Origin of the sequence: Nonomuraea sp. NPDC049714, from assembly GCF_044465295.1 — a bacterium.
Classification (GTDB): domain Bacteria; phylum Actinomycetota; class Actinomycetes; order Streptosporangiales; family Streptosporangiaceae; genus Nonomuraea.
In genome coordinates this window covers 729591-841222 of the sequence record NZ_JBITLM010000001.1, presented here as the reverse complement: position 1 = coordinate 841222, position 111632 = coordinate 729591, and the positions used below count along the sequence as shown (strand labels likewise).

General features: G+C 70.6%; 109 protein-coding genes, 1 pseudogene and 1 riboswitch (2 of these 111 cut by a window edge). Of the genes and pseudogenes, 48 read left to right on the top strand and 62 right to left on the bottom strand.

The window, feature by feature from the left end:
- A protein-coding gene (locus tag ACIBQX_RS04000; RefSeq protein ID WP_397000344.1) for a hypothetical protein crosses the window boundary here: on the top strand, positions 1-343 show its 3' portion. Its footprint begins 281 nt before the window's first position; 343 of the gene's 624 nt are visible here — the last part of the coding sequence; its start codon lies off the left edge, out of view; its stop codon occupies positions 341-343.
- Here the strand turns inward: ACIBQX_RS04000 and ACIBQX_RS03995 are convergent.
- Positions 306-773 carry an NUDIX domain-containing protein gene (locus tag ACIBQX_RS03995; RefSeq protein ID WP_397000342.1) on the bottom strand — a complete coding sequence of 156 codons (468 nt, stop codon included), beginning with the start codon at positions 771-773 and terminating at the stop codon, positions 306-308. The two genes, ACIBQX_RS04000 and ACIBQX_RS03995, sit on opposite strands and share 38 nt — an antisense overlap.
- 80 nt (positions 774-853) lie before the next feature.
- Here ACIBQX_RS03995 and ACIBQX_RS03990 point away from each other — a divergent pair, with 80 nt between their 5' ends.
- From ACIBQX_RS03990 to ACIBQX_RS03980, 3 genes are all read left to right on the top strand, one after another.
- Positions 854-1777, top strand: a complete 924-nt coding sequence (locus tag ACIBQX_RS03990; RefSeq protein ID WP_397000340.1) for an acyl-ACP desaturase — start codon at positions 854-856, stop codon at positions 1775-1777.
- 9 nt (positions 1778-1786) lie between these two features.
- The gene (locus ACIBQX_RS03985) at positions 1787-3766 is read left to right on the top strand and encodes an ABC1 kinase family protein (protein WP_397000338.1); all 1980 of its coding nucleotides are present in this window, start codon (positions 1787-1789) and stop codon (positions 3764-3766) included.
- Positions 3767-4001: 235 nt separating this feature from the next.
- Positions 4002-4535 carry an NADPH-dependent FMN reductase gene (locus ACIBQX_RS03980; RefSeq protein ID WP_397000336.1) on the top strand — a complete coding sequence of 178 codons (534 nt, stop codon included), beginning with the start codon at positions 4002-4004 and terminating at the stop codon, positions 4533-4535.
- Positions 4536-4573: 38 nt separating this feature from the next.
- On the opposite strand, the gene arfB is transcribed toward ACIBQX_RS03980, so the two are convergent.
- Entirely contained in the window at positions 4574-4981 is a 408-nt protein-coding gene (arfB, locus tag ACIBQX_RS03975) for an alternative ribosome rescue aminoacyl-tRNA hydrolase ArfB (protein ID WP_397000334.1), read from the bottom strand.
- Positions 4982-5178: 197 nt separating this feature from the next.
- Between arfB and ACIBQX_RS03970 the strand changes: the two genes are divergently transcribed.
- From ACIBQX_RS03970 to ACIBQX_RS03960, 3 genes are all read left to right on the top strand, one after another.
- Entirely contained in the window at positions 5179-6009 is an 831-nt protein-coding gene (locus tag ACIBQX_RS03970; RefSeq protein WP_397000332.1) for a hypothetical protein, read from the top strand.
- Positions 6006-6593 carry an HAD family hydrolase gene (locus ACIBQX_RS03965; RefSeq protein WP_397000330.1) on the top strand — a complete coding sequence of 196 codons (588 nt, stop codon included), beginning with the start codon at positions 6006-6008 and terminating at the stop codon, positions 6591-6593. The genes ACIBQX_RS03970 and ACIBQX_RS03965 overlap by 4 nt, the downstream gene beginning before the upstream one ends.
- A gap of 254 nt (positions 6594-6847) precedes the next feature.
- Entirely contained in the window at positions 6848-8404 is a 1557-nt protein-coding gene (locus ACIBQX_RS03960) for an alkaline phosphatase D family protein (protein WP_397000328.1), read from the top strand.
- On the opposite strand, the gene ACIBQX_RS03955 is transcribed toward ACIBQX_RS03960, so the two are convergent.
- Entirely contained in the window at positions 8389-9765 is a 1377-nt protein-coding gene (locus ACIBQX_RS03955) for an FG-GAP and VCBS repeat-containing protein (RefSeq protein WP_397000326.1), read from the bottom strand. The two genes, ACIBQX_RS03960 and ACIBQX_RS03955, sit on opposite strands and share 16 nt — an antisense overlap.
- A gap of 67 nt (positions 9766-9832) precedes the next feature.
- Between ACIBQX_RS03955 and ACIBQX_RS03950 the strand changes: the two genes are divergently transcribed.
- The gene (locus ACIBQX_RS03950; RefSeq protein WP_397000324.1) at positions 9833-11062 is read left to right on the top strand and encodes a cytochrome P450; all 1230 of its coding nucleotides are present in this window, start codon (positions 9833-9835) and stop codon (positions 11060-11062) included.
- Here ACIBQX_RS03950 and ACIBQX_RS03945 read toward each other — a convergent pair.
- From ACIBQX_RS03945 to ACIBQX_RS03925, 5 genes are all read right to left on the bottom strand, one after another.
- Positions 11044-12441, bottom strand: coding sequence for an MFS transporter (locus ACIBQX_RS03945; RefSeq protein ID WP_397000322.1), 1398 nt, complete (start codon positions 12439-12441; stop codon positions 11044-11046). The two genes, ACIBQX_RS03950 and ACIBQX_RS03945, sit on opposite strands and share 19 nt — an antisense overlap.
- 33 nt (positions 12442-12474) lie before the next feature.
- Positions 12475-13077 carry a TetR/AcrR family transcriptional regulator gene (locus tag ACIBQX_RS03940; RefSeq protein WP_397000320.1) on the bottom strand — a complete coding sequence of 201 codons (603 nt, stop codon included), beginning with the start codon at positions 13075-13077 and terminating at the stop codon, positions 12475-12477.
- A gap of 112 nt (positions 13078-13189) precedes the next feature.
- Positions 13190-13831 carry a heme oxygenase (biliverdin-producing) gene (locus tag ACIBQX_RS03935; protein ID WP_397000318.1) on the bottom strand — a complete coding sequence of 214 codons (642 nt, stop codon included), beginning with the start codon at positions 13829-13831 and terminating at the stop codon, positions 13190-13192.
- A gap of 113 nt (positions 13832-13944) precedes the next feature.
- Positions 13945-14307 (bottom strand): ClpX C4-type zinc finger protein, encoded by a 363-nt coding sequence (locus tag ACIBQX_RS03930; protein WP_397000316.1) that lies wholly within the window; start codon positions 14305-14307, stop codon positions 13945-13947.
- 218 nt (positions 14308-14525) lie between these two features.
- On the bottom strand, positions 14526-15218 hold the full coding sequence (locus ACIBQX_RS03925) for an MBL fold metallo-hydrolase (RefSeq protein WP_397000314.1): 693 nt from the start codon (positions 15216-15218) through the stop codon (positions 14526-14528).
- A gap of 112 nt (positions 15219-15330) precedes the next feature.
- On the opposite strand from ACIBQX_RS03925, the gene ACIBQX_RS03920 reads away from it, so the two are divergent.
- Both ACIBQX_RS03920 and ACIBQX_RS03915 read left to right on the top strand, forming a co-directional pair.
- On the top strand, positions 15331-15732 hold the full coding sequence (locus ACIBQX_RS03920) for a helix-turn-helix domain-containing protein (RefSeq protein ID WP_397000312.1): 402 nt from the start codon (positions 15331-15333) through the stop codon (positions 15730-15732).
- A 945-nt stretch (positions 15733-16677) separates the two neighbouring features.
- Positions 16678-17028, top strand: a complete 351-nt coding sequence (locus tag ACIBQX_RS03915) for a DUF4180 domain-containing protein (protein ID WP_397000310.1) — start codon at positions 16678-16680, stop codon at positions 17026-17028.
- 100 nt (positions 17029-17128) lie between these two features.
- On the opposite strand, the gene ACIBQX_RS03910 is transcribed toward ACIBQX_RS03915, so the two are convergent.
- From ACIBQX_RS03910 to ACIBQX_RS03890, 5 genes are all read right to left on the bottom strand, one after another.
- Positions 17129-18052: an alpha/beta hydrolase gene (locus ACIBQX_RS03910; protein ID WP_397000308.1), complete on the bottom strand. Its 924-nt coding sequence runs from the start codon at positions 18050-18052 to the stop codon at positions 17129-17131.
- Positions 18053-18342: 290 nt separating this feature from the next.
- Positions 18343-18630 (bottom strand): hypothetical protein, encoded by a 288-nt coding sequence (locus tag ACIBQX_RS03905; RefSeq protein WP_397000306.1) that lies wholly within the window; start codon positions 18628-18630, stop codon positions 18343-18345.
- Between the two features lie 81 nt (positions 18631-18711).
- On the bottom strand, positions 18712-20070 hold the full coding sequence (locus ACIBQX_RS03900; RefSeq protein WP_397000304.1) for a phenylacetate--CoA ligase family protein: 1359 nt from the start codon (positions 20068-20070) through the stop codon (positions 18712-18714).
- Between the two features lie 31 nt (positions 20071-20101).
- Positions 20102-20758: a response regulator gene (locus ACIBQX_RS03895; protein ID WP_397000302.1), complete on the bottom strand. Its 657-nt coding sequence runs from the start codon at positions 20756-20758 to the stop codon at positions 20102-20104.
- Positions 20755-22020: a sensor histidine kinase gene (locus ACIBQX_RS03890; protein WP_397000300.1), complete on the bottom strand. Its 1266-nt coding sequence runs from the start codon at positions 22018-22020 to the stop codon at positions 20755-20757. Before ACIBQX_RS03890 ends, ACIBQX_RS03895 begins: the two co-directional genes overlap by 4 nt.
- A 174-nt stretch (positions 22021-22194) precedes the next feature.
- Between ACIBQX_RS03890 and lon the strand changes: the two genes are divergently transcribed.
- The 8 genes from lon (at position 22195) to ACIBQX_RS03850 (ending at position 32466) form a co-directional block, all read left to right on the top strand.
- Complete coding sequence (gene lon / locus ACIBQX_RS03885; RefSeq protein WP_397000298.1) at positions 22195-24555, top strand: endopeptidase La; 2361 nt, start codon at positions 22195-22197, stop codon at positions 24553-24555.
- A gap of 202 nt (positions 24556-24757) precedes the next feature.
- Entirely contained in the window at positions 24758-25840 is a 1083-nt protein-coding gene (locus tag ACIBQX_RS03880) for a Fic family protein (RefSeq protein ID WP_397000296.1), read from the top strand.
- Positions 25841-26157: 317 nt separating this feature from the next.
- Positions 26158-27108 (top strand): methionine ABC transporter ATP-binding protein, encoded by a 951-nt coding sequence (locus ACIBQX_RS03875; protein ID WP_397000294.1) that lies wholly within the window; start codon positions 26158-26160, stop codon positions 27106-27108.
- Positions 27109-27190: 82 nt separating this feature from the next.
- Complete coding sequence (locus ACIBQX_RS03870) at positions 27191-27847, top strand: methionine ABC transporter permease (RefSeq protein ID WP_397000292.1); 657 nt, start codon at positions 27191-27193, stop codon at positions 27845-27847.
- A 9-nt stretch (positions 27848-27856) separates the two neighbouring features.
- Entirely contained in the window at positions 27857-28693 is an 837-nt protein-coding gene (locus ACIBQX_RS03865) for a MetQ/NlpA family ABC transporter substrate-binding protein (RefSeq protein WP_397000290.1), read from the top strand.
- 134 nt (positions 28694-28827) lie between these two features.
- Positions 28828-29409 carry a hypothetical protein gene (locus ACIBQX_RS03860; protein WP_397000288.1) on the top strand — a complete coding sequence of 194 codons (582 nt, stop codon included), beginning with the start codon at positions 28828-28830 and terminating at the stop codon, positions 29407-29409.
- Positions 29410-29512: 103 nt separating this feature from the next.
- A complete protein-coding gene (locus tag ACIBQX_RS03855; protein WP_397000286.1) occupies positions 29513-31048 on the top strand; it encodes an acyl-CoA synthetase in 1536 nt (511 codons plus the stop codon).
- Between the two features lie 191 nt (positions 31049-31239).
- A complete protein-coding gene (locus tag ACIBQX_RS03850) occupies positions 31240-32466 on the top strand; it encodes a S1C family serine protease (RefSeq protein ID WP_397000284.1) in 1227 nt (408 codons plus the stop codon).
- A gap of 76 nt (positions 32467-32542) precedes the next feature.
- On the opposite strand, the gene ACIBQX_RS03845 is transcribed toward ACIBQX_RS03850, so the two are convergent.
- The 8 genes from ACIBQX_RS03845 to ACIBQX_RS03810 all read right to left on the bottom strand — a co-directional run bounded on the left by ACIBQX_RS03845 (position 32543) and on the right by ACIBQX_RS03810 (position 40577).
- Positions 32543-33283 (bottom strand): ABC transporter permease, encoded by a 741-nt coding sequence (locus ACIBQX_RS03845; RefSeq protein WP_397000282.1) that lies wholly within the window; start codon positions 33281-33283, stop codon positions 32543-32545.
- Positions 33276-34157 carry an ABC transporter ATP-binding protein gene (locus ACIBQX_RS03840; RefSeq protein WP_397000280.1) on the bottom strand — a complete coding sequence of 294 codons (882 nt, stop codon included), beginning with the start codon at positions 34155-34157 and terminating at the stop codon, positions 33276-33278. Before ACIBQX_RS03840 ends, ACIBQX_RS03845 begins: the two co-directional genes overlap by 8 nt.
- On the bottom strand, positions 34154-34498 hold the full coding sequence (locus tag ACIBQX_RS03835) for a transcriptional regulator (protein ID WP_397000278.1): 345 nt from the start codon (positions 34496-34498) through the stop codon (positions 34154-34156). Before ACIBQX_RS03835 ends, ACIBQX_RS03840 begins: the two co-directional genes overlap by 4 nt.
- A complete protein-coding gene (locus ACIBQX_RS03830) occupies positions 34474-35097 on the bottom strand; it encodes a hypothetical protein (RefSeq protein ID WP_397000276.1) in 624 nt (207 codons plus the stop codon). Before ACIBQX_RS03830 ends, ACIBQX_RS03835 begins: the two co-directional genes overlap by 25 nt.
- Before the next feature lie 89 nt (positions 35098-35186).
- The gene (gene cydC, locus ACIBQX_RS03825) at positions 35187-36896 is read right to left on the bottom strand and encodes a thiol reductant ABC exporter subunit CydC (protein WP_397000274.1); all 1710 of its coding nucleotides are present in this window, start codon (positions 36894-36896) and stop codon (positions 35187-35189) included.
- Positions 36897-36904: 8 nt separating this feature from the next.
- Positions 36905-38632: a thiol reductant ABC exporter subunit CydD gene (gene cydD, locus ACIBQX_RS03820; RefSeq protein WP_397000272.1), complete on the bottom strand. Its 1728-nt coding sequence runs from the start codon at positions 38630-38632 to the stop codon at positions 36905-36907.
- A gap of 6 nt (positions 38633-38638) precedes the next feature.
- Positions 38639-39403 carry a cytochrome d ubiquinol oxidase subunit II gene (locus ACIBQX_RS03815; protein WP_397000270.1) on the bottom strand — a complete coding sequence of 255 codons (765 nt, stop codon included), beginning with the start codon at positions 39401-39403 and terminating at the stop codon, positions 38639-38641.
- 10 nt (positions 39404-39413) lie between these two features.
- Positions 39414-40577, bottom strand: coding sequence for a cytochrome ubiquinol oxidase subunit I (locus ACIBQX_RS03810; protein WP_397000268.1), 1164 nt, complete (start codon positions 40575-40577; stop codon positions 39414-39416).
- Positions 40578-40666: 89 nt separating this feature from the next.
- Between ACIBQX_RS03810 and ACIBQX_RS03805 the strand changes: the two genes are divergently transcribed.
- Positions 40667-41014 (top strand): PadR family transcriptional regulator, encoded by a 348-nt coding sequence (locus tag ACIBQX_RS03805; protein ID WP_397000266.1) that lies wholly within the window; start codon positions 40667-40669, stop codon positions 41012-41014.
- Here ACIBQX_RS03805 and ACIBQX_RS03800 read toward each other — a convergent pair.
- Positions 40998-41657 (bottom strand): permease prefix domain 1-containing protein, encoded by a 660-nt coding sequence (locus ACIBQX_RS03800; protein ID WP_397000264.1) that lies wholly within the window; start codon positions 41655-41657, stop codon positions 40998-41000. The two genes, ACIBQX_RS03805 and ACIBQX_RS03800, sit on opposite strands and share 17 nt — an antisense overlap.
- A 106-nt stretch (positions 41658-41763) precedes the next feature.
- Between ACIBQX_RS03800 and ACIBQX_RS03795 the strand changes: the two genes are divergently transcribed.
- Genes ACIBQX_RS03795 through ACIBQX_RS03785 form a run of 3 tightly spaced genes read left to right on the top strand, consistent with a single transcriptional unit; the run spans position 41764 to position 42900 of the window.
- Positions 41764-42117 (top strand): VOC family protein, encoded by a 354-nt coding sequence (locus tag ACIBQX_RS03795; protein ID WP_397000262.1) that lies wholly within the window; start codon positions 41764-41766, stop codon positions 42115-42117.
- Positions 42114-42440 carry an ArsR/SmtB family transcription factor gene (locus tag ACIBQX_RS03790; RefSeq protein WP_397000260.1) on the top strand — a complete coding sequence of 109 codons (327 nt, stop codon included), beginning with the start codon at positions 42114-42116 and terminating at the stop codon, positions 42438-42440. Before ACIBQX_RS03795 ends, ACIBQX_RS03790 begins: the two co-directional genes overlap by 4 nt.
- Positions 42433-42900, top strand: a complete 468-nt coding sequence (locus tag ACIBQX_RS03785; RefSeq protein ID WP_397000258.1) for an SRPBCC domain-containing protein — start codon at positions 42433-42435, stop codon at positions 42898-42900. The genes ACIBQX_RS03790 and ACIBQX_RS03785 overlap by 8 nt, the downstream gene beginning before the upstream one ends.
- A 16-nt stretch (positions 42901-42916) precedes the next feature.
- Here the strand turns inward: ACIBQX_RS03785 and ACIBQX_RS03780 are convergent, their stop codons facing one another.
- Positions 42917-43972: a pentapeptide repeat-containing protein gene (locus ACIBQX_RS03780; RefSeq protein WP_397000256.1), complete on the bottom strand. Its 1056-nt coding sequence runs from the start codon at positions 43970-43972 to the stop codon at positions 42917-42919.
- Between the two features lie 106 nt (positions 43973-44078).
- Between ACIBQX_RS03780 and ACIBQX_RS03775 the strand changes: the two genes are divergently transcribed.
- From ACIBQX_RS03775 to ACIBQX_RS03765, 3 genes are all read left to right on the top strand, one after another.
- On the top strand, positions 44079-45770 hold the full coding sequence (locus tag ACIBQX_RS03775; protein WP_397000254.1) for an ExeM/NucH family extracellular endonuclease: 1692 nt from the start codon (positions 44079-44081) through the stop codon (positions 45768-45770).
- 126 nt (positions 45771-45896) lie between these two features.
- Positions 45897-46271 carry a thioredoxin gene (trxA, locus tag ACIBQX_RS03770; protein ID WP_397000252.1) on the top strand — a complete coding sequence of 125 codons (375 nt, stop codon included), beginning with the start codon at positions 45897-45899 and terminating at the stop codon, positions 46269-46271.
- A gap of 276 nt (positions 46272-46547) precedes the next feature.
- On the top strand, positions 46548-47708 hold the full coding sequence (locus tag ACIBQX_RS03765; protein ID WP_397000250.1) for an RNA-guided endonuclease InsQ/TnpB family protein: 1161 nt from the start codon (positions 46548-46550) through the stop codon (positions 47706-47708).
- A gap of 72 nt (positions 47709-47780) precedes the next feature.
- On the opposite strand, the gene ACIBQX_RS03760 is transcribed toward ACIBQX_RS03765, so the two are convergent.
- From ACIBQX_RS03760 to ACIBQX_RS03750, 3 genes are all read right to left on the bottom strand, one after another.
- On the bottom strand, positions 47781-48557 hold the full coding sequence (locus tag ACIBQX_RS03760) for an SAM-dependent methyltransferase (protein WP_397000248.1): 777 nt from the start codon (positions 48555-48557) through the stop codon (positions 47781-47783).
- Between the two features lie 90 nt (positions 48558-48647).
- Positions 48648-49991, bottom strand: coding sequence for a class II 3-deoxy-7-phosphoheptulonate synthase (locus tag ACIBQX_RS03755; protein WP_397000246.1), 1344 nt, complete (start codon positions 49989-49991; stop codon positions 48648-48650).
- Complete coding sequence (locus tag ACIBQX_RS03750) at positions 49988-51256, bottom strand: FAD-dependent oxidoreductase (protein ID WP_397000244.1); 1269 nt, start codon at positions 51254-51256, stop codon at positions 49988-49990. Before ACIBQX_RS03750 ends, ACIBQX_RS03755 begins: the two co-directional genes overlap by 4 nt.
- 539 nt (positions 51257-51795) lie before the next feature.
- On the opposite strand from ACIBQX_RS03750, the gene ACIBQX_RS03745 reads away from it, so the two are divergent.
- Positions 51796-52752 (top strand): anti-sigma factor, encoded by a 957-nt coding sequence (locus ACIBQX_RS03745; RefSeq protein ID WP_397000242.1) that lies wholly within the window; start codon positions 51796-51798, stop codon positions 52750-52752.
- 227 nt (positions 52753-52979) lie between these two features.
- Positions 52980-53333 (top strand): hypothetical protein, encoded by a 354-nt coding sequence (locus ACIBQX_RS03740; protein WP_397000240.1) that lies wholly within the window; start codon positions 52980-52982, stop codon positions 53331-53333.
- A gap of 16 nt (positions 53334-53349) precedes the next feature.
- On the opposite strand, the gene ACIBQX_RS03735 is transcribed toward ACIBQX_RS03740, so the two are convergent.
- From ACIBQX_RS03735 to ACIBQX_RS03685, 11 genes are all read right to left on the bottom strand, one after another.
- Complete coding sequence (locus ACIBQX_RS03735; protein ID WP_397000238.1) at positions 53350-54342, bottom strand: phosphotransferase family protein; 993 nt, start codon at positions 54340-54342, stop codon at positions 53350-53352.
- A 40-nt stretch (positions 54343-54382) separates the two neighbouring features.
- On the bottom strand, positions 54383-55381 hold the full coding sequence (locus tag ACIBQX_RS03730; RefSeq protein ID WP_397000236.1) for a LacI family DNA-binding transcriptional regulator: 999 nt from the start codon (positions 55379-55381) through the stop codon (positions 54383-54385).
- Positions 55362-56774 carry a GH1 family beta-glucosidase gene (locus ACIBQX_RS03725; RefSeq protein ID WP_397000234.1) on the bottom strand — a complete coding sequence of 471 codons (1413 nt, stop codon included), beginning with the start codon at positions 56772-56774 and terminating at the stop codon, positions 55362-55364. The genes ACIBQX_RS03730 and ACIBQX_RS03725 overlap by 20 nt, the downstream gene beginning before the upstream one ends.
- Positions 56771-57622 carry a carbohydrate ABC transporter permease gene (locus ACIBQX_RS03720; protein WP_397000232.1) on the bottom strand — a complete coding sequence of 284 codons (852 nt, stop codon included), beginning with the start codon at positions 57620-57622 and terminating at the stop codon, positions 56771-56773. The genes ACIBQX_RS03725 and ACIBQX_RS03720 overlap by 4 nt, the downstream gene beginning before the upstream one ends.
- A complete protein-coding gene (locus tag ACIBQX_RS03715) occupies positions 57619-58572 on the bottom strand; it encodes a carbohydrate ABC transporter permease (protein WP_397000230.1) in 954 nt (317 codons plus the stop codon). The genes ACIBQX_RS03720 and ACIBQX_RS03715 overlap by 4 nt, the downstream gene beginning before the upstream one ends.
- Before the next feature lie 87 nt (positions 58573-58659).
- Positions 58660-59988, bottom strand: a complete 1329-nt coding sequence (locus ACIBQX_RS03710; protein WP_397000228.1) for an ABC transporter substrate-binding protein — start codon at positions 59986-59988, stop codon at positions 58660-58662.
- Positions 59989-60266: 278 nt separating this feature from the next.
- Entirely contained in the window at positions 60267-61517 is a 1251-nt protein-coding gene (locus tag ACIBQX_RS03705; protein ID WP_397000226.1) for an RNA polymerase sigma factor, read from the bottom strand.
- 75 nt (positions 61518-61592) lie between these two features.
- Positions 61593-62021, bottom strand: coding sequence for a YciI family protein (locus tag ACIBQX_RS03700; protein WP_397001522.1), 429 nt, complete (start codon positions 62019-62021; stop codon positions 61593-61595).
- A gap of 186 nt (positions 62022-62207) precedes the next feature.
- Positions 62208-62882, bottom strand: a complete 675-nt coding sequence (locus ACIBQX_RS03695; protein ID WP_397000224.1) for a CHAP domain-containing protein — start codon at positions 62880-62882, stop codon at positions 62208-62210.
- 13 nt (positions 62883-62895) lie between these two features.
- Positions 62896-63034: riboswitch (cyclic di-AMP (ydaO/yuaA leader) on the bottom strand.
- A 118-nt stretch (positions 63035-63152) separates the two neighbouring features.
- Complete coding sequence (locus ACIBQX_RS03690; protein WP_397000222.1) at positions 63153-64106, bottom strand: Gfo/Idh/MocA family protein; 954 nt, start codon at positions 64104-64106, stop codon at positions 63153-63155.
- A gap of 45 nt (positions 64107-64151) precedes the next feature.
- The gene (locus ACIBQX_RS03685; protein WP_397000220.1) at positions 64152-64967 is read right to left on the bottom strand and encodes an aldo/keto reductase; all 816 of its coding nucleotides are present in this window, start codon (positions 64965-64967) and stop codon (positions 64152-64154) included.
- Positions 64968-65062: 95 nt separating this feature from the next.
- Here ACIBQX_RS03685 and ACIBQX_RS03680 point away from each other — a divergent pair, with 95 nt between their 5' ends.
- Positions 65063-66025 carry a hypothetical protein gene (locus ACIBQX_RS03680; RefSeq protein ID WP_397000218.1) on the top strand — a complete coding sequence of 321 codons (963 nt, stop codon included), beginning with the start codon at positions 65063-65065 and terminating at the stop codon, positions 66023-66025.
- Complete coding sequence (locus ACIBQX_RS03675) at positions 66025-67179, top strand: DUF6716 putative glycosyltransferase (protein ID WP_397000216.1); 1155 nt, start codon at positions 66025-66027, stop codon at positions 67177-67179. The genes ACIBQX_RS03680 and ACIBQX_RS03675 overlap by 1 nt, the downstream gene beginning before the upstream one ends.
- 52 nt (positions 67180-67231) lie before the next feature.
- On the opposite strand, the gene ACIBQX_RS03670 is transcribed toward ACIBQX_RS03675, so the two are convergent.
- The 5 genes from ACIBQX_RS03670 to ACIBQX_RS03650 all read right to left on the bottom strand — a co-directional run bounded on the left by ACIBQX_RS03670 (position 67232) and on the right by ACIBQX_RS03650 (position 74311).
- Positions 67232-68482 (bottom strand): polysialyltransferase family glycosyltransferase, encoded by a 1251-nt coding sequence (locus tag ACIBQX_RS03670; RefSeq protein WP_397000214.1) that lies wholly within the window; start codon positions 68480-68482, stop codon positions 67232-67234.
- The gene (locus tag ACIBQX_RS03665; protein WP_397000212.1) at positions 68479-69453 is read right to left on the bottom strand and encodes a glycosyltransferase family 2 protein; all 975 of its coding nucleotides are present in this window, start codon (positions 69451-69453) and stop codon (positions 68479-68481) included. The genes ACIBQX_RS03670 and ACIBQX_RS03665 overlap by 4 nt, the downstream gene beginning before the upstream one ends.
- Before the next feature lie 70 nt (positions 69454-69523).
- The gene (locus ACIBQX_RS03660; protein WP_397000210.1) at positions 69524-71572 is read right to left on the bottom strand and encodes an N-acetylneuraminate synthase family protein; all 2049 of its coding nucleotides are present in this window, start codon (positions 71570-71572) and stop codon (positions 69524-69526) included.
- A 123-nt stretch (positions 71573-71695) separates the two neighbouring features.
- Positions 71696-72748 (bottom strand): sensor histidine kinase, encoded by a 1053-nt coding sequence (locus tag ACIBQX_RS03655; protein WP_397000208.1) that lies wholly within the window; start codon positions 72746-72748, stop codon positions 71696-71698.
- A gap of 72 nt (positions 72749-72820) precedes the next feature.
- On the bottom strand, positions 72821-74311 hold the full coding sequence (locus tag ACIBQX_RS03650; RefSeq protein WP_397000206.1) for a glycoside hydrolase family 13 protein: 1491 nt from the start codon (positions 74309-74311) through the stop codon (positions 72821-72823).
- 291 nt (positions 74312-74602) lie between these two features.
- Between ACIBQX_RS03650 and ACIBQX_RS03645 the strand changes: the two genes are divergently transcribed.
- Genes ACIBQX_RS03645 through ACIBQX_RS03625 form a run of 5 tightly spaced genes read left to right on the top strand, consistent with a single transcriptional unit; the run spans position 74603 to position 81373 of the window.
- A complete protein-coding gene (locus ACIBQX_RS03645; protein ID WP_397000204.1) occupies positions 74603-75883 on the top strand; it encodes an extracellular solute-binding protein in 1281 nt (426 codons plus the stop codon).
- 7 nt (positions 75884-75890) lie between these two features.
- Complete coding sequence (locus tag ACIBQX_RS03640; protein WP_397000202.1) at positions 75891-77447, top strand: ABC transporter permease subunit; 1557 nt, start codon at positions 75891-75893, stop codon at positions 77445-77447.
- The gene (locus ACIBQX_RS03635) at positions 77444-78283 is read left to right on the top strand and encodes a sugar ABC transporter permease (RefSeq protein ID WP_397000200.1); all 840 of its coding nucleotides are present in this window, start codon (positions 77444-77446) and stop codon (positions 78281-78283) included. Before ACIBQX_RS03640 ends, ACIBQX_RS03635 begins: the two co-directional genes overlap by 4 nt.
- A gap of 6 nt (positions 78284-78289) precedes the next feature.
- Positions 78290-80065 (top strand): glycoside hydrolase family 13 protein, encoded by a 1776-nt coding sequence (locus ACIBQX_RS03630; protein ID WP_397000198.1) that lies wholly within the window; start codon positions 78290-78292, stop codon positions 80063-80065.
- 54 nt (positions 80066-80119) lie between these two features.
- Complete coding sequence (locus ACIBQX_RS03625) at positions 80120-81373, top strand: hypothetical protein (RefSeq protein ID WP_397000196.1); 1254 nt, start codon at positions 80120-80122, stop codon at positions 81371-81373.
- Positions 81374-81392: 19 nt separating this feature from the next.
- On the opposite strand, the gene ACIBQX_RS03620 is transcribed toward ACIBQX_RS03625, so the two are convergent.
- Together ACIBQX_RS03620 and ACIBQX_RS03615 are read right to left on the bottom strand one after the other, a co-directional pair.
- Positions 81393-81596, bottom strand: coding sequence for a hypothetical protein (locus ACIBQX_RS03620; protein ID WP_397000194.1), 204 nt, complete (start codon positions 81594-81596; stop codon positions 81393-81395).
- 69 nt (positions 81597-81665) lie between these two features.
- Complete coding sequence (locus tag ACIBQX_RS03615) at positions 81666-82268, bottom strand: hypothetical protein (protein ID WP_397000192.1); 603 nt, start codon at positions 82266-82268, stop codon at positions 81666-81668.
- 206 nt (positions 82269-82474) lie between these two features.
- Here ACIBQX_RS03615 and ACIBQX_RS03610 point away from each other — a divergent pair, with 206 nt between their 5' ends.
- The 5 genes from ACIBQX_RS03610 (at position 82475) to ACIBQX_RS03590 (ending at position 86793) form a co-directional block, all read left to right on the top strand.
- On the top strand, positions 82475-82870 hold the full coding sequence (locus ACIBQX_RS03610; protein ID WP_397000190.1) for a VOC family protein: 396 nt from the start codon (positions 82475-82477) through the stop codon (positions 82868-82870).
- Between the two features lie 269 nt (positions 82871-83139).
- Positions 83140-83775 carry an amino acid-binding protein gene (locus ACIBQX_RS03605; RefSeq protein ID WP_397000188.1) on the top strand — a complete coding sequence of 212 codons (636 nt, stop codon included), beginning with the start codon at positions 83140-83142 and terminating at the stop codon, positions 83773-83775.
- 40 nt (positions 83776-83815) lie between these two features.
- A complete protein-coding gene (locus ACIBQX_RS03600) occupies positions 83816-84334 on the top strand; it encodes a MaoC family dehydratase (protein ID WP_397000186.1) in 519 nt (172 codons plus the stop codon).
- Between the two features lie 3 nt (positions 84335-84337).
- On the top strand, positions 84338-85501 hold the full coding sequence (locus tag ACIBQX_RS03595; protein ID WP_397000184.1) for an acyl-CoA dehydrogenase family protein: 1164 nt from the start codon (positions 84338-84340) through the stop codon (positions 85499-85501).
- 104 nt (positions 85502-85605) lie between these two features.
- Positions 85606-86793, top strand: a complete 1188-nt coding sequence (locus tag ACIBQX_RS03590; protein WP_397000183.1) for an acyltransferase family protein — start codon at positions 85606-85608, stop codon at positions 86791-86793.
- Between the two features lie 64 nt (positions 86794-86857).
- On the opposite strand, the gene ACIBQX_RS03585 is transcribed toward ACIBQX_RS03590, so the two are convergent.
- The gene (locus tag ACIBQX_RS03585) at positions 86858-87481 is read right to left on the bottom strand and encodes an FMN-dependent NADH-azoreductase (RefSeq protein ID WP_397000181.1); all 624 of its coding nucleotides are present in this window, start codon (positions 87479-87481) and stop codon (positions 86858-86860) included.
- An 81-nt stretch (positions 87482-87562) separates the two neighbouring features.
- Complete coding sequence (locus ACIBQX_RS03580; protein WP_397000179.1) at positions 87563-88846, bottom strand: ABC transporter ATP-binding protein; 1284 nt, start codon at positions 88844-88846, stop codon at positions 87563-87565.
- A 233-nt stretch (positions 88847-89079) separates the two neighbouring features.
- Here ACIBQX_RS03580 and ACIBQX_RS03575 point away from each other — a divergent pair.
- Positions 89080-89235 (top strand): annotated as a pseudogene (locus ACIBQX_RS03575) (alpha-amylase family glycosyl hydrolase); the annotation flags it as partial.
- A 224-nt stretch (positions 89236-89459) separates the two neighbouring features.
- Positions 89460-90485, top strand: coding sequence for a LacI family DNA-binding transcriptional regulator (locus tag ACIBQX_RS03570; protein ID WP_397000177.1), 1026 nt, complete (start codon positions 89460-89462; stop codon positions 90483-90485).
- Positions 90486-90492: 7 nt separating this feature from the next.
- Here the strand turns inward: ACIBQX_RS03570 and ACIBQX_RS03565 are convergent, their stop codons facing one another.
- The 6 genes from ACIBQX_RS03565 to ACIBQX_RS03540 all read right to left on the bottom strand — a co-directional run bounded on the left by ACIBQX_RS03565 (position 90493) and on the right by ACIBQX_RS03540 (position 96972).
- Positions 90493-92217: a protein kinase gene (locus ACIBQX_RS03565; RefSeq protein WP_397000175.1), complete on the bottom strand. Its 1725-nt coding sequence runs from the start codon at positions 92215-92217 to the stop codon at positions 90493-90495.
- A gap of 194 nt (positions 92218-92411) precedes the next feature.
- Complete coding sequence (locus tag ACIBQX_RS03560; protein ID WP_397000173.1) at positions 92412-93536, bottom strand: sensor histidine kinase; 1125 nt, start codon at positions 93534-93536, stop codon at positions 92412-92414.
- A gap of 38 nt (positions 93537-93574) precedes the next feature.
- Complete coding sequence (locus ACIBQX_RS03555; RefSeq protein WP_397000171.1) at positions 93575-94276, bottom strand: response regulator transcription factor; 702 nt, start codon at positions 94274-94276, stop codon at positions 93575-93577.
- The gene (locus ACIBQX_RS03550; RefSeq protein WP_397000169.1) at positions 94248-95465 is read right to left on the bottom strand and encodes a glycosyltransferase; all 1218 of its coding nucleotides are present in this window, start codon (positions 95463-95465) and stop codon (positions 94248-94250) included. The genes ACIBQX_RS03555 and ACIBQX_RS03550 overlap by 29 nt, the downstream gene beginning before the upstream one ends.
- Positions 95405-96319, bottom strand: a complete 915-nt coding sequence (locus ACIBQX_RS03545; RefSeq protein ID WP_397000167.1) for a hypothetical protein — start codon at positions 96317-96319, stop codon at positions 95405-95407. The genes ACIBQX_RS03550 and ACIBQX_RS03545 overlap by 61 nt, the downstream gene beginning before the upstream one ends.
- Positions 96316-96972 carry a DUF998 domain-containing protein gene (locus ACIBQX_RS03540; RefSeq protein ID WP_397000165.1) on the bottom strand — a complete coding sequence of 219 codons (657 nt, stop codon included), beginning with the start codon at positions 96970-96972 and terminating at the stop codon, positions 96316-96318. The genes ACIBQX_RS03545 and ACIBQX_RS03540 overlap by 4 nt, the downstream gene beginning before the upstream one ends.
- Before the next feature lie 465 nt (positions 96973-97437).
- On the opposite strand from ACIBQX_RS03540, the gene ACIBQX_RS03535 reads away from it, so the two are divergent.
- Together ACIBQX_RS03535 and ACIBQX_RS03530 are read left to right on the top strand one after the other, a co-directional pair.
- On the top strand, positions 97438-98463 hold the full coding sequence (locus ACIBQX_RS03535; protein WP_397000163.1) for a hypothetical protein: 1026 nt from the start codon (positions 97438-97440) through the stop codon (positions 98461-98463).
- Between the two features lie 497 nt (positions 98464-98960).
- Positions 98961-99374, top strand: a complete 414-nt coding sequence (locus ACIBQX_RS03530) for a DUF5360 family protein (RefSeq protein WP_397000161.1) — start codon at positions 98961-98963, stop codon at positions 99372-99374.
- Positions 99375-99377: 3 nt separating this feature from the next.
- Here ACIBQX_RS03530 and eda read toward each other — a convergent pair whose 3' ends face one another.
- From eda to zwf, 4 genes are read right to left on the bottom strand one after another with little or no spacing between them, the layout of a single operon-like run.
- Positions 99378-99989 (bottom strand): bifunctional 4-hydroxy-2-oxoglutarate aldolase/2-dehydro-3-deoxy-phosphogluconate aldolase, encoded by a 612-nt coding sequence (eda, locus tag ACIBQX_RS03525; protein WP_397000159.1) that lies wholly within the window; start codon positions 99987-99989, stop codon positions 99378-99380.
- Complete coding sequence (glk, locus tag ACIBQX_RS03520; protein ID WP_397000157.1) at positions 99986-100981, bottom strand: glucokinase; 996 nt, start codon at positions 100979-100981, stop codon at positions 99986-99988. Before glk ends, eda begins: the two co-directional genes overlap by 4 nt.
- Positions 100978-102921 (bottom strand): phosphogluconate dehydratase, encoded by a 1944-nt coding sequence (gene edd, locus ACIBQX_RS03515; RefSeq protein ID WP_397000155.1) that lies wholly within the window; start codon positions 102919-102921, stop codon positions 100978-100980. Before edd ends, glk begins: the two co-directional genes overlap by 4 nt.
- Entirely contained in the window at positions 102918-104393 is a 1476-nt protein-coding gene (zwf, locus tag ACIBQX_RS03510; protein WP_397000153.1) for a glucose-6-phosphate dehydrogenase, read from the bottom strand. Before zwf ends, edd begins: the two co-directional genes overlap by 4 nt.
- A gap of 141 nt (positions 104394-104534) precedes the next feature.
- Between zwf and ACIBQX_RS03505 the strand changes: the two genes are divergently transcribed.
- Positions 104535-105743: an ROK family transcriptional regulator gene (locus ACIBQX_RS03505; protein WP_397000151.1), complete on the top strand. Its 1209-nt coding sequence runs from the start codon at positions 104535-104537 to the stop codon at positions 105741-105743.
- Between the two features lie 12 nt (positions 105744-105755).
- Here ACIBQX_RS03505 and ACIBQX_RS03500 read toward each other — a convergent pair whose 3' ends face one another.
- Both ACIBQX_RS03500 and ACIBQX_RS03495 read right to left on the bottom strand, forming a co-directional pair.
- Positions 105756-106118 (bottom strand): hypothetical protein, encoded by a 363-nt coding sequence (locus ACIBQX_RS03500; protein ID WP_397000149.1) that lies wholly within the window; start codon positions 106116-106118, stop codon positions 105756-105758.
- Between the two features lie 67 nt (positions 106119-106185).
- Positions 106186-106887 (bottom strand): DUF2470 domain-containing protein, encoded by a 702-nt coding sequence (locus tag ACIBQX_RS03495; protein WP_397000147.1) that lies wholly within the window; start codon positions 106885-106887, stop codon positions 106186-106188.
- 77 nt (positions 106888-106964) lie between these two features.
- Between ACIBQX_RS03495 and rpsD the strand changes: the two genes are divergently transcribed.
- Complete coding sequence (rpsD, locus tag ACIBQX_RS03490) at positions 106965-107579, top strand: 30S ribosomal protein S4 (protein WP_397001520.1); 615 nt, start codon at positions 106965-106967, stop codon at positions 107577-107579.
- Between the two features lie 24 nt (positions 107580-107603).
- Here rpsD and ACIBQX_RS03485 read toward each other — a convergent pair whose 3' ends face one another.
- Entirely contained in the window at positions 107604-108470 is an 867-nt protein-coding gene (locus ACIBQX_RS03485; RefSeq protein ID WP_397000145.1) for an ion transporter, read from the bottom strand.
- A gap of 55 nt (positions 108471-108525) precedes the next feature.
- The gene (locus ACIBQX_RS03480; protein WP_397000143.1) at positions 108526-108999 is read right to left on the bottom strand and encodes a nitroreductase family deazaflavin-dependent oxidoreductase; all 474 of its coding nucleotides are present in this window, start codon (positions 108997-108999) and stop codon (positions 108526-108528) included.
- Positions 109000-109087: 88 nt separating this feature from the next.
- Between ACIBQX_RS03480 and ACIBQX_RS03475 the strand changes: the two genes are divergently transcribed.
- Positions 109088-109402, top strand: coding sequence for a DUF4190 domain-containing protein (locus ACIBQX_RS03475; RefSeq protein WP_397000141.1), 315 nt, complete (start codon positions 109088-109090; stop codon positions 109400-109402).
- Here ACIBQX_RS03475 and ACIBQX_RS03470 read toward each other — a convergent pair.
- Positions 109345-110019 (bottom strand): TetR/AcrR family transcriptional regulator, encoded by a 675-nt coding sequence (locus tag ACIBQX_RS03470; RefSeq protein ID WP_397000139.1) that lies wholly within the window; start codon positions 110017-110019, stop codon positions 109345-109347. The two genes, ACIBQX_RS03475 and ACIBQX_RS03470, sit on opposite strands and share 58 nt — an antisense overlap.
- A gap of 66 nt (positions 110020-110085) precedes the next feature.
- Between ACIBQX_RS03470 and ACIBQX_RS03465 the strand changes: the two genes are divergently transcribed.
- Entirely contained in the window at positions 110086-110826 is a 741-nt protein-coding gene (locus ACIBQX_RS03465; RefSeq protein WP_397000137.1) for an ABC transporter ATP-binding protein, read from the top strand.
- The gene (locus tag ACIBQX_RS03460) at positions 110826-111551 is read left to right on the top strand and encodes an ABC transporter permease (RefSeq protein ID WP_397000135.1); all 726 of its coding nucleotides are present in this window, start codon (positions 110826-110828) and stop codon (positions 111549-111551) included. Before ACIBQX_RS03465 ends, ACIBQX_RS03460 begins: the two co-directional genes overlap by 1 nt.
- Positions 111552-111627: 76 nt before the next feature.
- Here ACIBQX_RS03460 and ACIBQX_RS03455 read toward each other — a convergent pair whose 3' ends face one another.
- Positions 111628-111632: the end of a S8 family serine peptidase gene (locus tag ACIBQX_RS03455; RefSeq protein WP_397000133.1), read on the bottom strand. Its footprint extends 1387 nt past the window's final position; only the last 5 of its 1392 coding nucleotides appear in the window; its start codon lies off the right edge, out of view; the stop codon is at positions 111628-111630.

The window sequence follows — 111632 nt, the reverse complement described above, 5'->3', positions numbered from 1 at the left end:
GCGTGAGGTGACGCTGCTGCGGGCCGCCTGGCAGCTGTTCGACGAGGTGGCCGCCGTCGCGCCGGAGGAGCTGCGCAAGGGCCCGCGCGGCGGCGGGCGCGACCTGACCAAGATCGTGCACCACGTGCAGGACTCCGAACGCGCCTACGCCCGCAAGGTCGGCGTCAAGCATCGGCCGCTGAAGTCCCGCGAGGAGCGGGAGGCGATGCGCGCGGAGCTGGCCGAGGTGCTGTCACGCGCCTGGCAGCCGCCGCCGGACACCGGCTGGCCGCCGAGCTACGCCAGGCGCCGGCTCGTCTGGCACGTCATCGACCACCTGTGGGAGATCGAGGACCGGCGATGAGCCTCGGCAGGGACGTGATGTGGACCGACAGGTAGGCCGCCACCGCCTCGGGGACGAGGTGGCGTGAGGTGATCTCCGACTCCGCCAGCGGGAGCCGCTCCACCTCGTAGACGCCGCGCGCGGGGTCCTCGAACTCGGGGCCGTGCCGCAGCGCCGGATCCATCGACAGCAGGCGGCATCCGTACACGTGCTGGACCTTGACCTCGCCCTGCCACGGGTAGCTGACCGTGGTCAGCGGGGTCACGGCGGAGACGGTCGCGCCGAGCTCCTCCAGGAGCTCGCGGTGCAGCGTGTGCTCCAGGGTCGCGTCGCCGGGCTCCACGTGGCCGCCCGGCACCGACCAGTAGACGTCACGGTCGGGCACGGTGCGCCGGAAGACCACCAGGCGCTCGTCCTCGTCCAGCAGAATGCCGCGGACACTGGGTCGCATGCGGACCACCTTATTCGGGCTGTATCTCCTTCCGGTAATCTAACCTACGGTGCCGTAACCTTGAGGGAGAGGATCCTTGTATGGCGATGACCCAGACGCAGCTCCTGCACGAGCTGGAGCCCGTGGTGGCGGGGGAGCTCGACCGCCACGAGAAGGTGGCCAAGGAGTGGTTCCCGCACGAGTACGTCCCGTGGAGCGAAGGCCGTGACTTCGACGGCATCTACGGGGGCGAGGCCTGGCAGGAAGGCCACTCCAAGCTGCCCGAGCCGGCTCGCGTGTCGCTCGTCGTCAACCTCCTGACCGAGGACAACCTGCCGAGCTACCACCACGAGATCGCCACCACCTTCGGCCGTGACGGCGCCTGGGGCACCTGGGTGCACCGCTGGACGGCCGAGGAGGACCGGCACGGCACCGCGCTGCGCGACTACCTGACCGTCACCCGCGCGGTCGACCCGGTCGCGCTGGAGCGGGCCCGCATGGTGCACATGCAGAGCGGCTTCATCACCGAGTACGACACGATGCTGCAGCAGCTCGCCTACGTGTCGTTCCAGGAGCTGGCCACCCGGATCGCGCACCGCAACACCGGCCGGGCCTCCGGCGACGAGGGCTGCGAGCGGCTGCTCGCACGCATCGCCGCCGACGAGAACCTGCACATGCTCTTCTACCGCAACCTGCTCAAGGCCGCCTTCGAGCTGGACCCCAACCAGACCATGCGGGCGGTGACCGACGTCGTCACCACCTTCCAGATGCCCGGCTCCAACATCCAGGGCTTCGCCCGCAAGGCGATGATCATCGCGAACGAGGGCATCTACGACCTCCGCCTGCACCTGGACGACGTGCTCATGCCGGTGCTGCGCCAGTGGGCGGTGTTCGACCAGACCGGTCTCGACGCCCAGGGGGAGCGGGCCCGCGAGGAGCTGTCGGCCTACCTGGAGAAGGCCGACGCCACGGCGGCCAGGTTCGTCACCCGGCGCGAAGAGCGTAGGGCGCGCGCCATGAAATGATTCGTCCCTATGGATGCTCCTGTCACGCTGGTTGTCGCACTTGGCGCGTTAGTGATGATCGTGGCGCTGGCCACGGCGGCACAGCGACTGCTCGGCGTCAGATTCGGGGCGATCCGCACCTTCCTGGCGGCGCTGCTGGCCTTCGCCCTGGCCGGGCCGCTGCTGTCGCCGATCCTCGGCTCGTTCGCCGGCACCGGGGTGGAGGCCGACCCCGGCATCGGGCCGATGTGGGTGCTGTTCCTCGTCGTGATGTGCGTCGTGCTCATCCCGATGGTCATCCTGGTGCTCGCCGAGGCGCTGGTGCCGCCGGGCTCGATCCCGGGACCGCTGGAGTTCTTCCGGTCGCTGCGCGGCCGGATCTCCCGCGCCAGGCGCTACTCCCAGATCACCAGGATCGCCGTCCGGCACGGGCTCGGCCCCTACCTGCGCGGCCGGGGCGAGCGCCTGGCGGACCGGCCGGGCAAGGTCCGGCTGGCCCGTTCGCTGCGCCAGGCGCTGGACGAGGCGGGCGTCACCTTCGTCAAGCTCGGGCAGGTGCTGTCCACCAGGCGTGACCTGCTGCCGGCCGAGTTCATCGACGAGCTCGGCCTTCTGCAGGACCAGGTGGCGCCGGTCCCCTGGGCGCGGATCGAGCCCGTGCTCGCCGCCGAGTTCGGCGGGCCGGTCGACAAGGTGTTCGCCGCGTTCGACACCGAGCCGCTGGCCGCCGCCTCGATCGCGCAGGCCTACACCGCTCGCCTGCACACCGGCGAGAGCGTGGTGGTCAAGGTGCAGCGGCCGGGCCTCGGCCCGACCGTGGACCGCGACCTCGACATCGTCCGGCGGCTGGCCGGCACGCTGGAGTCCAGGACCCGGTGGGGGCGCTCGCTCGGGGTGCGCGACCTGGCCGAGGGGTTCGCGGTCGCCATCAGGGAAGAGCTGGACTTCCGCGTCGAGGCGGCCAACATGGCGGCCGTCGCCGCCACCAACGGGGGCGGCGTCACCTACCCGGCCCCGGTCGGCCCGCTGTGCACTGAGCGCGTGCTGGTCATGCAGCGCCTGACGGGCGGGCCGGTGACCACGGCCTCCGCCGAGCAGGGGCCGCAGCTCGCCCGCGACCTGCTGGACTGCCTGCTCAGGCAGATCCTCGTGGAAGGCGTCTTCCACGCCGACCCGCACCCCGGCAACCTCATGCTGCTCGACGACGGCAGCCTCGGCCTGCTCGACTTCGGCTCGGTCGGCCGCCTCGACGCCGCCATCCGCTCGGCCCTGCAGCGCTTCCTGCTGGCCATGAACCGGCAGGACCCGCTCGGCGTGACCGACGCGCTGCTGGAGGTCGTGCCCCGGCCGGAGGAGATCGACGAGGCCGCGCTGGAGCGGGCGCTCGGCCAGTTCATGGCCAGGAACCTCGGGCCCGGCATGAACAGCGTCCAGATGTTCACCGACCTGTTCAAGATCGTCTCTGCGTACGGGCTGTCGATCCCGCCCGAGGTCGCCGCCGTCTTCCGGGCGCTGGCCACGCTCGAAGGCACGCTCGTACGGCTCTCGCCCGGCTTCGACCTGATCGGGGAGGCCCGCGCGTTCGCCGGCCGTCACCTGTCCGAGAAGCTCGACGGCGGCGCGCTCAAGGAGGCCGCCACCCAGGAGCTCGCCGCCCTGATCCCCATGCTGCGCCGCCTGCCCCGGCGGGTGGAGCGCATCGCCAGCTCCGCCGAGCACGGCCGCCTCGGGTTCAACGTGCGCCTGCTCGCCGACGACCGCGACCGCCGCTTCGTGACCGGCCTGCTGCACCAGGTGCTGCTCACCGTGCTGGGCGCCACCGCGGGGCTGATGGCGGTCCTGCTGCTCGGCACCGACGGCGGGCCCCGGGTGAGCGACGAGCTCGACATGAGCCTGTTCGAGCTCATCGGCTACAACCTGCTGGTGATCTGCGCCATCCTCGTGCTGCGCGTGCTCGTCCTGATCTTCCGTCGTCCCCGCGACGCCGAGCCCCACCGCGCGGTGGCGTAATCCAGGCGGCTCGGGCATAGGTCGACAAGCTCGTACATCCTCTTGACCTGTGGATGGTCTTGGACATCCACGGCATCGGGCAGGTTTCCGACTACCGGCCCGCATCCCTCGGGGGAGTCGTGGGCGCAGTGACTCCTCCCAATCGACGCCATGCCGTGCGTATGTCGTTCACTGGAACGAGAGGGATCAAGATGTGCACAACCGGATTCGCCCTTCCCTCCGCCGTGGGTGCCGGATGAGGGTCATCGGAATCGCCGCCAGCCTGCACGCGGGCTCGTACGTCAACAGACTGCTGGAGGCGGTGCGCGGTGAGCTGCCGCCCGGCGTCGGCTTCGAGGCGTGGCGGGGACTGGGCGAGGTGCCGCCCTACGGGCCGGGTCCGGTGCCCGCCGTGGTGCGCGGGCTGATCAGCCTGGTGGAGGAGGCGGACGCGATCGTGCTCACCGCCCCCGAGCACAGCCTGCTGCCGCCCGAGCTGGATCACACGCTGTCGTGGATGTCGGCGGGCGGCGGGCTGGCGGGCCGGCACGTGGCCGTCATGTGCGCCAGCGCGCGGGCCTGCGGTGCCATGTGGGCCCAGGCGGAGCTCTACAAGGAGTTGATGGCGGCAGGGGCGGTGGTGATGGGGGCCGAGCTCGTCATCTCGCCGGTCTGCCCGCACTTCGACGACGACGGCCGGCTGTGGGCCCGCGAGCTGCGCGCCCAGGTGCGCGAGGTGATCTCCCAGCTCTGCCCGGCGCAGATCAGGGAGCCGGTCCTGTCCGGGTGACAGCGCCTGCTGACAGTGCCGGGTGGGGAGTGCAGGCCTCAGAGGTCGCGGCGCAGGCGTTTGAGGTCGGAGCGGCGCTTCTTGCCGGCGATGCGGCGTTCGACCGCGCCGCGGCTCGGCTTGGTGGGGCGGCGGCGCTTGGGCGGCGGCGCGATGGCCTCACGGACGCGCTGGGCCAGCCGCTGCTCGGCCGCCTCCCTGTTGCGCAGCTGGGAGCGGTACTCGGAGGCGGCGATGGTGATCACGGGAGAGCCGAGCCGCTCCAGCGCCCTTGCCTTCAGCGCCGGGGAGAGCGCGGTGCTCGCCGCCACGTCGAAGGTGAGCTCGACCCGGCTGTCGGTGGTGTTGACGCCCTGGCCGCTGGGGCCGGATGAGCGGGAGAAACGCCAGACGAGCTCGGCGTCGGGGATGACGACCGAGGCGTTGACGACCAGCGGGCCGGGCATGGCAAGGTGCTCCTGATCCTGAAATATCCCTCGTAAGTGAGTCTCACCGTATCTGTATGACATATGCGGTGAGCAACAGCATTTCCGTATACAGCCACCTGTGCGGGAGAGTTCAGCTTGACGGCCGAACCCGAGCGGCGTATGCCAATATCGCGCGGAAACTACGGGGCGGAAGATTTTTCAGGCAGGGAGTCACTGTGGCGGGCAGTACGGCGGGCATCGTCGGCGTGCACGGGATCGGCAAGTACAACTACTACCTCGACGCCGGCCGCTCGGTCGCCGGGGCGGCGGAGGCGATGCGCCTCAAATGGGACCGCTACCTGCACGCCTCCCTCGGCGGACAGGCGCGCGACTACTTCAGCGAGGTGGCGTACTTCTCCCACCTGCTCGCGGAGGACGAGGGCGGCGACGATCCGCGGCGGGTCGCGGCGATGGAGGCGTCCACCCAGCAGGTGCTCGCCGGCTGGGCCGCCAACCTGGGCTTCGGCGAGCACTTCACGGGAGCGCTCAGGTCGTTCACCGGCTGGCTGCTGACCAGGCTCGACCGTAGGTCGGCGGCGTTCGCCGAGCTGTTCGCGCCGGAGGTGGCCGTCTACCTGGCCGACCAGGAGAAGCGGGAGCAAGCCAGGCAGGCCGTAGCCGAAGTTATCCGGAAAAATCAGCCTAAAGTCGTGATCGCGCACTCCCTGGGCAGCGTCGTCGCCTACGAGACCTTCTGGGCCCATCCGGAGCTCGAGGTCGACCTGCTGCTCACCCTCGGCAGCCCGCTCGGCATGCGCAACGTCGTCTTCGAGCGCCTGCTGCCGGCCCCCATCAACGGCCGGGGAGAGCGACCCAAGGGCGTGCGGCGCTGGGTGAACATCGCCGACAAGGACGACATCGCCGCCATCCCGCCCGCCCTGGCGAGCAGCTTCACCGGCGTCGACGTCGAAGAGCTGGTCAACCTGGACTGGATCGACTTCCACACAGCGGAGAAGTACCTCGGCTGCCCGGCCCTGCACCCGCATCTGCGACCATTCCTGGGGTGAACTGGATCCTCCTGGACTACGGCAACGTCCTGTCACTCGCCCAGCCCGCCGCCGACGCCGAGGCGATGGCCCGCGCGGCCGGTGTCGGCCCGGCGGTGTTCGACCAGCGCTACTGGCAGCACCGCCTGGCCTTCGACGCCGGCTCCCTGACCCCGGCGGACTACTGGTCGCTGGTGGCCGGCAGGCCGGTGACCGGCGCCGAGCTCGACGGCCTGATCGCGATGGACGTGGCGAGCTGGGCCCACCCCGACGAGGGCACGGTCGCCCTCCTGGACGAGCTCCTGACCGGCGGCCGCGACGTCGCCCTGCTGTCCAACGCGCCCGCCTGCGTCGCCGACGGCCTGGACGAGCTGCCCTGGATCGCCGCCATCCCACGCCGCTTCTACAGCGCCAGGATGGGCCTGGTGAAGCCGGACCGGAAGATCTACGAAGAGGTGGCGCGCGAGCTCGGCGCCGACCCCGCCGACGTCGTCTTCGTCGACGACCGCCCGGAGAACGTCGCGGGCGCCGAGGCGGCGGGCATGACCGGCGTTCACCACACCGGCGCCGAAGCCCTGCGCGAGGCGCTGAGACGACGACACTGAGACGCTGAGACGACGCCGAGGCGCTGAGACGACGACACTGAGACGCTGAGACGACGACACTGAGACGCTGAGACGACGCCGAGGCGCTGAGACGACGACGCTGAGACACTGAGAGGGGACCTGGCGGCCTCCTGAGGCCGCTGAGCGGGAAGGGGACGGCCTCCGCGGCTGCTCGGCGAGGACGACTGACGCTGTTCACCTGCCCTTGACCCCGCTGTCATGGCCGGGTCGGAGGGGCCGGACATACCTGGAGCATGGACCGCAGATCCTTCCTCACGGCCGCGGGCGCCGGGCTCGTCCTGCCCGCCCCGTTGACCGGAACGCGCCCAGCCTCCGCCTCCTCGCGAACCCTGCGAGCCGACCCGTTCACGCTCGGCGTGGCCTCAGGGGACCCCGGCACCGACGGGTTCGTGCTCTGGACCCGCCTGGCGACCGACCCGCTCGGCGGCGCCGGCCGCGGCGGCATGCCCTCCCGCGACGCCGACGTCGACTGGCAGGTCTCCACCGACGAACGCTTCTCCAAGATCGTCAAATCCGGTACGGTCCCCGCCCGCGCGCGCGACGCCCACAGCGTCCACGTCGAGGTGTCCGGACTGCAGCCGGGGCGCGAGTACTTCTACCGCTTCCGGAGCGAGGGCCGGCTGTCGCCCGAGGGACGCACCAGGACCACCCCGGACGCGCGTTCCCAGACGCCGCTCGCGTTCGCCGTCGCCGCCTGTGCCCACTACGAGCACGGCTACTACACCGCCTACCGCCGTCTCGCCGAGCAGGAGCCCGACCTGGTCGTGTTCCTCGGCGACTACATGTACGAGTACGGCCCCAGCGGCTACACCGCGCTGGCCGGACGGGTCCGTACGCACACGCCGGGCAAGTGCGCCACGCTCGCCGACTACCGGCTGCGGCACGCCCAGTACAAGAGCGACCACGACCTCCAGGCGGCGCACGCGGCGGCCCCGTGGCTGGTCGCCTTCGACGACCACGAGGTGGAGAACAACTGGGCCGGCCCGGTCTCCAGCACCGGCGCGCCGGCCTTCGAGCGGCGCAGGGCCGCCGCCTTCCGCGCCTACTACGAGAACATGCCGCTGCGCCGCGCCACCCTGCGCGGGGCCGGGCTCAACCTCAACAGGCGCGTCTCCTGGGGCTCCCTGGCGCGCTTCCACCTGCTCGACACCCGCCAGTTCCGCGACGACCAGGCCTGCGACGACGGTGTGCGCGGCGGCTGCGACGAGCGGCTGTCCACCGACCGCACCCTGCTCGGCGCCGGCCAGTGGCGCTGGCTGGAGGAAGGGCTGCGCGGCTCCGGCACCCGCTGGAACCTGCTCGGCCAGCAGATCATCATGACCCACCGCGACTACAAGCGCGGCCCTGGCCGGGAGGTGAACCTGGACTCATGGGACGGCTACGCTCCCGAGCGCACCCGCCTGATGGAGTCGCTGTCGCACACCGCCAACCCGGTCGTCCTCACCGGTGACGCGCACATGCACCACCTCGCCGACCTCAAGGCCGACTTCGACGACCCGGACTCGCCCGTGGTGGCCAAGGAACTGGTGGCCACGTCGATCGCCAGCGACGGCGACGGCTACCGGGACAAGACCTGGATCGCCGAGTCGATCGCGGAGAACCCGCACATCTCCTACATCGACCAGCGCCGGGGCTACATCATGGCCCGCCTCGACCGCGACGAGCTGTCGGTGGACTTCCGCACCCTGGACCGCATCTCCCGCCGGGGCGACCGGGCCCGCACCTCGCACCGGGTCACCATCCCGGCCATCACGGGCCCGGCCGCCGCCGGTGCTCAGCCGAGCGCGTAACCGTACAGCCCCTCACCGGTGCCGAGCCGGCGGGCCTTGCCCGGCCGCAGCCCCGCGCGCGCCCCCGGCTCACGCGCCCCCGGCACGTACGTCACCACGCCCTTGTCGGGCGCCGCCACCACCAGCCCGTAGAGCGGCGGCCGCTTCGACAGGGCCTGGTAGCCGCCGGAGGCGCGCAGCGCCGACACCGAGGACCCCTTGCCCTTGATCAGCAGGTCCCCGTGCCGCGTCAGCCCACCGGCGGGCGCCGCCGCCAGCACCTGGACGGCGTTCTCGCCCGGCACCCCGACGGCCAGCTCGTCGTCGCCGTCGCCGTTGAAGTCCCCGGCGGCCAGCGACGCGCCGAACCGGTCGTAGTAGCGTGGCGTGCCCTTGAGCAGCCGCTGCGTCCACATCTCCGACCGGGCGCCGCCCAGCCCCCGTCTGGTCCCGTACAGCACGTGCAGGGCGCCGTCGCCGTAGTCCATGGCGCGCTGGTTGGCGGTCAGCCCCTCGCCGGGGACGCCGATGACCAGGTCGTCGCGGCCGTTGGCGTCGAAGTCGCCGGTCGTGAGCGCCGCCCCGAACGCGTCCCACTTCTCCGCGGAGCCGCCGATCCCCGGTGAGCTCTGCGTGATCCGCAGCGCCGACTCACGCCGCACGTCCAGCACGGTCGCCGAGCCCTGCCCGTCCATGGTCACGCTGTCGGACGGCGCGCCGACCACCAGCTCGTCGCGCCCGTCGCCGTCGAAGTCGCCGGTCGCGACCGCCTCGCCCCACTGGTCCGTCATCCGCGCCGTCTGCCGCACCCAGCGCGTCTTCTGCGTGATCTGGTACGGCTTACGCCCCTTCATCCAGTAGAGCGTGACGCCACCGCCGGAGCGGAGCCCGGGAGCGCCGACCGCGAGCTCGTCCCGGTCGTCCCCGTCGAGGTCGCCGGCCGCCAGCGACGCGCCGAACCGGTCGCTCGACGGCTTGGCCAGGGCGAGCTCCTTGCCGGGCCGCAGCCCGCCGGTCGACCCGTGGTAGAGCTGGACGACGCCGTTGCCGTCGGCGCCCGGCACCCGATCGCCCGCGAACTCCTCCGGCACCCCCACGGCCAGGTCGGAGCACCGGTCCCCGTCGAAGTCGCCCACGGCCAGCGCCGCCCCGAACGCGTCGCCCGGCTCGGGCTCGTCCTGGGTCAGCTTCACCCGCTCCCCAGAGCCGTACAGAATCGTCACCGAACCGGCCCGCCGGTCGTCGTACGGCGCGGCCACCGCCACGTCGGGGCGGCCGTCGCCGTCGAAGTCCGAGGGCCCGCCGCCGCACTGAGCGGAGGGTGACTGTGTCGTACCGGTCAGGAGGGGGAGGATCAGAACAGCGGCAAGCGGTACGTTCATACCTCTAGTAATTTCCGGGCCGACCGAACAGTGTTTAAACGCTGCAGGAACGTGCCACGATAGGCGCGTGCACATCGATCTCGCAGATCTGGATTTCTGGCGTAAGCCCCCGAAAGAACGTCGCGAAGCGTTCGCCAGTCTCCGGCAGCGGGAGCAACCGGTGTTCTTCCCGGAGAAGAAGGTGCCGCTCCTCCGGTCAGGTGCCGGCTTCTACGCCCTGGTCCGGCACGCGGACGTGGTCGAGGCCAGCCGTAACGCCGCGGTCTTCTCCAGTGAGCCGGCCGCCACCAACCCGGAGCCGCCCTCCTGGGTCAAGCAGGTGTTCGGCGAGTCCATGGTCAACATGGACGACCCGCGGCACGCCCGGCTGCGCCGGATCGTCACGCGCTCGTTCAGCCCGAAGATGCTCGCCGGCCTGCAGTCCGACATCGACGACGCGTGCGCCGGCATCGTCGACGACGTGATCAAGGACGGCCCGCGCGACTTCGTCACCCAGGTCGCGGCCCGGCTGCCGATCCACGTCATCTGCGACATGCTGGACATCCCGCAGGCCTGGCGGGCCAAGGTCCACCAGCACGTCGACGTCTCCACCGCCTACACCGGCGTCCGCACCAGCCTGGCCCGCACCGTCCAGCTCGCCGGCCAGAACATGCTGGCCCTGCTCGCCCTCCAGCGCATGGTGATCAAGCTGGGTCAGGAGCGCGCCGCCGACCCCAAGGGAGACCTCGTCTCGCTCCTGGTGACCGCCAACCCCGACGGCGAGAAGCTCAGCGACCGCGAGCTCGGCTCGTTCTTCTCGCTGCTGCTGGTCGCGGGCAACGAGACCGCCCGCAACACCATGGCCCACGGCATCAAGCTCCTCACCGACAACCCGGCGCAGCGCGAGCTCCTGATGAGCGACTTCGACGCCCACATCGGCAACGCGATCGAGGAGATGGTCCGCCACGTCTCACCGATCATGCAGTTCCGCCGCACCCTGACCAGGGACTACGAGCTGCGCGGCCTGGAGCTGAAGAAGGGCGACAAGGTCGTGCTCTTCTACGGCTCGGCCAACCGCGACGAGACGGTCTTCCCCGACGCCGACGCCTTCGACATCACCCGCGACACCAAGCCGCATGTCGGCTTCGGCGGCCCCGGCCCGCACTTCTGCCTGGGGGCCAACCTGGCCAGGCAGGAGATGCGGGCCATGTTCCGGCAACTGCTGACCCGGCTGCCCGACATCCGCTCGGTCGGCGAGCCGGAGCTGCTGGTGTCCAACTTCGACAACAGCGTCCGCAGTCAGGCGTTCACGTTCTGAGGGTCCAGGACGTTCGTCGTGACCGTGACGACCGTGATCAGCGCCGCCACCCCCATCATGGCCGCGCTGATCAGCATGGCCATCCTGAACCCGGCGTCGAACACCGGCGCGTTCTGGAAGGCGTCCCCGACCAGCCCCACCACAGGCGGCACGGCGGCCACCGCGAGCAGCCCGCCGGTCCTGGCCACCGCGTTGTTCACGCCACTGGCCGTACCGGCGTAACGATCGTCGGCGCTGGCCAGCACGGTCGCGGTGAGCGGCGCCACCACCGCTGACAACCCCAGCCCGAACACCGTCGCCGAGGGCAGCACCAGCAGCAGGTACGACGCGTCAGGACCGATCGTGCTCATCCAGAGCAGCCCCACGCCCACCAGCAGGATGCCGCCCGTCATCGGCCAGCGCGGCCCGACGCGCTTGGCGAGCTCCCCGGCCCGCGCCGACAGCAGCAGCATCAGCAGCGTGGCGGGCAGCAACGCCGAGGCCGCCGCGACCGGCGAGAACCCGGACACCACCTGCAACTGCACCGCCAGCAGGAAGAACGCCACGCCCATCGCGCCGTACATGATCAGTGTGACCACGTTCACGGCCGTGAACACCCGGTCGCGGAACATCCCCACCGGCACCAGCGCGTCAGGCGACCTGCGCACCTGCACCACCACGAACGCCACCCCGAGCAGGATGCCCGCGATCAGCGGCGCCGGCGCGTCGAACTGGATCAGCCCGTAGGTGACGCCGGCCAGCGACAGCGCGGCCAGCAGCGCGCCCAGCACGTCGAAGCGGCCCGTCACCAGCTCGTCCCTGCTCTCCGGCACATGCCTCGCCGTGACCAGCACGACCAGCACCGCGAACGGCAGGTTGATGAGGAACGCCCACCGCCAGCCGATCGTCTGCACCATCATCCCGCCGAGCAGCGGCCCGACCGCGCTCGCCACTCCGCCCAGCCCCGACCAGACGCCGATCGCCCGCGGCCGGTCACCCCGGTGGAAGGAGGCCTGGATGATCGCCAGCGAGCCCGGTGTCAGCAGCGCGCCGCCGACGCCCTGCAGGGCGCGCGCGGCGATGAGGAACTCGATGTTCGGCGCCATCCCGCAGAGCGCCGAGGCGAGCGCGAACCAGATCGTGCCGATCAGGAAGACCTTGCGCCGGCCGTAACGGTCGCCGAGAGAGCCGCCCAGAAGGATCAGCCCGGCGAGCGTCAGCGTGTAGGCGTTGACGGTCCACTGCAGACCGGCCATGCCGGCGTTGAGCTCGGTGCCGAGAAAGGGCAGGGCGACGTTCACCACCGTGCTGTCGAGCATGGCGAGACCAGACCCCAGCACGGTGGCAGCCAGAATCCACCGGCCTTGTGCTGATTTGAGCTCTATGTGACCGTTTGCCATGGGGGCAATCCTGCCACCCCAGGGAGATGGCCCTCAGGCGGGTGGTGCGCCAAGGGCGCGCAGGACGAACGCCGACACCAGCTCGGTGGCCCGGTCGACGGTCACCGCCCCGCTGATCAGCGGCACCCGCTCCGCGCCGATCAACGCCATGATCATGCGCGCGGTGGCGGCCACGTCGAGCACCTGGAACTCACCCGACGCGCCGCCGCTGTCGAGGATGTCGATCAGGATGCGCTGCATGGGCGCCACGTGCTCGGCCAGCTGCTGGTAGGCGGCGGGCCCCAGGGCCGCGCTCAGGTCGGCCGCGCCCGGATGCGGATGCGCCAGCAGCCCGTCGAGCTGCAGCCGCACGAACACCCGCAGCCGATCGGCCGGCGAGGCGCCCTCGGGCAGGCCCTGCTCGTAGCTGTCGATGAAGTAGCGCGTCACCCGCTCGGTGAACGCGAGCAGCAGCGCCGCCTTGTCCGGAAAGTAGTTGTACAGGACGGTCCTGGTGATCCCGGCCTCGTGCGCCACGTCCGTCAGCGAGATCGTGTCGATGCCCTGCACCCTCGACAGCCGCGAGACCGCCTGCAGGATGCGGTCACGCGTCTGGGCGCGGTGCTCGCCGATGGTGGCTGCGGAGATCCGGGGCATGGCTTCATGGTAGGCCGTGTCTTCAGGCTGTGTCCTCAGGCTGGTCGCCAGGCTGTGTCGCCAGGCTGTGTCGCCAGGCTGTGTCCTCAGGCTGTGTCCTCAGGCTGTGTCTTTAGGCGGGGGCCCGCACCACGTGCAGCAGTTCGGCCAGGACCTCGGTGTTGAGCTGGTAGGCGAGGTTCACCTCGCGGATGATCCGCTGCTGCTCCCGCTCGTCCGGCGCCAGCGCGTCCAGCCGGGAACGGTACTCGTCCTTGAACCTGGGCAGGCTCCTGACCTGGTCGAAGAGGTAGAAGTCGACGCCGCCGCCAGGCTGGTAGCCGTAGATCTTCTCCAGCTCCATCCGGATGAACTGCCCGCCGGACAGGTCACCGAGATAGCGGGTGTAGTGGTGGGCGATGTAGCCGCCCGGCCAGTCGGCCATCTGCTCGATCCGGGCCGCCAGGGTCCGCGTGGCCTTGGACGGCGCGATCCGGTCCCGCCAGCCCGGCCCGTAGATCTTCGCCAGGTCCCGCTCCAGCGCCTCCTCCCGGTAGAGCTCGGGGAAGACGAACCGTCCCGCCACCGGGTGCTCGCTCAGCCTGCGGGACACGCCGTCGAGGGCGACGTAGGCGAAATAGTGCTGGGCGACCATCTCGCCGTACTCCTGCTCGCTCAGCCGCCCGCCCATCAGCTCCGACAGGTAACTCTCACCTTCGGCGGCCTCGTGCTCGCCCCAGGTGGCGTTTCTCAAGGTCTCGGAGAACGAGGTCACGGCTGCACCTTAGGGTTCGTACGGATGTTTCATGACACAGTGTCACAAACCCGTTCGGGCCCCGTCAAGCCGATGACGACACCATGTCATGAAGGTGCCCGTTGAGCCTACGGTCATTCCTCGCCGGAGAACCTCTCCCAGGCCGACTGCCGTGCCATGCCCAGGGCCGCGCCGATGCGGGCCCAGGTGATGCCACGGTCGCGCGCCCTGCCCACCCAGACCTGAAGGTTGGCGTCGACCTGGGCGCTCACCGTGGCGACTCGCGGCAGGAAGTCGAGGATCTCCTGGTCGGTCATGCTGTCGAGCCAGGGGATCTCGGGTTCGGCGGGCGGTGCTTGCAGGATGGCGTCGCACAGGTGCACGCATTCGTTGCAGATGTAGACGCCGGGGCCGGCGATCACCTTGTCCACCTCGGTCTTGGACTTGGCGCAGAACGAGCAGTGGATCTGCTGGTCGGTCAGGGAAGGGGCGGGCATCGGTCCTCCTTGGGTTGTCAGGGTGGACCTGACGTGTTGATGGTAGGCCGTCAGGCCAGCCCTGACAAGACGCCCTCGGCATGTACAGGCGCACCGCATGCTGCGGACGCGACTCCCTGTCGTCCGGACATCCGGGTCGAGGATGGCGGCGACCTGGCGGAGGGCCGGGTTGTCAGGTCCGAAGGTGGCGGTCGCCTGGTGTGGTTTCGGCTGGCGGGTCAGAGTGTGGCGGCCACCTGGCGGAGTCCGGCCGAGGCGTCGCCGGTGATCGGGTCGCCGTGGCCGACGCAGACCAGGGCGAGGTCGAGCTCCGCCAGCCGCCGGAAGGACGTGATCGCCTTCGGGCGGTCGGCGTTGAAGACTCCCAGCATGATCCGCCCGTCCACGTGGGCGATGGTGTCACCGGCGAACAGCAGCCGATGGGCCGGCACATGGATGGCGACGCTGCCGTCGGTGTGGCCGGGGATGGAGATCACCTCCGCGCCGCCGCCGAAGTCGATGACGTCACCGTCCGAAAGCTCCTGGTCGACGCGGGAGGGCGGCACCGGCGGGATCGGGGGCAGGCCGTCGAAGATCTCCCGCTCCCAGTCAGGCATGTCCGCGCGCTCGGGCAGCTGCTGTACGGCCTGTCCCCGGACGACCGGCGCGTCGGCCCGATGGACCATCACCGTCGCGTCGCCGGCGATCTCCGCGAGCGCGCCATGATGATCCTCGTGCCCGTGCGTCACGATGACCCGCTTCAGGTCGCCGAGAGTGAAGCCGAGCGACCGGATGGCGCCCTCGATGTCGCCGCCCGAGCCGGGCGTGCTCGTGTCTATGAGCGTCAGGGCGTCGCGCTCGTGCCACAGGTAGGCGTGCCCGACGGCGAAGTGGAGTAGATGCAGATGGGGTGTCACCTCGACGAGCTTCATCCCCGCAACGTACGTCCCCGGCCGGTCCCGAGCGCTGCCACTTCGCTCTGAGCACAGGCACCTTCCCTATATATCCCTATCATCACCTTGTTGCGGTACATTAAGGAATGTCATGCACCAATACACCGTCGAGCAGGCTGCGAACCTCCTCGGCCTTCACGTCAAGACCGTCCGCAACTATGTGCGCGACGGCCGGCTCAAAGCCGTCAAGATCGGCAAGCAGTACCGGATCGCCCGCCAGGACCTGGAGGCGTTCACCGGGCAACCCGTCTCACCTCAGGCCCCGTCCCGGCACGTCGAAGCGTCCAGCATCGTGCGGATCGACGGCATCGACCGTGCCGAGATGGACCGCCTGAGCACCATGCTCCTGGGCTCCCTGGCAAGCCGTCCTACCGGCATCCGGGTCGAACTCGTCTACGACGAGGAACGTGCCAACCTGAAGATCGTCATCCTGGGCGACCTGGAGACCTCCGCCCAGGTATTCCGCCTCATCGACGCCCTCATCAGACAGTGACCATGCCGCCCCACCCCATCCGGCCACCGCGGACCCGCAGCCCACCCAGACGTCGAGCCACCGAGTCCGTGCCGACCACGCGAGCCGGCGAACCGACCGGCCTGCCTACCCGACTCCGTACCGACCACGCGAGACGGCGAACCGCTGAGTCCGCGCAGCCTATCTAGACGGCGAGCCGCCGAATCCGCACCGGCCACGCAAGGCAGCGGACCTGAGGGTGCACCGGCCCTGCAGGGTGAGTGAGCCGTTGCAGCAATGACCACGCCCCCTTTGCCACCACTCGGCGAGGGGAGAGGACCAAGAGAGCGATGAGATGGCGGAGATCTACAAGACCGAGGATGGCAGGCGGGCCGTCGAGAAGCGTTACCGCGAGTTCCTGGCCCGCTGGCCGGTGTCTGCCGAGCACCTGCGGCTTCCTCGCGGAGAACGCCCATGCCTAGCACCCCTCCCGATGCAGCCTTCACTGCGCCGCTTCCAGCGCAACGCTGTGGGATTGTGCCGGTCTCAGCCCAGCGCAACGCCGTGGGACTGCGCTATTTGTAGGGCAGTGCTAGGCACCACGCCAGCCGTTCAGAGCGCAGTGATGGGCGCGCGCCGCTCCCGGCGCAGTTCAGATCATGTACGGCGCGTCGGGGATGCACCTTCTCCGTGATAACCCGTAACCGGCCTCTGGCAAGGACTCGTCATGCAAGCGCCTGTGACAACCCCTGACGCATGGTTCGGTGAGAACCCGTGAAGCCAGGCCTCGCCCGTGAGAACCCGTAAAGCTGGTTTCCAAGAAAACCCCGCAAGCCGACCCCCGTGACTACCTGTAATTCAGGTGCAGTCGCTCGTATGAGGGTCTGCCTGTTTCCCCTGCAACCCGCGAGGTCCCAGCCAGGGCCCACGGTCCCAACTGCCGCCGCCAGTCGTAAGCGGTCGAGCTAGACATTTGAGGAGTACCCCATGTCCGAAACCTTCATCTGCGAGTCGCAGGGTCACCCGTTGCGCAGTGAGCAGGATGCGCTCGACCTGATCGGCGAGGCGGCGTATCGGCGCGTCCAGTGGGTCGTCGTCCCCGCTGAGCGGCTGCACCAGGATTTCTGGCGTCTGAGCACGCGGGTCGCGGGAGAATTCGTCGGGAAGTTCGCCAACTATCGACGTGGCCTCGTCGTCATGGGCGATATTTCCGAACATATCGCTGCAAGCTCATCTTTCCGGGACTGGGTCCGCGAGGCGAACCGTGGTCGGCAGATCTGGTTCGTCGCCGATCAGGCGGAGCTTGAGCAGCGGTTGGCCGGTAACGAGGACGAATGAGCCAGGCTTGCCCGAGCCCGAGCCCGAGCCCGAGGTAGAGGTAGAGCCCCAGCCCGAGGTCGGGCCCGAGCCCGAACCCGAGGTAGGGCTGGCGGCCATCTCACACTCCGCCGCCCGGCGCACGGGTCACCTCGTCGGGTCTGCCCAGGGCGATCAGGGTGAGGTTGCGCAGGGAAGGGGTGCCCGGCTCGAAGTAGTCGCTGTGGCCGCCCGGACCCACTTCGAAGATCCGCGCGCCGAAGCCGGGATCCATCGGGTCGGTGCCGAAGCCCAGAGAGCCGAACTTCATCTTGGGCACGAATCTGATCCAGTCGTCACCTCCCCGCCCTGCCCAGAGCCGCACCGGAGGAGCGCCCGGCCCCGCCCAATGCCGCAGCGGGCCAGGCCCCGTCCAGCGTGCCAGGGGACCAGGCCCCGTCCAGTGCTGCAGGGGGCCGGGCCCTGCCCCGTGCCGCAGTGGGGGAGGGGCAGCGGATGTGCTGGTCAAGGTGGGGGTCGTGGGGGGCAGGCGGCGGGTGAGAGCCGTGGCGGAGGGTGCTTCGAGGCCAGGGCTCCCGAACACGGCCAGATCGCTCACCGGAAGACCTGGCAAGGCTTTGGCGCACACCACCGAGCCATAGCTGTGGCAGAGCAACGCGATCGGCGCCATCGTCCGCTCACGCAGGGCCGAGACCGTCTCGCGAAGGGCCGCCGCTCCCTCGGCGGCCGAGGTGTCCAGCACCACGTCCACGCTCACGCTCGGCGGCGAGTCGTAGCCGAGCCAGGCCACCACGGCGAGCCGCCGGTCGGATGCCAGCCGTGCCGCCTCGGCCAGCAGGGCGCGGGCCGAGCCGCCGGGCCGGTGGGTGCCCGTGTCGAACGTCTCCGCCGTGACGTCCGCGCCAGGCACGATGATCGCCACCCGATCCGCCGTCGCGGGGTCGCCGAAGACCTTCACCAGCCGCCTGTCCGGCGGCGCGGGTGCGGCTGCGAGAACGAGCGTGGCGAGGGCGAGCACTCCAAGGACTCCACGGCGGGTACGCATGGCGTCGAAACTACGAACTCGATCATGTAACCCGCGTCACCGCTGGGTCTGATCTTTCACGTGATACCTAGGGGTGATACAGCCGTCAGCAGGTGGACGACAGCCGCGGCATCTCGGAGCTACCGCGAGCCCAGCCTGTCACGAGCCTCGTCCAGAGCAGTAAGAGCGAGCTCCCCATCGAACGGCGCACCGCCGCCGCGTGGTGGTGCCGGTTCCCAGATTCCGGGGCCGTACAGCATGACGACCTCGGCGGCCCGGAGCGTCGCTGATGCCGGCAGCCCACTTGTTGATCATGTTGAACGATGCCGGGCACACGAGAATCGTGTTGAAGATGCCGGGCACGCGAGAACGGCGTAGGGATCGGGAAGCACATCCGGCGCGTCAGGACTCTTGTACTCAGGGGCACCGGTCAGCTCGGCGAGAGCGTCGCTGTCGATGAACGTCATCGCCTGCGGCGTGGCGATCACGTACGGAGCCCACCCGCCTCGCACGACCGACCCGACGAGCTTGCCGATGACGCGGGCGCGCGGGGTCGCGCAGACGACGATGTAGAGCACGGGACGACCTGGGTAGAGCACGGGGTGACCTGGGCGTTCATGGAGGCATTCAAGCTCACTCCGCTGGACGGCAGGAGAACGGTCATCAGAACGAGAAGCCGGTCAGCGGGTGTAGCGGTGTTTGGCGCCCGGAGGGAAGTAGTCGGCGTCCCCCGCCTCGCGCAGCCGGATGACCGGCGCCTGCTGTGCCTGCGGCACATAGTGCCCGAACTCGCTGTTGAGCCGGAGCAACTGCTCCAGGACGGACGCCCCCACGATCCGGGCCGTCTCCTGCGACGGCTCCCCGCCCGGCGCGAGCTCCACTGTGACCGTCAGGTGCCGGTCGCGCCCCGCGTCCTCCTCCACCTCCAGCACGAACTTGCCCGTCACCAGCGCGCTGACCTCCGGCTGCTCCAGCCCGACCGCGATGTTCTCCGGGTAGACGTTCGCCCCGTAGTAGGACACGGTGAAGTGGCTGCGCCCGAAGACGTACACGAAGGGACGTTCGGGGCCGGGGGCCGATGGGTCGAGCCCGTGCTCCCGGACGAACGACAGCATGCGCTCGTACGGGATCACCCCGCCCTCGTCGGCGATGTGGTAGCGGATCAGCGGGATGCCGTTGTCGCCGGAGAAGAGGAGTGTGCCCTGGTGCTCCTCGAAGAAGCGCACCTCGGGGTCGTACTGCACGAGCGTCGGCAGCCGGGACTCGCCGAACAGCTCCCTGGCCGTGGCCGGGCGGTCGGCCAGGAAGCGGCGGATCCGCACCGACAGCGGAGTCTCGTTGCCCAGCACGCCCGCGTCGGCGGTGCCGTACAGGGAGGCGATGCCGCGCAGCGGGTCGTCGATGCCCGCCCGGGAGGCCACGAGCGTGCGCCATTCCTCGCTGAAGACCTCGCCGGCGGTCACCAGCTTGAGGTCGTAGCCGGACCAGGGGAGGCCGGAGTCGACGATGTTCTTGAGAAACGGCGGGTAGCCGAGCAGGACCACCTGGTCGAAGTGCGGCGCGAGCTGGGGGATGACGCGCAGGACCTCACGCCGGTCGCTGCCCGGTGCCACCACGGTGATCGGGTAGCCGAGCTCCGCCAGGTGGCGGCAGCAGTTGACGGTGAACAGCCCGCCGACCCAGGTGCCGAGGGCGAAGCAGACGACGGCGAGGGTGCGTCGGTCGCGGGCGTGGAAGGAGTCCCGGAAGATCTCCTCGAAGCGGGCCGCGATGACGCGCTCGTCGGAGGCGGAGCGCGGCCAGAACGACGGCTCCCCGGTGGAGCCGGACGACACTGCGACGATGTCGCCGATCACTCCGTCGCGGCACAGGTCGGGCAGGGGATGGCGGCGCGTGTAGCCGTCCTTGGTCGTCATCGGCAACCCCACGAAGTCCTGAAATGTGGTGACCTGTCGGGGATCGATGTGGTGCTCGGCCAGGAACACCCGATAGGCCGGCACCCTGTCCACCACCTCATGGAACAGCTTGACCACGTCCATCAGCCGACTGTACGGCCGCGATCGGCGGCAGTCACTCGCCTGGCCGCACCAGGCCGGTCTCGTACGCGAAGACGATCGCCTGAGCCCGGTCGCGTAACCCCAGCTTCATCAGCACCCGCCCCACATGGGTCTTGACGGTCTGCTCGGCCAGCACCAGCTTGCCGGCGATCTCCTGGTTGGACATGGCCTGGGCGACCAGGCTGAGCACCTCGGTCTCCCGCTCGGTCAGCTCGCCCAGCCGCCGGGTGTCGGGCGTGCGTGGCCGGCCCAGCTTGGCGAACTCGTGGATGAGCCGCTTGGTCACCGCCGGCGCGATGAGCGCCTCACCCGAGGCCACCACGCGCACGGCCTCGGCGAGCTGCACGGCGGAGGCGTCCTTGAGCAGGAACCCGCTGGCACCGGCCCGCAGCGCCGCGTAGACGTAGTCGTCGAGGTCGAAGGTGGTCAGGATGAGCACCTTGGACGGCACGCCGGACGACAGCAGCCGCCTGGTGGCCTCGAGCCCGTCCATGACCGGCATCCGCACGTCCATCAGCACCACGTCCGGGGCCAGCTCGATCGCCCGCTCGACCGCCTCCCGGCCGTCGGCCGCCTCGCCGACCACCTGGATGTCCGGCTGGCCACCCAGGAACACGGTGAACCCGGTCCGCACCATGCCCTGGTCGTCGGCGATGAGCACCCGGATCACCCGGACCTCCGTTGGGTCGTGCCGTCCACCGGCAGTGTCGCGGTCACCTGGAAACCTCCTACGGGCACGGGCCCGGCGTCGAGCGTGCCGCCGAGCAACGCCGCCCGCTCACGCATGCCGACCAGCCCCTGACCGGCTCCCGGGGCGCCGGCGGGGGCGACGCCGGGGCCGTTGGTGATGTGCAGGCGTAAGCCGGCCTCGTCGCGGCCGATGTCGACCACGACCGTGGCACCCGGCGCGTGGCGCATGGCGTTGCTCAGCGACTCCTGGACGATCCGGTAGGCCGACAGGCCCACCGCGGCCGGCAGCCCCTCCAGCGAGCCGGGCAGCTTGGCCAGCACCACCAGCCCCGCGGCCCGCGCGTTGGCGATCAGCTCCGCCACCCGGTCGAGACCGGGCTGGGGCGTGGTGTCGGTGCGGCCGTCCTGGTCGCGCAGGACGCCGAGCACCTGGCGGAGCTGCGCGATCGCCTCCAGCGACAGGACGCGGATGTCGGCCAGGCCCGCTTCGAGCTGGGCCGGGTCGCCCGCCGCCTTGAGGGGCACCGCCTCGGCCTGGATCGCGATCACCGACATGTGGTGCGCGACCACGTCATGCAGCTCGCGGGCGATCCGGGCGCGCTCCTCCAGCACCGACTGGGCGCCGATGGCCTCCTGCGTGCGCCGCTCCTCCACGACCAGCTGGGCCGTGGCGCTGCGGCGCACCCGGACGTTGTGGCCGAACAGGACGGTGACCGTCACCAGGACCGTGGCGACGGCCAAGGAGTTGGGATGGATGATCCAGGCGGCCAGCACGCTCGCGGCCCAGACCGCAACGGTGATCCGCCGCTCGCAGCGCACCGCCACCGAATACGTCACCAGCAGATAGGACACCGCCATCAGGAACGTGTAGGGCGGATCACCCGGCCGGACGCCGATGGAGGAGGTGACCCAGACGGAGTAGGGCAGGGCGAGGAAGGCCGCCCGCCACGCCCACAGCGGCCACCGGTCGCGCAGCGCGATGGGCAGGGCCACGGCGGCGGCCATGAGGAAGTGGCCGTTCCCGGAAGAGGTGTCCCAGTCGGCCGCCTGGGAGGACGTGATGAAGAACGCGATCACGGCCAGCAGCAGGTCGGCCGTCTGAATCAGATCCAGCCGGGGAGACGGCAGCAGGGCGAGCCAGCGTGGCGTCCGGGGCGCCAGCCATCGGGCGCGAGGGTGCGGCGGGCCCGCCTCCCCCTGATAGAGCGCGAGCCACAGGGGCTGCACCACCGCTGAGATCACGTGCCAAGGCTATGAGCGCGCACGTCCTGGCGCATCGGGCCCAGGTCTGATCCCGCCTCACCCTCAGGTATCGCTTACATGATTACGATCGCTGTGAGCGAACATCGGCAATGAAGGGAACATTCATGCGCTCTGATGAATTGAGTCCATGTAACTCAACCCTTTGGAGTTCGCATGAGTGAGAGCTTGATCCTTCCGGTCCTGCCGCTGGATGACGCTGTCGTCCTGCCGGGCATGGTGGTTCCCCTGGACCTGTCCGACTCCGAGGTGCGAGCCGCCATCGACGCGGCCCAGGCATCCGGTCTCAACAAGCCGCAGGTTCTTCTCGTTCCCCGGATCGACGGCCGCTACGGCGCCGTCGGCGTGCAGGCGGTGGTCGAGCAGGTCGGCAGGCTCCCCGGAGGTGAGCCCGCCGCCGTGGTGCGCGGCGTCACCCGGGTGCGCGTGGGCACCGGGACGACCGGCCCCGGCGCGGCGCTGTGGGTGGAGGTCAGCACGGTCGACGTCGTCGCCGCCGGCGAGCGCGCCCAGGAGCTGGCCAAGGAGTACAAGGCCCTGGCCACCACGATCTTGCAGAAGCGTGGCGCCTGGCAGGTCGTCGACCAGGTCAACCAGATCGACGACCCGTCGGTCCTGGCCGACAGCTCCGGCTACACGCCGTGGCTGACGACCGCCCAGAAGGTGGAGCTGCTGGAGGCCGCCGACCCCGCCGACCGGCTGGCCAAGCTGATCGAGTGGTCGCGCGAGCACCTCGCCGAGCTGGACGTGGCCGAGACGATCCGTAAGGACGTCCAGGAGGGCATGGACAAGCAGCAGCGCGAGTTCCTGCTGCGCCAGCAGCTCGCCGCGGTCCGTAAGGAGCTCAAGGAGCTCAACGGCGACTCGGCCGGGACCGAGGAGGAGGACTACCGCGCCCGCGTCGAGGCCGCGGACCTGCCCGGCAAGGTGCGTGAGGCCGCGCTCAAGGAGGTCGACAAGCTGGAGCGGACCTCCGACCAGTCCCCCGAGACCGGCTGGATCCGCACCTGGCTCGACACCGTCCTCGACATCCCCTGGAACGAGCGGACCGAGGACACCTACGACATCGCCGGTGCCCGCGAGGTGCTGGACGCCGACCACACGGGCCTGTCCGACGTGAAGGACCGCATCATCGAGCACCTGGCCGTGCGCAAGCGCCGCCAGGACAAGGGGCTCGGCGTGGTGGGCGGCCGCCGCAGCGGCGCCGTGCTCGCCCTGGCCGGACCTCCCGGAGTCGGCAAGACCTCGCTCGGCGAGTCCGTCGCGCGTTCGATGGGCCGTAAGTTCGTCCGGGTGGCGCTCGGCGGCGTCCGCGACGAGGCGGAGATCCGCGGCCACCGGCGCACCTACGTCGGCGCGCTGCCCGGCCGCATCGTCCGCGCCATCCGCGAGGCCGGCTCGATGAACCCGGTCGTGCTGCTCGACGAGGTGGACAAGGTCGGCGCCGACTACCGCGGCGACCCGACCGCGGCGCTGCTCGAGGTGCTCGACCCGGCGCAGAACCACACCTTCCGCGACCACTACCTCGAGGTCGAGCTCGACCTGAGCGACGTGCTCTTCCTGGCCACGGCCAACGTCCTGGAGGCGATCCCCGGCCCGCTGCTGGACCGCATGGAGATCGTCACCCTCGACGGCTACACCGAGGACGAGAAGGTCGCCATCGCCCGCGACCACCTGCTGCCCCGGCAGCTGGACCTGGCCGGGCTGACGGCCGAGGAGGTCACGGTCAAGGAGGACGCCCTGCGCAGGCTGGCCGCCGAGTACACCCGCGAGGCCGGAGTCCGGTCGCTGGAGCGCTCGATCGCCCGCATCCTGCGCAAGGTGACCGCCGCCGATGACCTGCCCGTCACGGTGGGCGCGGACGAGCTGGTCGGCTACCTCGGCCGCCCCCGGTTCGTGCCGGAGTCGTCGCTGCCCGAGGCCACCCAGCGCACCTCGGTGCCCGGCGTGGCGACGGGCCTGGCGGTCACGGGCGCGGGCGGTGACGTCCTGTACGTGGAGGCGTCGCTGGCCGACCCGGAGACCGGCGAGACCGGGCTCACGCTGACCGGCCAGCTCGGCGAGGTGATGAAGGAGTCGGCCAAGATCGCGATGTCCTACCTGCGCTCGCACGGCGCGGAGCTGGAGCTGCCGGTCACCGCGCTCAAGGACCGCTCGGTCCACGTCCACTTCCCCGCGGGCGCCGTGCCCAAGGACGGCCCCTCGGCCGGTGTGACGCTGACGACCGCGCTGGCCTCGCTCCTGTCCGGGCGGCTGGTCCGCGGTGACGTGGCCATGACCGGCGAGATCTCCCTCACCGGGCGGGTCCTGCCGATCGGCGGCGTCAAGCAGAAGCTGCTCGCGGCGCACCGGGCGGGCATCACCACGGTGCTCATCCCGGCCCGCAACGAGCCGGACCTGGACGACGTGCCCCAGGAGGTCCGCGACGAGCTGACCATCCACCCGGTCAGCGACGTGCGCGAGGTCCTGGACATCGCCCTCGCCCCGGCCCAGGTGGCGGCCGGCGTCGCCGCCTGACCCACCGAACGCGCACCCCGTCGTAGCGTCGCTGCGGCGGGGTGTCGCCGTTCTCACCGACACAATCAGGAGCGTGTACGTATATGTACGAATCATTCTGTCGTTTGACTGAATGATTCGTCGATGCTTGGCTGGTCGCGTGCTCTATGGAACGCCTGCGCTTGAGGCTGCGGACAAGGCCGTGCTCGCTGAGATCGAGGACATGCGACGCGATCTGAAGCACCGCCTGGCCGAGACCCACCGCTGGGACGGGCAGCTGCGCAGGCAGCTACAGGCGCGTGCCATCCAGGGGTCCAACTCCATCGAGGGTTACCGGGCCAGCGTCGAGGACATCGAGTCCATCATGTCGGGGGAGGAGCCGCTGGAGACCTCCATGTCGGTGACGCGCGAGATCGCCGGCTACCAGCAGGCGCTCACCTACATCCAACTCCTCTCGCGGGCCCCCGCGTTCCGCTACGACATCGGAGTGCTCAACGCGCTCAACTTCATGATGATCGGTCACCACCGCGACAAGACCCCGGGCATGCTGCGTCCCGGAGGCATCTACGTGCGCAACTCCGCCACCAGTGAAGTGGTGTACGAGGGCCCGGACTTCGAGGAGGTTGCCGGGCTGCTGGGCGAGCTGGTCACCTGGCTGAACTCCGGCGACCTTGACGCGCCGAGCTATGTGCGCGGAGCCATGGCCCACTTCAACCTGGTGTCGATCCACCCGTGGCGCGACGGCAACGGCCGGATGTCACGCGCGCTGCAGACACTGCTTCTCGGCCGTGACCAGATCCTGATGCCGGAGTTCTCCTCGATCGAGGAGTGGCTCGGCACCGGCGAGAACACTGTCGACTACTACCGTGCTCTGCGCGACGTCCAGCGGGGCTCGTGGAAGCCGCACGCGAACACCCATTCCTGGGTGAGATTCTGCCTGCGCGCTCACCACCTCCAGGCCCAGCGCGTGCGCCAGCGTCTGGCTCAGGCGGGGGAGATCTGGATCATCCTGGAAGAGCAGGTCGATGCGGACGGGCTCAACACCCGGTGCGTCTCGGCGCTCTACGAGGTCTTCGTCAACCGGAGGCTGCGCCGCAGCAGGTACCAGGCCGACGAGGGCCTCAGCCAGGGCCAGGCCGCCCGGGATCTGCGCGACCTCGCGGCCAAGAACTGGGTCCGGCCGTACGGCGAGACCAAGGGCCGCTTCTACGCCCCCGGCCCCCGGATGGCCGAGATCAAGGCCCGGTTCGCCGAGCGAGCCCGTCCGCTGCGGGATCCGTACCAGGAGCACGAAACCGTACAGTGAGGCACATCACCGGATTTATCCGGAATAGGACCGACCGCGCACGGTGTTAGCACGGGCGTGAACGAGGCACGCGTGGACGACCGGGGCGCCAGAGGCGCCGGGTGCTGTCGCGGCTGTATGGGGCGGCGAATGCCCGCCATGGGCCGCTAGACCGAACCGTCCGCACCCCTCGAAGGCCATCATGATCACACCCTCTTTCGTGCTGCGCAGGCTGAGCCACCTGCCCTATCACTCGGGCATGCGCTAACTCCCCCCGTTTCGACGATGTCCGTTCCAGCGGTCCCTTCGTGGCCGCTGTCAGTCATGGGGGAGAAGGCGTGATCCAGGTTTCCGGCCTGCGCAAGTCGTACGGCGACACCGTCGCACTGGACGGTGTCGACCTGCGTGTGCGCCAGGGCGAGGTCTACGGTGTGGTCGGGCAGAGCGGCGCGGGCAAGAGCACCCTCCTGCGCTGCGTCAACCTGCTGGAGCGGCCCAGCGCCGGCACCGTGACGGTGGCCGGGCAGGACCTGACGGCGCTGCGCGGCAAGGACCTCAACCGCGCCCGCCAGCGCATCGGCATGATCCACCAGCACTTCGCGCTGCTCTCCTCGCGTACGGTCGCCGGGAACGTGTCCTTCCCCCTGGAGGTCATGGGCGTGCCCAGGGCCGAGCGGCGGCGCCGGGTCGGCGAGCTGCTCGACCTGGTGGGGCTCGGCGGGCGTGGGAGCGACCACCCGCACCAGCTGTCCGGCGGGCAGAAGCAGCGGGTCGGCATCGCCAGGGCGCTGGCGGGCAACCCGTCGGTGCTGCTGTCCGACGAGGCCACCTCGGCGCTCGACCCCGGCACCACACAGTCCATCCTGGCCCTGCTCAGGCGGCTCAACGCCGAGCTCGGGCTGACGATCCTGCTGATCACCCACGAGATGGACGTGGTCAAGAGCATCTGCGACTCGGTCGCCATCATGTCCGGCGGCCGCGTCGAGGAGTCGGGCCCGATCGCCGACCTCATCAGGACGCCCGGCTCGCGGCTGACCAAGGAGATCTTCCCGCTGCCCGATCCCGCCCCGGCGGGCTCGGTGACGCTCACCTTCACCGGCGACCCCCGGCAGGCGCTGGTGTCGGAGGCGGTGCGCAAGTTCGACGTGGACATCAGCATCCTGGGCGGCTCGATCGAGGACCTCGCCGGCGGCTCCGTGGGCCGCCTGCGGGTCGCCTTCTCGGGCGAGCAGGTCTCGTCCGCGCTGGCGTACCTGCGCGAGCGCGGCCTGCTGGTGGAGATGTCGTGAACGGAGACCTCACGAACAGAGGCGTCATGAACGGAGACGTCATGAACGGTACGGTTGCCGACGGAGAGGCGGGCTGGCCCCGATGACCTGGGACGAGATGGCCCCCCTGCTGTGGGAGGCCACCTGGCAGACCGGGGTGATGGTCGGCTGGGCGGCGGTCTTCACGGTGCTGTTCGGCCTGCCCCTGGGCGTGGCGCTGGTGGTGTTCGACCGAGGCGGGCTGCGGCCCCTGCCGGTGCTCAAGTCGGTCCTCGGCGTGCTCGTCAACGTGGGACGGTCGCTGCCGTTCATCGTGCTGATGATCGCGATCATCCCGTTCACCCGGCTGGTCGTGGGCACCACGATCGGCACCGCCGCCGTGGTGGTGCCGCTCACCGTCGGGGCGGTGCCGTTCTTCGCGCGGCTGGTGGAGACGGCGCTGCGCGAGGTCGACAGGGACGTGGTCCAGGCCGCGCAGGCGATGGGGGCCGGTCGCGGCGCCGTCGTGTGGAAGGTGCTGCTGCCCGAGGCGCTGCCGGGGATCGTCGCGGGGGTGACCGTGACGGTGGTCGCGCTGATCGGCTACACCGCCATGGCCGGGACCATCGGCGGGGGCGGGCTGGGCGACCTGGCCATCAGGTACGGATATCAGCGGTTCGAGACGGTGGTCATGATCGTGACCGTCGTGGTGCTCATTGTGATCGTGCAAATCATGCAGAGCCTGGGCGATCTGCTCGCCCGGCGCCTATCGCATAAGTAAGGAAAAATCATGAAAATTCATCGTCTTGTGGGCGCGGCTGTCCTCTCGCTGTTGCTCGCCGCGTGCGGCGCGTCACAGTCCGCGACCACCGCCGGGTCCGCGGCCACCGCCGAGTCGGCGGACACCGTGCTGAAGATCGGCGCGACCCCGGTCCCGCACGCCGAGATCCTCGACTTCGTCAAGAAGAACCTGGCTCCCGCCGCCGGGATCAAGCTCGAAGTCGTCGAGTTCACCGACTACGTGCAGCCGAACGTGCAGCTTGAGGAGGGTCTGCTCGCCGCCAACTTCTTCCAGCACAAGCCGTACCTGGACGACTTCAACTCCTCCAAGGGCACCGAGCTGAGCTTCGTCACGCCGGTGCACCTGGAGCCGCTGGGCCTGTACTCCAAGAAGTCGGCCGAGCTCGCCGCGCTGCCGGAAGGCGGCACCGTGGCCCTCCCGAACGACGCCACCAACCTGGGCCGCGCGCTCAAGCTGCTCGCCGACAACGGCGTGGTCACCCTCAAGGAGGGCGCCGGCACCACCGCGACCGAGCGGGACGTGGCGGGCAACCCCAAGAAGCTCGTCTTCAAGCCGCTGGAGGCCGCGCAGCTGCCCCGCTCGCTGGACGACGTGGACGCGGCGGTGATCAACGGCAACTACGCCATCGAGGCCGGACTCAAGCCCGCCACGCAGGCCCTGGCGCTGGAGAAGACCGAGGACAACCCGTACGTGAACGGCCTGGTGGTGGCGGCCGGCCACGAGAAGGACGCGAATATCGTGACCCTGGGCAAGCTGCTGCAGGACCCGAAAGTCAAGGACTTCATCGCGCAGAAGTACGCGGGCTCGGTGATCGCCGCCGAGTAAATATCGCGAAAGATCAGGAAAAGCCGGGAATGCGGGTTTTTGGGCCTCTTCAAGTGACTTGTAAGTGATGGGCAATTGGTCCGGCTTATCAATACAGGGACAGCGCAGCAAAACCTCTCCCGAGGAGTCCCGAAGTGCGATTCGCAACCCGCATCCTGATCGGCGTCGCCGCCGCCACCTCCGTCGCCATCGCCGCCCCCGCCGCCGCGAGCGCGACGACCACGACGGCCGCGTCCGCCGCCTCGTCCTCCTACGACAGCTGGGGTTCCTACCACTCCAGTGACGGCACAGCCCGTGCCAACGGCAGCGTCGTCGTCCACCAGAAGAAGTACAAGGACGGCCACTGGAAGACCTTCTGGGTCAAGAAGAAGGTCTGCTGGGAGAAGAACGGCGACCTGAAGTGCAAGTGGGTGCCGAAGAAGGTCAAGAAACACGTGTGGGAGTGGAAGCACATCGACACCTACACGGTGCACGCGAACCTCCACAACAAGAAGTGGTGGGGCAAGAACGACTGCGCGTGGGCGACCTTCAAGATCGTCGAGCACGACGGTTCCACGCACTTCGAGCGGTACAAGAACTGCCACAAGTTCCCGAAGCACTTCTCGTTCTCCGGTAAGGACGCCGAGCACATCTCGGTGAACGTGAGCCGGGGCAACGAGTGGTCGCCCAAGGGCTGGCACTCGGGCTGGGAGAGCGTGTACCACGCCGCTTCCTGACCGGTGATCCACGACGGAGCCGCGACCTCGATGGCGAGGTCGCGGCTTCGCCGTGCGCACGGGGTTCTGGCGAATCCGCCGATGCGCAGAATAGTGTTCGGTCATGTACCCCGGAGCCATCGCAGCAGTCAGCCCGGACAAGCCCGCTGTGATCATGGCGGGCTCCGGCCAGGTCATCACCTACCGCCGGCTCGACGAGGAGTCGAACCGGCTGGCCCACCTGTTCCGCGCCGCCGGCCTGAGGCCGGGGGGCCATGTCGCCTTCATGCTCGGCAACCATCCGCTCTTCCTCGCGATCGCCTGGGCGGCCCACCGCTCCGGCCTCTACTACACCGCGATCAACTCCCACCTGCAGGCGGCCGAGCTGTCCTACATCATCCAGAACTGCGGCGCCCGGGTGTTCATCTCCAGCGCCGATCTCGCCGACGTCGCGACCGCCGCCACCGCCGGCACCTCCGCCGTCGAGCTGCGCCTCATGCTCGACGGGATCGCCGACGGCTTCGAGTCGTACGAGGAGGCGGTGGCGAAGCAGCCGGCCACCCCGATCGACGACGAGAGCCAGGGCGCCGACATGCTCTACTCCTCCGGCACCACCGGCATGCCCAAGGGCATCAAACCGGTGCTCACGCACCCGCCGCTCACCGAGCCGGGCATGCTGTACCGGCTCATCGAGGGGCTGTTCGCGCCCACGGCCGACAGCGTCTACCTGTCGCCCGCGCCGCTCTACCACGCCGCGCCGCTGCGCTACAGCCTGACCTTCCAGCGGCTCGGCGCCACGGTCGTCGTCATGGAGCGCTTCGACCCGGAGGAGTATCTGCGCCTGGTCGAGAAGTACCGGGTGACGCACTCACAGCTCGTCCCGACCATGTTCATCAAAATGCTCAAACTGCCCGCCGAGACCCGCGAGAAGTACGACCTGTCGTCGCTGACGTGCGCCATCCACGCCGCCGCCCCCTGCCCGATCCCGGTCAAGGAGCAGATGATCGACTGGTGGGGCCCGATCATCCACGAGTACTACGCCGGCACCGAGGGCAACGGCTTCCTGTACGTGAACTCCGCCGACTGGCTCGCCCACCGGGGCACCGTCGGCCGCTCCCTGCTCGGCACCGTGCACGTCTGCGACGAGAACGGCGCCGAACTCCCGGCGGGCGAGCACGGCACCGTCTACTTCGAGAACGGCATCACCTTCGAGTACCACGGCGACCCGGACAAGACCCGCTCGGTCCAGGACCCTCTGGGCAGGGGGTGGACCACCCTCGGTGACATCGGCTACCTCGACGCCGACGGCTTCCTCCACCTCACCGACCGCCGCTCGTACATGATCATCTCAGGTGGGGTGAACGTCTACCCGCAGGAGGCGGAGAACCTCTTGAGCGTCCATCCCAAGGTCGCCGACGTGGCGGTGCTCGGCGTACCGGACGAGGAGATGGGCGAGCAGGTCAAGGCGGTGGTGCAGCCGGTGTCCATGGCCGAGGCGGGCCCGGAGCTGGAGGCGGAGCTGATCGAGTACTGCCGCGCGCGCCTGGCCCACTACAAGTGCCCGAAGTCGGTGGACTTCCGTGCGGAGTTGCCCCGGCATCCCACGGGAAAGCTGTACAAACGGCTGCTCAAGGACGAATACTGGCCCGCACGCCCCTAGCCGGGCCGTGCCACGCCGACAAGAGCCGGTCGGGCGGCGGAATTCCTCCGCCGATTCTCCCTCGGTGACCGGCCCCCTACCTGCAGTGATAAGGCTGTCGTCAGACTTCTCACCCCCCTCTGATCAAGCGCTTAACCAGGTCTTACGCGGGACTTGGCACTCTTGTGTCATCGGGACTTGAGGAGATGAAGATGAACGCGAACGAGCCTCGCGATCAGGGCGCAGGCGGGTGGAGCCAGTTCGGCGACACCCCGCCCTCCGCCGGGGGCTTCCCCCGGCGTGACACTGTGATCATGGGCCCACCGCCCCCGCCGCCTCCCGCGCGGTCCAAGCCAGGCTTCTCGGTCCGGCAGAAGGCGGTCGCGGGCCTGGCTCTGGCGGCCATGGCCATCGGCGGCGGCGTCGTGGGGGCCACCGTCGCCACCGCGTTCCAGCAGCCGCAGGTGGTCACCGCGAGCAACCCGAGCCCGACGTTCAAGCAGGCCTCCAACCCGCTCAGCGTCGCCGACGTCGCGGCCAAGGTGCAGCCTTCGGTCGTGATGATCAAGGGGTCCACCGGGGAGGGGTCGGGCGTCGTCCTGTCGCAGGACGGGCTGATCCTGACTAACAACCACGTGGTCGTGGGCGCCGGTCAGGGCGGTGAGATGAGCGTGAAGTTCAACGACGGCAGGACGGCCAAGGCCTCCGTCGTCGGCACCGACCCCGCGACCGACCTGGCGGTCATCAGGGCGGAGGGCGTCTCCGGGCTGACCGCGGCGACGCTCGGCGACAGCGACGCGCTCAAGGTGGGCGACTCCGTGCTGGCCCTGGGCAGCCCGCTCGGCCTGTCCGGCTCCGTCACCATGGGCATCATCAGCGCGCTCGACCGCACGCTGACCGTCGGCGGCGAGCAGCAGCAGGCGCCGCCCGGGTGGGGGCAGCCCGGCGCGAGTGAGATCACCACGATCGGCGGCGCCATCCAGACGGACGCGGCGATCAATCCCGGCAACTCCGGCGGCGCGCTGGTGAACGCCGGTGGCCAGCTGGTCGGCATCAACACCGCCATCGCCACGGACGGCGGCAGCAACGGCAACATCGGCGTCGGCTTCGCCATCCCGATCAACACCGCGAAGCAGGTCTCCGACCAGCTCATCAGCAGCGGCAAGGTGAGCCACGCGTTCCTCGGCGTGAGCGTCGCCGACGCCACCGGCGACGTGGCCGGCGCGCTGGTCCGCCAGGTGACCCCCGGAAGCCCGGCGGAGAAGGCCGGACTGAAGCAGGGCGACCTCATCACGCGGTTCGACGGCAAGGCGGTTGAGGGCGGAGATACCGTTGTTGGGCAGGTCAGAGGTTTCAAACCGGGCCAACAGGTTCAGATCACATATATGAGGGACGGTAAGGAGAGCTCCGCCACCGTGACCCTCCAAGAGAAGAAATAACAGGACCCCCTCACGGACGGGTGTGCCGTCGAGATCGCTGCGGACTTGGCGGCACACCCCCCCGGTTCTCCGGCTCTCAGGAGAACCGGCGTCCCTCGTCACGCCGGTAGGCCCAGGCCGCCGCCGCCCCGGCGATCAACGTCCAGATCACCAGCGCCACCAGTGGCAGCGCCTTCGGCTGGACGCCCGCGGCCAGCCACCAGACCAGCTCGCCCGCGCCCCGGCTGGGCACGAACCGCGAGAGGGTCTCCACGAAGGCGGGCATCACCTGGAGAGGCACCATCAGCCCGCCCACGATCGCCAGCGGGAAGAACAGGATCTGCGACACCGCGATGGCCGCCTTCGACGGCATCGCGAAGCCGATGAACAGGCCGATCAGCATGAACGGGATCGACGAGACCAGCACCGCCGCCACCCCGAGCAGCAGCCGGGGCGCGGTGATGGTCGCCTCGGTGAACAGTCCGGCGATCACCAGCACCGGGATCACCGAGATGACCATCATGCCCATGGTCGTCAGGATCCGGCCCGCGAAGCGGGGGAACGGGCCTGCGGGCAGGGTGCGGAGGTAGGGGTTCCACGGCTGCTCGCGATCCTGCGAGACCGAGATGGACAGCGACATCAGCGCCGACGACATCGCGCCGATCAGCATCATCGACCCCGTCGCGATCGTCGCCGAGAGCGGGTCGCCGCCGGCGAACGGCACCACGAACGCCAGCATCGAGATGGCCGGGAACAGCGTGCCGGCCAGCAGGCCGATCGGCACCCGGAGCTGCTCCAGGGCCTGATAGCGGGTGTGGGCGAGGATCAGGCTAAACATGGGACGGCTCCTTGGCGGTGATGGCGAGGAAGGCCTCCTCGAGCGAGGTCGGCCTGATCTCCAGGCCGGAGAACGCCGCGCCGCTGCGCACCAGCTCGACGACCAGCCGGTCCGGGTCGGAGGTGACCAGATGGACGCGGCCGTCCTCGCGGTGGACGGCGATCACCCCGGGCAGCTCGGGCAGCTCGGCCGCGACCAGGGAGACGCGCCGTACGCCCACCATGTCGCGGATGGCCCGCACGGTGTCGTCGGCGAGCACCCGGCCCTGCCCGACGACCACCACCCGCTGCGCCAGCGCCTCGATCTCCTCCAGGTAGTGGCTGGTCAGCAGCACGGTGCCGCCCTCGGCGTGGAAGGACCTGATGCCGTCCCAGAGCGCGCGCCTGGCCTCGACGTCGAGCCCGGTGGTCGGCTCGTCGAGGAAGACCAGCCGGGGCTTGCCCGCGAACGCCAGCGCCACGGCCAGCCGCCGCTTCTGCCCGCCCGACAGGCCGCCGATCTGGCGCTTGACCAGATCGCCGAGGTCGAAGCGGTCCAGCAGCTCCGACCTGTCGGCCCGGTCCGGGAAGTGCGCGGACACGAAGTCGACGAGCTCGCCGACCTTGAGCACCTCGGGCAGGCCGGTCTCCTGCGGCGTGACGCCGATGCCGCGCCGGACCAGCGGGTCGGCGGGGGAGCCGCCCAGCACCTCGACCCTGCCGGAGCTGGGGCGGCGCAGCCCGACGAACAGGTTGATGAGGGTGGACTTGCCCGCGCCGTTCGGGCCGAGCAGGCCGACCAGCTCGCCGCCGCGGATGTCGAGGGACACGCTGTCGAGGGCGAGCGTGCTCCCGTAGCGGCGGGTCACCTCGACCGTCTGGGCGAGGACTGTCATGACGTGCCTCCTGCGGAGTCGAGTAGGGCGCGGATCGCCTTGGTGTAGTCCTCGAGGGCCAGCCGCCCGCGCTTGGTCAGCGCGACGAAGGTGACGGGGGTGCGGCCCTTGTGGGTCTTGGTGATGTGCACGTAGCCCGCTTCCTCGAGCTTGGACAGGTGGACGGACAGGTTGCCGGCCGTCATGCCCAGCAGGTCCTTCAGCACGGGGAAGGCGATCTCGTCGCCGTCGGGGAGCGTGTTGAGCGTGACCACGACGCGCAGCCGGGCCTGGGCGTGGATCACCGGGTCGAGCTCGGGCAGCGCGTGGTCCGCCGTCACGGGCGCCGCCTGAGCCAGCACGCGATCACGATCTGCCCCGCGCCGAGCAGCACGGCCGTCAGCAGCGCGTGCCAGCCGGGGCCGAGGATCACTCCCAGCGCGTCCACCGCCGCGATCCAGACGCCGATGAAGAACATCGGCCAGTTGTGGTAGATGGCGCCACCGGCCATGTACAGGACGGCGACCACCATGAGGGAGATGCCCGCCCACAACAGGCCGGTCTCGGCCGGGGGCAGCATGGGGCTGAAGCGGATCCCGATCACCGACATCAGGACCATGCCGCCGAACCAGGCGTAGCCGAACATCGCGCCCTTGGCCGAGGTCCCGCCCCGGATCACGCCGGCCATCCGGACGATCCCGAACGCCGCCACGCCCCCCGCCAGCAGCTGCGCGCCCATGAGCACGCTCAGCGCCTGCATCTGGCTGATCGGCGCGTAGGAGACCCCGTCGAGGCCGTAATGCAGGAAGAACGCGCTGAACCCGAGCAGCCAGGCGATGCCCCACGGCGCGTAGAGCAGCAGGGGATCGCCGCTCAGGGCCCGCACGGTGGCGGCCCGCTGCTCCTCCATGAGGCGGAGGGTGTCCTCGGGGGCGGGAGGCTGCTCTCCGTCGTCTGTCATGGCGACTCCTCTCGGCCGCAAACTAGTTTGTATATTAAACCAGTCTGTCATGCCAAGCCAACGAGCGGGTCGCGCGGATGGTTCCCGGCTCAGCGGCGGGTCAGCGCCTCCGACTCCCACAGGTCCCGGTAGTAACCCGGCCGCCCGACCAGCTCGTCGTGGTGGCCGCGCTGCACGACGCGCCCCTCCTCCAGGACGACGATCTCGTCCACCTGCTCCAGGCCCTTGAGCCGGTGCGTGACGAGCAGCGTGGTGCGATCGTGCGTCACGTCGAGCAAATCGGCCATCAGCGCGTCTGCCGTCTCCTCGTCCAGCGCCTCGGCCGGCTCGTCCAGCAGCAGCACCGGCGGGTCGTACAGCAGCGCCCTGGCCAGCGCCAGCCGCTGCAACTGCCCGCCGGACACGGTGCTGCCGTCCTCGCCCAGCTCGGCGTCCCATCCGGTCCGCTCGACCCAGTGATCGAGACGGGCATCCCGTACGGCGCGCAGCAGGTCCTCCTCGCCCGCCTCGGGCCCGGCCAGGCGCAGGTTGTCGCGCAGCGTGGTCTGGAAGATGTACGGATCCTGGGTCAGGCCGGTCATCAGCGCTCGAACCTCATCGGAGGCCATGTCCTTGATGTCGACCCCGTTGATCCTGATATTTCCGGACTCGGGGTCGACAAGCCGCATCAACGCCGCCAGCACCGTGCTCTTCCCCGCCCCGCTCGGCCCCACCAGCGCGACCCGCTTCCCCGGCGCCAACGTCAACGACACCCCGTCGACGGCCGCCCTGCCCTCCGCCAGTTCGTGCGCGGGAGTCTCCCGGCCGAGCGGGGTCCGGGGGGCGTGCCGTACGACCAGATCGTCGATCTCGACGGTCAGGGGGGACGACGGGGGAGGGACCGGGGTGGTCGGCTCGGTGATCGCGGGGGGAGCGGACCGGACCTCGCGCAGCCGCCGCAGGGCGGCCAGCACGCCCGCGAGGCGCTCCCCTGCGGCGGCCAGCGGCAGGACGGGCTCGAAGCACACCAGCGCCGTCAGCGCGAGCACGGCGGTGGCCACCGTGCCCACCCCCGCGTTCTGGGCGATCAGCACGATCGCGGCCACCGTCAGCCCCTGCACCAGGGTTCCGCCCGCCAGGGCCGCGGCATGCACGCGAGCCTGGCGTCGTTCGAGCACGGCCAGCCCCTCGTCCGCGGCCATCGCGTCGGCCAGGGCGCGGTCGCCGGCGCCGTACGCGGCCAGGTCCGCCGAGCCGTGCACCAGATCGGCCACCCGGCCCGCCAGCTCGGCCCTGGCCGGCGCGATCCTGGCCGACCAGCGCCGCGCCGCCGTGGCCGTCCCTGCGGGCAGCAGCACACCCGCCACCACCAGCCCGGCGGCCAGCACCAGCGCCGAGACGGGCAGCAGCGTCAGCCCGACGACCACCGCGGCCAGCCCCGCCATGGCGGCGGCAGCGGCGGGCAGCAGGCAGCGCACGAGCAGGTCCTGCACCGCCTCGGTGTCGTCCACCATCCGGCTCAGCAGGTCCGCGCCGCCGTGCCTGGGCTGCCGGGGCGTGATGAGCGAGGCGTAGAGCCGCTCACGGGTGTCCGCCTGGGCCCGCAGCGCCACGTCATGCCCGGTGAGCCGCTCGGCGTACCTGAACACGCCCCTGCTGGTGGCGAACGCCCGGGTGGCCACGATCGCCACGCTGAGCGCCGCCAACGGCGGCTGTTCGGCCGCCCTGGTGATCAGCCAGGCGGCCGCGGCGATCAGCCCCAGTCCGGCCAGGTCGGCCGCGCCCCCGGCCAGCACGGCCCAGACAAGCCGCCATCCCATACGCCGATTCACGCCGCGCCTCCCGTGCTCGTCGATCCTGTGCGCGGGCGCACCGCTCGCTCCTCACCCATCCCGTGGGCGGTCGTGTCCGCGATGACGCGGCCTTCGTGCAGGCGGATCACCCGGTCCGCGAGCTCGATCATCGCCGGCCGGTGGGCCACGATGACGGCGGTGCGGCCGTGGCAGAGGTCGGCGGTCGCGGCGACCACGGCCGCCTCGCTGCGGCCGTCGAGCCGGGCCGTGGGCTCGTCCAGCAGCAGGACCGGTGCCGACGGCCGGCAGAAGGCCCTGGCCAGGGCGATGCGCTGGCGCTGACCGGCCGACAGGTTCGCGCCCCGCTCGCCGACCTGGGTCTCGTACCCCTGGGGGAGCTCGTCGATGAAGTCGTGCGCGTGCGCGGCCGTGGCCGCCCGGCGGACCTGCTGAGGTGACGCGGCCGGGGCGCCGAGCCGGATGTTGCCGGCCACCGTGGTGGTGAACAGGTGCGGGCGCTGCGGCACGAACGCCAGCCGGTCGCGCCAGCCGTCCAGGTCGAGCTCGCGCAGATCGGTCCCGTCCACCAGGACCCTGCCCTCGGACGGCCGTACGAAGCCGAGCAGCAGGTGGAGCAGGGTGCTCTTGCCGCCACCGCTCTCGCCGACCAGCGCCACCCGCTCACCGGGCTCGATGGTGAGGGTGACGTGTTCGAGCGCGGGATCGTCGCGGCCGGGGTAACGGACGGTCACGTCCTCCAGCCGGATGCGCGGCGGCCCGTCCGGCAGCGGCCGCGCGGGGCCCGGCTCGGCGGCGGGTGTGCCGGGGTCGGACGCGCGGTCCAGTACGGCGAAGGCGGCGTCCGCGGCGGCCACCCCTTCCATCGAGGCGTGGAAGCGGGTGCCCATGGCGCGCAGCGGCAGGTACGCCTCCGGCGCGAGCAGCAGCACCAGCAGGGCGGTCGTCAGGTCGAGGGAGCCGCCCAGCAGCCGCAGCCCGATGGGGACGGCCACCAGCGCCAGCGACAGCGACGCGCACAGCTCCAGCACCAGCGACGACAGGAACGCCACCCGCAGCGTCCGCATGGTGGCGCCACGGTGGGCGTCGGCGACCCGCTCGATGACCGTCGCCTGGTAGCGGGCCCGGCCGAAGGCGCGCAGCGTGGGCAGGCCGCGGACCACGTCGAGGAAGTGCCCGCCGAGCCGGGACAGCGCCTGGAACTGCCGCTCGGTGACGGCCTTGGTGGTCATGCCGACCAGCGCGCCGAAGATCGGGATCAGCGGCAGGGTGACCAGCACGATGACGGCGCTGGCCAGGTCGGCGACGAACAGGCGGACGAGCACCGCGACCGGGATCACCGCGGCCACGGCGATCGCGGGCAGGTAGCCGGTCAGGTAGGCGTCGAGGCCGTCGAGGCCGCGCCCGGTGAGGGTGACGAGCTCGCCCGAGCGGTGCCCGGCCGCGCGTGCCGGGCCGAGTTCCTGAAGCCGGGCCAGCAGGCGGTGCCTGAGCGCGGACTTGACGCCGGTGGCGGTGCGGCCGGCGTACACGCCCTGCGTCCACGCCAGCAGCGCCCGCACGGCGACCACCGCGGCCACCCCCGCGAGCGCGACGGCGGCGAATCGGCCCGACAGCACCCCGGCCAGCAGTTCGGCCTGCACCAGGACGAGCAGTCCCGCCGCCACCGCCGCGACGAAGGTGACGGCGAGGTGGCGGCGTACCGACTGCTCGGCCCGCATGAGGCGCAGGAGGTCCTTGTGCACATGTCCTCAGAAGAACGATGGGATGCGATGGGCGTCCTTACCTGGGCGGAAAGTGCGCCATGTCCATACTTGCGCGCCCAGCATGATGGGTGCGAACGGCAGGACCATGAGACTGAGCACACTCAGCGTCTCCGTGGGCGCGCTGTGGTCCAGCAGATGGCCCATGCCGCCCGCGAGCACGCCGACGGCGGGGAGCGCGGCGAGCAGGCCCGTGGCCAGCAGCGCGCGACCCGAACGGGTGACCCCGGTGAACCCGGGTGCCCGCCAGCCCAGGAACGTCCACCCGTGGAGGGCGAACAGCAGCGTCACCACCACGCCCAGCAGCAGCCCCACCGGATGCAGCGGCGACGAGCCGAACCCGGTGGCCGCCGCGTACAGCGCGAGGCCCCAGCCGAACGACAGCCCGAACGAGCCGAGCGTGATCATCAGGTCCCAGAAGCGCCGCCAGGCCGTGCCGTCGATCCTGCGCCGGAACCACAGCCCGGCATCGCGCACCACCCACGACAGCAGCATCCCCACCACCAGCGGGTAGAGCCCGAACAGCACCTCGCCTTCGAGCAGCGGGTAGGCGCCGAAGAGCGTCCCGGCGACCGCCACCAGCCACACCTCGTTGGCCAGCACGAACGGCGCGATGGCGGCGACCATGCGATCCCGGTCCTCGCCGGTCCTGCCGAGCACCGGCAGCAACAGCCCGACTCCCAGGTCGAAGCCCTCCAGGGCGAAGTAGCCGGCCAGCAGCACGGCGAAGACGGCGAACCAGATCAGTTCCATGGCGGCACTCCTAGTAGGACAGCGCGGGGGAGCGCTGCTCGGCTGCGGCCCCGAGGGCGACGTCGTCGGGACCGCGCTTGATCACCCTGGCGATGAGCACGTAGTCGACGATCGCGAGCATCCCCAGCACCGCGACGAAGCCGATGGTCGAGGCGGTGACCATGCCGGCGGTGAGCTGTGGCGACATGGCGTCGGCCACGGTCAGCTTCTCCCAGATCATCCAGGGTTGCCGCCCCAGCTCCCTGGCCAGCCAGCCGAGGATCGCCATCACGAAGGGCACCGGGGTGAGCGCGATGAGGATCGGGTGCGTCCACCGCCAGCGCGGCAGCACGGCGATCAGCGGCAGCATGAAGAACAGCACCACCAGGGCCAGCAGGTTGCCGCCTTCGGTCATGAACCCGAGCGGGATCAGGCCCGGTGTGCCGCTCTGGAACTTGCCCTCCTGGACACCGGCGAACTGCGCGTAGCCGAAGCCCATGGTCAGGAAGATGCCGATCGAGGCCGTGACCACGCCGATCCGCAGCGACCGGGTGAAGAACTCCACGTCAGCGGTACGGCGGCGCAACTGGTAGGCACTGGCCCCGACGAGCACCATCGCCCCGGTGAACAGCCCGGCTCCCAGGACGTGCGGGAAGGAGAAGACCAGGGCCTCGTTCGTCAGCAGCGCGCCGAAGTCGGTCAGTTCGAGCCGGCCGCCGGAGAGCACCGCCCCCGCCGGATTCTGCAGGAAGGAGTTGGCGACCATGATGAAGAAGGCGCTGGCGTAGGCCGTGGCGGTCACCAGCCAGATGCAGGCCAGGTGGGCCCACTTCGGCAGCCGCCCCCAGCCGAAGATCCACAGGCCCAGGAAGGTCGACTCCAGGAAGAACGCGACCAGCGCCTCCATGGCCAGCGGGGCGCCGAAAACGTCGCCGGCGTAGTGGGTCAGCCCGCTCCACGACAGCCCGAACTGAAACTCCATCACCAGTCCGGTGACGATGCCCAGCGCGTAGTTGATCACGTAGATCTGGCCCCAGAACCGGGTCATCCGCTCCTGCAGCGGCCTGCCGGACAGCGCCCAGCGGGTGTGCATGATCGCCACCAGTGGCGCCAGCCCGAGCGTGAGCACGACGAACAGGAAGTGGAGGCTCCCTGTCACCGCGAACTGCAAGCGGGCCAGCTCGAGTACGTCCATCGTTCCCACTCCGTCGTTGTGTCTGCCTACATATAGAGAGCCTACATGTAGGCTGCCTACATGACGAACCGTTGCCTAGGATCGTGGTCATGAATCCCGACGCGCTCCGGGGCCACATGGACGCCCTGCTGCTGTCCGTGCTGGAGCGGGAGCCGCTGCACGGCTACGCCATCATCGAGGCGCTCCAGGAGCGCAGCGGCGGTGCGCTCAGCGTGCCCACCGGCACCGTCTATCCGGCCCTGCGCAAGCTGGAGCGCACCGGCCTGCTGGCCAGCGAGTGGGCCACGGTGGGCGGCCGCCGCCGGCGCACCTACCGGCTGACCGACTCGGGCAGGAGGCGACTCCAGGGGGAGCGGTCGGCCTGGCGCGAGTTCGCCGGCGTGATCGGCGGGGTGCTCCAGCCGGAGATCAAGCCGGAGGTCAAGCCGTCCGGGTGAGCCGGATGCACCGGGTGGCGCAGTAGAGCTGCACTCCCGCGAACCCGTAGGTCAGCAGGTTGGCCAGCAGCAGCGGCGGGAAGTCGGCGGGGGCGGCGGGCGCGTGGGAGTCGTGCGCCAGCAGCAGGCCCAGCGCCGTCGTCAGCGGCAGCATCACCCAGACCGCCACGCCCAGAGACCGGGTGACCAGGCGGGGATGGGTGATCCAGTAGGAGCCCCGGCTCAGGGCCAGCAGCGCCAGCCCGCCGTAGAGCCCGACGGTGAGCTGCACGATGTCGAGCAGCCGGGAGACGGTGCCGTACCAGTCGGGGAGCGTGGCCCAGGTGCCGAGTTCGGCGGGGTAGAACTCCCACACCAGGCTCCACGCGAACACGGTCGCAGGCACGCTGACGAACAGCAGCAGGGCCATCCGGCGCCCGGCGGTCGCGGTCAGCTCCGCCTGATAGCCGGGCGCGATCTCGCGGATCCGGCCGAACTCCTCCACCGCGAGCCGCTCGGCCTCGGCCCGGGTCAGGCCGTCGGACTCCAGCGCGTCGGCCGTGTCGATCAAGCTGTCGCGGGCCTCGACGACCAGGTCGTGCTTGGGCCCGTGCGGCCCGCGCAGGGCGCTGTGGAGCTCGCTCACGTAGTCGTCGATCCGCATGCGCACCAGTTTACGGACGGGCGCGCCGGTTCCTCATCGGGGTTTTCCCTGGCCTTTCGCAGCTAGGCATTGATGAGTAGGAAATTTCCTACATATAGTGGCTGACATGTTCATCTCCCAGATCGTGACCGTGACCGTGCCCGTCGCCGACCAGGAACGGGCGCTGGCGTTCTACACCGAGGTCCTCGACTTCGAGGTCCGCACCGACAACCCCTTCCCGATGGGCCGCTGGCTGACCGTCGCCCCCAAGGGCGTGGACAGCACCCTCCTGCTCGCCTCCTGGTTCCCCGGGATGGCGCCGATCGGCGGCCTGGTCCTCGCCTCGCCCGACCTCGACGCGCTGGCCGCGCGGCTGGCCGAGCAGGGCGTGGCCTTCGAGGGGCCGGCCGACCAGCCGTGGGGTCGCCAGCTGCTGTTCCAGGACCCCTTCGGCAACGGGTTCGTGGTCAGCCAGGCATGACGGCCGACCACGTCTTCACCGCGCTGGCGAGCCCGGCCAGGCGCGAGTTGCTGCGGCTGCTGCTCGACGAGGGGGCCCAGCCCGCCGGGCGGCTGGCGGAGCGCTTCGACATGAGCCGGCCCAGCGTGTCGGAGCATCTCAAGGTGCTCAAGGACGCGGGCCTGGTGGCCGAGAGCCGCAAGGGCCGCGAACGGCACTACCGGCTGGAGGCGGCCCCGCTCATGGACCTCCGCGACTGGCTCAGCCCGTACGAGCACTTCTGGCGGGACAGACTGGCCCGCCTCAGCGACCTGATCGACGAGATGGAAGACGACGATGCCTGAGCGGACACCCGGGAAGACGACCGACGAGACACGTGAGGAACGGCGCGCGATCCGGCTCGACCAATTCATCGCGCATCCGCCCGCCAAGGTGTGGCGGGCGATCACCGAGCCGGACCTGGTGTCGCGCTGGCTCATGCCGGGCGACATCAAGGCGGAGGTGGGGCACCGCTTCACCTTCACCACCACGCCCAAGGAGCAGGTGGGCTTCGACGGCATCGTCCACTGCGAGGTGCTGGAGGCCGAGCCGCAGAAGCTCCTCAAGCTGAGCTGGCGGGGCGGCGACGCCGACTGGACCGTCACCTGGCGGCTGGAGCCGGAGGGCAGGGGCACCAGGCTCTTCCTCGACCACGAGGGCTTCGACCCCGACGACCCGCTGCAGCAGATGTCCCGCAAGATCATGGGCGGCGGCTGGCGCTCCGCCCACTTCAAGGCGATCGCCGAGGTGGCGGCGCGCCTCTGACGGCCTTGAACAGGCTCTAGCGGTACGTGACCGGACGCGGAACCTGCGCCCGGCGCCGGGCGAACCAGCGCAGCAGCGGCCCGCGCATGTTCATGTGCATGCCGGGGAGCGCGTACGTGCACTCCTTCAGCCGCACGCCCGCCGGGTGGGCGAGCCCGGCGAACCGGCAGGCCGACAGGTCCAGGCCCGACAGCGCCAGCTGCGCGGCGTCCACCTCGCGCAGCGAGGTCACCGTGGACCTGCCGCGCCCGGTCACGCTCGCCGGGCCGTGCAGGACCGCGCCCTCCAGGTCGGCCTGCGAGTCCGTCAGCCGCAGGGTGGTGGCGCCCGCCACCACCACCCGGCGCAGGTCGACCCCGCAGGCCCGGACGGCCACGTCCAGCGTTCCGTCGGCGCGCGCCCGCGCCGCGGAGAAGCGGCCGGTCGCCGAGAGGTAGGCGTCGGCCGCGAAGCGCGCCGCGTCGAACCCGGCGCTGCCGCTGACCTTGCGGAACGACAGCGTCCGGCCGAACCTGGCGCCGCGGAAGCTCGCGCCCGCGTCCAGCCGGGCGCCGTCGAAAGTGGTGTAGCCCTCGAACCTGGCACCCTCACAGGACAGGCCGTGCTCGAAGACGACCTGGCTGAACAGGGCGTCCCGGGACATCACCGCCTGATCCAGTGAGATGCGCCCCCGCACGCGGACGCCGTGGAAGGACAGCTCCCTGGCGAACCTCGCCCCGGCGAGCGACACGTTGCCCTCGAAGCCCGCGCCGAAGAAGGAGGCGAGCCGGTCGAAGGTGGCGCGGTCGAGCGACACGTCGCCCAGGAAGGTCACGCCCGCGAGCTTGACGTCGCCGGTGAACCGGGCCCGATCGAGCCTGGCCCGGCCGGGCCGGCTCCGGGTCGCCTCCATCACCCGCCGCAGCAGGTCGCCGTTGACGGTGGTGCCGCGCAGGTCCAGCAGGCGACCGGGCAGGATCGCGGCCAGGGCCACCGCGAGTTCGTCGTGGGGGAGATGAGCCAGGCAGAGACGGTATGGCCGGCGAGCGATCCCGGTGCAGCCGGCGGTGTGCGCGCAGGTGACCCAGTCCATACCCTGGTCATACCCGATGCCCCACCTTGTCAAGGGTCGGTAATTTCATTTTCTGGCCACATCTATGTAGAAATATGTAAGCGCGCCAGGCCCTAAAGTGCCGGTCATGCGCGCTTTACCCCGGACTACTTGTGCCGCGTTCTCCGCGGCGGCTCTCACCGTCACCATCCTGGTGTCTCCCGCCGCGGCGGCCCCCGCCGGGCCCTGTGACACCCCGCCGGACCGCCAGATCGCCGAGGTCCAGGGGAGCGGCGACGCCACTCCGCTGGCCGGGCAGACCGTACGCGTCGAAGGCGTCGTCACCGGCGACTTCCAGCGCGGCGACCAGCTCAGCGGCTTCTTCCTGCAGGACCCGACCCCGGACTCCGACCCCGCGACCTCCGACGGGCTGTTCGCCTTCGCCCGCGACTCCCTCAAGGACGTCAAGGTCGGCGATCGCGTCCTGGTCACCGGCCGGGCGACGGAGTTCAACGGCTGGACCGAGCTGTCCCCGGTCACCGCCGTCGACGTGTGCGGCACCGGCTCGGTGGCACCCCGGAGCTACCGGCTGCCCAGCGACCGGCTGGAAGCCGTCGAGAACGTGCTCCTCACCTTCCGCCAGTCGCTGACCGTCGGCGACCACTACAACCTGGGCCGCTTCGGCGAGGTCTCGGTCTCCTCCGGCGGCCGGCTGTTCCAGCCGACCGACCGCCCCGGCGTCGACGCCGCGTCGAACCAGCGGCGCTCGCTGCTCATCGACGACGGCTCCACCCGGCAGAACCCGGCCACCCTGCCGCCGATCGTCCGGGCCGGTGACACCGCCGTCGGCCTCACCGGAGTGCTCGGCTACGGCTTCGACCGCTACCGGCTGCAGCCCACCGAGCCCGTCAAGTACCTCAGGACCAACCCGCGACCGCCGCGGCCCGTCCCGGTGGCGGGCAACGTCAAGGTGGCCTCGTTCAACACGCTGAACTGGTTCACCACCCTCGGCTCGCGCGGCGCCACCACCGCCGAGGAGCAGCAGCGCCAGCTCACCAAGCTGGTGGCCGCGCTCAAGGGCCTCGACGCCGACGCGGTCGGGCTCATGGAGGTCGAGAACAACGGCCAGACCGCCCTGCAGGCGCTGGTCGACGCGGTCAACGCCGAAGTCGGCGCCGGTACGTACGCCGCGCTGAGCCACCCCTTCCCCGGCACCGACGCCATCCAGGTGGGCATCATCTACAAGCCGGGCAAGCTGACGCCGGTGGGCGCCGCCCGGTCGTCGGAGGACCCGGTCTTCAGCCGGCCGCCGCTTCTCCAGACCTTCCGCAGGACGGGCGGCGGACAGCCGTTCACCATGGTCGTCAACCACCTCAAGTCCAAGGGCTCCTGCCCCTCCAGCGGCCCCGACACCGACCAGGGCGACGGCCAGGGCTGCTGGAACGCCACCCGCGTCCAGCAGGCCCAGGCGCTGCTCAAGCTCGTCAAGGACGTGCCCGGCCCGCTGGTGCTCGGCGACCTCAACGCCTACGGCGAGGAGGACCCCATCGACACGCTGGAGGCGGGCGGCATGACGAGCCTCACCAAGCGGTTCGTGCCGGCCCGGCAGCGCTACAGCTACCTGTTCGACGGGCTGGCGGGCGAGCTGGACCACATGTTCGCGGGCGGGCAGTTGCTCAAGCGCGTGACCAGCGCCGCGATCTGGCACCTCAACGCCGACGAGCCCCGCATCCTGGACTACAACACCGAGTTCAACCCGCCGGAGCTGTACAAGCCGGACGCCTACCGCTCCTCCGACCACGATCCGCTGGTGGTCGGGCTGAGCCTGCCGGGCCGCTGATCCGAGGGAGGCCGGGCCGCTGGGACGCGGCCCGGCCTCGCGCATGGAATGCTGGTGATGGGTACGTGGTTGTCAGGGTTGTCGCAACTACGGAAGACAGCGGACCGACGAAACGAGGAGCCACTTGTGGCGACCATCGAAGTAACCGAGAAGAACTTCAACGACATCGCCGACAAGGGGATCGTCCTGCTCGACTTCTGGGCGGAATGGTGTGGCCCCTGCAAGATGTTCGGCCCGATCTTCGAGAAGGCGTCGGAGGAGAACGCGGACATCACCTTCGGCAAGATCGACACCGATCAGGAGCAGGCGCTCGCCCAGGGCTTCGACATCAGGTCGATCCCGACGCTGATGGCCATCCGTGACGGCATCGTGGTCTTCTCCCAGCCCGGCGCCATCCCCGCGCCCGCGCTGACCGACCTCATCGGCCAGGTGCGCGCCCTCGACATGGACGAGATCAGGTCCGAGCTCGACAAGGAGCTGAAGAAAGCCGAGCAGGACTGAACAAGGAACAGCCCCGCCAGGTTTTCCCGGGCAGGGCCGTACTCTTCCCAGATGCTCTTCAGCGTGATCTGTCGTGGAACCCGCGTTCACGCCTGGGAGGAAACGGCAGCGCGGGAGGCCGCCAAGAGGCGAGCGGTGTGGTGACGGCAATGTTCGGGGAGCGGCTCAGCCTGGGCGTTTGTCACCAAGCGCGCGGGGGTGTGGACAACGGTACGGCCGCTGCGAATGTTGGGGTTTGGCTCTCAGCGTGGTGACGTGGCTCGTACGATTTTCCTGGTGAAGATCGTGGTGCGGGTGAAGCTGATGCCGGAGGCCGATCAGGCTTGCGCGTTGTCGGCGACTCTGCGTGCGGTCAACGAGGCCGCGAACTGGGTGTCGGCGGTGGCCTTCGATCGTGGTGTGCCGCGGGTGTATGAGTTGCGTAGGCACACCTATGCCGAGTTGAAGGCGCGGGGGCTGGGGGCGCAGGTCGCTCAGCACACCATCAAGAAGGTTAGTGACGCCTACACCACGTTGAGGGCGAACATCCGTGCCGGGAACCTCGGCAAGGAGGGCTCCAAGCGCCGGGTCAAGGCGGAGTCCAAGCCGATCAGCTTCAGTCCGCGGGCGGCGCATCCGTTCGATGACCGGTGTCTGAGCTGGCAGTACGACGCGCAGACGGTCAGTATCTGGACCACCGCCGGGCGCATGAGGAACGTCCGGTTCGCCTGTTCGGCCGGTGTGCTCAAGACGCTGCGTGAACACCGCCGGGGCGAGTCCGACCTGATCGAGTGCGACGGCGTGTTCTACCTGGTCGCGGTGTGCGAGGTACCCGAGGCCCCGGTCAACGAGCAGCCTGATGGCTGGCTCGGTGTGGATCTGGGCATCGTCAACATCGCCACCGTGGACGGTATGACGCCGTTCAGTGGGCGTGGGCTGAACCGGCATCGCAAGCGGCAGTTGGAGCTGCGCCGCAAGCTTCAGGCCAAGGGCACCAAGTCCGCCAGGCGGCGGCTTAAGCAGCGCCGCCGTAAGGAGTCGCGGCATGCCGCGAATGTCAATCATGTCATTTCGAAGAAGATCGTGACCGAGGCTGCACGCACCTGTTCCGGTATCGCCCCAGAAGATCTGGGCGGGATTCGGGAGAGGGTACGGCTCCGCAAGCCCCAACGGGTCACGCTACATTCCTGGGCGTTCCACCAGCTCGGGAGCTTCCTTGTGTACAAGGCGCGGTGGGCGGGCGTTCCGCTGGTGTACGTCGATCCGGCGTACACCAGCCAGGAATGCGCCGACTGCCACCACATCGACAGGAACAACCGGGTCAGCCAGGCTTTGTTCGTCTGCCGGAGCTGCGGGGTCGTTGCCCACGCCGACCGGAATGCCTCCCGCAACATCGCCGCACGCGGCGAGGTTGCGTGGATTGCGGGGCGTGAGTCACGCGTCCCAGCCACCTCCTAGGTGGTCTGGACGGAGGAGGCCACACCACAGCCAGTGGTGCCCTACCTCCAAGCCCGGTCCTTCAGGACCGGGTCAAGTTGACAGCTTGCGCCCGACTCCGGCGTAGCCGGGGTTGCTCCTGATGCCGGTCTTCGGCCGCTCGTCGCCGGGCCGCCAGTCCTTCGGATAGACCAGGCCCGGCTCCAGCAGCTCGTAGCCTTCGAAGAAGCGCAGGATCTCCTCGTGCGTCCTGAGGTTCAGCGAGGCGGTGGCCTGGTTGTAGACCTGCAGAGCCTCCGGCGTGGTGTCCGGCTTGTCGTCGATGCCATGGCTGAGGATCAGGTGGCTCCCCGGCGCGCTGACGTCGCGCAGCTTCGCCACGATGTCGTACGCGCTGTCGTCCGGGATGAAGTGCAGGAGCGCGAGCGTCATGAACGCCACCGGCCGGCTGAAGTCGATCATCGGCTCCAGGAGGGCGAGCAACTCCTCCGGCTTCCTGGCGTCCGCCTCCAGGAAGTCCACGTTCTGCCCCCTGGCCAGCAGGGCGCGACCGTGGGTGCACACGACCGGGTCGTAGTCCACGTACACCACGCGGGCGCCGCCGGCGATCTCGTGCGTATTGCCCTGGGTGGGCAGGCCCGCACCCAGGTCCACGATCTGGTCCACGCCGCTCGCGGTCACCGCCTGCACGGCCCGGCGCAGGAAACCGCGGTTCTGCTGAGCTGAGTCCTTGGTGTTGGGGAACAGCTTCATGATGCGCTCGGCCGCCTCGCGGTCGGCTGCGAAGTTGTCCTTACCGTCAAGGTAATAGTCGTACATCCTCGCGACGTTGGGCACGCTCGAGTCGATGCCCTCAGGGGCGCTGTCCACCGCATACTCCCAAATTTCGGCCTTTACCCGGTGATCATAGGAGATCACCGGGTTTGCCGGGTTCGGAATGCTCCAGTGGACCGCTGATTGTCAGCCGCGGTAAAGCTCGGCGACACGGAAGGCGAGATCCAGCGACTGACCGCGGTTGAGCCGCGGGTCGCAGGCCGTCTCGTAGCGGGTCGCCAGGTCACCCTCGACGATCTCGTGCCCGCCGCCGACGCACTCCGTCACGTCGTCGCCGGTGAACTCGATGTGGATGCCGCCCGGGTGGGTGCCGAGCGAGCGGTGCACCTCGAAGAAGCCGGCCACCTCGTCGAGCACGTCGTCGAGCCGCCGCGTCTTGTGCCCGCTCGGCGTCTCGAACGTGTTGCCGTGCATCGGGTCGCAGATCCAGGCGATCTGCGCGCCGGAGGCGGTGACCTCCTTGACCAGCGTCGGCAGGAACTCGCGGATCTTGGAGGAGCCCATCCGGGTGATGAACGTCAGCCGTCCGGGCACGTTGTCCGGGTTGAGCTTGTCGATCAGCGCCAGCGCCTCGTCGGGGGTGGTGGTCGGGCCGAGCTTGACGCCGATCGGGTTGCGGATGCGGGAGAAGAACTCCACGTGCGCCCCGTCGAGCTGGCGGGTGCGCTCGCCGATCCACACCATGTGCGCCGACACGTCGTACGGCAGGCCGGTGCGGGAGTCTACGCGGGTGAGCGCCTGGTCGTAGTCGAGGATCAGCGCCTCGTGCGAGGAGTAGTACTCCACCGAGTGGAACTCCTCGGGGTCCGCGCCGCACGCCCGCATGAACGCCAGCGCCTGGTCGATCTCCCTGGCGAGCTGCTCGTAGCGGCGACCGGCCGGGGACTCGGCGACGAAGTCCTGGTTCCAGGCGTGCACCTGGCGCAGATCGGCGTAGCCGCCCTTGGTGAAGGCCCGCGCCAGGTTGAGCGTCACGGCGGAGGAGTGGTAGGCCTTGAGCAGTCGCCACGGATCCGGGACGCGCGCCTCGGGGGTGAAGTCGAAGCCGTTGACCATGTCGCCCCGGTAGGCGGGCAGCTCGATGCCGGCGCGCGTCTCGGTGTTCTTGGAGCGCGGCTTGGCGAACTGCCCCGCCAGGCGGCCGATCTTCACCACGGGCACCTTGCCCGCGTAGGTGAGGACGATCGCCATCTGCAGCAGCGTCTTGAGCTTGTTACGCACATTGTCGGCGGTCGCCCCGGCGAACGTCTCGGCGCAGTCGCCGCCCTGCAGCACGAACGCCTCACCACGGACGACGGCCGCCAGCTGGTCCTTGAGCTGGTCGCACTCTCCGGCGAAGACCAGCGGCGGCAGGCCGCCGAGTTCGGTGACGACCTTCTGGAGCTCCGCGCGGTCGGGCCAGTCAGGTTGCTGGGCCGCCGGGAGGGCTCGCCAGGAATCGAGATTCAGCGAATTGCTCTGTGCGCTCACGACATACGAGGGTATTCCACTGGGTCATCATCACCGACCGCAATGTCCACGTTGTGAGAAGGCCGTCCCGCCGACGGCGCCACGACCACGTGCTCCGGTCGCACGCCGAGGCCGATGAAACGGCGGGTCACGCGGTTGAGCAGCGGGACCCGGGCCAGGTCGGGCAGGAACCGCGGCGGCTTGAACTGCCTCTTCAGCGCGGGGCGGATCAGCCTGTCCTGCACCACCCGCTGGGCCGCCTGCGTCACCCTGGTCGGCGGCATGCGGCGCTTCTGCAGCAGGTGGAGCGTGGACTCCGGGATCGGGGCTCCGGAGCGCAGCGAGCCCGCCAGCAGGTTGGCCGTGGCCACCGCGTCCTGCACCGCCAGGTTGATGCCGACGCCGAAGACCGGCGACATGGCGTGCGCCGCGTCGCCGATGCACAGGAATCCCGGCCGATGCCAGCGGCGCAGCCGGTTCAGCGCGACCCTGAGCATGCTGATGTCGTCGTAGCCGCGGACCTGCCCGATCCTGTCGCCGAGGAAGGGCAGCAGCCTCGACACCGGCTCCCGGAACGCCTCGATGCCCTGGCTCCGCAGCCGGTCGAAGCCGCCCTTGGGGATCGCGTAGGCGAGCTGCCAGTAGCTCTCGCGGTTGATCGCGACCATCAGGTGGCCGCTGGAGACGCGCAGGAACGTGTTCTCCGGATCGGTGTCCTCGCGCGGCATCCGGAACCACAGCACGTCCATCGGCGCGCCGAGCTCCTCGGGCACCAGCCCCGCGCGCTCGCGCAGCACCGAGCCGCGGCCGTCGGCGGCCACGGTCAGGTCCGCCCTGAGCTCGTGCTCGCCGGACGCGTCCCGGTAGCGCAGCCCGCGCACCGCGCCGCCCTCCCGGATGAGGTCGTACGCCTCCGCCTCCATCAGAAGGTGGAAGTTCGGGTAGGCGGCGGCCTTGGCCGTGATGAGGTTGAGGAAGTCCCACTGGGGGACGAACGCGACGTAGTTGTACGGCCCCGGCAGCTGCCGCAGGCTCGTCAGCCGCATCGGCCCCGCGTCCGTGATGAGACTGAGCTCGTACGCCTTGCGGTGCGGAAGCTTCAGGAAGTCGTCGGCCAGGCCCAGCTCGTCGAGCACCTGCAGCGTCGACGGGTGGATCGTGTCGCCTCTGAAGTCACGCAGGAAGTCGGCGTGCTTCTCCAGCAGCGTCACCTCGACGCCGCTCCTGGCCAGGATGAGTGCGAGCACCGCGCCCGCCGGGCCTCCGCCCGCGATTACACATGTCATAATTCATCACCTGATGAGATTGTGTCATCTCCCACGGAAATTGCAAGTACCGCATCCGGAGAGGTCCGAACGCCGAATCAACCGCGAACGCCCGCTCACCACGAGCGGCCGGGCCGGCGGACCAGGGAGCGGACATGAACGACAACCCCCCCTCCCTCCCCGACCCCCACCCCACCGGACCCAACGGCGTGAGCTCCACAGCCGCCGCACCCAACGGCGCGGACGACAACTCCGCCAGGCCTGGAGGCGCGGACAGCAGCTGCGCCGGACCTAGCGGCGTGGATAGCAGCTGCGCCGGCCCTGGCGGCGTGGACGGCAGTTGCGCCGGCCCTGGCGGCGTGGATGACAGCTGTGCTGGGTCCGACGGCGTGGACGGCACAGCCGCCGGGCCTATCGGCGCGGACGACACTTTCGCTGGGCCCAACGATGTGAACGAGCTCCACAGCCTTGCCGGAGCCTACGCCGTACACGCCCTGCCATCTGTCGACGTCGCGCCCTACGAGGAGCACCTTTCGGCTTGCCCGGTATGTCCGGCTGAGGTGCACCGACTGCGCGAAGGCGCCGCCCGGCTCGCCCTCACCACCGCCACCACCCCACCCGCACCCCTCCGCCCCCGCATCCTGGCCGCCGCCCACCTGGTACGACCGCCCCACAGCGACGTCGTCACCCAGGTGGGGCCGGTTGGCGGAGATGTTGCCGCTCGGGTGGTACGACCGCCCCGCAGGGACGTCGTCACCCACGTGGTGGGAGGGCCCACCGGTGACGGGCATGCCGCTGCCCGGACGGTGACGGAGTGGGACGCCACCTTCGCGTACGTTCCAGGCTCCCAGCCACCCCCGACCTCACCTACCACCGGCACAGCGGGAGGCCCACCGCCGCCCCGAGCTTCGTCCGAGCTCGCGCCGGCGACCGGCTCACCGTCCGGGGCCGTGGGTGGGGATATGACCGTGGCGGGTGTGCCGTTCCGTGGGTGGGATGGCCGGTCCGAGCCCGATGCCGGACAGGTCGACGTGTCTTCTCTGCGTCGCAGGTGGCGGGCGAAGGCGATGGCCGGGGTCGCGGCGGTGGCGGTGGCGGCGGCGGTCGCGCTGGGGGTGCTGGGTTTCGACGCCCGCCGGGATCTGGGGGAGTTGCGGGCGCGCGACGCGGCCATCGCCGCCGTGCTCGCCGCGCCCGACGCGCAGACGGTACGGCAACCGGTGAAGGTGGGCGGCACCGCCGTCTTCGTGGTCTCCCGTGAGCAGGGCCGCATGCTCTTTACCACGTCCGACCTGCCCGAACTCCCGGCGGCCGGCACCTACCAGCTGTGGCTGATGGGCCCGGACGGCGCGCGCCCGGCGGGCTTCGTCAACCGGCGCGAGGACGGCTCCACCGCCCCCGTCCTAACCCGGCCGCTCCCCGGCGACGCGCAGGTCGGGCTGACGATCGAGCCCGCCGGCGGCTCCGATCAGCCAACGACCCACCCCATCCTGCTGGCCGAACTGCCCAGGGCGTGAGCCGGCCTGCTGGCGTGGTCGCTCCGAGCGTGAGCGCGAGGGGCTCGCAGCGTATGGCGCCTGTCCGGTCTTCGCCGTCGGCTTGTGAGGCTCCGCAGTGCTCGTATTTCTCACTTCGGGCCAAGTGGACGACCTGCTCCGTTTGCGGCGCTACGGTGACAGTGAGTGGAGCGGCGAGCGCGCCTGATCGGGGGCACGGTACGGCCGCCCAGCGCGATGGAGGATCCATGAAATACCGAGGACCGCTTCCGGTGCGGACGGTGAATCGTGTCAACACCTGCGTGGGCGCGTTGCGCATGTCGCCACGCTGGGGCCGCCTGGCGAGGCGGCATCTCACGATCGTCACCTACACCGGACGACGCTCGGGACGCACCTTCAGCACGCCCGTCGGCTACCGGCGCGCGGACGGCGTCGTCACGATCGGTGTCCGTATGCCCGAGGCCAAGAACTGGTGGCGCAACTTCACCGGCGAGGGCGGCCCGATCTCGCTTCACCTGGACGGGGCCGACCAGCCGGGACACGCCGTCGCCCGGCGTGACGAGAAGGGCCGCGTCACCGTCACCGTGCGCCTGGACCGCTGACCCGGCGTCGACAGGGCTAGCCGGCCGGCTGGGCGAGCCGTGCCAGGCGGTCCAGGACGCCGGCGAGTGAGGGGATGGCCCGGTCGCGGATCCGCGCGTACTCCGACTCCGGATACTGCCGGGGCCCGTTCTCCACCAGCAGGATCAGGTAGAGGTAGGCGTGGTAGAGGTCGAGCCGGACCCGCGCGGCCGGGGTGAGGTCCACCGGGGTCACCTCACGGTAGCCCGCGAGCAGCGGATCGTCCTCGCGCAGCTCGCCGAAGATGGTCGGCGTGGCGAACTCGGCCAGCGGATCGCCCCAGAAGGCCCGCTCGTGGTCGATGATCGCCTGGATCCGGGGCGTCCCCGTCAGGTCCAGGAACACATTGCCCGGCCAGATGTCGAAGTGGACCAGGTGCGGGGTGGTCACCTCGTCCAGCGCGGGCGCGGCCGCCGCCAGCACGGCGCGGATCCGCGCCGCCGGGGCCGGCAGCGGCGCCGGGTAGCGCACGGTGTCGCCGAGCAGCGCGTCGACCATGGCGAGGTATGCCTGCCGCCAGGTGGAGCCGGTGATCCCCGCGTGCGGATAGCCGAACACCTCGCCGGTCACCGCGTTGAGCCGGGCCAGGAGCCGGCCCAGCTCGTGGCGCAACCCGTCCTCGCCGTCGGGCTTGACGGCGTTCCAGGAGACGCCGTCCAGCGCGCCGAGCATCAGGTAGTCGCCGCCCAGCACCGGATCGTCGAACCCGGCGCACAGCAACCGGGCGGTCGGCACCCCTGCTCCCGCCGCCAGCTCGTAGGCCGACGCCTCCATCCGCAGCAGGTTGCGTTCGTAACTGAGCTGGTCCAGCTCGGGCGGCGGCGACAGCTTGCACACCACCTCGCGGCCGTCGTCCAGGCGCAGCCGCCAGACCGCGTTGGCGTAGCCGTCGGTCAGCTCGGTGTGCTCGGCAACCCCCGCGCCGAGGGCGCGGCGGGAGAGCGCGTCGAGCTCGGCGGGGGATAAACGACGTTTCGTCCTGCTGTTCACGAGATCTGATTGTGCGGCCAGGCAGCGCCGGACGTCCAGGTCACGCGGACTCGCGGTGCACCAGGTGGGTGTCGAGGATCATCACCGGCTGGCGCAGCTCCTCGCCGTGGATCCGGGCCACCAGCAGCAGCGCCATCTGGCGGCCCATCGCCTCGGTCGGCTGGTGGACCGTCGTCAGCGGCGGGTCGGCGTGCAGCGCCGCCTTCGAGTCGTCGAAGCCGATCACCGCCACGTCCTCGGGGATGGCCCTGCCCGCGGCCTTGAGCACCCGCATCGCGCCCAGCGCCATCGGGTCGGAGGCGGCGAACACCGCGTCGAGGTCGGGATGCGCGGCCAGCAGCTCGGTCATCGCCGACGCGCCGCTCTCCTCGGAGAAGTCGCCGTAGGCCACCAGCTCGGGCAGGCCGGTGGGCAGCACCGCGTCGCGGTAGCCCGACAGCCGGTCCACGCCCACGCCCATGTCCTGCGGGCCGGCGATCACGGCGATCTTGGAACGGCCGAGGCCCAGCAGGTGCTTGACCGCCTGCCGGGCCCCTGCCCTGTTGTCCATGTCCACGTAGCTGTAGGGGGTGAGGCCGATGGGCCTGCCGCCCAGCACGGTCGGCACGCCCATCGCCTCCAGCCTGCGCGGCAGCGGGTCGGCGCCGTGCAGCGACAGCAGCAGCACGCCGTCGACGTGCTGCCCCGTCAGGTAGTGCTCCAGCCTGACGTGCTCCTCGGGGGAACGTGCCATGGCCAGGATCAGCTGCAGGCCCGTCTCCGTCAGCGCCGAGCCGATGCCCCGGATGGTGCCGGCGAAGTAGGGCTCGTCGAACACCCGCAACTCCGACTCCGACACCACCAGGGCGACGGTGTCGGTGCGCCGGGTGACCAGCGCCCGCGCCGCCCTGTTGGGGACGTAGCCGAGCTCCTTGATCGCCTGCTGCACGGCCTCGCGGGCCCGTTCGCTGACGTTCGGTGAGCCGTTGATGACTCTCGACACGGTGCCCCGGCCCACGCCGGCCCGAGCTGCCACTGCCTCAAGAGTCGGTCGGTTCATGGGGCCTATTCTGCCGGATGATCTCGGCGTACCAGAGCGCGCTGTCCTTGAGCCGGCGTCGCTGGGTCTCGTAGTCGACGTGCACCAGCCCGAAGCGCTTGCCGTACCCCCAGGCCCACTCGAAGTTGTCCATCAGCGACCAGGCGAAGTAACCCTCCAGCGGCACCCCGGAGTCGATCGCCTCCTTGCAGGCGCGCAGGTGGGCCTCAAGGTAGGCGCACCGCTCGGCGTCGTGCACCCGATCGCCCTTCAGGACGTCGTCGAAGGCGGCGCCGTTCTCCGAGACCACCAGCGCGACCGGCGGGTACTCGCGCGCCACCATCCGCAGCACCTCGAGCAGGCCGCTCTCGTCGATCTCCCAGCCCATCGAGGTGACCGGCCGGCCGCCGTTGACGAACGACACATGCTCGCTGCCGACCCACGGCGAGGCCGTCTCGACCGGCGCGGCCGCCGCGGACGCCTTGCCGCCGCCGGGCGCGCCGGAGACGGTGAAGCGGCTGTAGTAGTTCACCAGCAGCAGGTCGATCGGCGCGTTGATGGTCTTGAGGTCGCCGTCCTCGATGAACGACAGGTCCATCGCCAGGTCGTCGAGCACGTCCTGCGGATAGCGGCCGGTCAGCAGCGCGTCCAGGAAGAACCGGTTCTGCAGCCCGTCGATGCGGCGCGCCGCGTCCAGGTCCTGCTCGCCCGGGCCGGCCGGGGTGATCGCGTACAGGTTGACGCAGCCCCCCACCCGCCGCGCGCCCATGGACTGCACGGCCAGGCCATGGGCGAGGTTCAAGTGGTGCGCGGCCCGGATCGCGTTCTCGGGCTCACGGCGTCCCGGAGCGTGCTCACCCGAGGCGTAACCCAGAAAGGCCGCGCACCACGGCTCATTGACGGTGCCCCATGTGTGCACCCTGTCGTGCAGCGCCTCGTGCACCGCCGCCGCGTAGTCGGCGAAGCGCAGCGCGGTGTCCCTGTTGGGCCAGCCGCCGGCGTCCTCCAGAGCCTGTGGCAGATCCCAGTGGTAGAGGGTCAGCCACGGGTCGATGCCGTGCGAGAGGAGCTCGTCGGTGAGGCGCTTGTAGAAGTCGAGCCCCTTCTGATTGATCTGTCCAGATCCGTCCGGCTGGATGCGCGGCCAGGACACCGAGAAGCGGTAGGCGCTCAGGCCCAGGTCCGCCATGATCCGGACGTCGTCCCGGTATCGGTGGTAGTGGTCGATGGTCACGTCCGCGTGCTCGCCGCCGACCACCCTGCCGGGGGTTCTGGTGAAGGTGTCCCAGATCGAGGTGCCGCGGCCGTCGGCCGTCACCGCCCCCTCGATCTGGTAGGCCGAGGTGGCCGCACCCCAGGAGAATCCGGTAGGGAAGCGCAGTTGGGAGCGGGTCTGCTCCTCCTGAGTCGTCACGCCTTGACCGCACCTTCCATCAGTCCGCCGACGATCTGGCGGCCGAATAGGACGAAAACCACGAACAGTGGGATGACCGAGGCGGCGGTGCCGGTGTACAGCATCACGTAGTCGGTGCCGTGGGCCTGGTTGAGCGCCGCGATCGACGTCTGCACCACCGGATTCTCCGGCAGCAGCACGATCAGCGGCCACATGAACTCGTTCCACGTCTGCATGAACACCAGCAGGGCGAGCACCGCCATGCCGGGCCGCAGCGCGGGCAGGATGACCATCCGGTAGATGCCCATCGTGGTGGCGCCGTCCACCCTGGCGGCCTCCACCAGCTCGTCGGGCACCGCCTGCGAGGCGTACTGCGTCATCATGAACACGCCGAACCCGTTGACCAGGAACGGCAGGATCACCGCCTGCAGCTGGCCGGTCCAGCCCAGCGTCACCATGAGCTCGTACAGCGGCACGACGCCCATCTGCTGCAGCGGCACCATCATCGTGACCAGGATCAGCCCCAGCATGATCTTGGAGCCACGGAAGCGCAGCTTGGAGAAGGCGAAGCCGGCCAGCGTCGAGATGAGCACCACCGACACGGTGACCGTGACCGACACGATCGCCGAGTTGATCAGACCCGTGACGAAGTACGCGTCCTCGGTCGCCAGCAGCCGCCGGACGTTCTCGCCGAGCTCACCGCCGGGGAGCAGCGGCGGCGGCACGTCGAGGGCCTCCTCGTTGCTCCGGGTGGCCATGATGAACATGTAGTAGATGGGGAACGCGGACAACAGCAGTGCCAGCGCCAGCACGACCTTTGTGAGAGCCCCTGCGTCCCACATGCGGTTTCCGGACTGGACGGTCGTCATCGCGAACCCCCGATTCGACGTGTGAACCAGTAGTTGGCCGCGGTCCCGATCAGGATCAGCACGAACAGCAGCCAGGCGGCCGCCGAGGCGTAGCCCATCTCGTAGTTGCGGAAGGCGGCCTCGACCACGAACATCGCCACCGTCTGGTACTGGCCGGTGGTGCCGCCCGTCATCTGCGGGTTGCCCTCGAACATCACCGGTTCGGTGAACAGCGTCAGGCCGCCGATGGTGGAGATGAAGACGACGAACACGATGGTGGGCCGCAGCATCGGGATCGTGATCTTCCAGAACTGGGTGCGGGCCGACGCGCCGTCGAGCGCCGCCGCCTCATAGAGATCCTTGGGGATCGTCTGCATGGCGGCCAGCAGGATGATGGCGTTGTAGCCGGTCCACCGCCAGTCGATCATGGTGGAGATCGCGATCCAGGACGACCACTTCTCGTTCTGCCAGGCGATCGGCTCGATCCCCACCAGGCCGAGCATCCAGTTGAACAGGCCGTAGTCGCGGGCGAAGAGCCCGCTGAAGATGACCGCCACCGCGACGACCGAGGTCACCAGCGGCAGCAGCACGCCCAGGCGCAGGAGCAGCCTGCCCCGCAGCCGCTTGTTCAGCGCGTTGGCCAGCATCAGCGCCAGCACGATCTGAGGGATGGTCGACATGACGAAGATGCCGACCGTGTTGATCACCGCGTTCCAGAACTCGGCGTCCACGATGAGCTCGGCGTAGTTCGCCAGGCCGGTGAAGCTCTTGTCCCCGGCCAGTTCCCAGTCGTGCAGGGAGAGCCAGAGCGTGTAGCCGAGCGGGAAGAGCCCGAAGATCGCAAAAAGCAGGAAATATGGTGACACCAGGAGGTAGGGCACACCCCTGAGGTCGAAGCGCGCCATCCGCCGCTGCGGCGGTGTCCGCTTCCGGTGCGCCTGCCGCGGGGCGGGCGCCAGTTGGAGAGTCATGGAAGCCTTTCGAGCCAGGTCGGGAGGAGGTGGCGCCTTCCCAGGGGGAAGAGGGAGGCGCCACCCGTTCCTGAGGGCGGCGAGGGGTCAGCCCGCTGCCTTGACGCCCGCGGCCGTGAACTTGGACCAGGCCTCTTCGTAGGTCACCGCGCCCTGGTCCATGCCTTCGAGCACCTTCTCCACCGACGTCTTCACCTGAGCGTGCTTCTCGCCCAGGAACACCGGCTGCAGGTCCTTCACCGAGGCGGCGAAGATCTCACCGGTCGGCACGTCGTTGAAGTACTCGTTCTTCAGCCCGGCTACCTCAGGGTCCTGCTGGGCGGGGATGGAGCTCGGGAAGGCGCCCGCCTCCTTGAAGGCCGCGACGTGGCCGTCCTTGCCCGTGAGGTAGTTCAGCACCTGGGCGGCTTCCTTCGGGTGCTTGGTCTGCTTGGGGACGGCCAGCCAGGAGCCGCCCCAGTTGCCGGTCCCGCCGGGCACGGCGGCCACGTCCCAGTTGCCCTTGTTGCTCTCACCGGCCGCCCCGGAGATGACGCCGAGCATCCACGCCGGGCAGCCCATGGTGGCGAAGTCGCCGGCCTTGATGGCCTTGGTCCACGGCGGGGAGAAGGCCTGCAGCTTGGCCGTCAGCCCTTCCTTGCTGAACCGCTGCACCCAGTCGAAGGAGGTCTTGACGGCCGGGTTGGTCTCGAGGACGAGCTGGTTGCTCTTGTCGAAGTAGGAGACGTTGCCGTTCTTCGGCGCCTCCTGCGCCAGGATCACGTTGTAGATGGTGTTGGGGCCGTCCATCCACTTGGCGTCCTTGTTGGCCGCCTGGAACTTCTTGCCTGCCTCGAGGTAGGCGTCCCAGTCCGGCCACAGCTTGCCGACCTCCTCGCGGTCGGTGGGCAGGCCGGCCTTCTCGAACAGGTCCTTGCGGTAGCACATCGTCATGCCGCCGATGTCGGTGCCGAGCGCGAACAGCTTGCCGTCGGCGTTGACGCCCGCCTCCCACTTGGCGGCGGGGAAGTCCGCCTTGCGGTCCTGCAGGCCGTGCTCTCCGAGGTCGGTGAAGAACTGCGGCCGGGCGGCCATGAGGCCCATCGCGCCCTCGTCGATGCCGACGATGTCGCCGGCGCCGCTGCCGGCCTGCAGGCGCTGCAGCAGCTGCGGCAGGTAGACGTCCTCGAACCTGTCGGTCAGGTTGGAGTACTTGACCTGGATGTTCGGGTGCTCGGCGTTCCATTTCTTGACGGCTTCGTCATAGCCGAAGTTCTCGCCGGCGCCGAAGGTGTGCACGTTGATCGTGACCGGCTCGGCCGCCGCCGTCGCGCCGGCCGAGGACGACGGCGTCGTCTCGCCACCGCACGCGGCCGTCATGGCGGCCAGCGCGGTGACCAGGACACCGGTCACGACGGAGCGCTTGTGGTTCGTCATTCCGTACCCCTTTTGGGTGTGGATCGTGGGAGGTGCAATCGCGACAGTCCCGCGATAGGAGGTCCTTTGGGAGCGCTCCCACAAGAGTGCCCGTGCGGCGTGCGGGCGTCAACGTCCCGAAACTCAACCGTTACCTGTGGGCTAGTTTGGGCCCCTAGAAAGGGATTTTTCAGGCTATAGGCCTCATAAGGTCCCTTGGGAGCGCTCCCATCTCAACCGCACCGATTGTGCACCACGGTGGGTCAGTCAGGCTCTCGCGGGGGCGAAAACGGCGGCACTCAGCCGCAGCCGGCGGCGCGCTCCTTCAGCAGCTCACGCTCGCGCTCGTTGCGGGTCAGGCCGGCCGCCCGCTCGAACTCGGCGCGGGCCTCCGCCAGGCGCCCCACCTTGGCCAGCAGATCACCTCGTACGCTCGGCAGCAGGTGATAGCCCTTCAGCGCCGGATCGTCCACGATCTGCTCCACCAGCGCCAGCCCGGCGGCGGGCCCGTAGGCCATGCTCAGCGCCACCGCGCGATTGAGCTCGACCACCGGCGAGCGCGAAATCCTCGCCAGCGACTCGTACAGCGCCGCGATGCGTGCCCAGTCGGTCTCCTCGGCGGTGAGCGCCCGCGCGTGGCAGGCGGCGATGGCGGCCTGCAGCGCGTACGGGCCCAGCTCGCCGCCGAGCTCCTCGGCCCGTCCGAGCGCGGTGAGGCCGCGCCCGATGAGCAGCCGGTCCCAGCGGGCCCGGTCCTGCTCCAGCAGCAGCACCGGCTCGCCGGCCGGGCCCACCCGCGCGGCCGAGCGCGAGGCCTGGATCTCCATCAGCGCCACCAGCCCGTGCACCTCGGGCTCCTTCGGCATCAGGCCGGCCAGCACCCGGCCGAGCCGCAGCGCGTCCGCGCAGAGGCCGGGCCGCATCCAGTCGTCGCCGGCCGTCGCGGCGTAGCCCTCGTTGAAGATCAGGTAGATGACCTCCAGCACCGACGAGAGCCGGCTGCCGAGCTCGTCGCCCTGCGGCACCTCGAACGGCACCCGCTGGGCGGCCAGCGTCCGCTTGGCCCGCACGATGCGCTGCGCGAGCGTCGGCTCCGGCACCAGGAACGCACGGGCGATCTCCTCGGTGGACAGCCCGCCGAGCACCCGGAGCGTGAGCGCCACCCTGGCCTCGGTGGACAGCACCGGATGGCACGCGGTGAACACCAGCCGCAGCAGGTCGTCCTCGATCTCGCCGGCCTCGGGCAGGTGGTCCTCGTCGGCGAGCTCCGCCAGCTCCGCGCGGCCGATCTCGATCAGCTTGCGCTCGAACCGCTCCGCGCGGCGGATCATGTCGATGGCCCGCCGTTTGGACACGGTCATGAGCCAGGCGCCCGGGTTCTTCGGCACCCCGGACTCCGGCCACTGCTCCAGCGCCGCGACCAGCGCGTCCTGCGCCAGCTCCTCCGCGAGCCCGATGTCGCGCACCAGCCGGGTCAGCCCGGCGATGAGCCTGGCGGCCTCGATCCGCCACACCGCCTCGATCGCCTGATGGGTCTGAGAAGCGGTCATCGGCCTATGACAACAGCCCGGAGCACCCGGCGCAAGTCGCGCGGGCGCGCACAGATCAGGACGGATCAGGACGGATCAGGACGACCGGTCGTCCTTGAGCCGCTCGTGCAGCGCCGCCTCGTGCCGCGCCTCCTCCGGGCTCAGGGACGGGTCGGGCGTATCCGCCGGGTCGTAGACCCGCCAGACGTCGAGCCCGATGCCGTCATGCCCCGGCGGCACGGGGACGCGCAGCGCCCACTCGATCGCCTCCTCCCGGGACTTGACCTGGATCAGCCAGAACCCGGCGATGAGCTCCTTGGCCTCGGCGAACGGGCCGTCGATCACCCGGGCCTTGCCGTCGCTGTAGGCGATCTGCGCGCCGTGCGAGCTGGCGTAAAGCCCTTCGCCCGCCAGCAGCACGCCGGCCTTCACCAGGGACTCGTTGTAGGCGTGCATGTCGGCGACGAGCTCCGGGCTGGGCAGCACGCCGGCCTCGGTCTCCTCGTTGGCCTTGCCCACGATCATGAACTTCACGGCGGGATCTCCTCCTCCGGACGGCCCTCTGTGAGCCTCCTCGTCGACGCGTCGAACCGGCGGCGGGCGGATCGACACGTGTACGGGGATCTTGTCGGAAAAGCCGGGAGCGCGCACCCTCGGCGAGGATGCGCGCTCCCATGGCGGGTGAACCCCGGCGGGGTCAGGTGCTCGCCATCAGGCGGCATACTCCGGGTAGCCGTAACCGACGACCTGGGACTTCGGACGGACTCGCTCCTCGACGGCGCCGTTGCCGGTGTTGCCCTCGATCGTGGAGATCGTGCCGTCCCGGTTGTCCTTGACGACGAAGCCGACATGCTGGATGGCGTTGATGCTCTTGCTGCCGTTCCAGGCGAAGAAGACGACGGCGCCGGGCTTGGGGACCGTGCCCCAGCGGCCGTTGTCGCTGAACCACTTGGCGTGCGTCACGGTGTAGGCGTCCCAGCCGACCTGGGGACGGGCGCCGGTCTGCTCGCCGACCCAGGAGACGAACATCGCGCACCAGGCGGCGTTCAGGTAGGCGGAGGGGTTGCCTCCGTCACGCCTGACGGTCTCCATGGCGCGGGGCGACTGGGCGTACCACTGCTGGAACTTGGTGCCGCCGCCCCGGGCGTTCTCCGAGGTGCCGACCTGCTGCCTGGCGAGCTCCAGGACCTGCGAGGCGGTCACGTTGATCTTGTTGGCGTCGTCCGGCCTGTTCTGCCGGGTCTGCTGGGTCTCCTGGGCGGTGGATCCCGGGTTGGCGTACGCCGGGACCGTGGCGGTGCCGAGGGCGGTGGCGATGATGGCCGCGCCGAGTGCTGCGCGGAGGTGTTCGGTCTTCAGGGCACGAGCAAGACTGTGCTTCGCCATCGAGGGGGTTTACTCCTTGCTTCCATGCCGCTTACCGGGTTAGCTGACGGGTTCGGGCGTGGAAGCTGCCCTACGACGCGCGATGGCGCCGATTCACCCCAAAGGACTGGGTCCCCGGTTCCGCCCTGAGGCGGATTCAGCGGTCACAGGACGGTCCTGTGAACGTGTAGTGCGATGGTTCGGCAACGAACGGACAAACCGGACGTATGCCGCGAATGCCCCACAAGGTAATACAAACGGCAAGAGGATTACAAGTCCATAAACCCCCAGCTAGGAGATTTGCCGGCGAGCGTCGGCCAGGAGCCCCATCATGGCAAGGCTTTCGTCAAGAGGCATGATCGCGCTCTCGGTCCGCCCTTCGGTCAAGGCGTCCCTGACCTCACGGATCTCCCCGGCGTAGCCGTTGTCGGCGGGATCGAGCTCGTGCACCTCCGGCTCCATCGACGGCCCGTTGAGCACGACCCGCCGCGGCGCCCAGAACGGGGTCTCGATGTCGGCGCGCATCCCGGTGCCCACCACGCTGGCGGAGTTGGGATAGGAGGCGAGCAGGGAGCAGTCCACCAGGGCCCGCCTGCCGTCCGGGTAGACCAGCGTTCCGCCGGCCTCCGCGTCCACCCCCGAGGGCGCCAGTGAGCCCGACATGGTCAGGCTCGACGGCATGCCGAGGAAGAGCTGGGCCAGCCCGAGCGGGTAGATGCCCAGGTCCAGCAGCGCGCCCCCGCCGAGCTCCGGCGCCCACAGCCGGTGCGCGGGATCGTAGGGCAGCGCGAACCCGAAGGAGGCCTGCACCGAGCGGATCTCCCCGAACCGGGTGTCGGCCGCCAGCAGCTGGATGAGCGGGTTGAAGCGCATCCACATGGCCTCCATGAGGAAGACCCCGGCCTCGCGCGCCAGCCGTACCATCCGCTCGGCGTCGGCCATGGTGGCGGCCAGCGGCTTCTCGCACAGCACCGCCTTGCCCGCCGCGATCGCGGCCTCGGCCACCTCCAGGTGCTGGGCGTGCGGGGTGGCCACGTAGACGGCGTCGACCCCGGGATCGGCGCACAGCTCGGCGTAGGAGCCGTAGGCCGACTCCGCGCCCAGCGTCGCGGCCATCTCCTTGGCCCGGCCGAGGTCGCGGGAGCCGACGGCGGCCACCCGCATCCCCGGTTCGGCGGCGATCACCGCGCCCACGGTCCGCGCGATGCCACCGGTTGCCGCAATGCCCCAATTCAGTAGTTTCACGCCGGAAGCGTACTGATTTACAGGCTCATGCGGTATCTGGGGGGTTCAGCCGAGCTGGTCGGGGTCGGCGCCGAGCCGCCTGCCACAGTTCAGCGCCCCGATGGCCGCCATGTCCTCATGGTCGAGGGTGAAGTCGAACACCGTGAAGTTCTCCTTGATCCGCGAGGGGGTGACGGACTTGGGGATGACCACGTTGCCCAGCTGGATGTGCCAGCGCAGCACGATCTGGGCGGGTGTGCGGCAGTGCTTCTCCGACAGCACCGCGAGCGCGGGCTCCTCCAGCAGGCCCTTGCCCTGGCCGAGCGGGCTCCACGCCTCGGTGAGGATGCCGTTCGTGTCGTGGAACTCGCGCATCTGCTTCTGCTGGAAGTACGGATGCAGCTCGATCTGGTTGATGCAGGGGATGACGTCGGTCTCGTCCATGAGCCGGGTGAGGGTCCCGACGGTGAAGTTGGACACCCCGATCGCCTTGGCCCGGCCGTCCCGGTAGATCTTCTCCACCTCACGCCAGGCCTGCACGTACCTGTCCTGCTTCGGCGCCGGCCAGTGGATGAGGTAGAGGTCGACGTAGTCCATGCCGAGCCTGGCCAGGCTCTCGTCGAAGGCCTGCGGCACCCGGTCGTGGTCGGAGTTCCACAGCTTGGTGGTGATGAACATCTTCTCGCGCGGGATCCCGGAGGAGCGGACCGCGCGCCCGACGCCCTCTTCGTTCCGGTAGAGCGTGGCGGTGTCGATATGACGGTAGCCGATCTCCAGTGCGGTCGTCACCGCCCGCTCGGCCTCGTCGTCGGGCACCTGCCAGACGCCGAAGCCGAGTTGCGGGATTTCTACGCCGTCTCGATAAAGCCGTAGCGAGTTCATACCCTCCATTGTTCACGTCCCGTTTCTGACGGCTTAAGCAGGCCGGGCTAGCTTGAAGCGGTCCTGAACGGGCTTTCACAGGGCTGGGAGAACAAGTGGTCAAACAGGCGTCGGCCTGGGTGGAGTCCCCGCTCCAGATGCTGTGCGCCATCGAGGCCCACCATGCGGGGGTGCTGGGGCCGGCCACCGCGGTCGTGCCGCGCGCCAAGCTGCGGGCGCTGAAGGCGACCCGGCGGGAGCTGCGCCACCTCACCCTGCCCGAGGGCCTTGAGCTGGCCGAGCCGCGCGAGCGCATGCCGCACCGCCTGCGGGCCGTCGGCGACGCCTTCTCCGGCAAGGTGCAGCTGCGCTGGCTCACCTCCGTTCCCGGCCGCATCGTGGTCGTGGACGACGGGCTGGCCACGATCCGGCTGCTGGAGCTGCTGGCGGCGGGACCGTACCGGCCGCTGCTGCGCGCGCGAGCCGAGCCGGGAGCGCTCCGTGCGGCGCTGGGGCTGGCCGCGGCCGCCCGGCTGCGCCTCGGGCGCGTCACGGTGTTCACCGCGCTGCCCGTCTCCGACGACCTGGCGCGCGCCGTCGAGCGGGCGGGCGTCGAGCTCGTCCGGCACGACTTCGGCTGGCTGCGCGAGCAGCCGCTCGCCGAGCCGGGACCCGCCGAGCGGACCGTCGTCCTCGGCACCTCCCTGGTCAAGAACGGCCTGGTACGCCGTGACCGCTACCTGCGCTGGCTGATGGACCTGGCCGAGCAGGAGCCGCTCGCCTACTATCCGCACCGCCGGGAGGACCCGGTGGACCTGGCGCTGATCCGGGAGCGTCCCGGCATCACCGTGCACGAGCCCGGTGTGCCCGCCGAGCTGACCCTGCGCGGCCTCGACGCCGGCCAGCGGGTGGTCAGCCTGCCCTCCACCGCGATCTCCTCGCTGCGGGTGCTGCTCGGCCCGCGCGGCGTCACGGTGGAGCCGGTCGACGTGCCCGACGAATGGTGGACCAGCAGGGCGGCTCCCGCGCTGCGCTCGCATCTCACGCAAGTGACACAAGTGACAGGAGTGACGGGGTAGTGAGAGTGCTGGCGGTCGCCGACTCCGACTCGTATCTGAAATGGGCGGCCTGCCTGCTCGGCGACCTGCCGGCGGGCTGCGAGACCGAGCTCGTGGTGGTGCGCACCCCGATCGCCCCGTCGCCGGCGCAGATCGCCGCCGCCGTCGGCGAGCGTCCTCCGCCGCCGGTGCTGTCGGCGCGGGCGGTGCGCCGCCTGGCCGAACGGTCCGGTCCCGACGTGATCCTGGTGGCCTGTACCGGGCCGGTCGTGGACGTGCTGGTGGCCGAGGTGCTGCAGGGGCTGCGGCCCCGCCCGGTGTTCGTCACCGGGCTGCCCGGCATCTCGGTGCCCGCCACCGAGAAGGCGTGGCTGTTCCGCAGCGGCTGCGACCTGTTCGTGGTGCACAGCGAGCGTGAGGTGACCGAGTTCGCCGCCATCGCCTCCCGGCTGGGCGGGGGAGGGGCGGTCGGGCTGGCCCGGCTGCCGTTCCTGCGCCCGGAAGCCGCGCGAGCCGGCGGGAACCGGGTGGTGTTCGCCACCCAGGCCAAGGTGCCGCGCGCTCGCGGCGACCGCGAGCGCATCCTGCGCTCCCTGGCCGAGCTGGCCGAGCGCCGGCCGGACCTGGACGTCGTGGTGAAACTGCGCGCCCTGGAGGACGAGCAGCAGACCCACCGTGAGCGCCACCACTACCAGCGGCTCTGGCGCGAGCTGGGCGAGCCGGGCAGGCTGCGGTTCGAGGCGGGCTCGATGCAAGACCAGCTCTCGCGCGCGGCCGGGTTCGTCACCGTCAGCTCCACGGCGGCGCTGGAGGCCATCGCCCAGGACGTGCCGCTGCTGGTGCTCAGCGACTTCGGCGTCAGCGCCCAGATGATCAACGTGGTGTTCGAGGGCAGCGGGCTGCTCGGCACGCTGGAGGAGCTGGCCGAGGGCGACTTCCGCAAGGCGGAGCCGGCGTGGTGCGCCGCTAACTACTTCCACCCCAGCGGGCGCGACGACTGGGCGGGGCTGCTGGCCGGGCTGGTGATCTCCCGGCCCCGGATGCCCGCCAGGTCGCTGCTCGACGGGGCCGAGCACGCCACCGCCCGCCGCCGCGCCCGCCTGCGGGTGGAGATCCCGCCGACCATGCTGCGCGCCGGCCGGCGGGTCCGCCGCTACCTGAAGGTGCGCACCTGACAACGCTGCCCGAAGATCCTGAAGGCGAAGGCGCGCAGTTGAGAACGTGACGTCACAGGGCCGACCTGAGCCGCTTGCGAAAGCGGCTCATGGCCTTCGGCTTCGGCTCCGGCGGCGCCAGCAGCTCCAGGGCCTCCAGGCGCCTGCGCTTGAAGTAGCGCGGATCGAAGTCGATCGAGTCCGGGCGCAGGCCGGGGTAGGCGTCCGCCTGCATGCAGTAGCCGACCGCGCTCACCAGCGCCTGGATGTCCGTCTCCGCCGGCCGGTCGATGGCGCCGTCGGCCCCCAAGCGGGGGAGCAGGGCGTCGGCGATGGTGACCGGGATCCTGTTGCTGTTCTCGTACGGCGTCAGGCGTTCCAGGATCAGCTCCGTGCCGTGCGTGGCCACCTGGAGGCCGAAGTAGCGGCCGGCCGTGACCAGGGCGGTGGAGAAGCAGCCGACCACCAGCTCGGGGCGGAGCGCGGCGAAGCAGACCTCGGCCGGCACGCTCTCTCCGGCCACCAGCAGCCGCACGCCCAGCGGTGCGGCGGCGGCGCGCAGAAGCTGGGTGTGCCTGCGGCCCGCCGCCGGGTGCGGCTTGAACACGACGCTCTTGTGGCCGCGGGCCGCCAGGCCGCGCAGCATCGCCTCGTGCAGGTCCGCCTCCTCCTGCGGGGTGACGATCTCCAGCGCCGACAGATACTGGCCGAGGATCATCGCCTCGGCGGCGAGCATGTCCGGGGCCGTCGCGGCGACCTCGGCCACCACCGCCAGGAAGGCCACCTCGGGGATCGTCGCGGCGGGGACGTCGTACTCGGTGAGCAGCAGCGGCGTCAGGCCGGGGACCAGGTCGAGGTGCAGCAGGCGGGTGATGCGCCGGAAGATCTCGGCCGGCAGCGGGTCGCGGGTGGGGCCGTAGCTCATCAGCCCGTCGGAGTAGACCGTGATGGGGCAGTCGCGCACCAGGCCCGCGATCGTGCGGGCCGGCGCGACCGCGATCGACTCCAGCACCAGCTCGTCCACCGTGCCGAGGCCGAGCCGGGCGTTGACGAGGCGCTCCAGCATCGGCACCTCGATCACCCTGGCCCGCCAGTCCGACGGGTGCAGCGGGTAGATCAGGTCGTTCCAGGAGTGCACCTCGTCGAAGCGGGAGCGCAGCACCGCGAAGCCGGGAGCGGCGTCCAGCGGCGTCGCCACCTCGGGGATCGCCGCGTTGTTCGACACCAGCAGCACCTTGCGGCCCGCGCCGAAACGGCCGTCGTCGATGGCCGCGGCCAGCGACATGGCGCCGAACAGGGTCGAGGCGTAGAAGACGGTCGTCATAGGTCCTCCTGGACACGGCGCTTGCGGGAATCGGCGGGCAGGCCGGGCAGCAGCGCCCGCAGCACCGCCTCGCGTTCGGCGGACATCCCCGACACCGCCTCGGCCACCATCGCGGGCGGCAGCGCCCCTGCCAGCTGGGCGCCGCGCTCCTCGAACCGGGCCCGCAGCTCCGGCGTGAACCGGTCGGCCAGCTCCAGATGGTGGGCCAGCAGCGCGCAGAAGTTCCGCACCGCCTTGGGCAGGAACTTCTCCTCCAGGTCCTTGAACACCAGCTCGAAGGCGTCGAAGAAGTGCAGCTGCCGCTCGTCGCCCACCTGCGTCAGCGAGCCGGAGACCTGCCGCCGGTAGAACACCCCGGCCAGCGACACCGCCGCGAACGACGCCGCCTGCGTGTGCAGCCGCCAGATCCACGGCCGGTCCTCCGCCGTGTGCAGCGAGCCGGGAAAGTGCAGCAGGTCGCCCAGCGAGCGGCGGTAGACCCCCGCCCACGCGTACGGGTAGTCCACCATGGTCCGCACCCCGGCGGGCAGGATCGCCTCCCGGGGGTCGTGCACCGAGCCCCGCCGCGCCAGCGGGGCCCGGTGCACGACCCGCTTACGGCCCTCCACCTGTACGTGGTCGGTGCGTACGAAGTCGCAGCCGAGCCCGTCGACAGCCTCGACGAGCCGGGCCAGATAGCCGGGGGCGAGCCAGTCATCGCCGTCCATGAACGTGACGTACCGGCCGGACGCCGCCGACAGCCCCGCGTTGCGGGCGTCCGCCAGCCCCAGGGGCACCGGGTTGCGGAGCACCTCCAGGCCGGGCAGGCCGGCGCGGAAGTCGTCGGCGATGTCGCCGGTGGCGTCCACCGACCCGTCGTCCACCACGATGAACTCGAAGTCGTGCCGGGCGTTACGGCAGAGCGAGGCGAGCGCGTCCGCGATGTACCGCTCACCGTCGCGCACCGGCACGACGACCGAGAGAGTGATCAATATGGTCTCCACGCGGGACGCGCCCGCAAAGGCCGGAGGGTCGGTCGGACAGATCGGACAGGTCGGATGGTCAGACGGTCACGCGCCGCAGGCGGGCCTTCGGCGCCTCCTCGCCCGGGAAGACGCGCTTGACGCCGTCGCCCATGGCCTGCTCGATGATGCGGATGTCGCGCACCAGGTGCTCCAGCCCGGCGGGCTCCAGGGAGGCCGCGTGGTCCGAGCCCCACATGGTGCGGTCGAGCGTGATGTGCCGCTCCACGCAGACCGCGCCCAGCGTGACCGCGGCCAGGGAGATCTGCAGGCCGCGCTCGTGCCCGGAGTAGCCGACCGGCACGCCGTAGCGCTCCTTGAGCGTGGTGATCGTGCGCAGGTTGGCCTCCTCCGGCGGCAGGGGGTAGGTGGAGGTGGCGTGCATCATGATCAGATTGTCGGTGCCGAGGATCTTCACGGCCGCGTCGATCTCCGACAGCGTCGACATGCCGGTCGACAGGATGATCGGCTTGCCGGTGGCGGCCAGGGCGCGCAGCAGCTCGTGGTCCGAGACGCTGGCCGAGGCGACCTTGTGCACCGGTACGTCCATCTCCTCCAGGAACTCCACCGACGGCACGTCCCACGGCGAGGCGAACCAGTGCAGGCCCCGCTCGTCGCAGTACTTGGAGATCTGCCGGTACTCGTCGTGGCCGAACTCGGTGCGCTCCTTGTACTCCAGGTAGGTCATCTCGCCCCACGGCGTCTGCCTGATCTGGTCACGCTGCTCGACCGGTACGCAGATCGACGGGGTGCGCTTCTGGAACTTGACCGCCTGGCAGCCCGCGTCGGCGGCCACGTCGATGAGCCGGCGCGCCAGGTCCAGGTCGCCGTTGTGGTTGATGCCGATCTCGCCGATCATGTACACCGGCTCGCCGTCGCCCACCGGGACGTCGCCGATCCGCACCGGGCCGAACCGGGGCCTGGTGGCCTCCGGCGCCGCCTCCTCGGGCACCGGCCGGGCCGCCACGACCCGGTCGCACAGCTCGCGCACCGCGCCCTCGCCGCCCGCCTTGGACAGCACGATCCTGGCGGCGGCCCGCACCCGCGGGTGCGCGTCCGGCACCGCGACCGGCCAGCCGACCTCGGCCATCGGGCCCAGGTCGTTGACGTCGTTGCCGACGTAGGCGACGCGGGCCGGGTCCAGCCCCTCGATGGTCAGCCAGTCGCGCAGCACGGTCCGCTTGTCCGCCAGACCCTGCAGCACGGGCACGCCCAGCTTGCGCGCCCGCGCGGCCACCACCGGGTTGTGCTCGGTCGACATGACCAGCACCTTCACCCCGGCCCGCCGCAGCAGCGACACGCCCATCCCGTCGGAGCGGCTGACCAGCACCATCTCGCGGCCGTCGGAGTCGACGTAGGCGCGGTCGTCGGTGTGCACGCCGTCGAAGTCGGTGATGACGGCGTCGACGTCGATCGGCTCGGGCGCGTCCACGAACGGCGCGAGCGCCCGGACGATCTCCAGGTCCTCGGGGGTGTCCACCTCGACGGCGTGCCGGGACGGCACCGTCTGCACGGAGATCTCGCCGAAGAAGCGGTGGCCGTTCTCGCGCAGCCCCGCGGTGCGCATGACGTAGAACGCGCCCGTCTCCCGGAACTGCGCCTCGAGGTCCTGCCTGCGCGGGCGCCGCGACGGGTCGTGGTTGATCCCCTCGCCGGTCGTCGTCCACAGGAACTCGTGCGTCGGCATGCCGGAGAAGACCGCGTCGGCCTCCCCGTCCAGCACCTTGCGCACGGCCGCGGACAGGTCCTCAGGGTCGATGAACGCGCTCGTGCACTGCACCAGCACGACGACCTCGGGCTCCTCGCCGGGCGAGTCGAGCGAGTCGAGGGCGTGCAGCACCGCGGACTCGCTGGACGCGGTCGCGCCGCTCAGCTCCGCGGGCCGGTCCACGATCCGTGCCCCCGCCTGTGCGGCGGCGTCGGCGATGCCCGCGTGGTCGGTGCTGACCACGACCTCGTCCACCAGCTCGGCGCGCAGGCAGGCGCGCACCGCGCGGGCCACCAGCGGCACACCGCCCACCGGGGCGAGGTTCTTCAGGGGTACGCCCGCCGAACCTCCGCGGGCGGGAACTACGGCCAGGACTCGCAACGTGTCTCCTCAGTGCTCCGGGTTGCACCCAGAAGCTAGAGGGACCGGTTGAACTGGCAGCGTCCCCGTCATTAACTTTCCGGGGGGATCGGGTAGAGCGACTCTGGACGGGGTGTGACGGGTTCACACGGCCGGGAGCCGCAGCACGAAGCGGGCGTGCCCCGGGCAGTCCTCCACGCAGATCTGCCCTCGGTGCGCGATCGCGACGTCGCGGGCGATGGCCAGGCCCAGCCCGGTGCCGCCGGCGTCCCGGCTGCGGGCGGCGTCCAGGCGGGCGAAGCGCTCGAAGATGCGCTCCCGGTCCTCCACCGGGATGTACGAGCCGTCGTTCTCCACGGCCAGCACCGCCTGGTCGCCCTCCCGGGTCACGATCACCCGCACCTCGCTGTCCCCGTAGCGCTGGGCGTTGTCCAGCAGGTTCGTCAGCACCCTGGCGAGCTGCATCCTGACCCCCTGGACGGCCACGTCCGGCGACAGCTTCACCTGGACGGGGAGCTGGTCCGTGCGCGCGGCCAGCTCCTGGCGGACCAGCTCGGCCAGGTCCACCCGCTCCATGCCGGCCCGCGAGCCGATCTTGGCCAGCAGCAGCAGGTCGTCGATGATGGCCTCCAGCCGGTCGGTGTCGCGCAGGGCGCCGCGCACCAGGGCCTGCAGGTCGGTGTCGTCCGGGTAGAGCTGCGCGCTCTCCAGCTGGGCGCGCAGCCCGGCGACGGGGGTGCGCAGCTCGTGCGAGGCGTCCGAGGCGAACTGCCGCTGCTGCAGCGCCGCGCGCTCCATCCTGGCCAGGGTGCCGTTGACCGACCGGGCGAGCCGCGCCACCTCGCCGTCGCCCGGCGGCTGCGTCACCCGGCGGCTCAGGTCGCTGGCGTTGGCGTCGTCGAGTTCGCCGCGCATGGTCGCCACCGGGCGAAGGGCCCGGCCGGTGGCGACCCAGGCCGCCCCGCCGGCCACCGCGACAAGGGCTGTGAGCTGGGCCGACACGATCACCTCTCTGGTTCGCGCGGACAGCGCGGACGGCGTGCGGCGACCGGCGCGGGCCACGACCCGGCTCAGGCGCCGCCCGGCGTCGCCGGCCGCCAGGATCTTCGCCGCCACGGGAGCCGGCACCAGGGCGGCGGCTGCCGAGGTGATGAGGGTGACGCGTCCGCGCGGAGAGCGGGCCCACAGGCGTGACACGCCCCGAGATTACTAACCGGTGTCACCGCCGAATGCCGTGGGAAGGGAAAGTTTGGTCCATGCTGTCGTTGATCATCGCTGCAGCCAGACCGTCGTGTCGGGCGGGATCGCCCCGTCGGCCAGGGGGGCGCTCGACAGCAGCACCCGCCCGCCGAACTCGGGCCGCACCGGCTCCTCGCCGGTGTTGACCACCACGACCAGGCCGGGGGAGCGCTCGATGGCCAGCACGTCCTTGGGGGAGTCCAGCCAGGTCAGCGTGCCGCCGCCGAGCGCGGGGTGCCGCCTGCGGAGGTCGAGCGCGGCCCGGTAGAGGCTCAGCGTGGAGCCGGGGTCGTCCTCCTGCGCCTCGGCCGACAGCTGCCGCCAGGAGCCGGGGATCGGCAGCCACGGGTCCTGCCAGCCGCATCCGGGCGAGCCGGTCCACGGCAGCGGCACCCGGCAGCCGTCACGGCTCTCCCCGCTGCGCCGGAACGCCGGGTCCTGCCGCAGCTCGTCGGGCAGGTCGAGCACGTCGGGCAGGCCGAGCTCCTCGCCGTTGTAAAGGTAGGCGGAGCCGGGCAGGGCCAGCATGAGCAGCGTGGCCGCCCGGGCACGGGCCAGGCTGCCGTACCGGGTGACGTGGCGGGGTTTGTCGTGGTTGGACAGCACCCAGGTGGTGGGCGCCCCTACCAGTTCGGCCTCGGCCAGCGCCTTGTCGATGACCGTACGGAAGGACTTGGCGTGGAAGTCGGCCATCATGAACTCGAACGAGAACGCCTGGTGCAGCTCGTCCGGGCCGACGTAGCGGGCCAGCCGCTCGGCCGAGGACACCCATGCCTCGGCGACCGCCATCCGCCCGCCCGGGTAGGAGTCGAGGATCGGCCGCCACTCGCGGTAGATGTCGTGCACGCCGTCCTGGTCGAAGTACGGCACCTGCTCGTCGCCGAGCATCTCGGCCTGGCGACCCTCCTTCGGTCCCACGTCCGGCAGCCCGGCCGCCTTGATCATGCCGTGCGCCACGTCGATCCGGAACCCGTCGACGCCGCGGTCCAGCCAGAACCGCAGGATGTCCCGGAACTCGGCCCGGACCTCCGGGTTCTCCCAGTTGAGGTCCGGCTGCTCGGGCGCGAACAGGTGGAGGTACCACTGCCCGTCCGCGACCTGGGTCCACGCCGATCCGCCGAAGATCGACTCCCAGTCGTTGGGCCGGTCGCGGAAGATGTAACGGTCGCGCAGCCCGGCCTGGAACCAGGGGTGCCGGTCGGAGGAGTGGTTCGGCACCAGGTCCACGATCACCCTGATGCCCAGCGCGTGCGCGTCCGCGACCAGCGCGTCGAAGTCGGCGAGCACGCCGAAGACGGGATCGACGTCGCGGTAGTCGGCCACGTCGTAGCCGCCGTCGGCCATCGGCGAGGTGTAGAAGGGGCTCAGCCAGATGGCGTCCACGCCGAGCCGGCGCAGGTAGCCGAGCTTGCCGCGCACCCCGGCCAGATCCCCTACGCCGTCGCCGTTCGCGTCGGCGAAACTGCGCGGGTAGACCTGGTACACGACGGCGTCCCGCCACCAGTCGTCGTTGTCGAGCATGGTGCTCCTTCTCCCATAATGTCCGAGATGTCCTGATGCAGGATCGCGTGCCGGCCGCAACGGGTCAAGCGTAATTTGCGGCAAGTTGCAGAACCCTCTGACGCTGCCATTCGCGTGGTTCTGTCGTCCCCCGTGGTGAGGATCCGGTAACTCCCGTTTGCAACTTCTTCCAATTCTTGCAAAGAGTCGCTAACGTCCCGGACACATAAGCCGCGAAAGCGGTCAGCTTGGGTCCTTTTGGCGGTGGCGTCGTGCGGCGTCGCCGCTCCCTCCGTGACCTCAGGAGGTCTCATGCGTACGCGCGCTCTGAGTACGGCCGCTCTGGTGATTCTGGCTTTATCCGCCACGGCCTGCGGTGGCTCCGACCCGGCGGCCCCCTCGGCGGCCCCCTCGGCGGCGCCCAGCGGCTCCGCCCCCGCCACCGGCCAGGGCAGCGGCGCGCTCGTCATCTGGGCCGACCCCAACCGGGTGAAGGCACTCCAGCCCTTCGCCGAGCAGTTCGGCACCGAGAACGGCGTGACCGTCGAGGTGAAGGAGATCAGCAAGGACAACCAGCAGACCTTCATCACCGCCTCCCAGCAGGGCAGCGGCCCGGACGTCATGATCGGCGCGCACGACTGGATCGGCAACCTGGTGCAGAACGGCGCCATCGACCCCGTCAACCTCACCGAGGCGCAGAAGGCCGCCTTCCCCGAGATCGCCATGAAGGCCGTCACCTTCGACGGCCAGACCTACGGCGCCCCCTACGCGGTGGAGAACATCGCCCTGATCCGCAACACCGACCTCGCCCCCGACGCCCCCCAGACCATCGAGGACCTGGTCGAGCAGGGTAAGAAGCTCAAGGCCGACGGCAAGGTCAAGGAGGTGCTCTGCCTGCCCGTCACCCAGAAGGGCGACGCCTTCCACGCCTACCCGATCTTCGCCGCCGGCGGCGGGTCGCTGTTCGGCGCCACCCCCTCCGGCGACCCCGACCCCAAGCAGGTCAAGCTCGACTCGCCCGGCTCGGTCAAGGCGTTCGAGAAGCTGAGAGCCCTCGGCGAGAAGGGCGACGGCGCCCTCAAGACGTCGATCACCAACGAGAACTACATCGTCAACTTCGCCGCGAAGAAGTGCGCGTACCTCATCTCCGGCCCTTGGGCGATGACCGACGTGAAGAAGGGCGGCTTCGGCTACGACATCACGCCCGTCCCGTCCTTCGAGGGCGGCGAGCCCGCCACCCCGTTCGTCGGCGTGCAGACGTTCTTCGTCGCCGCCAAGGGCAAGAGCAAGGCCCTCGCCCAGGAGTTCGTCACCAACTACGTGACCGACAAGGACGTGGCGAAGGCGCTGTACGACGCCGACCCCCGGCCCCCGGCGCTGACCGAGGCGCTGGAAGAGGTCAAGGCGACCGACGCCGACGCCGGCAAGTTCATGGACGCCGGCAAGGACGGCGTGCCGATGCCCGCCATCCCCGAGATGCAGGCCGTCTGGCAGCCGTTCGGCATCGCGGAGGCGGCGGTCGTCAAGGGCGGCGACGCCGCCAAGGCCGCCGCGGCCGCGCAGAAGGCCATCGACGGCGCGCTCAAGAACTGACCCGGGAATGGCTCCGGACGCGCGCGAGACCGTGAGAAGCGGGCCGCGCCGCACCATCACCACCGCCTTCGTGGTGAGCAGGATCGTGGTCCTCGCCGTGGCGGCCGCGATCCCGCTCTACGCGGCGCCGCCGCTGCTCGCCGCCGAGTCCTGGGCAGGACTCGGCGTGCTCGCCGCCGCCACCGCCGTCATCGGCTACCTCTACCTGACCCCCCGGCACGTCCCGGCCAAGTACCTCGTCCCCGGCACCGTCTTTCTCATCGCCTTCCAGATCTTCCCCGTGCTCTACACGGTGAGCACCGCCTTCACCAACTTCGGCGACGGTCACCGGGGGGACAAACAGGCCGCCGTCACCGCCATCGAGACCGGCTCGGTACGGCAGGCGCCCGGCTCGCCCGAGTACGACCTCACCGTCGCCCTGCGCGGGCGGGAACTGGTGTTCCTGCTCGCCGACCCGGACACCGGGCAGGTCCGGCTCGGCACCGCCGACGGCCTGTCGCCGCTGCCCGGCGCGCAGGTCGGGGTGACCGGCAAGGTGCTGCGAGCCCCCGGCGTCACCGTGCTCACCACCCCCCAGGCGGCCGCCCGCGGGCCGGAGATCTCCGCCCTGTCCGTGCCCACCCCCGACGGGGCGATCAAGGCCAACGGGCTGAGCCGCGCCGTCGAGGGCAAGGCCGCGCTCGTCTACGACGCCGGCTGCGACTGCGTGCGCGGCGACGGGGACACCTGGACGGCCGACGACCGCCAGGGCTACTTCGTCAACGCCGCGGGCGCGCACCTGGCCCAGGGGTGGCAGGTCAACGTCGGGTTCGACAACTTCACCCGGGTGCTGGCCGACCCCACCATCTCCGGCTACTTCCTGGGCGTGTTCGGGTGGAACACGGCGTTCGCGCTGGCCTCCGTCGCCGGCACCTTCGTCCTCGGCATGGCCGTGGCGCTCGCCCTGCACCACCCCCGGATGCGCGGCACCACGGTCTACCGGATCGCGCTCATCCTGCCCTACGCCATGCCCTCGTTCGCGATGCTGCTGGTCTGGCGCGACCTGTTCAACCGCGACTTCGGCCTCATCAACCAGCTCCTCGGGCTGGACGTGGACTGGATGGGCCAACCGGCCACCGCCAGGCTCGCGGTGATCCTGGTCAACCTCTGGCTCGGCTTCCCGTACATGTTCCTCGTCACCACCGGCGCGCTGCAGGCGATCCCGCGCGAGCTGACCGAGGCCGCCTCCCTCGACGGCGCCACCCCCTGGCAGGGCTTTCGCCGGGTGACGCTGCCGCTGCTGCTGGTGGCGCTGACGCCGCTGCTCATCTCGTCGTTCGCGTTCAACTTCAACAACTTCAACGCCATCGCGCTCACCAGCGACGGCGGGCCGTTCCCGGCCGAGAACCCGCAGGTCGGAGCCACCGACCTGCTGATCACCTACACGTTCAGGCTGGCCTTCGGCACGGGCGGGGCGCAGTTCGGGTTCGCCGCCGCGATCTCGGTGTTCATCTTCGCCATCGTGGCCGTCATCTCGGCCGTGGCCTTCAGACGGACGCGCAAGCAGGAGGAGGTGTACGCGTGAAGCTCGCCCTGAGACACGTGTTCGTGCTGGTCGTGTGCGCGTTCGCGGTGTTCCCCGTGCTGTTCGTGATCTCCGCGGCGATCAACCCGCTCGGCACCCTCGCCTCCACCGAACTGCTGCCCACGGGGGCGAGCCTGGCCAACTTCGGCGACCTGTTCTCCTCCGACGTGTACCCCTTCGGCAGATGGTTCGCCAACTCGGTGCTCATCGCGCTGCTGTCGTCGTTCGCGAGCCTGCTGCTGTCGATGTGCGCCGCCTACGCCTTCAGCCGGATGCGCTTCGCCGGGCGGCGGGCCGGGCTGCTGGCGCTGCTGCTGATCCAGATGTTCCCGCAGTTCCTCGCCATCGTGACCATCTTCATGATCTTCACCAGGGTGACCGAGCTCTACCCCGCCTTCGGCTTCGACACCGTCTGGGGGCTCATGCTGCTCTACCTCGGCGGCGCGCTGGGCGTGAACACCTGGCTGATGAAGGGCTTCCTCGACACCGTGCCGAAGGAGCTCGACGAGGCCGCCACCGTCGACGGCGCCACGCACGCGCAGATCTTCTGGCGGATCATCATGCCGCTGGTCACGCCGATCCTGGCGGTCACCTCCCTGCTCGCCTTCATCGGGATCATGAGCGAGTTCCTCATGGCGAGCGTCTTCCTGCGCGACCCGGAGAGCAAGACGCTCGCGGTGGGCATGTACGGGATGATCGCGGGGGACCAGCGCAACGCCAACTTCGGCATGTTCGCCGCCGGCACGCTGCTCACCGCGATCCCGACCGTCGGCGTCTTCCTCTGGCTGCAGAAGTACATCGTCTCCGGGCTCACCGCCGGAGCCGTCAAAGGATAGGTTTCCATGCGCTTCCTGGACGATCCACACCACGACGGCTCGGCCCTGTACGTCTCATCGCAGACGCCCCGGCTCGGCGACACGGTGACCGTCCGGGTGCGGGCGCCGCGGGCCGCCGGGGTCACCGGCGTGCTCGTCCGCGTCGTACAGGATGGCGAGCCGCGTTACGCGCGCGCGGCCGTCGCCACCGGCGTCAGCTCCGGCGGGTACGGGCGCACCGACGTCTGGTGGCAGGCCGAGATCGTCGCCGCCAACCCCGTCACCCGCTACCGCTTCCTGCTGTCGACGCCCCGCGGCCGGCAGTGGCTCACCGCGGCCGGGCCGGTGACGCACGACCTGACCGACGCGAGCGACTTCCGGCTCGTGTGCCACGACCCGCCGCCGGCGTGGATGCGTGACTCGATCGTCTACCAGATCTTCCCCGACCGCTTCGGCAGGTCGGGCGCCGAGCGCGAGCCACCCTCCTGGGCGCTGCCCAGCCGGTGGGACCACGACCCGGTCATCCCCAGCGGCCCCGGCACCTCCCGGCAGCTCTACGGCGGCGACCTCGACGGCATCGTCCCCCACCTGGACCACGTCCGGAGCCTCGGCGCCGACACCGTCTACCTGACCCCGGTCTTCCCCGCCCGCTCCAACCACCGCTACGACGCCGCCGCCTTCGACCGGATCGACCCCCTGCTCGGCGGCGACCAGGCGCTGCACCGGCTCGCCGGCGCCCTGCACGCGCGCGGCATGCGGCTGATCGGCGACATCGTCACCAACCACACCGGCGACGCGCACCCCTGGTTCACCGCCGCGATGTCCGACGCGCACGCGCCCGAGCGCGTGATGTACCACATCGACCCCGTCACCGGCGACTACGAGGCCTGGTGGGGCGTCAAGTCGCTGCCCAAGCTCGACTGGGGCAGCGAGCTCGTACGGACCCGCATGCGCGAGGCGCTGACCCGGTGGGTGCCGCCGTTCGACGGCTGGCGCGTGGACGTCGCCAACATGACCGGCCGCCGCGCCGCCGCCGACCACACCCACGAGGCCGCCGCCCTGCTGAGGCGGGCGCTGCCGGCCACCGCCGCCCTCATCGCCGAGCACAGCCACGACGCCTCACCCGACCTCGACCGCGACGGCTGGCACGGCACCATGAACTACGGCGGCTTCACCCGCCCCGTGTGGGCCTGGCTGCGCGGCGACGACCTGGACCTGGACCACTTCCTCGGCGTCCCCGGCGGCGTGCCGCGCCACGACGGCCGCGACACCCTGGCGACGTTCCGCTCCTTCGCCTCGCACATGTCCTGGCGCTCGTACGTCCACTCCTGGCAGCTGCTCGACTCCCACGACACCTCACGCGTCCGCACCGTCACCGGCTCCCGCGAGCGCCACCTGATCGCGCTCGGCCTGCAGGCCACCCTGCCGGGCACGCCGATGGTGTTCGCCGGCAGCGAGTACGGCCTGACCGGCGTGAACGGTGAGCACTCGCGCACCCCGATGCCCTGGAACCGCCCCGCCGACCAGGACCTCGCCACCCTGGCGGGCTATCGCGACCTGCTCGGCCTGCGCCGCGCCGAGCCCGCGCTGCGCCACGGCGGCCTGCGCTGGCTGCACGCCGACGCCGACTGCCTGGTCTTCGCCCGCGAATGCGAACAGGACACGCTGCTGGTGTGCGCGCGCCGGGGGCCCGGCTCACCGCTGCGGTTCGAGGGGCGGATGGAGACGGTTTATAACTCTTGTGACAGGGACGTGCTGGCAGGCGCGGGACCGGCGTTGCTCGTGTGGCGTCCCGGCGGCTGATCACGCTACGGTGGCACAACCCATTCACTTTTGAACAAGATAGTGGTGTGCTCGATGAGGTTGCTGTCCGTGGCCGTCATGGTCTCGCTCCTGCCCGCCGCCGTGCCGCTCGGGGGCGTCGCGCACGCCGGCACCACCTACTACGTCGACTCCAAGACGGGCGACGACGCGGCCGCGGGCACCAGCGCCACCACGCCGTGGAAGTCCCTGGAGGCGGTCAACGCGGCGGACCTCAAGCCGGGCGACATCGTCAGCGTCAAGCGCGGCAGCAGCTTCACCGGCCCGCTCACCCTGTCGGCCGACGGCACCGCGGCCAAGCCCATCGTCGTGCGGGCCTACGGCACCGGCAAGCCTGCCAAGATCACCGGCCGGACCTCGGCCTGCGTCGTCGTCAGCGGCGACCACTGGCACGTCAGCGGGCTTCGCGCCACCAACTGCCAGTGGGCCGGCTTCGAGATCAGCGGTGACGGCAACGTGCTGTCCGACGTGCTGGCCGACCACAACGTCACCGGCGTGTCCATCACCCACACCGGCTCCCGCAACACCGTCAAGGACAGCGAGCTCATCGACAACAACCGGATGAGCGTCAACGACAAGGGCGGCGACGACGACTCCGGCGCCTTCGGCATCCTCCTCAACGGCGACGACAACCTCGTCGCCGACAACACCATCTCCGGCAGCCACGCCAAGAGCCACGACTACGGCATCGACGGCGCCGCCATCGAGATCTTCAGCGGCAACCGCAACCGGGTCCTGCGCAACACCTCGCACAACAACAACACCTTCAGCGAGCTCGGCGCCAAGAAGGGCGACACCGCCACCGGCAACCTGTTCGCCTTCAACGTCGTCACCTCCTCGCTCAAGAGCGGCTCCTTCCTCGTCACCCGCGGCTCCGGGCACATCGTCGGCCCGGTCAAGGGCACCGTCGTCGTGCACAACTCCGTCTACATGCCGGCCAGGAAGACGATCGGCTGGTCCTGCCACGACGGCTGCTCCCCGTCCATCCTCAAGGTCCGCAACAACGTCATCGCCGTGGGCGGCGAGGCCGGCTACGAAGACGGCAAGGGAGCCGACGAGGCGGGCAACGTCTACCGGGCGCGCACCGCCAAGTTCAGGCTGGGCTCCCGCTCCGTCATGGCCGACCCGCGCTTCGTCTCCCGCGGCGACCTGCGGCTGCGGCCCGGCTCCCCGGCGCGGGAGCGCGCGGTCCGGCTGACGCCCGCCTGGTTCGGCGGGGCGGCCTTCGCCAAGGACATCAACGGCAAGCCGCTGCCCTCGGCGCCGCACGCGGGCGCCTACCAGGGCTGACCCCGCCTCCCGGCGGGTGCTACTCGGACTGCCAGCGGGAGAGGATGGCCTCGTCGAGCTCGGTGCGCCAGGCCGGCTCCTCGGGATCGGCGTAGGGCAGCCAGCGGTCGTAGTCCGGGGTGTCGGGGGAGACGTCGCGGGTGCCGTGGACGCGGGTGCCGTCGTCCAGGACGGCGGTGGTGGGGACACGCAGGGTGCCGCCCGGGAGCATGAGCACGGTCATGGGGCGTCCCTCCTCCTGGTGTCCCGTGAGGCAGCCAGCATAGCCGCCGGCGCCGGGCGCGGGTCGTGGTCAGCCGATCCCATACCGTTCGGACATCCAGTGGTAGACCTGGTGCGCGGTGTGCTCGTCGTCGCCGAGCAGGCGGATGAGACGGCTGGGGCGCCGGATGAGCACGCACGCGAAACTCTCCGCGAACAGCTCCGAGACGTCCTCCCGGTAAGGGGGAGCGAGGTGGGGGCGGCGCAGCGCGTGCAGCACGACCCACCACTTGTCGGCGGAGGGACGCCCGTCGCAGTCGTCGATGGCGTGGCCGAGCTCGTGGCCGCAGACGCTCACGGAGGGTGACGGGACGCTGCCGATGGCGATGCGGCGCAGGGCCGGGTCGTAGACGCCGGCGCTACGCTCCCAGGTGCCCTGCTGCTGGGGAAGCGGGATGGCCCGGAGCTTCTCGAAGTCCGGCAGGTCGGGGACGGCGCCGGGGCCGACGACGAGGCCCCCGCTGAGGTGGTCGGCCAGGCGCAGGCCGAGCGCCCGGGGGACGGCCGCCAGGGTCATGATGGCCAGCAGTGATTCGGGCGGCGGGAAGGTGCCGGGCTCCCACATGCGCGTCAGCCGGTGCTCCAGGACACCGACATGCAGCCATCCTGGCCATCTTCTCCTGCGCCTCACCACACCGCGCTCTCTGCACGTCCGTCCCGCGGCCACCCTCCGTAGCCGGGATCAATGATTGCGTATTTGTCAGCGACGAGCGGCGGATCGCGCCAACGACATGCTTGAACCGAAAAATCTTCCGAAAATGACTCTGTCCGAGGTTGTCGATCCGCGGGTTCACCGTACGACGCTCGGATGGAACCTTCACGGCGAAAGGAGACGAATCGATGGACTGGAAGATCGAGGTGATACCCGTTCCGGTGGCGGACGTGGAGAAGGCGAAGGCGTTCTACAGCGAACAGGTGGGATTCGTGGTGGACCATGACACGCGGACGACCGAGGAGACGCGGATCGTGCAGCTGACGCCGCCCGGCTCGGGCTGCTCAATCGTGATCGGCGCGCCCATCGGCATGGCGCCGGGCTCGCTGCAGGGGGTGCAGATCGTGGTGGACGACCTCGACGCCGCGCGGGCGCGGCTCGCCGAGGGCGGCGTCGAGGCCGGCACGATCAAGCACTACGACCAGGACGGCGGCCTGGCCGAGGGGCGGGGCGGCCGCTGGAACGCGTTCGTGTTCTTCAACGATTTGGACGGGAACGGCTGGGTCCTGCAGGAGCGGGGCTGAGGTCAGGGGCTGAGGTCGGGGGCTGAGGTCACGGGTACGGTCCGGCGGTGGCGGCCGCCGGACCCGGATCGGCATCTCGCTCGCTTGAGCGCGTCGAGGAAGGGAAGATGGTCGGGGGAATACCGCGGATAAGTGCTTGCCGTGCACTGGTCGACAAGTCCGGATATGTCCGTTCATGCTGGGAAATACCGCAGCATGTGTGACATGTCCGTGGAACATGCTGGAAACCTTTCCACGGCACTGTGAGAGCGTCTGGAAAGGGGGCGGCAATGCTGCTGCGACTGAGGGTGTCGCTGCCGGACCAGCCCGGAGGACTGGGCAGGGTGGCGAAGGTACTCGGCACCTTGGGAGCCGACATCTTGCAGGTGACCGTGCTCGAACGCGAGGCCGGCCGGGCGGTGGACGACTTCACCGTCTCCTGGCCCGGCGCGGCGAGCACCAGCGAGGTCCGCGACCGCTTCTCGGCGGTGCCCGGCGTGCGGGTCGAAGGCGTGTGGGCGACGCGCGAGGTGCCCGGCTCCGCCCCCGACTACGACCTGCTCATGCACGTGGCCGCCGAGCCGTCACGCGGCCTGGCGACGCTGGTCGACGCGCTGCCCATGCTGTGCGGCGCCGAATGGTCCGTCGCCTACTGCGACGGCGCCGTACGGCACGCCTCGCTGGCCGCCCCCGACTACATCGACCTGCCCGAGCCGCCTCCCAGGGCCGCCACCCTGGACACCGAGAAGCTGCGCCTGATGCTGCTGCCGATGGTCACGCACGGGCTGCACGTGCTCGTGGCGCGCGCCGACGGGCCGGTGTTCCACCGCGCCGAGCTCGAACGCGCGGTGCGGATCGTGGACGTGGTCTCGACGCTGGCGGCCCGCGCCCGGACGCCCGTGATTGACCCGCAAAACTCCGGCTGATTAACGTGGGCGGTCTGAGCAGCGCATCGAGGAGCCGCCCGTGACCGTTCACGAAGCCCGCATCGGCCGCTACTACGAGGACTTCGTGATCGGCGACGTCTATCAGCATCCCCTGGGCCGCACCATCAGCGAGGCCGACAACACGTGGTTCACGCTGCTGACGATGAACACCAACCAGAACCACTTCAACGCCCATTTCGCGGCGCGGGCCCCGGTCGGCAGGATCATCGTGAACTCCGGGCTGACGGTCGCGATCGTGCTCGGGCTGTCGGTGACGGACGTGAGCCAGACGGCCATGATGAACCTCGGCTGGGAGGACATCAAGCTCACCCACCCGGTGTTCGTGGGCGACACGGTCTACGCCGAGTCCGTCGTCACGGCCAAGCGCGAGTCGAAGTCGCGCCCGTACGCGGGCATCGTCACCTGCCGCACCCGCGGGCTCAACCAGGACGGCGACGAGCTCATGTCGTGGACGCGGACCGTGATGGTCTACCGGCGCGACGCCCCGCACGACAAGGGCTACTTCCCGCAGGCCAAGACCGGTCCCCTGGAGGCGTGAGCGATGGACTTCGAGCTGAACGACGAGCAGCGGGCCTTCCGCGAGACCCTGCGCGCCTTTGTGGACAAGGAGATCGTCCCCGTCGCCACCGAGTGGGAGCACTCCGGCCGCTACCCGACCGAGATCGTCGAGAAGATGAAGCTGATGGGGCTGTTCGGCCTCAGCGTGCCGGAGGAGTACGGCGGACTGGGGGCCGACATGGTCTCCTTCGCCCTGGTCTTCGAGGAGATCGCCCGGGGCTGGATGGGGGTGGCGGGCACGATCGGCTCCCACTCACTGGCCTGCTGGATGATCGCCCGCCACGGCACCGACGAGCAGAAGCGCGCCCACCTGCCCGACCTGGCCACCGGCGCGCGCCGTACCGGGATCGCGCTCACCGAGCCCGGCGCGGGCACCGACCTGCAGGGCATCACGACGCGCGCCGTACGCGACGGCGGGCACTACGTCGTCACCGGGACCAAGACCTGGATCACCAACGCCCGCCACGCCGACCCGCTGCCCGTGCTGGTCAAGACCTCGATCACCGAGCCCGCCCACAAGGGCATGTCGGTGCTGCTCGTCGACCCCTCGGCCGAGGGGTTCGGGGTCAGCCGTGACCTGCCCAAGCTCGGCTACAAGGGCACCGAGACGTGCGAGGTGACGCTCGACGGCGTGCGGGTGCCCGTGGACGCGCTGCTCGGCGGGGTGGCGGGGCGGGGCATGCAGCAGGTGCTCGGCGGGCTGGAGATCGGCCGCGTCAACATCGCCGCCCGCGCCGTCGGCGTCGCCCAGGCGGCCTACGACGCGGCGCTCGCCTATGCCCGTGAGCGGATCGCGTTCGGCCGGCCGATCGCCGAGTTCCAGGCCATCCAGCTCAAGCTGGCCGACCTCGCCACCGAGATCCAGGCGGCCCGGCTGCTGACCTACTGGGCCGCCTCCCAGGCCGACGGCGGCAAGCGGGTCGACATGGAGGCGGGCATGGCCAAGTACTTCGCCTCCGAGGTGGCGTTGAAGGCGTCGCTGGAGGCCATGCGGATCCACGGCGGCTACGGCTACTCGCAGGAGTTCGTCGTCGAGCGGCTCTACCGGGACGCGCCGCTGATGGCGATCGGCGAGGGCACCAACGACGTGCAGCGCCTGGTCATCGCCCGAGCCCTCATCTCCGGCAAGGGCAGAGTGGGCTGGTGATCCCGTGCGGTCGCCCCGGCCGGCATGCCGCCCTGTCCATGCACCTGTCCACGCATCGCTGACATCCGGGTATTTGCCGGATGAGTCAGGGTAGGTTGTGGCGGGTGTCGATCGTCCCTGCCGCTTCCACGCTGCCCGCATCCCCCCGAACCGGACAGACCCGGCTGGCGTGGCTCGACACGCTGCGCGGCATCGGGGCGCTGGCGGTGGTGGCCGAGCACCTGCTGCCGTGGTACATGCCCTGGGCACGGCCCTACTGGTTCAGCCTCGGCGTCTACGGCATCTTCGTGTTCTTCCTGGTCAGCGGCTACATCATCCCCGCCTCGCTGGAGCGGCACGGCGACGTGCGGGCGTTCTGGGTCAGCCGCGTCTTCCGGCTCTACCCGCTCTATCTCGCCGTCGCCGTCACGGTGCTGGCGCTGTCCTGGTGGGTGCCGGTGCGGCCGTCGGTGTCCCGCGACGGCGCGGCCGTCGCCGGGCACGCGACGATGCTGCTCGACGTGGCCGGGGTCGCGGGCGTGGCCGACACGATGTGGACGCTCTCCTACGAGATGGTCTTCTACCTGCTGGTCACCGCCCTGTTCATGCTCCGGCTGCACGACCGCAGCGGCCTGATGGCGATGCTGTTCGCCGCGGGTTCCGTCGTGGCGGGGCTGGTGATGAGCCGGGCGGTGCTCGGTGGCGGCTGGGTGGCCTACGCCTCGTGCGCGGTGTTCGCCGCCGGGCTGGTCTGCCTGATCACCGGCAAATTCCGCAGGACCGCCGGGTGCGCGCTCGGCGTGATGGCGCTGGCGATGCTGGTGCTCAACAGCCGCGTGCCGTGGCTGGGCGTGGCCGTGGTGGCGCTGATGTTCGCCGGGACCGCGATCTACCGGTGGGAGCGTGGCGAGGGCGGTCTGTGGCCGGTGGCGGTCACGGCGGTGCTGGTGGTGATCGCCCCGTTCTGGGCGATCATGTCCGGCTGGTGGTGGGTCGAACCGGACGTGTGGATCACCACGATCGCGCTGGCGGCCGCCACCTTCGCGGGCGGCATGGCGCTGCGCGGACGGCGGGTGCCACGGCTGCCGGCCTGGCTCGGGCTGATCAGCTACTCGCTCTACCTGGTGCACCATCCGCTGCTGAAGTACTTCAGCGCGCTCACCGGCGACCTGCGCCGCTCGCCGGTGCCGGTGCAGATCGCCATGGCGACGCTGGCCACGGCCCTGGTGCTGGGGGTCAGCGCGCTGACGTACCGCTGGGTGGAGCTGCCCATGCAGTCGCTGGGCCGCCGCCTCGCCCGCCCCCGCTCCTAGCCGCCGGCTGGGCCGGTCGACGGCCCGTCGGCGGCGATGGTGGAGCGCCGCCCCGCCCCGCTGATCAGAACGTCCGGGCCAGCCGGCGGGCGCGGTCGTCGGCGAGCTTGCGCGCGTGGGCGTGGTCGCCGGTCAGCGTCGGGTGGTGGCGGATCTCCTGGACGTCGGTGATGCCGGCCCACCTCAGCCAGTCTCCGAAGTACGTGGACTGGAAGTCGCTGCCGAACCCGGGCCCAACCCCAGGACCCCACACCGAGCTGGTGTAGATGACGGTGGCCCGCTTGCCCGTCAGCAAGGGCCGGTAGCCCGTCTCCACGCTCACGTCGAAGACCAGACCCGGCTGGCTGAGCACGTCGATGAGCTGCTTGAGCTTGTACGGCACCCCCGCGTTCCACATGGGCACGCTGAAGAGATAGCGGTCGTAGCGGTCGAACCGCTCGAAGGCGCGCACGGCGGCGGCCCAGGGCTCGACCTGGTCGCCCGTGGGTTCGGCGCCGCCGATCACCGCCATCTTGGCCGCCACGGCGGCGGGCCCGAACTCGGGCAGCGTCCCGTCCCACAGATCGAAGCGATCGACCTCGGCGCCGGGGTGGGCGGCCAGGTACTCCTCGGTGAACGTCTCGGCGATCCCCAGCGAGATCGACTCCGCTCCCCGGGGGGAGGCGGAGATGTGCAGCAACCGGCTCATGACGCATTCCTTCCATTACGGACCGCGGTCCACTTGTCTGAGGTCGACAATATGGACTGCGGTCCGTTTGGTCAAGGACGGTCAGCGCTGGGGTTTGTCGATCCGGGCGCCCTCGGTCGTGAAGATCATCAGACGGGTGTGGTCCACGGCGACCTTGGCCGCGTCACCGGCCCGCCACGCCGGGCGGTTGCCGAGCCGGACGATCAGGTCCGCGCGCCGGTGCCCGCCGCTGCCCGGATGCTGGCCGACCTGCTCCTGCGATTGCGCCTCCTCCTCGCGGGGCGAGAACAGCCGGCGCACCAGCCCGCCGAGGCCGCCTCGCCCGCTGACCAGGCCGCTGGAGGCCACGCGCCGGTCCGGCGGCTCGGGTACCGGCACGGCGGGCATGCCGCACTCGACGTAGGCCATCCACTCGTGACCGTGATACTCCAGCGCGCGCACCCGGCCGAAGAACGACGGCCCCTCGTACGACTCCGGCACCGGCGCCAGGCCGTCCGGCCGCATGCCGACCAGGACCTGGCTGCCGGTGTGCTGCGAGATGGCGTACGCGCGCGGATCGCTCCACGGGATGGTCAGCTGATGCGGACCGAAGTCGAGCAGGACGAACTGGTTCTGCGGCGTGCGCACGGTCGCGGCCAGCAGGTTCAGCTGCTGGGAGTTGAGGAAGGCCGCCACGAAGGCGGTGGCTGGATCGTTGTAAATCTGGGCTGGAGTGCCCACGTCCTGCAGGACGCCCTTGTTGAGGATGGCGATCCGGTCGGCCAGCGTGAGCGCCTCGACCTGGTCGTGCGTCACGTAGATGGTGGTGACGCCGAGCGACCTGACCAGGGCGGAGATCTCCATCCGCAGCTCGGTCCGCATGCCCGCGTCCAGGTTCGACAGCGGCTCGTCCATCAGGAACAGCTTGGGCTGGCGGACGATGGCGCGGCCCATGGCCACCCGCTGGCGCTGGCCGCCGGACAGGGTGCCTGGGCGGCGGTCCAGGGTCTCGTCGATGTGCAGTGCCTTGGACAGCTCGATCACGCGCTCGCGGACCATCGCCGGGTCCGCCTTGGCGATCTCCAGAGGGAAGGCCATGTTGCCGCGCACGGTCCTGTGCGGATAGAGCGCGCCGTTCTGGAAGACCATGGCGACGTCACGATCGCGCGGCGGCAGATGGTTCGCCATCTCGCCGTCGAGCCAGAGTTCGCCTTCGGTGACGTCCTCCAATCCGGCAATCATTCGCAATAACGTAGATTTGCCGCATCCGGAAGGGCCTAGCAGGACGAGGAATTCGCCGTCCTGGGCCCTGAGACTCAATTGGTCGACCGCCAGGTGGCCGCCCGGATACACCTTGGTCACTTTGTCGAGAACGACCGAGCTCATGGGCCCACACCTTGCACGCGCGTCATCTGTAACTATGGCTGATCGGAGGGGTAGTACATCGCGCCTTAACGCCATGTGTCCACCCTTGACACAAAGGATCTCTATAGCAGGGGTTTCGGGCGGGGGGTTTTGGTCGTTTGTGCCGCTGAATGTCCGAATAACTGTTCTCTGGAAATGCTTGCGTAAGCTTGCGGCAAGGGCTTTCAATGGTCGGGAACGGGCGGGGGTGAAGCATGGGCGCAGGGTGGCGCGAGGCGGTGATCTACCAGGTGTACGTACGCAGTCTCGCCGACGGCGACGGTGACGGCGTCGGCGACCTGATAGGTGTTCGTGATCGCCTGCCGCATCTGTCGGGGCTCGGCGTGGACGCCATCTGGCTGACCCGCTACTCCCACCTGTCCGCCCCCTGGGACGCCGCCGCGCCGCGCGAGGTGATCGACACCTCGCCGGCCACGGCCGGCTCCGTGGCCGCGCCGGCCGCCCGGGGTGCGGTCCGGCCACGATCTCAAGCGGCACATCACCCGCTATGGCAGCCCCGCGGACCGGGCGCCGCTCAGCGTGGCGGCCCAGCAGTGCCCGACTCCACTGATCGGCGGAAAGTAAAGTGGCAGCCATGAACGGTCACGCCCGCCTCGCCGACATCGCCGCCCAGGCCGGGGTGAGCGAGGCCACCGTCAGCCGCGTGCTCAACGGCAAGCCGGGCGTCTCCGCCGCCACCCGGCAGGCCGTGATGGCCGCGCTCGACCTCATGGGCTACGAACGGCCGCCCCGCCTGCGGCAGCGCAGCAACGGGCTGATCGGCCTGGTCACCCCCGAGCTGGACAACCCGATCTTCCCCGCGTTCGCGCAGGCCATCGAGCGGGCGCTGACCCAGCACGGCTACACACCGGTGCTGTGCACCCAGCTGCCCGGCGGCGCGCCCGAGGACGAGTTCACCGAACTGCTCGTGGACCGGGGCGTCAGCGGCATCGTGTTCGTCTCCGGCCTGCACGCCGACACCACCGCCCGGATGGACCGTTACACCCGCCTCACCGAGCGCGGCCTGCCGATCGTGCTGGTCGACGGCTACAGCGAGCGCATCGACGCCCCCTTCATCTCACCCGACGACCGGATGGCCGTCCGGCTCGCCGTGCAGCACCTCGTGGACCTCGGTCACGAGCGCATCGGGCTGGCGCTCGGCCCGCGCCGGTTCGTGCCGGTGATCCGCAAGATCGAGGGATATCGGCAGGCGATGGCGCAGCTGCTCGGCGCCACCGACGTCGACGACTTCATCTCTCACTCGCTGTTCTCCGTCGAAGGCGGCCAGGCCGCCGCCGCCCAGCTGCTGGCCGGCGGCTGCACCGGCATCGTGTGCGCGAGCGACCTCATGGCGCTCGGCGCGATCCGCGCCTGCCGGGAGAGGGGCCTGTCGGTGCCGGGGGAGGTGTCGGTGGTCGGCTTCGACGACTCGCCGCTCATCGCCTTCACCGACCCGCCGCTCACCACCGTGCGCAAGCCGATCGGCGCGATGGCGTCGGCGGCCGTGCAGACCCTGCTCGAAGAGATCAACGGCGCTCAGGCCAAGCACGTCGAGCTGATCTTCCAGCCCGAGCTGGTGGTCCGCGGCTCCACCGGCTCCGGGCCCCTGGTCAACCGCTGAGCCCCGGTCAGTCCAGGACGAGCCGGACCCCGGAGCTCAGCGCGGAGTCGTGCAGCTCCAGCTCGGCCGGCTCGGCGTTCTTCGGGAGCTCGAACAGCAGGGTGCCGGTGAAGGACTCGCCGGGGCCGATGCTGATCGGCTGGATCTGCGCGCCCTCCTTGTCGAGCAGCCGGGTGGCCCCGTGCGGGGTCTCCTCCCGGTCGAGGAGCAGCTGCTGGGCCGGGTAGAGGACCCGCGCCTCCGGGCCCTCGTTGGTGACCTTCAGGGCCACCCGGCAGGTCCGCGAGGAGACGGCCTTGGCGGGCTTGGCGCATTTCGTGCTCGTGACGGCGAAGTTGAGCTTGCCGTCCCGCACCGGGCCGTCGGCGTCGCCGACGGCCGGGCTGCGTGACAGCCAGGTGAGTACGGCCACCAGCAGCGCCAGGAACACCAGCGTGATCAGCAGCACGGCCATGCACCCGGTGAGGAAGCCCTTGGCCGTTTTGGCCGGTCTGATGGGCTGGAACCTCGGCGGCACACCCCGGCGCGGCGGCAGCGGTCCCTGCCCGGTCTGATGGGGTGGCGGAGCCTGCCCCCCTCGGGGTGGCAGCGGCACCGGCCCTGTCTTGTGGGATGGCGGAGCCTGCCCGCCGTGCGGCGGGAGGGGCACCGGCCCTGTCTTGTGAGCCGGCGGAACCTGCCCGCCCCGGGGTGGCAGGGGCACCGGTCCGGTCCGATGCGCCAGCGGCACCGGTCCCGTCCGGTGCGCGGGCGGCACCGCACCAGGCGGCGCCTGCCCGGGCGGGGGCGCCTGTCCGGCGGGCGGCTGATGCGGGGGACGGGCCTGCGCCAGCGGCGGGAACTCCGCCGGGTTCCAGGTGCTGGTGAGGTGACGGGTCGCGGCGAGCTGCGCGGCGGGCTCGTCCGTCGCGCTCACCAGCTCCAGCAGCAGCTGCTTGGCCGTGGGCCGGCGGGCGGGGTCCGGGTGGATGGCGGCGGCCACCAGCCGGTCGAGCGGGGCGGGCAGGCCGCGCAGGTCGGGTGGCGCGGTGCGGGCGCGGGCCGCCATCACATAGGCGTCGCCCTCGCCGAACGGATGCCCGCCCAGCCCTGCGTACGCGATGAGCGACCCCCAGGCGAACACGTCGCCCGCCGGGCTGGTGCGGCCCTCGAAGACCTGCTCGGGCGCGATCCAGCCGGGCGTGCCCATCACCATGCCGGCGTTGGTGTGCCGGGAGCCGACGTGGGAGGAGCGTGCCAGGCCGAAGTCGATGACCCGCGGCCCGGCGAGCGTCAGCATCACGTTGGCGGGCTTGAGATCGCGGTGCACGAGACCGGCCGCGTGGATCGCGGTGAGCGCCGCCGCCACGCCCACGGCCGCTGAGTGCAGCATGGACGGCGACAGGCTGCCCTGCTGGATGAGGTGGTCCTCCAGCGAGACGCCGTCGATGTACTCGGTGACGAGGTAGAGGACGCCGTCGTGCTCGCCGTGGTCCAGGACGCGGGCGGTGCAGAACGAGGCGACCTTGCGGGCGTTGGACACCTCCTCGTGGAAGCGCGCGCGATAGACCGGGTCGGCGGTGTAGTCACGGCGGATCGCCTTGAGCGCCACCTGCCCGCCGTCGGCATCCCTCGCCAGGTAGACGGTGCCCATGCCGCCCGACCCGAGCCGGCTCACCAGCTCGTACGGGCCGATCGTCGGCGGATCCTCTGGCGTCAGCGGAGTGCCAGCGGAGCGCCCCTGCTGCCCCAACGTCGCTGTCCTCTCGCCATCGCGGTCACGACTCAACCGGCCGATCCTCTGTCCGGCACGCTCTTTTCCACCCCAGACTCTAATGGGTGAACGCACACCCCGGTGGCGAGGTGACGGCCTCGGCCGGTTCCAGGGCGGCTCACCGACGCCCGGCTCGACGATCAGTAGGCGGATCGGCGCCTGGAGCCGGCCCGCTAGACCTCTGGGAACGTGAGCGGCAGGCGGACGGTGAAGGTCGACCCCAGGCCCGGACCAGGGGAGGTGGCCGTGATGGCGCCGCCGTGGGCGTGGGCGATGCCGCGGGCGATGGTCAGGCCGATGCCGCTGCCGCCGGCGGGGGCCGGGCGTCCGGGGTGCTCGACGCGTTCGAACCGGGTGAAGATCCGGGTGAGGTCGTGCGCGGCGATGCCGACCCCGTCGTCCTGGACGATGATCTCGGCATGCGGGGCCGGGCCGTCGCCGGTGCGTACGGTGACCGCCACCCGGCCGCCGGGATCGCAGGCGCGCAGGGCGTTGCCCAGGAGGTTGACCAGCACCTGGGCGACGCGGCCGGAATCGAGCATGGCCATGACCGGCGGGCCGGGGATCACCGCGATGGTGACCTGGCCGTCGTCGAACTGGGGGCGCAGCCGTTCGGCGGTGCTTCTCGTCAGGGCGGTCACGTCGGTGAGCGAGTGCCGCAGGGTGAACGCGCCCTCTTCGACCCGGGAGAGGTTGGACAGGTCGTCCGTGAGGCGTCGCAGCCGGATGAGGTCGTCGCTGAGCGAGGCGAACATGGCGTCGTCGGGGGTGAAGATGCCGTCGGCCATGCCTTCGATCTGGCCGCTGAGGATGGTGATCGGGGTGCGCATCTCGTGGGCGATCTCGGAGACCAGGCGGGCGCGCCGCCGTTCGACGTCGGCGAGCGCCGCCGCCAGCCGGTTGACGTCCTCGACCAGTGCGGCGAGTCCCGGCTCCCGGGGGACGTTGAGGACGTCGCCGTAGTGCCCGTCGGCGAGGCGGTGGGTGGCGGCGCTGACCTGGCGCAGCGGCCGCAGCAGGAACCGGGAGAACACCAGGGACAGGACGAGCGCCGCGATCACGCCGGTGACCAGCGCGGGCAGGACCGTCTCGGCGCTGATGTTTCCCTGCCCGCCGCCGGCCAGCTTGAGCACCAGCGCTTCGATCTCGGTGAGCCCGGCGATGGGCATCTCGTGCCCGAACACGTCGGCGGCGACGTTGATCGCCACGAGCGTCACGACCAGGACCGCCATGTGGGACAGCACCAGGCGGATGGTCAGGGGCAGCGCCGGCATCCGTCGCCGCGCGCCGCGTGCCATCCCGGCCACGGCGGTCCTCAGCCGACCGGGCGGGCGGGTCATCCGGCGGGGCGGGCGAGGAAGCGGTAGCCGATGGCCCGTACCGTGCCGACGTACCGGGGCGCGCTCGCGTCGTCGCCGAGCGCGCGCCGCAGCGTGCGGATGTGCACGTCCACCACCCGTTCGTCGCCGAAGAAGTCACGTCCCCACACGTGGTCGATCAGCCCGCGCCGGGTGAACACCCGGCCTGGCGCGCCGGCCAGGGCCACCAGCAGGTCGAAGTCGAGCGCGGACAACTCCACCGTACGGCCGTCGCCGGTGACCGTACGCGTGTCGGGGTCGATGACCAGGCCGTCGAAGCGCAGCGCCCGCTCCTCCGGGGTCTGCGCCGGGACTTCCGCGCGGCGCAGGATGGCGCGCGCCCGCAGGGCGAGCTCACGGGCGCTGAACGGCTTGGTGACGTAGTCGTCGCTGCCCGCGGTGAAGCCGATGACCCGGTCCACCTCCTCCGTTCGGGCGGTGAGCAGGATCACCGGGACTTGACTGCTCGCCCGGATCCGGCGCAGCACCTCGAACCCGTCCAGGCCGGGCAGCATCACGTCCAGCACGATCAGGTCAGGCCGCTCGCGGACGGCCGAGGCCAGGCCGGACGGGCCGTCCGGCGCCTCCAGGACCTCGAAGCCGTCCGCCTCCAGATAGCCGCGCAGCGTCATCCGGATCTTCGGCTCGTCGTCAACGACCAGAATGCGCTGTGTGCTCATGGTTCTCTCTGTCATCGGCCGTCGTGAGCCTGGCCGCTTGCCGATAGACGGTTTCGAAGGTGTCCAGGGTGAGCCCGATGTCATGGCGGGCGACGATCTCCCGGCTGGCCTGTCCCATGCGCGCCCGGCCTTCGGGATCGTCCAGGATCGAGCCGAGGGCCGCGGCCAGGGCCGGGACGTCGCCGGGCGGGAAGAGCAGTCCGTTGTGTCCGGGGTGCACCAGATGGGGCAGCGCCGTGGCGTCGGCGGCGACGACGGGCTTTCCGGCGGCCATGGCCTCCATGGTAGCCAGGCTCTGCAGTTCGGCGGTGCCGGGCATGCAGAACACGTCGCAGCGGGCGTAGGCGTCCAGGACCTCCTGGTCGCTGACCAGGCCGTGGAAGGTGACGCGGTCGGCGACGCCGAGCGCGCGGGCCAGGTCCTCCAGATCGCGGCGGCGGGAGCCGTCGCCCACGATCTCGGCCGTGACCGGGAGCCGGGCGGGCAGCAGCGGCAGCGCGCGCAGGAGTTGGTCCACGTTCTTCTCCGCGTCCAGCCGGCCCACGAAGAGCACCCGCAGTCCCTCCCCCCGGTTCGCCGCCGTGGGCTGTGCGAAGCGGTGCAGGTCCAGGCCGCAGGACACCGGGAGGACGGCGCCACCGATGAGGCCGTGCTCCCGCATCAGCCCCACGGCGCGGGGGGTGGGGGCGGTGACGATCTCGGCGCGGTGGAAGACCCGTACGAAATCACGCCAGGCCAGCCGGCACGCGGCGTCGGCGAGCCGGCCGGGAAGGGGGGCGTAGCGGACGAGGTTCTCCGGCATGAAGTGGTTGGTCGCCACCACCGGGATCGCCGCGCGCCGAGCGGCTCCGATCAGCGTGCGGCCCACGGCGAAGTGGGACTGCACGTGGACGACGTCGGGCGCTATCCGGTCCAGCAGCTGGGCGGCCGAGCCGCGGATCCGCCACGGCAGGCAGACACGGAAGCTGGGATGGAAGGGGGTGCCCTGTGAGGCGAGCCGGTGCACGGTCGGACCGCCGGGCGTGACGCGTTCGGGACCGGCGCCCGTGGCGGGGCAGATCACGTGCACGTCGTAGCCCCGGCCGGCGAGCCCGGTGGCCAGGCGGTGGGCGAAGTTCGCGGCGCCGTTCACATCGGGCGGATAGGTGTCCGCGCCGATGACGATACGCCGGATGGCACTTCCGGACATGGGATGCTCCTGTCGTACGTAACGGAAGAAGGTTGCGGGGTGGGGATGTCATGGGAGAGCCGGACGACCCCGCCGATCGCCACGGCGGCGAAGGCCAGGCCCAGAGCGGCGATCGGCAGGGTCAGGCCGGGGGCCTCGCCGAGCAGGCCGATGCCGATGGTGACGGCCACCAGCGGGTCCACGACCGTGAGGGTCGCCACCGTGCTCTCGGGCGGACCGTCGGCGTAGGCGCGCTGCACGAGCCAGAAACCGGCCAGGACCGTCGCCGCCAGGCCGGCGAGCGAGCCGAGCAGGGGCGCGCTGACGCCGTGCGAGGCGAACTGCTCCGTCGCGGCCCTGATCATCACAGAGGTGCAGCCGTAGGCAGTGCCCCCGCCCATGCCCAGGACCAGGCACCGGGCCCGGCCCCGGAGCGGACGGGCGACCAGCAGGCAGCCGGCCACCACCGCGAGGACCAGCGCACCGGCCTGGAGCTGTGCCGCCGTGGTGACCGGGCGGGTGACGGTGTTCAGCGCGGCGAGCACCGCGAAGGCGCCCGTCCCGACGACGATCGCCGCCAGCGCACGGCCGGTGCCCCACCGCAGCGGGGCACGTCGGATCCGCAGCGCCCACACCACGCTGATCACGATCCCGATCACCCCGGCCGGCTCGATCACGGTCACCGGGGCCAGCCGCAGCGCGTTGACCTGCATCACCGCCCCCGTCGCGAGCAGCGCCAGCCCCGCCAGCCAGCGGGGCCGCCGCACCGCGGCCGCCAAGGACGCGCCACCGGCCGAGGCGCTGTGCTGGAGCCAGGTCCCGGCCGTGAAGCAGCAGGCGTTCAGGAGCGCCAGGCCGATGGCGAGCCAGGTCATCTGCCCTCCCGGCTCGCGGGCACCAGGCCGGCCAGGATGTACAGCAGGCCCATCTCCAGGGCGAGGGTGACCCGCTCGGCCAGCCCCAGCCAGCCGCCGATCTCCTGTGCCAGCGCGGTCGGGGCCGCGGCTGTGGCGCACACATGCGCGCACATGAAGGCGAGGCAGCCCGCCACACTCGCCCAGGAGGTACGGCGCAGCGACCGCGCGGTCGTCTCCCAGCCGGGCCGCCGCCCCAGCCGCCGGGCGATCAGGAGCCCGGCGGCCGGGAGCGCCGCCACGGCGCCGCCCGCCGCGTACCGGTGTACGAGCCCGCTCACGGAGAGGGCGCCCGGCGCGTCGGTCTGGAAGATCGCTGCCAGCGCCAGTCCGCCGCACCACACGCTCAGCAGGACGATCGCCGGCGCGCCGATCGGCAGTCTGGACCGTACGAGCCCGGCGACCAGCGCCATCGAGCCCACCGAGAGGCAGGCCACGGTCCCGGCGAAGATTCCGTACGCGCCGTCGCTCAGCGCGAAGTCGCTGAGCACCTGCCGGACGGTGTCCACCTGCCGCGCCCAGCCGAGGTGCAGGGCGGCGGTGCCGACCAGCGCCCCGGCCAGTCCGGCGTGAGCCGCGACCACGAGTTTTCGGGTGTGGGGAATGCCGTCCATACTTCGACAGCGAACCGGGTGATCATGTGGCTCGTACGACTCCGAGTGTGAAGCTTCCGTGAAGCAGGCCTCGGGTCGTGGCCGGGGCACGAATCCCGGACGCAGCCGCTCGGGCGCCTTTCCAGGCACGCTGGCGCACTTCCAGTTGACCGGTTCGGTCTCAGGCGCGGTCAACCGTTCTGCCACATCATGACCGCTAAGGTGAGCCCATGATCGCCAAGCCTCCCGGTCGGCCTTTTGAGCGGCACCCCCACGTGCGTGTCTCGATGCGGTTCCTGGACGCGCTGAGCGACTTGGCCCATCACATATCGAACTTGTGATCTAAAAACCCTAGGATCAAGGGCTCTGCCGAAGTTACGATCTTGCCGTTCGCCGGCCGTGTCGATCGGTCGGCTCTCCACGGGGCACTACGACCGCGCCCCATGACTGGACGGGAGATCGCCCTTGAGGCGTGCACTGGCAGCGTTGAGCATCGGGTTGAGCGTGCTGGGTTCCACTGTCGTCGCCACACCGGCACACGCCGTGCGGATGGCGACGGTCCCGTTGGCGAGCACCATGACGACGGCTCAGCAGGTCGCGAGCTTCTGGCTCGCCGATGGAGCCGCCAACCTGAAGAACGCCACCCCGTACACCGTGCGGACTGCGGTGGGCGCGGAACGCCTGTCCACGGACATCGTCCCGGACGGCCCTCCGCGCACCGTCGTCCCTCCACTGGAGGGGCCGCCCCCACAGGAGGGGAGGACGCCCACGACCTGGGGCAAGGTGTTCTTCATCGGCGGCGACGGCCGGCCGCACTGGTGCACCGGCACGTCCATGCAGACGAAGTACCGCAACCTTGTCGCGACGGCGGGTCACTGCCTGTTCGACGTCGAGGAGCCCATGGGCGCGCTCGGCAAGTGGGTCTTCGTCCCCGGCTACTCAGAGGGGACGGCCCCGTTCGGCCTGTACGTCGGGAAGCTGGGCACCTCCCACTACGACTTCGACGACATCCGGGACTTCGACCGTGACTACGCCTTCGTCAACGTGTACCACGGCGTCGTCCAGTCTTCCCCGGACGTGCTGACCAACGCCGGAGCCCTGGGTGCCAACGTCGGCGGCCAAGGGCTCGCGGTCAACCAGCCGGTCGCGTCCACGGTCGATGTCTTCGGCTATCCCGCCGGTCCCAACCCCGACGGCAGCCGGCCCTACACGGGTGAGACCCTCGAAAGGTCGACCGGGTCGACGTTCGCGACCAGGTTCACGGCCCTCCGCGCTGACCGGCCCATCGGCGTGGACTCCCCGTTCACCGGCGAAGGCGCTCTCGGCTCCTCATGGCTGATCGATTACGCGAGCGACACCCGTACCGGCTATCTCAACGGCATCACGATGAGCGTTTCCGACACAGACGGCGATGACCGGTACGACACCGGCATCTCGCCGTACTTCGACAGTGAGTTGGCCGAGGTCTACCGGTACGCCTCCGCACAGTGGACCGGCTTCGCCGTTCGATAGCCGCCGTCGCCACCGCGTCCGCCGGGGGAGCGGCCGCGGTGGCACGGCCGGTACGGAGCCGCCGGCATGCTGGTGGCCGACAGACGAGGTGCGAGTGCTGATCCAGGTGGAGAAGGTCGTCCAATGCACGGGAAGCGCTCCCTTCGCCCGGATCGTGACCACCTTCGGGCGCACGGCAGTGCGCTGGTCCGGCGAGCAGGACGCCTCGGAGGGGCCGCGGCACGTCGAGTGGACGATCGATGAGGAGATCTCCTGGGGCCGAGACGGGGGCGCGGCCCCACGGATGCGCCGTTGCCCCGCCAGGCCAACATCCTCGTGCTGAAGCTGGAGCAGCAGGCGGCAGCTCTCGTCGCCCCGGCCCGGCAGGAGCGGGCCGCACAGTACGCCACGGCTCCGGCGGCTCATGACGGCGCCCAGGCATCGGCGGCACAGCCGGCTCGTCGTAATGCGGTCGCGCTGGAAGCGGATACCGAAGGTGGGCATCCTTCCGGAGGGAGATGCTCGTCACCGATCTGGGCTTCGTCGCCTATTTCAGCGTCACGGGCCTGGGCCTGATCCCACCGGAATGGGCGTTCGCCGATTACGCCGATCCGCTCATGGCCGACTGGAACTGGTCCTTCCTCTGGATCGACCTCCTGGCCAGCGCCACCGGACTGACGAGCCTGTGGCTGCTGCGCCGAAGGCAGGCGGCGGGCCCGCCCCTCATGCTGGTCTCCCTGGTGCTGACCATGGCCTCGGGGCTGATGGCGATCGCGTTCTGGACCCTGCGCGGCGACTTCTCCCTGGCTTGGTGGATCCCGAACCTCTACCTCATGCTGTTCCCGATCCCCGCCATCGCCCGCCTGGTCACGGCGGGCGGCAAGGCGGACGTCACAGCGGGCGTCACGGCTCTGCGTGGCACGCGGTGTTGAGCGCTACCGCAAGGAGGCCGCCTCCGAGGCCAGCTTCTCGATGCGGCCCCAGTCGCCGGAGGCCAGGGCGTCCGCCGGGGTGAGCCAGGAACCGCCGACGCAGCCCACGTTCGGCAGTGCCAGATAGTCGGGGGCGGTGGTGAGCCGGATGCCGCCCGTCGGGCAGAAGCGCACGTCCGGCAGCGGGCCCTGCAGTGACTTGAGGTAGGCCACGCCGCCCGCCGCCTCCGCCGGGAAGAACTTCAGCTCCTTGATCCCGCGCTCGGCCAGCGCCATCGCCTCCGACGCGGTCGCCGCCCCCGGCAGGTACGGCAGGCCGCTCGCGTCCATGCCCTCCACCAGGGTCAGCGTCGTCCCCGGCGAGACCAGGAACTTCGCCCCGGCGTCCAGCGCCGCCGCGATGTCGTCGGTGGTCCGGATCGTGCCGGCGCCGATCCGGGCCTCCGGCACCTCCGCCGCGATCCTGGCGATGGCCTCCAGCGCGGGCGCCGTGCGCAGGGTCACCTCGATGACCGGCAGGCCGCCGGAGACGAGCGCCCGCGCCATCGGCACGGCGGTCTCCACGTCGTCGATCACCACGACGGGGATGACAGGGGCGAGATCGAGCAAACTCATGCGGTGTACTCCTCAGTGGCGCGCGGTCGTGAGATCGGTTCTTTGGCGGCACGCTGGGCCAGCCAGGCGGCGGCGCCGGTCAGCGCCGGCTGTGGCGCGACGATCAGCCCGGTGGCGATGCCCTCCAGATAGCTGGACATGTCGGGATTGGCGGCGAACCTGGCGCGGAAGTCGCTGGTGCGCACACGCTCCACGATACGGGGCAGGACCCCGCCGCCCAGGTAGACACCACCCCTGGCGCCGAGTGTCAGCGCCACGTTCCCGGCGAATCCGCCCAGCATCGCGCAGAACACCTCGACCGTCTCCGCGCAGAGCGAGTCGTCGAGCCGCGCCACGATGTCGGAGGACGTCAGCTCGGGGGCGGTGACGCCGTTGACCCGGGCCAGCGCGCGGTGCAGCCGGACCAGGCCGGGCCCGGACAGCACGTCCTCGGCCAGCACGTGCTCCCGCCCGCCGGCTCGCAGCGCGCGGACGATCTCGAGCTCCCTGTCGTCCCTGGCGGGCAGCGTGACGTGGCCGCCTTCGCCGGGGATGGGCGTCCAGCCGTCCCCGGTGGGGACCAGGCCGCCGACGCCGAGCCCGGTGCCGGGCCCCAGCACGGCCTTGACCCCGTACGCCGGCTCCGGCCCGCCCAGTGACACCAGCTCGCCGCCGTTCAGGTGCGGCAGCGACAGGGCCAGCGCCTCGAAGTCGTTGAGCAGCGCCGCGAACGGCACATCGAGCTCGCGCACCGACCCGGCCCACGGCGAGTTCGTCAGCCGGTAGCGGTCACCGTCGATCGGCCCCGCCACGGCCAGGCACGCCGCCCCGGGTCGCGCCCCGCCCGCGTGCTCGGCGAGATATCCCTCCATGGCGTCGGCGAGCGTCCCGTACCGTGCCCCCGCCAGCACCGCGACCTGTGACGGCCGCGCCTCCGGCGACGTGACCAGCCCGAACCGGGCATTGGTCCCGCCGACGTCGGCCACCAGCCAGGGCAGCCCAAAAGCCGTCACCGGGAGGCTCCGGCGTGGCGCGCACCCACCGCCGCGCCCGTCTCCAGGTGGGAGGAGCCGGACTCGGCGGCGAAGCCCAGGCCGGGGCCGTGGTGCGGGGACTCGGCGCCGCTGACGCCGAAGATGCCCGCGCCCTGTTCGGCGTGCCCGGCCATCCGCCGGAAGGTGGTGAACAGCTCGCGGCCGGTGCCGACCCACTGCGCGTCGCTCAGCGGCCGGCCCCCGGGCGTCCGCCGAGCCAGCTCCTCGGCGGGGACCAGCAGGGACAGGCAGCCCGCCGCCGAGTCGAGCCGGATCACGTCGCCGTCGCGGACCAGCGCGATCGGGCCGCCGTCGGCCGCCTCGGGCGACAGGTGGATGGCCGCGGGCACCTTGCCGGAGGCGCCCGACATACGGCCGTCGGTGACGATCGCCACCCGCTGCCCCCGGTCCAGCAGCACCGACAGCGGCGAGGTGAGCTTGTGCAGCTCGGGCATGCCGTTGGCGCTGGGCCCCTGGTAGCGGATGACGGCGACGAAGTCCTGCCCGTCGAGCTCGCCCGCCTCGAAGGCGTGCATCAGGTCGAGCTGGTCGTCGAAGACCTTGGCGGGGGCCTCGATCACCAGGTGCTCGGGCTTGACCGCCGATACCTTGCTCACGGCGCAGCCGAGGTTGCCGTCGAGCATGTGGATGCCGCCGTCGGGGGAGAACGGGTCCTTCACGGGACGCAGCACGTCCAGATCCGCGCTGGTCCCGGCGACCGGCTCCCAGATCAGCTCTCCGTCGCTGAGGCGGGGAGCCGTACGGTAGCGGTCCAGGCCGGGCCCGGCCACGGTGAGCACGTCGGCGTGCAGCAGGCCCTCGTCGAGCAGGTCGCCGATGAGCACCTGCATGCCGCCGGCGTCCCGGAAGTGGTTCACGTCGGCCTGGCCGTTGGGGTAGATCTTGGTGAGCGACGGCACGGCCTTCGACAGGCAGGCCAGGTCGTCCCAGGTCAGCACCATGCCGGCGGCGGCGGCCATGGCGACCAGGTGCAGCGTGTGGTTGGTCGATCCGCCGGTGGCCAGCAGCGCCACGCAGGCGTTCACGATGGCCTTCTCGTCGACGAGCTCGCCGATCGGGGTGTACTCGGCGCCGTGCGCGGTGATCTCCACGGCCCGGCGGCCCGCCGCCTCGGTCAGCGCGTGGCGCAGCTCGGTGTGCGGGTTGACGAAGGTGGAGCCCGGCAGGTGCAGGCCCATGATCTCCATGATCGCCTGGTTGGAGTTGGCGGTGCCGTAGAAGGTGCAGGTGCCGGCGGAGTGGTAGGAGGCGGACTCGGCCTCCAGCAGCTCGCCCCGGCCGACCTTGCCCTCGGCGAAGAGCTGGCGGGTACGGGCCTTGACCTTGTTCGGCAGTCCCGAGGTCATCGGCCCGGCGGGCACGAAGATGGCGGGCAGGTGCCCGAAGTGCAGCGCGCCGATGAACAGGCCGGGCACGATCTTGTCGCAGACGCCCAGCAGCAGCGACGCGTCGAACATGTCGTGCGACAGCGCGATCGCGGTCGACATGGCGATCACGTCACGACTGTAGAGGGACAGCTCCATGCCGGCGCGGCCCTGCGTGATGCCGTCGCACATGGCGGGCACCCCGCCGGCCACCTGCGCGACCCCGCCGGCCCGGCGCACGGCCGCCTTCAGCTCGGCCGGGTAGGTCTCGTACGGCTGGTGCGCGGAGAGCATGTCGTTGTAGCTGGTCACGATGGCCACGCCGGGCTTGGCCGTACCGCGCAGCGCGGGCTTGTCCTCGGCGGGGGCGGCGGCGAAGCCGTGCGCGAGGTTCGCGCAGCCCAGGTGGGAGCGGGCCGGGCCGTTGGCGCGGGCGGCCTCGCCGTCACGGCGGATCCGCTCCAGGTACGCGGCGCGGCTGGCGGCGCTGCGCTCGGCGATCCGATCGGTGATGTCCTGGATGACGGGGTTCACGCTTCCTCCTCATGCCACGCGCGACCGCTGCGGCCGAGCAGTTCGTGGGCGCCCGCGGGGCCTGTAGTGCCGGCGGGGTAGGGCTCGGGCAGTTCGGGGGACGCCTGCCAGGCGTCCAGGATGGGGTCGATCCAGCGCCAGGCGGCTTCGACCTCGTCGCGGCGCATGAACAGCGTCGGGTTGCCGGCCAGCACGTCGGTGAGCAGCCGCTCGTAGGCGTCGGGGACCCGGGTGGTGAACGTCTTGCCGAAGCTCAGGCTCATCGGCACCGGCTTGAGCATGATCTCGCCCGCTCCGGGCTCCTTGGCCATGATGTGCAGCTCGATGCCCTCCTCCGGCTGCAGGCGCAGCACCAGGCGGTTCGGCGCGCCGCCGGGGAAGATGGAGTGCGGCACGTCCTTGAACTGCACCACGATCTCCGAGCGCCGGTGCGGCATGCGCTTGCCGGTGCGCAGGTAGAACGGCACCCCGGCCCAGCGCCAGTTGCGGATCTCGGCGCGGATCGCGGTGAAGGTCTCCACCCGGCTCGACGCCTCGGTGGGCGGGGTGGAGCCGGGCTCGGCGAGGTAACCGGGCATGCCGTCGGCCTGCGCGTACTGGCCGCGCACGGTGAAGCGGTCGACCTCGGTGCCGGTGATGGGGCGCAGCGACTGCAGCACCTTCACCTTCTCGTCGCGGATCGCCTCGCGGTCGTTGCGGGCGGGCGGCTCCATCGCGGTCAGGGTGAGGAGCTGCAGCAGGTGGTTCTGCACCATGTCGCGCAGCGCGCCCGCGTGGTCGTAGTAACCGCGCCTGCCGGGCGTGCCGACGGTCTCGGCGACGGTGATCTGCACGTGGTCGATCCAGAGCGAGTTCCAGACCGGCTCCAGGAAGGCGTTGGCGAAGCGGAGCACGAGCAGGTTCTGCACGGTCTCCTTGCCCAGGTAGTGGTCGATGCGGAAGATCTGCTGCTCGTCGAAGATGGCGCCGACCTCGTCGTTGATCAGCTGCGCGCTGGGCAGGTCGCGGCCGAGCGGCTTCTCCAGCACCACCCGCGAGTTCGGCGTCACCAGCCCGGCCTGCTCCAGCTCGCGGCAGAACGGGCCGAACGTCATCGGCGGGCTGGCCAGGTAGAACACCCGGTCGCGCGGCTCGTGCTCGCCCAGCATCCGCGACAGCGCGCGCCACCCGGTCCGGTCCTGCCCGCCCACGTCGACCGTGAGGTGGTGCAGGCGGCCCAGGAAGCGCTGCCACATGGCGTGGTCGTCCACCGGGACCTGGTCGCGCACCTCGGCGTCCACCTTGCCGCGGAAGTCGGCGTCGGTCAGCCCGCCCCGGGACAGGGCGATGATGCGGGTTTCCGGAGCCAGCCGTCCGTCTCTGTCGCTGTGGAACAACGCGGGCAGCAGCTTGCGCATGGACAGGTCGCCGGTGCCGCCGAAGACGACGAGGTCGGCGGTGTGAGCGACCGGGGGAGACGTAAGCGGGGGCACGGCGAGAACTCCGATGATCTACCAAGTAGGGACAGAACGGACACTAGCCAGAGTTTGGGTCGTACACAAGCAGAGTTTTGGTATTTGGGATGAAAAAGTCGAGACTTTTCATGACATAACCTCCTGTGGTTCACTTAACCGATGACTCGACGTACCGCTGCCGCCCTCGCCACGAGTGGCGAGGTGCTGCGCCTCATCCGCACCGGTGAGGCCGTGACGCGGTCCGACCTCGGCCGGGTGACCGGCCTGTCACGCCCGGCGGTGCAGGTGCGCGTCGGTGAGCTGCTGGAACGCGGCCTGGTCGTCGAGTGCGCCGACGCGCCGTCCACCGGCGGCAGGCCTCCCGTCCGCCTGGAGTTCAACGCCGGCGGCGGCGTCGTGCTGGTGGCCGCGCTCGGCGCGAGCCGCACCAGGGTGGCCGTCTGTGACCTGGCCGGGCGCGAGCTGGCCGGTCAGGACTTCGCGATCGACGTCGAGCAGGGCCCCGACGTGGTGCTGCCGCTGGTCATGGACACCTGGGACGAGCTGCTCGCCGACCGGCCGCGCGCCGTGGTCAAGGGCGTCGGGATGGGCGTGCCCGCCACCGTCGAGTTCGCGCAGGGACGCACCGAGAGCGCCCGGGTGATGGCCTCATGGACCGGGGTGGTGATCCCGCCGCTCATCCGCGCCCGCTTCCCCGTCCCCGTGCTCGTCGACAACGACGTGAACGTGCTGGCCATCGGCGAGCACCGGGGCGCCTATCCGGAGCTCGGCGACCTGATGTTCGTCAAGGTCTCCACCCGGATCGGCGCGGGCGTCATCGCGGGCGGTGAGATCCTGCGCGGCGCGCTCGGTGCGGCCGGCGAGATCGGGCACATCCCGGTGCGAGACGGCGGCGGGGTGCTGTGCCGCTGCGGCAACATCGACTGCGTCGACTCCGTGGCCAGCGGCACCGCGTTGCTGCGCGACCTGCGCGCCGCGGGCAAGGACGTCAAGACGATCGCCGACGTGACGGCGCTGGTGCGGGCCGGCGACGCCGAGACGATGGCGACGGTGCGCGAGGCCGGGCGCAGGATCGGCGAGGTGCTGGCCACCGCCGTCAACATCCTCAACCCGTCGGTCGTGGTGCTCGGCGGTGACATGGCGGAGGCGTTCGGGCCGCTGGTGTCGAGCATCCGCGAGGTCGTCTACCGCCGCTCCACCGCCCTGGCCACCAGGAGGCTGCGCATCGAGCCGAGCCGGCTGGGCGCGGCGGCGGGCATCAGCGGCTGCGCGGTGATGGTGCTGGACCACGTGCTGTCCCCGGACGCGGTCGACGCGACCATGACCGGCCGCGCCGTACGCGAGATCAAGAAATCGGCGATGGCCTGAGATCCACGGGACTCAGCGGGGGCACTTGCCGCGCTTCTTGTCCTCTTTCCTGTCCGGCTTGGCGTCGGCCTTGGCCGGCGACGGCACGCGGGACGGGCGGGCGGCGGGGCGCCGGAGGCCGGTGGGCGACGGCGAGGCGTCGACGTCCCGGCGGGGCAGCGGCCGCCGCGAGGCCTCGTCGGACGGGACGCGGACGGGCGCGGACTCGATCGCGCCCAGCACGGCGGGCCCTTGGAAGCCGGACACGCTGGCGGGAGAGAGCGAGGCGCCGGGCAGGCTGCCGGTCGACAGGACTCCCGCGAGCACGAGCATGAGAGTGCCGGTCAGTGCGGCGGCGATCAGCAGGATCCGCCCGCGCCGTTCGGTCTGTCTCACAGGGGCCGATGATAGTCACGCCGGGCCGTACACGTGACAATTAGCTGCGAATCGTGATCAACAACCTTCAGCAGGTGCAGAGCAGGCCGTTCAGGGCGCTCTCCAGGCCGGAGACGCTGTTGGCCGGAGCGGGCCAGGGGAAGCGGATCAGCGACTCGTCCGCGCGCACGGTGGCCCCGAAGCGGTCGAGCTCCCACAGCCACACCTCCGCGGCCGGCCGGTCGAGCTGCCTGGACACGCCGTTCGCGAGCTGTGCCCGGTGCGCGGCGTTGACATGGGCGAGCACCCGTTCGGCGGTCTCCGCCAGCGGGTCCGGCTCGGCGTCCAGGTACTCGTCGGCGTCCAGCACCCCGGACTCCTGCCCGGTCAGGTAGATCACCTGGGCCACGTCCAGCCGCAGCAGCTGGGGGGCGCCCGGCCGGCCGTAGCCCTCCAGCGCGTCGAACAGGGCCTCATCGGCGTCGTGCGCCGCGACGGCCACCGCCGCGGCGCGGGCCTCGTCCTCCGGTACGGCCTGCGCCCAGCCCTGCACCTCCAGCAGCCCGCGCGGGTGCTCCACCCGGCCGAGGCGGCGCATGGCGGTCAGGTGCACCGCCACCACGGCGTCGCCGCTCAGCCCGTGCAGCGGCTCGCCCTGCCGCACCAGCAGCACCGGCCGGCCCTGCTCGTCGACTCCGCCGCGCGCGGGCGACGGCGTGTCGTCCACAGAGAGCCTGACCACGCCGGCGGTCGCGGCGAGAGTACGGATCCGCTCCTGGATCGGCAGCATGGGGCCTCCTTGAGATCTCACTGGGCTTTAGGTTAGCCTCACCTAAGTAAGGAATACCTAACCACATTGAGGTGAACGTGCGCTACACCGGTCCCAAGGTGCGACTGTCACGCCGGGCGGGCGTGCCGCTGACGAAGAAGGCCGTGAGCTACTTCGAGCGGCGCCCCTACCCACCGGGCGAGCACGGCCGCAAGACCAACCGCCGGGCCAGCGGCGACTACGCCCTGCGGCTGCTGGAGAAGCAGAAGCTGCGCTGGTACTACGACGTGTCGGAGCGCCAGCTCCGCCGCTACTGGGACCTGGCGGTGCGCAAGCAGGGCGCCTCGGGCGCAGAGCTCGTCACGATCCTGGAGACCCGGCTCGCCTCGCTCGTGCTGCGCTCCGGCCTGGCGCCGTCGATCTACGCGGCCCGGCAGTACATCGCGCACGGTCACATCGCGGTCGACGGCCGCAAGGTGGACATCCCCAGCTACCTCGTCAAGCCCGGACAGGTCATCACCGTGCGGGAGCGGTCACGCAGGATGCAGCCGTTCGTCGCCGCCGCCGAGGGCGTGCACGCCGACGAGCGCATCGCGCCCTACCTCTCGGTCGACCACGCGAACCTGACCGTCACGCTGGCGGCCAGGCCGGAGCGCGGCCAGATCGTCGTCCCGGTGGACGAGCAGCTCGTGGTCGAGTTCTACTCGCGTTAGCCCGCGCGGGCGCCCTGGACCCGCTCAGGCCGAGGCGCGGCCCTTGGTGCGGGACGGGCGCCCCCTGCCGGCGCGCTGGCCGTTCGTTGTGCCGGCCGCGGTGTGCGCGCGCAGCTCGGCCACCTCCCTGCGCAGCGCGGCGAGCTCGTCCAGGATGCGCTGGGTGGAGGCGGCGGACACGTCCTCGATCTCCGCCTCCAGCTCGGCCCGCTCGGCGGCCGCCTCCTCGTCCATCGCGCTCACCACGACCGCCATGAACAGGTTCAGCACCACGAAGGTGCAGACCAGGATGAAGACGGTGAAGAAGATCCAGGCGGAGGGATGCCGGGTCATCACCTCCCTGGCGATGTTGCCCCAGTCGTCGCCCGTCATCGTCTGGAAGAGGGTGAACAGCGAGGTGGGCAGGCTGCCGAACCGATCGGGCGCCGTCGCGCCGTACAGCTTGGTGGCCAGGACGGCGGCCACGTACAGGACCAGGGAGAGTAGCAGCACGATCGAGCTCATCCCGGGCATCGCGCGCAGCAGGGCGGAGATCACCTTGCGCAGGCTCGGCACCACCGACAGCAGGCGCAGCGCGCGCAGGATGCGCAGCGATCGCAGCACCGACAGCCCGCCCGTGGCGGGCGCGAGCGCGATGGCGACGATCACGGTGTCGAAGATGTTCCACGGGTCGCGGGGGAAGTCACGCCTCTCGACGTACACCTTGGCCGCGAGCTCCGCCACGAAGATGTAGAGCGCCACGTGATCGACGATGACGAGCAGCTCGCCGTGGCGTTCGACGACGTAGGGGAACGTCTCCAGGCCGAGGGTGCCGGCGTTGACCAGGATGACGGCGATGATGAATCGCTGAAAGTGCCGGTGCGCCAGGACGGCACGGGTGCGTTCGCGCACGGGGGCGGGGCTCCTCGGGACGGTGGATGATCCCGTCCATGATGGCGCAAAATGATCAATGCATAGGAATCAACCTGAAGACCCGCAATTCACGCCCAGACTTGTCCGTATAGCGGTCATAGACCGGCCACTGCTCGATCAGGCCGGGCCAGACGGCCGCGCGCTCGGCGCCGGTCAGCAGCACCGCGGTGACCCCGAACTCCCGGCCGCCGAAGCCCACCCGGGCCTCGGGCGTCTTGAGGAGGTTGGCGCTCCACGCCGGGTGGCGGTCCTGGCCGAAGTTGCTGCCCACGACCAGCAGCGCGCCGTCCGGCTCCGGCCGGCAGGCCAGCGGGACGCCGCGCGGCAGGCCGGTCTTGGCGCCGGTGCTCGTCAGGACCAGCGTGGGCAGCGGCCCGCCGCTGAGGAGTCTGCTCCCGGCGAGCCGGCGCAGGACCCGGTCGAACTTCGGCAGCACCCGTGGTCCCACCCTCATGAACCAGTCCGTTGCCGCGAACCACTGGAAGAACGGCGTGAATGACCGGATCATGGGCCGGGAGTGTAGCAATCCACGGCGCGACACGGCGCTGTGGTATAAAACCCACCAAATCCGCCATACGACAAGGGGTCCAGCGCAGATGTCCTATCCCAACTATGGGCCCTCGTACTATGGTCCGCCGCCGCAGACCCACCCCAACGGCACCACGATCCTGGTGCTCGGCATCCTGAGCCTGGTCATCTGCCAGATCATCGGGCCGTTCGCCTGGAACATGGGGACCAAGGCGCTGCGCGAGATCGACAACAGCGGCTACGTCTACGAGAACCGGGGCATGGTCCAGGCGGGGCGCATCTGCGGCATCATCAGCACCTGCATCATGCTCGGCATCATCGCCATCTACGGGCTGTTCTTCCTGGTTCTCGGCGGCGCGGCGCTGTCCGGCGGCCTGAACTGATCCCCGAGCCCCGACTCCAGCAGGTCGAACGCCCGGTCGGCCTGGGTCCTGAGGTCGGGCCCGATCGTCTCCCACGCCTCGCCCGCGAGCATCCTGCGCATGGCGTAGTCCGACAGCAGGCGGGTCGTGTTGAGCAGGTGCGCGGCCACCAGCCTCGGCGTGAGGTCGTCGTCGTCCGCGTCGGCGTCCTCGGCCAGCGCGGCCGCCAGGAGCGTCTCACGCCGGAGGTGGAGCTCGCTCATCCGGGCGCGTAGCGCGGGGCTGCCGGCCACCATCCCGGCGAACACGTCACCGCCCTCGTTCAGCCCGTAACGCCAGTCGCGCGTCTCCAGCGCGTCGAGGAAGTCGCGCCGGAACGCCCGCACCACGCTCTCACCCGGCGCGCGCCCCCGCGCCACCTCGACGGGCATGCTCTCCACCTGGTCCTGCCGGTCCAGGAAGAGGTCCTCCTTGGCGGGGAAGTAGTTGAACACCGTGTTCACCGACACGTCGGCCGCGCGCGCCACCTCGGCCACGGTCACGTTGTCGAACCCGCGTGACAGGAACAGGCCCATCGCCATGTCCGAGATGCGCTCCCTGGTCTCACGCTTCTTCCGCTCCCGCAGTCCTTCGTCCACCTCGCCATGCTATCAAGTTTGCAGTCGCTCCAAAATTGTGGTTACTCTAATTTTGGAGGCGATCAAATGATCAAGGCGACAGGTCTGTCCAAGACCTTCAAAGGCGGCGTGGTGGCCGTCAAGAACGTGACCATGTCCGTGCGGCCCGGCGAGATCGTGGGCTTCCTCGGCCCCAACGGCGCCGGCAAGACCACCACCATGCGCATGCTCACGACCCTGCTCAGGCCCACCTCGGGCACCGCCACGGTGGCGGGCCACGACCTGCTGGCCGACCCGGCGGGGGTGCGGCACCGCATCGGCTACGTCTCGCAGGGCGGCAGTGTCGACCCGTGGGCGCCGTTCGGCGAAGAACTCGAACTTCAGGCCATGCTGTACGGTCTCAGCCGCGCCCAGGCGTCGGCCAGGACGGCCGAGGTGCTGGCCATGCTGGACCTGAAGGGCATGGAGTCCACGCCCGGTAGTGCGCTCTCCGGCGGCCGGCGCCGCCGCGTCGACATCGCGTTCGCCCTGCCGCACCGGCCCGCGCTGCTGTTCCTGGACGAGCCGACGACCGGGCTCGACCCGCAGAGCAGGGCCAACCTGTGGGACCACATCCGCCGCCTGCGCGCCGAGCACGGCGTGACGGTCTTCCTCACCACCCACTACCTCGACGAGGCGGACGCGCTCTGCGACCGGCTGCTGATCATGGACCACGGCGAGATCGTCGCCGAAGGCACCCCGGCCGAGCTCAAGGCGGGCGGCCGCACGCTCGACCAGGCGTTCCTGGACATCACCGGCAGGGCACTGCGTGAGGAGGCGGCCGTCTGATGGCCCGCGACACCTGGCTGCTGTTCCGCCACCACCTGCGAGCCACCCTGCGTCAGAAGACGGGCCTGATCTTCGGCGTCATCCAGCCACTGTTCTTCCTGGTGCTGTTCGGCCCCATCTTCGCCACGATCGGCACCTGGGAGACCCTGGTGCCCGGACTGATCATCCAGCTCGGCCTGATGAGCACCGGCATGGCCGGGTTCGGGGTGGTGTTCGACCAGCGCTCCGGGGCGCTGGAGCGGCTGCGCGTCACCCCGGCGAGCCGTCTGGCCCTGCTGCTCGGCCGGGTGCTCACCAACGCGGTCCAGCTCATGCTGCAGGTGGTGCTGCTGGTCGCGGTCGGCTACGCCTTCGGCCTGCGCGCCCCCGTCGCGGGGCTGCTGGCCGGGCTGGCGCTGGTCGTGGTGTTCGGCGCGAGCCTAGCCGCGCTGTCGTACGCGATCGCGCTGACCATGCACGAGCAGCTGTTCGCGCCGGTGATGAGCACGGCGGTGATCCCGCTCCTCCTGCTGTCCGGCGCGTTCCTGCCGATGTCGATGGCGCCCGGCTGGCTCGACGCGCTCTCGTACGTCAGCCCGTTCAGGCACGTGCTGGAGGCGTTGCGCGAGCTGTTCAGCCGCCACTACGTCACCGGGACCGTCGTCGCCGGGGTGGCCGTGACCCTGGTGTTGGCCGTGGTCAGCCTCACCGTCGGCACCCGGGTGTACAACCGGGCGAGCGCCTGACGCTGCGGCACTCGCCCAGGCCGGCACCTGTCGCGGATGCCCGGCCGGCCCCTCGGCAGGCCCGCCGGCCGGTGCGTCAGC

What these genes read in the sequence shown, in the direction of transcription:
- ACIBQX_RS03995 (WP_397000342.1), bottom strand. Translation starts at nt 773, where the DNA reads ATGCGACCCAGTGTCCGCGGCATTCTGCTGGACGAGGACGAGCGCCTG.
- ACIBQX_RS03715 (WP_397000230.1), bottom strand. Translation starts at nt 58,572, where the DNA reads ATGACTCTCCAACTGGCGCCCGCCCCGCGGCAGGCGCACCGGAAGCGG.
- ACIBQX_RS03475 (WP_397000141.1), top strand. Translation starts at nt 109,088, where the DNA reads ATGTCCTATCCCAACTATGGGCCCTCGTACTATGGTCCGCCGCCGCAG.
- ACIBQX_RS03550 (WP_397000169.1), bottom strand. Translation starts at nt 95,465, where the DNA reads ATGTCCGGAAGTGCCATCCGGCGTATCGTCATCGGCGCGGACACCTAT.
- ACIBQX_RS03630 (WP_397000198.1), top strand. Translation starts at nt 78,290, where the DNA reads ATGCGCTTCCTGGACGATCCACACCACGACGGCTCGGCCCTGTACGTC.
- ACIBQX_RS03480 (WP_397000143.1), bottom strand. Translation starts at nt 108,999, where the DNA reads ATGATCCGGTCATTCACGCCGTTCTTCCAGTGGTTCGCGGCAACGGAC.
- ACIBQX_RS03810 (WP_397000268.1), bottom strand. Translation starts at nt 40,577, where the DNA reads ATGGACGTACTCGAGCTGGCCCGCTTGCAGTTCGCGGTGACAGGGAGC.
- ACIBQX_RS03695 (WP_397000224.1), bottom strand. Translation starts at nt 62,882, where the DNA reads ATGGCGAAGCACAGTCTTGCTCGTGCCCTGAAGACCGAACACCTCCGC.
- ACIBQX_RS03620 (WP_397000194.1), bottom strand. Translation starts at nt 81,596, where the DNA reads ATGACCGTGCTCATGCTCCCGGGCGGCACCCTGCGTGTCCCCACCACC.
- ACIBQX_RS03910 (WP_397000308.1), bottom strand. Translation starts at nt 18,052, where the DNA reads ATGCGTACCCGCCGTGGAGTCCTTGGAGTGCTCGCCCTCGCCACGCTC.
- ACIBQX_RS03720 (WP_397000232.1), bottom strand. Translation starts at nt 57,622, where the DNA reads ATGACGACCGTCCAGTCCGGAAACCGCATGTGGGACGCAGGGGCTCTC.
- ACIBQX_RS03780 (WP_397000256.1), bottom strand. Translation starts at nt 43,972, where the DNA reads ATGGACTGGGTCACCTGCGCGCACACCGCCGGCTGCACCGGGATCGCT.
- ACIBQX_RS03705 (WP_397000226.1), bottom strand. Translation starts at nt 61,517, where the DNA reads ATGACCGCTTCTCAGACCCATCAGGCGATCGAGGCGGTGTGGCGGATC.
- ACIBQX_RS03845 (WP_397000282.1), bottom strand. Translation starts at nt 33,283, where the DNA reads ATGTTTAGCCTGATCCTCGCCCACACCCGCTATCAGGCCCTGGAGCAG.
- cydC (WP_397000274.1), bottom strand. Translation starts at nt 36,896, where the DNA reads ATGGGATGGCGGCTTGTCTGGGCCGTGCTGGCCGGGGGCGCGGCCGAC.
- ACIBQX_RS03900 (WP_397000304.1), bottom strand. Translation starts at nt 20,070, where the DNA reads ATGGACGTGGTCAAGCTGTTCCATGAGGTGGTGGACAGGGTGCCGGCC.
- ACIBQX_RS03605 (WP_397000188.1), top strand. Translation starts at nt 83,140, where the DNA reads ATGCTGCTGCGACTGAGGGTGTCGCTGCCGGACCAGCCCGGAGGACTG.
- ACIBQX_RS03585 (WP_397000181.1), bottom strand. Translation starts at nt 87,481, where the DNA reads ATGAGCCGGTTGCTGCACATCTCCGCCTCCCCCCGGGGAGCGGAGTCG.
- ACIBQX_RS03850 (WP_397000284.1), top strand. Translation starts at nt 31,240, where the DNA reads ATGAACGCGAACGAGCCTCGCGATCAGGGCGCAGGCGGGTGGAGCCAG.
- ACIBQX_RS03740 (WP_397000240.1), top strand. Translation starts at nt 52,980, where the DNA reads ATGAAATACCGAGGACCGCTTCCGGTGCGGACGGTGAATCGTGTCAAC.
- ACIBQX_RS03855 (WP_397000286.1), top strand. Translation starts at nt 29,513, where the DNA reads ATGTACCCCGGAGCCATCGCAGCAGTCAGCCCGGACAAGCCCGCTGTG.
- ACIBQX_RS03555 (WP_397000171.1), bottom strand. Translation starts at nt 94,276, where the DNA reads ATGAGCACACAGCGCATTCTGGTCGTTGACGACGAGCCGAAGATCCGG.
- ACIBQX_RS03795 (WP_397000262.1), top strand. Translation starts at nt 41,764, where the DNA reads ATGTTCATCTCCCAGATCGTGACCGTGACCGTGCCCGTCGCCGACCAG.
- ACIBQX_RS03685 (WP_397000220.1), bottom strand. Translation starts at nt 64,967, where the DNA reads ATGAACTCGCTACGGCTTTATCGAGACGGCGTAGAAATCCCGCAACTC.
- ACIBQX_RS03730 (WP_397000236.1), bottom strand. Translation starts at nt 55,381, where the DNA reads ATGAACCGACCGACTCTTGAGGCAGTGGCAGCTCGGGCCGGCGTGGGC.
- ACIBQX_RS03560 (WP_397000173.1), bottom strand. Translation starts at nt 93,536, where the DNA reads ATGGCACGCGGCGCGCGGCGACGGATGCCGGCGCTGCCCCTGACCATC.
- ACIBQX_RS03945 (WP_397000322.1), bottom strand. Translation starts at nt 12,441, where the DNA reads ATGGCAAACGGTCACATAGAGCTCAAATCAGCACAAGGCCGGTGGATT.
- ACIBQX_RS03985 (WP_397000338.1), top strand. Translation starts at nt 1,787, where the DNA reads ATGGATGCTCCTGTCACGCTGGTTGTCGCACTTGGCGCGTTAGTGATG.
- ACIBQX_RS03990 (WP_397000340.1), top strand. Translation starts at nt 854, where the DNA reads ATGGCGATGACCCAGACGCAGCTCCTGCACGAGCTGGAGCCCGTGGTG.
- ACIBQX_RS03930 (WP_397000316.1), bottom strand. Translation starts at nt 14,307, where the DNA reads ATGCCCGCCCCTTCCCTGACCGACCAGCAGATCCACTGCTCGTTCTGC.
- ACIBQX_RS03700 (WP_397001522.1), bottom strand. Translation starts at nt 62,021, where the DNA reads ATGATCGTGGGCAAGGCCAACGAGGAGACCGAGGCCGGCGTGCTGCCC.
- ACIBQX_RS03955 (WP_397000326.1), bottom strand. Translation starts at nt 9,765, where the DNA reads ATGAACGTACCGCTTGCCGCTGTTCTGATCCTCCCCCTCCTGACCGGT.
- ACIBQX_RS03800 (WP_397000264.1), bottom strand. Translation starts at nt 41,657, where the DNA reads ATGCGGATCGACGACTACGTGAGCGAGCTCCACAGCGCCCTGCGCGGG.
- ACIBQX_RS03595 (WP_397000184.1), top strand. Translation starts at nt 84,338, where the DNA reads ATGGACTTCGAGCTGAACGACGAGCAGCGGGCCTTCCGCGAGACCCTG.
- ACIBQX_RS03805 (WP_397000266.1), top strand. Translation starts at nt 40,667, where the DNA reads ATGAATCCCGACGCGCTCCGGGGCCACATGGACGCCCTGCTGCTGTCC.
- ACIBQX_RS03465 (WP_397000137.1), top strand. Translation starts at nt 110,086, where the DNA reads ATGATCAAGGCGACAGGTCTGTCCAAGACCTTCAAAGGCGGCGTGGTG.
- lon (WP_397000298.1), top strand. Translation starts at nt 22,195, where the DNA reads ATGAGTGAGAGCTTGATCCTTCCGGTCCTGCCGCTGGATGACGCTGTC.
- ACIBQX_RS03640 (WP_397000202.1), top strand. Translation starts at nt 75,891, where the DNA reads ATGGCTCCGGACGCGCGCGAGACCGTGAGAAGCGGGCCGCGCCGCACC.
- ACIBQX_RS03830 (WP_397000276.1), bottom strand. Translation starts at nt 35,097, where the DNA reads ATGACAGACGACGGAGAGCAGCCTCCCGCCCCCGAGGACACCCTCCGC.
- ACIBQX_RS03880 (WP_397000296.1), top strand. Translation starts at nt 24,758, where the DNA reads ATGCGACGCGATCTGAAGCACCGCCTGGCCGAGACCCACCGCTGGGAC.
- eda (WP_397000159.1), bottom strand. Translation starts at nt 99,989, where the DNA reads ATGAGTTTGCTCGATCTCGCCCCTGTCATCCCCGTCGTGGTGATCGAC.
- ACIBQX_RS03645 (WP_397000204.1), top strand. Translation starts at nt 74,603, where the DNA reads ATGCGTACGCGCGCTCTGAGTACGGCCGCTCTGGTGATTCTGGCTTTA.
- ACIBQX_RS03815 (WP_397000270.1), bottom strand. Translation starts at nt 39,403, where the DNA reads ATGGAACTGATCTGGTTCGCCGTCTTCGCCGTGCTGCTGGCCGGCTAC.
- ACIBQX_RS03940 (WP_397000320.1), bottom strand. Translation starts at nt 13,077, where the DNA reads ATGCCCCGGATCTCCGCAGCCACCATCGGCGAGCACCGCGCCCAGACG.
- ACIBQX_RS03785 (WP_397000258.1), top strand. Translation starts at nt 42,433, where the DNA reads ATGCCTGAGCGGACACCCGGGAAGACGACCGACGAGACACGTGAGGAA.
- ACIBQX_RS03460 (WP_397000135.1), top strand. Translation starts at nt 110,826, where the DNA reads ATGGCCCGCGACACCTGGCTGCTGTTCCGCCACCACCTGCGAGCCACC.
- ACIBQX_RS03540 (WP_397000165.1), bottom strand. Translation starts at nt 96,972, where the DNA reads ATGGACGGCATTCCCCACACCCGAAAACTCGTGGTCGCGGCTCACGCC.
- arfB (WP_397000334.1), bottom strand. Translation starts at nt 4,981, where the DNA reads ATGCCCGGCCCGCTGGTCGTCAACGCCTCGGTCGTCATCCCCGACGCC.
- ACIBQX_RS03920 (WP_397000312.1), top strand. Translation starts at nt 15,331, where the DNA reads ATGCACCAATACACCGTCGAGCAGGCTGCGAACCTCCTCGGCCTTCAC.
- ACIBQX_RS03495 (WP_397000147.1), bottom strand. Translation starts at nt 106,887, where the DNA reads ATGCTGCCGATCCAGGAGCGGATCCGTACTCTCGCCGCGACCGCCGGC.
- ACIBQX_RS03570 (WP_397000177.1), top strand. Translation starts at nt 89,460, where the DNA reads ATGAACGGTCACGCCCGCCTCGCCGACATCGCCGCCCAGGCCGGGGTG.
- ACIBQX_RS03710 (WP_397000228.1), bottom strand. Translation starts at nt 59,988, where the DNA reads ATGACGAACCACAAGCGCTCCGTCGTGACCGGTGTCCTGGTCACCGCG.
- ACIBQX_RS03580 (WP_397000179.1), bottom strand. Translation starts at nt 88,846, where the DNA reads ATGAGCTCGGTCGTTCTCGACAAAGTGACCAAGGTGTATCCGGGCGGC.
- ACIBQX_RS03915 (WP_397000310.1), top strand. Translation starts at nt 16,678, where the DNA reads ATGTCCGAAACCTTCATCTGCGAGTCGCAGGGTCACCCGTTGCGCAGT.
- ACIBQX_RS03610 (WP_397000190.1), top strand. Translation starts at nt 82,475, where the DNA reads ATGGACTGGAAGATCGAGGTGATACCCGTTCCGGTGGCGGACGTGGAG.
- ACIBQX_RS03980 (WP_397000336.1), top strand. Translation starts at nt 4,002, where the DNA reads ATGAGGGTCATCGGAATCGCCGCCAGCCTGCACGCGGGCTCGTACGTC.
- ACIBQX_RS03650 (WP_397000206.1), bottom strand. Translation starts at nt 74,311, where the DNA reads ATGCTCGACAACGACGACTGGTGGCGGGACGCCGTCGTGTACCAGGTC.
- ACIBQX_RS03870 (WP_397000292.1), top strand. Translation starts at nt 27,191, where the DNA reads ATGACCTGGGACGAGATGGCCCCCCTGCTGTGGGAGGCCACCTGGCAG.
- ACIBQX_RS03790 (WP_397000260.1), top strand. Translation starts at nt 42,114, where the DNA reads ATGACGGCCGACCACGTCTTCACCGCGCTGGCGAGCCCGGCCAGGCGC.
- ACIBQX_RS03750 (WP_397000244.1), bottom strand. Translation starts at nt 51,256, where the DNA reads ATGACATGTGTAATCGCGGGCGGAGGCCCGGCGGGCGCGGTGCTCGCA.
- ACIBQX_RS03670 (WP_397000214.1), bottom strand. Translation starts at nt 68,482, where the DNA reads ATGACGACCGTCTTCTACGCCTCGACCCTGTTCGGCGCCATGTCGCTG.
- ACIBQX_RS03960 (WP_397000328.1), top strand. Translation starts at nt 6,848, where the DNA reads ATGGACCGCAGATCCTTCCTCACGGCCGCGGGCGCCGGGCTCGTCCTG.
- ACIBQX_RS03775 (WP_397000254.1), top strand. Translation starts at nt 44,079, where the DNA reads ATGCGCGCTTTACCCCGGACTACTTGTGCCGCGTTCTCCGCGGCGGCT.
- ACIBQX_RS03925 (WP_397000314.1), bottom strand. Translation starts at nt 15,218, where the DNA reads ATGAAGCTCGTCGAGGTGACACCCCATCTGCATCTACTCCACTTCGCC.
- ACIBQX_RS03840 (WP_397000280.1), bottom strand. Translation starts at nt 34,157, where the DNA reads ATGACAGTCCTCGCCCAGACGGTCGAGGTGACCCGCCGCTACGGGAGC.
- ACIBQX_RS03545 (WP_397000167.1), bottom strand. Translation starts at nt 96,319, where the DNA reads ATGACCTGGCTCGCCATCGGCCTGGCGCTCCTGAACGCCTGCTGCTTC.
- ACIBQX_RS03530 (WP_397000161.1), top strand. Translation starts at nt 98,961, where the DNA reads ATGCTCGTCACCGATCTGGGCTTCGTCGCCTATTTCAGCGTCACGGGC.
- ACIBQX_RS03625 (WP_397000196.1), top strand. Translation starts at nt 80,120, where the DNA reads ATGAGGTTGCTGTCCGTGGCCGTCATGGTCTCGCTCCTGCCCGCCGCC.
- ACIBQX_RS03505 (WP_397000151.1), top strand. Translation starts at nt 104,535, where the DNA reads ATGACTCGACGTACCGCTGCCGCCCTCGCCACGAGTGGCGAGGTGCTG.
- ACIBQX_RS03865 (WP_397000290.1), top strand. Translation starts at nt 27,857, where the DNA reads ATGAAAATTCATCGTCTTGTGGGCGCGGCTGTCCTCTCGCTGTTGCTC.